The 112,767-nt window shown below is 44.6% G+C and carries 115 protein-coding genes, 3 tRNA genes and 1 other RNA gene (2 of these 119 running past the window's edge); 71 read left to right on the plus strand and 48 right to left on the minus strand.

Going from position 1 to position 112,767, the window contains the following annotated elements; genetic code table 11:
- Positions 1 to 551, minus strand: partial view of a hypothetical protein gene (locus tag AZI87_RS07420; protein WP_063205887.1) — the 5' portion only. It extends 1,444 nt beyond the left edge of the window; 551 of the gene's 1,995 nt are visible here — the first part of the coding sequence; the start codon lies at positions 549 to 551; its stop codon lies off the left edge, out of view.
- A gap of 128 nt (positions 552 to 679) precedes the next feature.
- Here AZI87_RS07420 and AZI87_RS07425 point away from each other — a divergent pair, with 128 nt between their 5' ends.
- From AZI87_RS07425 to queF, 7 genes are all read left to right on the plus strand, one after another.
- Positions 680 to 1,786 carry a hypothetical protein gene (locus AZI87_RS07425; RefSeq protein ID WP_063205888.1) on the plus strand — a complete coding sequence of 369 codons (1,107 nt, stop codon included), beginning with the start codon at positions 680 to 682 and terminating at the stop codon, positions 1,784 to 1,786.
- On the plus strand, positions 1,783 to 2,166 hold the full coding sequence (locus AZI87_RS07430) for a DUF333 domain-containing protein (protein WP_063205890.1): 384 nt from the start codon (positions 1,783 to 1,785) through the stop codon (positions 2,164 to 2,166). Before AZI87_RS07425 ends, AZI87_RS07430 begins: the two co-directional genes overlap by 4 nt.
- Positions 2,167 to 2,274: 108 nt before the next feature.
- Positions 2,275 to 2,742 carry a nucleoside deaminase gene (locus AZI87_RS07435; protein WP_063205892.1) on the plus strand — a complete coding sequence of 156 codons (468 nt, stop codon included), beginning with the start codon at positions 2,275 to 2,277 and terminating at the stop codon, positions 2,740 to 2,742.
- 60 nt (positions 2,743 to 2,802) lie between these two features.
- Positions 2,803 to 4,839 carry a hypothetical protein gene (locus tag AZI87_RS07440; RefSeq protein ID WP_063205894.1) on the plus strand — a complete coding sequence of 679 codons (2,037 nt, stop codon included), beginning with the start codon at positions 2,803 to 2,805 and terminating at the stop codon, positions 4,837 to 4,839.
- Positions 4,829 to 6,166, plus strand: a complete 1,338-nt coding sequence (locus AZI87_RS07445; protein WP_063205896.1) for a hypothetical protein — start codon at positions 4,829 to 4,831, stop codon at positions 6,164 to 6,166. The genes AZI87_RS07440 and AZI87_RS07445 overlap by 11 nt, the downstream gene beginning before the upstream one ends.
- A complete protein-coding gene (locus tag AZI87_RS07450) occupies positions 6,163 to 6,648 on the plus strand; it encodes a hypothetical protein (protein ID WP_063205898.1) in 486 nt (161 codons plus the stop codon). The genes AZI87_RS07445 and AZI87_RS07450 overlap by 4 nt, the downstream gene beginning before the upstream one ends.
- 40 nt (positions 6,649 to 6,688) lie before the next feature.
- Positions 6,689 to 7,201, plus strand: a complete 513-nt coding sequence (gene queF / locus AZI87_RS07455) for a preQ(1) synthase (RefSeq protein ID WP_063205900.1) — start codon at positions 6,689 to 6,691, stop codon at positions 7,199 to 7,201.
- 3 nt (positions 7,202 to 7,204) lie between these two features.
- Here queF and AZI87_RS07460 read toward each other — a convergent pair whose 3' ends face one another.
- Positions 7,205 to 7,414 carry a SlyX family protein gene (locus tag AZI87_RS07460; RefSeq protein ID WP_063205902.1) on the minus strand — a complete coding sequence of 70 codons (210 nt, stop codon included), beginning with the start codon at positions 7,412 to 7,414 and terminating at the stop codon, positions 7,205 to 7,207.
- Positions 7,415 to 7,515: 101 nt separating this feature from the next.
- Positions 7,516 to 7,608, minus strand: a tRNA-Ser gene (locus AZI87_RS07465).
- A gap of 144 nt (positions 7,609 to 7,752) precedes the next feature.
- Here AZI87_RS07465 and AZI87_RS07470 point away from each other — a divergent pair.
- The 7 genes from AZI87_RS07470 to groL all read left to right on the plus strand — a co-directional run bounded on the left by AZI87_RS07470 (position 7,753) and on the right by groL (position 12,452).
- Positions 7,753 to 7,829, plus strand: a tRNA-Arg gene (locus tag AZI87_RS07470).
- A 67-nt stretch (positions 7,830 to 7,896) separates the two neighbouring features.
- Positions 7,897 to 8,349 carry a hypothetical protein gene (locus AZI87_RS07475; RefSeq protein ID WP_063205904.1) on the plus strand — a complete coding sequence of 151 codons (453 nt, stop codon included), beginning with the start codon at positions 7,897 to 7,899 and terminating at the stop codon, positions 8,347 to 8,349.
- A gap of 58 nt (positions 8,350 to 8,407) precedes the next feature.
- A tRNA-Asn gene (locus AZI87_RS07480) sits at positions 8,408 to 8,483 on the plus strand.
- Between the two features lie 313 nt (positions 8,484 to 8,796).
- Positions 8,797 to 9,675, plus strand: coding sequence for a carbonic anhydrase (locus tag AZI87_RS07485; RefSeq protein ID WP_063205906.1), 879 nt, complete (start codon positions 8,797 to 8,799; stop codon positions 9,673 to 9,675).
- Between the two features lie 164 nt (positions 9,676 to 9,839).
- Positions 9,840 to 10,343 (plus strand): hypothetical protein, encoded by a 504-nt coding sequence (locus AZI87_RS07490; protein WP_063205908.1) that lies wholly within the window; start codon positions 9,840 to 9,842, stop codon positions 10,341 to 10,343.
- A 148-nt stretch (positions 10,344 to 10,491) separates the two neighbouring features.
- The gene (gene groES / locus AZI87_RS07495) at positions 10,492 to 10,779 is read left to right on the plus strand and encodes a co-chaperone GroES (protein ID WP_041872753.1); all 288 of its coding nucleotides are present in this window, start codon (positions 10,492 to 10,494) and stop codon (positions 10,777 to 10,779) included.
- 29 nt (positions 10,780 to 10,808) lie between these two features.
- Positions 10,809 to 12,452 (plus strand): chaperonin GroEL, encoded by a 1,644-nt coding sequence (gene groL / locus AZI87_RS07500; RefSeq protein ID WP_063205910.1) that lies wholly within the window; start codon positions 10,809 to 10,811, stop codon positions 12,450 to 12,452.
- A 370-nt stretch (positions 12,453 to 12,822) separates the two neighbouring features.
- Here the strand turns inward: groL and AZI87_RS07505 are convergent, their stop codons facing one another.
- The gene (locus AZI87_RS07505) at positions 12,823 to 14,421 is read right to left on the minus strand and encodes an outer membrane protein (protein ID WP_063205912.1); all 1,599 of its coding nucleotides are present in this window, start codon (positions 14,419 to 14,421) and stop codon (positions 12,823 to 12,825) included.
- A 77-nt stretch (positions 14,422 to 14,498) separates the two neighbouring features.
- On the opposite strand from AZI87_RS07505, the gene AZI87_RS07510 reads away from it, so the two are divergent.
- The 3 genes from AZI87_RS07510 to AZI87_RS07520 are packed head-to-tail and all read left to right on the plus strand — an operon-like array spanning position 14,499 to position 16,399.
- Positions 14,499 to 15,716 (plus strand): hypothetical protein, encoded by a 1,218-nt coding sequence (locus AZI87_RS07510; protein WP_063205914.1) that lies wholly within the window; start codon positions 14,499 to 14,501, stop codon positions 15,714 to 15,716.
- A 43-nt stretch (positions 15,717 to 15,759) separates the two neighbouring features.
- Positions 15,760 to 16,152, plus strand: coding sequence for a response regulator (locus AZI87_RS07515; protein WP_063205916.1), 393 nt, complete (start codon positions 15,760 to 15,762; stop codon positions 16,150 to 16,152).
- On the plus strand, positions 16,139 to 16,399 hold the full coding sequence (locus AZI87_RS07520; protein ID WP_063205918.1) for a hypothetical protein: 261 nt from the start codon (positions 16,139 to 16,141) through the stop codon (positions 16,397 to 16,399). The genes AZI87_RS07515 and AZI87_RS07520 overlap by 14 nt, the downstream gene beginning before the upstream one ends.
- 80 nt (positions 16,400 to 16,479) lie before the next feature.
- On the opposite strand, the gene AZI87_RS07525 is transcribed toward AZI87_RS07520, so the two are convergent.
- From AZI87_RS07525 to AZI87_RS07610, 18 genes are all read right to left on the minus strand, one after another.
- The gene (locus tag AZI87_RS07525; protein WP_041872600.1) at positions 16,480 to 16,674 is read right to left on the minus strand and encodes a hypothetical protein; all 195 of its coding nucleotides are present in this window, start codon (positions 16,672 to 16,674) and stop codon (positions 16,480 to 16,482) included.
- A 199-nt stretch (positions 16,675 to 16,873) separates the two neighbouring features.
- Positions 16,874 to 17,167 carry a hypothetical protein gene (locus AZI87_RS07530; protein WP_063205920.1) on the minus strand — a complete coding sequence of 98 codons (294 nt, stop codon included), beginning with the start codon at positions 17,165 to 17,167 and terminating at the stop codon, positions 16,874 to 16,876.
- 16 nt (positions 17,168 to 17,183) lie between these two features.
- The gene (locus AZI87_RS07535) at positions 17,184 to 18,836 is read right to left on the minus strand and encodes a DUF6531 domain-containing protein (RefSeq protein WP_063205922.1); all 1,653 of its coding nucleotides are present in this window, start codon (positions 18,834 to 18,836) and stop codon (positions 17,184 to 17,186) included.
- Positions 18,837 to 18,867: 31 nt separating this feature from the next.
- The gene (locus AZI87_RS07540; protein ID WP_063205924.1) at positions 18,868 to 19,743 is read right to left on the minus strand and encodes a type II secretion system F family protein; all 876 of its coding nucleotides are present in this window, start codon (positions 19,741 to 19,743) and stop codon (positions 18,868 to 18,870) included.
- A 3-nt stretch (positions 19,744 to 19,746) separates the two neighbouring features.
- Positions 19,747 to 21,966 (minus strand): ATPase, T2SS/T4P/T4SS family, encoded by a 2,220-nt coding sequence (locus tag AZI87_RS07545; RefSeq protein WP_063205926.1) that lies wholly within the window; start codon positions 21,964 to 21,966, stop codon positions 19,747 to 19,749.
- 53 nt (positions 21,967 to 22,019) lie between these two features.
- Positions 22,020 to 23,549, minus strand: coding sequence for a BON domain-containing protein (locus AZI87_RS07550; RefSeq protein ID WP_063205928.1), 1,530 nt, complete (start codon positions 23,547 to 23,549; stop codon positions 22,020 to 22,022).
- A 33-nt stretch (positions 23,550 to 23,582) separates the two neighbouring features.
- Positions 23,583 to 24,497: a Flp pilus assembly protein CpaB gene (gene cpaB / locus AZI87_RS07555; protein ID WP_063205930.1), complete on the minus strand. Its 915-nt coding sequence runs from the start codon at positions 24,495 to 24,497 to the stop codon at positions 23,583 to 23,585.
- Positions 24,498 to 24,510: 13 nt separating this feature from the next.
- Positions 24,511 to 24,987, minus strand: a complete 477-nt coding sequence (locus AZI87_RS07560; RefSeq protein WP_063205932.1) for a hypothetical protein — start codon at positions 24,985 to 24,987, stop codon at positions 24,511 to 24,513.
- Positions 24,981 to 25,625: a hypothetical protein gene (locus AZI87_RS07565; RefSeq protein ID WP_063205934.1), complete on the minus strand. Its 645-nt coding sequence runs from the start codon at positions 25,623 to 25,625 to the stop codon at positions 24,981 to 24,983. Before AZI87_RS07565 ends, AZI87_RS07560 begins: the two co-directional genes overlap by 7 nt.
- A 12-nt stretch (positions 25,626 to 25,637) precedes the next feature.
- Complete coding sequence (locus AZI87_RS07570) at positions 25,638 to 25,895, minus strand: hypothetical protein (RefSeq protein ID WP_253696544.1); 258 nt, start codon at positions 25,893 to 25,895, stop codon at positions 25,638 to 25,640.
- The gene (locus AZI87_RS07575; protein ID WP_063205936.1) at positions 25,892 to 26,083 is read right to left on the minus strand and encodes a hypothetical protein; all 192 of its coding nucleotides are present in this window, start codon (positions 26,081 to 26,083) and stop codon (positions 25,892 to 25,894) included. The genes AZI87_RS07570 and AZI87_RS07575 overlap by 4 nt, the downstream gene beginning before the upstream one ends.
- Before the next feature lie 28 nt (positions 26,084 to 26,111).
- Positions 26,112 to 26,294, minus strand: a complete 183-nt coding sequence (locus AZI87_RS07580; RefSeq protein WP_063205938.1) for a Flp1 family type IVb pilin — start codon at positions 26,292 to 26,294, stop codon at positions 26,112 to 26,114.
- A 262-nt stretch (positions 26,295 to 26,556) separates the two neighbouring features.
- Complete coding sequence (locus tag AZI87_RS07585) at positions 26,557 to 26,862, minus strand: hypothetical protein (protein ID WP_063205940.1); 306 nt, start codon at positions 26,860 to 26,862, stop codon at positions 26,557 to 26,559.
- A gap of 17 nt (positions 26,863 to 26,879) precedes the next feature.
- Positions 26,880 to 28,364 carry a HAMP domain-containing methyl-accepting chemotaxis protein gene (locus tag AZI87_RS07590; protein WP_063205942.1) on the minus strand — a complete coding sequence of 495 codons (1,485 nt, stop codon included), beginning with the start codon at positions 28,362 to 28,364 and terminating at the stop codon, positions 26,880 to 26,882.
- A 274-nt stretch (positions 28,365 to 28,638) separates the two neighbouring features.
- Positions 28,639 to 29,157, minus strand: coding sequence for a hypoxanthine phosphoribosyltransferase (hpt, locus tag AZI87_RS07595; RefSeq protein WP_063205944.1), 519 nt, complete (start codon positions 29,155 to 29,157; stop codon positions 28,639 to 28,641).
- Between the two features lie 12 nt (positions 29,158 to 29,169).
- A complete protein-coding gene (locus tag AZI87_RS07600) occupies positions 29,170 to 29,892 on the minus strand; it encodes a tetratricopeptide repeat protein (RefSeq protein ID WP_063205946.1) in 723 nt (240 codons plus the stop codon).
- The gene (locus AZI87_RS07605) at positions 29,892 to 30,632 is read right to left on the minus strand and encodes an outer membrane protein assembly factor BamD (protein ID WP_063205948.1); all 741 of its coding nucleotides are present in this window, start codon (positions 30,630 to 30,632) and stop codon (positions 29,892 to 29,894) included. The genes AZI87_RS07600 and AZI87_RS07605 overlap by 1 nt, the downstream gene beginning before the upstream one ends.
- Positions 30,633 to 30,666: 34 nt before the next feature.
- Positions 30,667 to 31,452 carry a tetratricopeptide repeat protein gene (locus tag AZI87_RS07610; protein ID WP_063205950.1) on the minus strand — a complete coding sequence of 262 codons (786 nt, stop codon included), beginning with the start codon at positions 31,450 to 31,452 and terminating at the stop codon, positions 30,667 to 30,669.
- 136 nt (positions 31,453 to 31,588) lie between these two features.
- Here AZI87_RS07610 and AZI87_RS07615 point away from each other — a divergent pair, with 136 nt between their 5' ends.
- From AZI87_RS07615 to AZI87_RS07640, 6 genes are all read left to right on the plus strand, one after another.
- Complete coding sequence (locus AZI87_RS07615; RefSeq protein ID WP_063205952.1) at positions 31,589 to 32,965, plus strand: aminotransferase class III-fold pyridoxal phosphate-dependent enzyme; 1,377 nt, start codon at positions 31,589 to 31,591, stop codon at positions 32,963 to 32,965.
- Positions 32,966 to 34,312 carry a M20 family metallopeptidase gene (locus tag AZI87_RS07620; protein ID WP_063205954.1) on the plus strand — a complete coding sequence of 449 codons (1,347 nt, stop codon included), beginning with the start codon at positions 32,966 to 32,968 and terminating at the stop codon, positions 34,310 to 34,312.
- Entirely contained in the window at positions 34,309 to 35,337 is a 1,029-nt protein-coding gene (locus AZI87_RS07625; RefSeq protein ID WP_063205956.1) for an arginine N-succinyltransferase, read from the plus strand. The genes AZI87_RS07620 and AZI87_RS07625 overlap by 4 nt, the downstream gene beginning before the upstream one ends.
- Before the next feature lie 2 nt (positions 35,338 to 35,339).
- A complete protein-coding gene (locus AZI87_RS07630; protein ID WP_063205959.1) occupies positions 35,340 to 36,857 on the plus strand; it encodes a succinylglutamate-semialdehyde dehydrogenase in 1,518 nt (505 codons plus the stop codon).
- Positions 36,857 to 37,939 (plus strand): endolytic transglycosylase MltG, encoded by a 1,083-nt coding sequence (gene mltG / locus AZI87_RS07635; protein WP_063205961.1) that lies wholly within the window; start codon positions 36,857 to 36,859, stop codon positions 37,937 to 37,939. The genes AZI87_RS07630 and mltG overlap by 1 nt, the downstream gene beginning before the upstream one ends.
- An 86-nt stretch (positions 37,940 to 38,025) precedes the next feature.
- Positions 38,026 to 39,807, plus strand: a complete 1,782-nt coding sequence (locus AZI87_RS07640) for a response regulator (protein ID WP_063205962.1) — start codon at positions 38,026 to 38,028, stop codon at positions 39,805 to 39,807.
- On the opposite strand, the gene AZI87_RS07645 is transcribed toward AZI87_RS07640, so the two are convergent.
- Positions 39,808 to 40,302, minus strand: a complete 495-nt coding sequence (locus AZI87_RS07645; protein WP_063205964.1) for a hypothetical protein — start codon at positions 40,300 to 40,302, stop codon at positions 39,808 to 39,810.
- 90 nt (positions 40,303 to 40,392) lie between these two features.
- On the opposite strand from AZI87_RS07645, the gene lysC reads away from it, so the two are divergent.
- The 7 genes from lysC (at position 40,393) to AZI87_RS07680 (ending at position 47,769) form a co-directional block, all read left to right on the plus strand.
- Positions 40,393 to 41,775, plus strand: a complete 1,383-nt coding sequence (lysC, locus tag AZI87_RS07650; RefSeq protein ID WP_063205966.1) for a lysine-sensitive aspartokinase 3 — start codon at positions 40,393 to 40,395, stop codon at positions 41,773 to 41,775.
- Positions 41,775 to 42,374: a nitroreductase family protein gene (locus AZI87_RS07655; protein ID WP_063205967.1), complete on the plus strand. Its 600-nt coding sequence runs from the start codon at positions 41,775 to 41,777 to the stop codon at positions 42,372 to 42,374. Before lysC ends, AZI87_RS07655 begins: the two co-directional genes overlap by 1 nt.
- Positions 42,375 to 42,505: 131 nt before the next feature.
- Entirely contained in the window at positions 42,506 to 42,871 is a 366-nt protein-coding gene (locus AZI87_RS07660; RefSeq protein WP_063205969.1) for a hypothetical protein, read from the plus strand.
- Between the two features lie 169 nt (positions 42,872 to 43,040).
- Positions 43,041 to 44,054, plus strand: a complete 1,014-nt coding sequence (gene dusB, locus AZI87_RS07665; RefSeq protein WP_063205971.1) for a tRNA dihydrouridine synthase DusB — start codon at positions 43,041 to 43,043, stop codon at positions 44,052 to 44,054.
- A gap of 186 nt (positions 44,055 to 44,240) precedes the next feature.
- On the plus strand, positions 44,241 to 46,055 hold the full coding sequence (gene typA / locus AZI87_RS07670) for a translational GTPase TypA (RefSeq protein WP_063205973.1): 1,815 nt from the start codon (positions 44,241 to 44,243) through the stop codon (positions 46,053 to 46,055).
- Positions 46,055 to 46,981 (plus strand): ABC transporter ATP-binding protein, encoded by a 927-nt coding sequence (locus AZI87_RS07675; RefSeq protein WP_063205975.1) that lies wholly within the window; start codon positions 46,055 to 46,057, stop codon positions 46,979 to 46,981. The genes typA and AZI87_RS07675 overlap by 1 nt, the downstream gene beginning before the upstream one ends.
- Positions 46,981 to 47,769, plus strand: a complete 789-nt coding sequence (locus AZI87_RS07680) for an ABC transporter permease (RefSeq protein WP_063205977.1) — start codon at positions 46,981 to 46,983, stop codon at positions 47,767 to 47,769. The genes AZI87_RS07675 and AZI87_RS07680 overlap by 1 nt, the downstream gene beginning before the upstream one ends.
- Here the strand turns inward: AZI87_RS07680 and AZI87_RS07685 are convergent, their stop codons facing one another.
- The 4 genes from AZI87_RS07685 to AZI87_RS07700 are packed head-to-tail and all read right to left on the minus strand — an operon-like array spanning position 47,770 to position 50,573.
- Entirely contained in the window at positions 47,770 to 48,177 is a 408-nt protein-coding gene (locus AZI87_RS07685) for a DUF523 domain-containing protein (RefSeq protein WP_063205978.1), read from the minus strand.
- A complete protein-coding gene (gene mtgA, locus AZI87_RS07690) occupies positions 48,174 to 48,998 on the minus strand; it encodes a monofunctional biosynthetic peptidoglycan transglycosylase (protein ID WP_063205980.1) in 825 nt (274 codons plus the stop codon). The genes AZI87_RS07685 and mtgA overlap by 4 nt, the downstream gene beginning before the upstream one ends.
- 7 nt (positions 48,999 to 49,005) lie before the next feature.
- On the minus strand, positions 49,006 to 49,992 hold the full coding sequence (locus AZI87_RS07695; RefSeq protein WP_063205983.1) for an SDR family oxidoreductase: 987 nt from the start codon (positions 49,990 to 49,992) through the stop codon (positions 49,006 to 49,008).
- Positions 49,989 to 50,573 (minus strand): phosphatase PAP2 family protein, encoded by a 585-nt coding sequence (locus AZI87_RS07700; RefSeq protein ID WP_253696545.1) that lies wholly within the window; start codon positions 50,571 to 50,573, stop codon positions 49,989 to 49,991. The genes AZI87_RS07695 and AZI87_RS07700 overlap by 4 nt, the downstream gene beginning before the upstream one ends.
- A gap of 92 nt (positions 50,574 to 50,665) precedes the next feature.
- On the opposite strand from AZI87_RS07700, the gene AZI87_RS07705 reads away from it, so the two are divergent.
- Both AZI87_RS07705 and AZI87_RS07710 read left to right on the plus strand, forming a co-directional pair.
- Complete coding sequence (locus AZI87_RS07705) at positions 50,666 to 51,418, plus strand: flagellar motor protein (protein WP_063205987.1); 753 nt, start codon at positions 50,666 to 50,668, stop codon at positions 51,416 to 51,418.
- A gap of 12 nt (positions 51,419 to 51,430) precedes the next feature.
- Entirely contained in the window at positions 51,431 to 52,180 is a 750-nt protein-coding gene (locus AZI87_RS07710) for an OmpA family protein (protein ID WP_063205989.1), read from the plus strand.
- A 59-nt stretch (positions 52,181 to 52,239) separates the two neighbouring features.
- On the opposite strand, the gene AZI87_RS07715 is transcribed toward AZI87_RS07710, so the two are convergent.
- From AZI87_RS07715 to AZI87_RS07730, 4 genes are all read right to left on the minus strand, one after another.
- Positions 52,240 to 52,902, minus strand: a complete 663-nt coding sequence (locus AZI87_RS07715; protein WP_063205991.1) for a hypothetical protein — start codon at positions 52,900 to 52,902, stop codon at positions 52,240 to 52,242.
- Between the two features lie 247 nt (positions 52,903 to 53,149).
- Positions 53,150 to 55,984 carry a hypothetical protein gene (locus AZI87_RS07720; RefSeq protein ID WP_063205993.1) on the minus strand — a complete coding sequence of 945 codons (2,835 nt, stop codon included), beginning with the start codon at positions 55,982 to 55,984 and terminating at the stop codon, positions 53,150 to 53,152.
- A gap of 125 nt (positions 55,985 to 56,109) precedes the next feature.
- A complete protein-coding gene (locus tag AZI87_RS07725) occupies positions 56,110 to 57,915 on the minus strand; it encodes an Lnb N-terminal periplasmic domain-containing protein (protein WP_063205995.1) in 1,806 nt (601 codons plus the stop codon).
- Positions 57,905 to 58,384, minus strand: a complete 480-nt coding sequence (locus AZI87_RS07730) for a DUF3015 family protein (protein WP_063205997.1) — start codon at positions 58,382 to 58,384, stop codon at positions 57,905 to 57,907. The genes AZI87_RS07725 and AZI87_RS07730 overlap by 11 nt, the downstream gene beginning before the upstream one ends.
- Before the next feature lie 82 nt (positions 58,385 to 58,466).
- Here AZI87_RS07730 and trxA point away from each other — a divergent pair, with 82 nt between their 5' ends.
- Together trxA and AZI87_RS07740 are read left to right on the plus strand one after the other, a co-directional pair.
- Positions 58,467 to 58,847 (plus strand): thioredoxin, encoded by a 381-nt coding sequence (gene trxA / locus AZI87_RS07735; RefSeq protein WP_301335609.1) that lies wholly within the window; start codon positions 58,467 to 58,469, stop codon positions 58,845 to 58,847.
- 43 nt (positions 58,848 to 58,890) lie between these two features.
- Positions 58,891 to 59,352: a hypothetical protein gene (locus AZI87_RS07740; protein WP_063206001.1), complete on the plus strand. Its 462-nt coding sequence runs from the start codon at positions 58,891 to 58,893 to the stop codon at positions 59,350 to 59,352.
- A 51-nt stretch (positions 59,353 to 59,403) separates the two neighbouring features.
- Here AZI87_RS07740 and AZI87_RS07745 read toward each other — a convergent pair whose 3' ends face one another.
- From AZI87_RS07745 to AZI87_RS07775, 7 genes are all read right to left on the minus strand, one after another.
- Positions 59,404 to 59,910: a peptidylprolyl isomerase gene (locus AZI87_RS07745; protein WP_063206609.1), complete on the minus strand. Its 507-nt coding sequence runs from the start codon at positions 59,908 to 59,910 to the stop codon at positions 59,404 to 59,406.
- A 161-nt stretch (positions 59,911 to 60,071) separates the two neighbouring features.
- Positions 60,072 to 62,372, minus strand: coding sequence for a glutamine-synthetase adenylyltransferase (locus AZI87_RS07750; RefSeq protein WP_063206002.1), 2,301 nt, complete (start codon positions 62,370 to 62,372; stop codon positions 60,072 to 60,074).
- A complete protein-coding gene (locus tag AZI87_RS07755; protein WP_063206004.1) occupies positions 62,365 to 63,747 on the minus strand; it encodes a PD40 domain-containing protein in 1,383 nt (460 codons plus the stop codon). The genes AZI87_RS07750 and AZI87_RS07755 overlap by 8 nt, the downstream gene beginning before the upstream one ends.
- A gap of 10 nt (positions 63,748 to 63,757) precedes the next feature.
- Positions 63,758 to 64,591 carry a cell envelope integrity protein TolA gene (locus AZI87_RS07760; RefSeq protein ID WP_063206006.1) on the minus strand — a complete coding sequence of 278 codons (834 nt, stop codon included), beginning with the start codon at positions 64,589 to 64,591 and terminating at the stop codon, positions 63,758 to 63,760.
- Positions 64,588 to 65,004 (minus strand): ExbD/TolR family protein, encoded by a 417-nt coding sequence (locus tag AZI87_RS07765; protein WP_063206610.1) that lies wholly within the window; start codon positions 65,002 to 65,004, stop codon positions 64,588 to 64,590. The genes AZI87_RS07760 and AZI87_RS07765 overlap by 4 nt, the downstream gene beginning before the upstream one ends.
- A gap of 8 nt (positions 65,005 to 65,012) precedes the next feature.
- The gene (tolQ, locus tag AZI87_RS07770; RefSeq protein ID WP_063206008.1) at positions 65,013 to 65,750 is read right to left on the minus strand and encodes a protein TolQ; all 738 of its coding nucleotides are present in this window, start codon (positions 65,748 to 65,750) and stop codon (positions 65,013 to 65,015) included.
- A 72-nt stretch (positions 65,751 to 65,822) separates the two neighbouring features.
- Positions 65,823 to 66,689, minus strand: coding sequence for a hypothetical protein (locus tag AZI87_RS07775; RefSeq protein WP_253696546.1), 867 nt, complete (start codon positions 66,687 to 66,689; stop codon positions 65,823 to 65,825).
- Positions 66,690 to 66,902: 213 nt separating this feature from the next.
- On the opposite strand from AZI87_RS07775, the gene AZI87_RS07780 reads away from it, so the two are divergent.
- The 6 genes from AZI87_RS07780 to AZI87_RS07805 are packed head-to-tail and all read left to right on the plus strand — an operon-like array spanning position 66,903 to position 72,641.
- Positions 66,903 to 67,358: an RrF2 family transcriptional regulator gene (locus tag AZI87_RS07780; RefSeq protein ID WP_063206012.1), complete on the plus strand. Its 456-nt coding sequence runs from the start codon at positions 66,903 to 66,905 to the stop codon at positions 67,356 to 67,358.
- A complete protein-coding gene (sufB, locus tag AZI87_RS07785) occupies positions 67,348 to 68,799 on the plus strand; it encodes a Fe-S cluster assembly protein SufB (protein WP_063206013.1) in 1,452 nt (483 codons plus the stop codon). The genes AZI87_RS07780 and sufB overlap by 11 nt, the downstream gene beginning before the upstream one ends.
- 24 nt (positions 68,800 to 68,823) lie before the next feature.
- Positions 68,824 to 69,573, plus strand: coding sequence for a Fe-S cluster assembly ATPase SufC (sufC, locus tag AZI87_RS07790; protein WP_041872487.1), 750 nt, complete (start codon positions 68,824 to 68,826; stop codon positions 69,571 to 69,573).
- A 21-nt stretch (positions 69,574 to 69,594) separates the two neighbouring features.
- Positions 69,595 to 70,851 (plus strand): Fe-S cluster assembly protein SufD, encoded by a 1,257-nt coding sequence (sufD, locus tag AZI87_RS07795; protein ID WP_063206014.1) that lies wholly within the window; start codon positions 69,595 to 69,597, stop codon positions 70,849 to 70,851.
- Between the two features lie 3 nt (positions 70,852 to 70,854).
- Entirely contained in the window at positions 70,855 to 72,084 is a 1,230-nt protein-coding gene (locus AZI87_RS07800; RefSeq protein WP_063206015.1) for an aminotransferase class V-fold PLP-dependent enzyme, read from the plus strand.
- Positions 72,081 to 72,641 (plus strand): NifU family protein, encoded by a 561-nt coding sequence (locus tag AZI87_RS07805; protein WP_063206016.1) that lies wholly within the window; start codon positions 72,081 to 72,083, stop codon positions 72,639 to 72,641. Before AZI87_RS07800 ends, AZI87_RS07805 begins: the two co-directional genes overlap by 4 nt.
- A gap of 6 nt (positions 72,642 to 72,647) precedes the next feature.
- Here AZI87_RS07805 and AZI87_RS07810 read toward each other — a convergent pair whose 3' ends face one another.
- The 3 genes from AZI87_RS07810 to ssrS all read right to left on the minus strand — a co-directional run bounded on the left by AZI87_RS07810 (position 72,648) and on the right by ssrS (position 75,455).
- Positions 72,648 to 73,199, minus strand: coding sequence for a hypothetical protein (locus tag AZI87_RS07810; protein ID WP_063206017.1), 552 nt, complete (start codon positions 73,197 to 73,199; stop codon positions 72,648 to 72,650).
- Positions 73,178 to 75,151: a hypothetical protein gene (locus AZI87_RS07815; RefSeq protein WP_063206018.1), complete on the minus strand. Its 1,974-nt coding sequence runs from the start codon at positions 75,149 to 75,151 to the stop codon at positions 73,178 to 73,180. The genes AZI87_RS07810 and AZI87_RS07815 overlap by 22 nt, the downstream gene beginning before the upstream one ends.
- 127 nt (positions 75,152 to 75,278) lie before the next feature.
- A non-coding RNA gene (gene ssrS, locus AZI87_RS07820) (6S RNA) lies at positions 75,279 to 75,455 on the minus strand.
- Positions 75,456 to 75,532: 77 nt separating this feature from the next.
- On the opposite strand from ssrS, the gene AZI87_RS18110 reads away from it, so the two are divergent.
- Genes AZI87_RS18110 through AZI87_RS07850 form a run of 7 tightly spaced genes read left to right on the plus strand, consistent with a single transcriptional unit; the run spans position 75,533 to position 81,445 of the window.
- Entirely contained in the window at positions 75,533 to 75,751 is a 219-nt protein-coding gene (locus AZI87_RS18110; RefSeq protein ID WP_041872473.1) for a hypothetical protein, read from the plus strand.
- 53 nt (positions 75,752 to 75,804) lie between these two features.
- Positions 75,805 to 77,211 carry an exodeoxyribonuclease VII large subunit gene (gene xseA / locus AZI87_RS07825; protein WP_063206019.1) on the plus strand — a complete coding sequence of 469 codons (1,407 nt, stop codon included), beginning with the start codon at positions 75,805 to 75,807 and terminating at the stop codon, positions 77,209 to 77,211.
- A complete protein-coding gene (locus AZI87_RS07830) occupies positions 77,212 to 77,436 on the plus strand; it encodes an exodeoxyribonuclease VII small subunit (RefSeq protein ID WP_063206020.1) in 225 nt (74 codons plus the stop codon).
- Positions 77,437 to 77,438: 2 nt separating this feature from the next.
- Complete coding sequence (locus AZI87_RS07835; RefSeq protein ID WP_063206021.1) at positions 77,439 to 78,308, plus strand: polyprenyl synthetase family protein; 870 nt, start codon at positions 77,439 to 77,441, stop codon at positions 78,306 to 78,308.
- A 2-nt stretch (positions 78,309 to 78,310) separates the two neighbouring features.
- The gene (locus AZI87_RS07840; RefSeq protein ID WP_063206022.1) at positions 78,311 to 79,090 is read left to right on the plus strand and encodes a TlyA family RNA methyltransferase; all 780 of its coding nucleotides are present in this window, start codon (positions 78,311 to 78,313) and stop codon (positions 79,088 to 79,090) included.
- Positions 79,091 to 79,133: 43 nt separating this feature from the next.
- Positions 79,134 to 80,117: a patatin-like phospholipase family protein gene (locus tag AZI87_RS07845; protein WP_063206023.1), complete on the plus strand. Its 984-nt coding sequence runs from the start codon at positions 79,134 to 79,136 to the stop codon at positions 80,115 to 80,117.
- 8 nt (positions 80,118 to 80,125) lie between these two features.
- Positions 80,126 to 81,445, plus strand: a complete 1,320-nt coding sequence (locus tag AZI87_RS07850; protein ID WP_063206024.1) for an aminopeptidase P family protein — start codon at positions 80,126 to 80,128, stop codon at positions 81,443 to 81,445.
- A gap of 55 nt (positions 81,446 to 81,500) precedes the next feature.
- On the opposite strand, the gene AZI87_RS07855 is transcribed toward AZI87_RS07850, so the two are convergent.
- Positions 81,501 to 82,247 carry an HAD family hydrolase gene (locus tag AZI87_RS07855; protein WP_063206025.1) on the minus strand — a complete coding sequence of 249 codons (747 nt, stop codon included), beginning with the start codon at positions 82,245 to 82,247 and terminating at the stop codon, positions 81,501 to 81,503.
- A gap of 51 nt (positions 82,248 to 82,298) precedes the next feature.
- Here AZI87_RS07855 and AZI87_RS07860 point away from each other — a divergent pair, with 51 nt between their 5' ends.
- The 11 genes from AZI87_RS07860 to AZI87_RS07910 all read left to right on the plus strand — a co-directional run bounded on the left by AZI87_RS07860 (position 82,299) and on the right by AZI87_RS07910 (position 94,478).
- Positions 82,299 to 82,754: a hypothetical protein gene (locus tag AZI87_RS07860; RefSeq protein ID WP_063206026.1), complete on the plus strand. Its 456-nt coding sequence runs from the start codon at positions 82,299 to 82,301 to the stop codon at positions 82,752 to 82,754.
- A gap of 4 nt (positions 82,755 to 82,758) precedes the next feature.
- The gene (locus AZI87_RS07865; RefSeq protein WP_063206027.1) at positions 82,759 to 84,390 is read left to right on the plus strand and encodes a glycerol-3-phosphate dehydrogenase/oxidase; all 1,632 of its coding nucleotides are present in this window, start codon (positions 82,759 to 82,761) and stop codon (positions 84,388 to 84,390) included.
- Between the two features lie 161 nt (positions 84,391 to 84,551).
- Positions 84,552 to 85,580, plus strand: a complete 1,029-nt coding sequence (locus AZI87_RS07870; RefSeq protein ID WP_063206028.1) for a hypothetical protein — start codon at positions 84,552 to 84,554, stop codon at positions 85,578 to 85,580.
- A gap of 78 nt (positions 85,581 to 85,658) precedes the next feature.
- Positions 85,659 to 86,702, plus strand: coding sequence for a rod shape-determining protein (locus tag AZI87_RS07875; RefSeq protein ID WP_015089392.1), 1,044 nt, complete (start codon positions 85,659 to 85,661; stop codon positions 86,700 to 86,702).
- A 13-nt stretch (positions 86,703 to 86,715) separates the two neighbouring features.
- Positions 86,716 to 87,183 (plus strand): hypothetical protein, encoded by a 468-nt coding sequence (locus AZI87_RS07880; RefSeq protein WP_063206029.1) that lies wholly within the window; start codon positions 86,716 to 86,718, stop codon positions 87,181 to 87,183.
- Positions 87,167 to 88,102 carry a hypothetical protein gene (locus AZI87_RS07885; protein WP_063206030.1) on the plus strand — a complete coding sequence of 312 codons (936 nt, stop codon included), beginning with the start codon at positions 87,167 to 87,169 and terminating at the stop codon, positions 88,100 to 88,102. The genes AZI87_RS07880 and AZI87_RS07885 overlap by 17 nt, the downstream gene beginning before the upstream one ends.
- A 101-nt stretch (positions 88,103 to 88,203) precedes the next feature.
- Positions 88,204 to 90,066, plus strand: a complete 1,863-nt coding sequence (locus AZI87_RS07890; protein ID WP_253696547.1) for an ATP-binding protein — start codon at positions 88,204 to 88,206, stop codon at positions 90,064 to 90,066.
- Positions 90,067 to 90,098: 32 nt separating this feature from the next.
- Positions 90,099 to 90,323, plus strand: coding sequence for a hypothetical protein (locus tag AZI87_RS07895; RefSeq protein WP_063206032.1), 225 nt, complete (start codon positions 90,099 to 90,101; stop codon positions 90,321 to 90,323).
- 80 nt (positions 90,324 to 90,403) lie between these two features.
- Positions 90,404 to 91,141, plus strand: coding sequence for a fimbrial biogenesis chaperone (locus AZI87_RS07900; protein ID WP_081112149.1), 738 nt, complete (start codon positions 90,404 to 90,406; stop codon positions 91,139 to 91,141).
- On the plus strand, positions 91,138 to 93,555 hold the full coding sequence (locus AZI87_RS07905) for a carboxypeptidase regulatory-like domain-containing protein (protein ID WP_063206034.1): 2,418 nt from the start codon (positions 91,138 to 91,140) through the stop codon (positions 93,553 to 93,555). The genes AZI87_RS07900 and AZI87_RS07905 overlap by 4 nt, the downstream gene beginning before the upstream one ends.
- A complete protein-coding gene (locus AZI87_RS07910) occupies positions 93,552 to 94,478 on the plus strand; it encodes a spore coat protein U domain-containing protein (protein WP_063206035.1) in 927 nt (308 codons plus the stop codon). Before AZI87_RS07905 ends, AZI87_RS07910 begins: the two co-directional genes overlap by 4 nt.
- A 50-nt stretch (positions 94,479 to 94,528) precedes the next feature.
- Here the strand turns inward: AZI87_RS07910 and AZI87_RS07915 are convergent, their stop codons facing one another.
- Positions 94,529 to 95,014 (minus strand): hypothetical protein, encoded by a 486-nt coding sequence (locus tag AZI87_RS07915; RefSeq protein ID WP_063206036.1) that lies wholly within the window; start codon positions 95,012 to 95,014, stop codon positions 94,529 to 94,531.
- A gap of 253 nt (positions 95,015 to 95,267) precedes the next feature.
- On the opposite strand from AZI87_RS07915, the gene AZI87_RS07920 reads away from it, so the two are divergent.
- On the plus strand, positions 95,268 to 95,885 hold the full coding sequence (locus AZI87_RS07920; RefSeq protein ID WP_253696548.1) for a hypothetical protein: 618 nt from the start codon (positions 95,268 to 95,270) through the stop codon (positions 95,883 to 95,885).
- Here AZI87_RS07920 and AZI87_RS07925 read toward each other — a convergent pair whose 3' ends face one another.
- Positions 95,886 to 96,296, minus strand: a complete 411-nt coding sequence (locus AZI87_RS07925; RefSeq protein WP_253696550.1) for a JAB domain-containing protein — start codon at positions 96,294 to 96,296, stop codon at positions 95,886 to 95,888.
- Between the two features lie 132 nt (positions 96,297 to 96,428).
- On the opposite strand from AZI87_RS07925, the gene lpoB reads away from it, so the two are divergent.
- Positions 96,429 to 97,028: a penicillin-binding protein activator LpoB gene (lpoB, locus tag AZI87_RS07930; protein ID WP_063206037.1), complete on the plus strand. Its 600-nt coding sequence runs from the start codon at positions 96,429 to 96,431 to the stop codon at positions 97,026 to 97,028.
- Between the two features lie 4 nt (positions 97,029 to 97,032).
- On the plus strand, positions 97,033 to 98,274 hold the full coding sequence (locus AZI87_RS07935; protein ID WP_063206038.1) for a COG3014 family protein: 1,242 nt from the start codon (positions 97,033 to 97,035) through the stop codon (positions 98,272 to 98,274).
- A gap of 53 nt (positions 98,275 to 98,327) precedes the next feature.
- Here AZI87_RS07935 and AZI87_RS07940 read toward each other — a convergent pair whose 3' ends face one another.
- On the minus strand, positions 98,328 to 98,852 hold the full coding sequence (locus tag AZI87_RS07940; RefSeq protein WP_253696552.1) for a polyhydroxyalkanoate synthesis regulator DNA-binding domain-containing protein: 525 nt from the start codon (positions 98,850 to 98,852) through the stop codon (positions 98,328 to 98,330).
- Between the two features lie 285 nt (positions 98,853 to 99,137).
- Here AZI87_RS07940 and AZI87_RS07945 point away from each other — a divergent pair, with 285 nt between their 5' ends.
- Both AZI87_RS07945 and AZI87_RS07950 read left to right on the plus strand, forming a co-directional pair.
- Complete coding sequence (locus tag AZI87_RS07945) at positions 99,138 to 99,632, plus strand: hypothetical protein (RefSeq protein WP_063206039.1); 495 nt, start codon at positions 99,138 to 99,140, stop codon at positions 99,630 to 99,632.
- A 93-nt stretch (positions 99,633 to 99,725) separates the two neighbouring features.
- Positions 99,726 to 101,603 carry a tetratricopeptide repeat protein gene (locus AZI87_RS07950; RefSeq protein ID WP_063206040.1) on the plus strand — a complete coding sequence of 626 codons (1,878 nt, stop codon included), beginning with the start codon at positions 99,726 to 99,728 and terminating at the stop codon, positions 101,601 to 101,603.
- Between the two features lie 49 nt (positions 101,604 to 101,652).
- Here the strand turns inward: AZI87_RS07950 and AZI87_RS07955 are convergent, their stop codons facing one another.
- Positions 101,653 to 102,264: a hypothetical protein gene (locus AZI87_RS07955; protein ID WP_063206041.1), complete on the minus strand. Its 612-nt coding sequence runs from the start codon at positions 102,262 to 102,264 to the stop codon at positions 101,653 to 101,655.
- Between the two features lie 17 nt (positions 102,265 to 102,281).
- On the opposite strand from AZI87_RS07955, the gene AZI87_RS07960 reads away from it, so the two are divergent.
- The 6 genes from AZI87_RS07960 (at position 102,282) to AZI87_RS07985 (ending at position 108,860) form a co-directional block, all read left to right on the plus strand.
- Positions 102,282 to 102,908: a DUF4292 domain-containing protein gene (locus tag AZI87_RS07960; RefSeq protein ID WP_063206042.1), complete on the plus strand. Its 627-nt coding sequence runs from the start codon at positions 102,282 to 102,284 to the stop codon at positions 102,906 to 102,908.
- A gap of 77 nt (positions 102,909 to 102,985) precedes the next feature.
- The gene (locus AZI87_RS07965) at positions 102,986 to 105,061 is read left to right on the plus strand and encodes a PrkA family serine protein kinase (protein WP_063206043.1); all 2,076 of its coding nucleotides are present in this window, start codon (positions 102,986 to 102,988) and stop codon (positions 105,059 to 105,061) included.
- Positions 105,061 to 106,158, plus strand: a complete 1,098-nt coding sequence (locus tag AZI87_RS07970; RefSeq protein WP_063206044.1) for a DUF444 family protein — start codon at positions 105,061 to 105,063, stop codon at positions 106,156 to 106,158. The genes AZI87_RS07965 and AZI87_RS07970 overlap by 1 nt, the downstream gene beginning before the upstream one ends.
- A 41-nt stretch (positions 106,159 to 106,199) precedes the next feature.
- Positions 106,200 to 107,726 carry a SpoVR family protein gene (locus tag AZI87_RS07975; RefSeq protein ID WP_063206045.1) on the plus strand — a complete coding sequence of 509 codons (1,527 nt, stop codon included), beginning with the start codon at positions 106,200 to 106,202 and terminating at the stop codon, positions 107,724 to 107,726.
- Positions 107,723 to 108,085, plus strand: a complete 363-nt coding sequence (locus tag AZI87_RS07980; protein WP_063206046.1) for a translation initiation factor — start codon at positions 107,723 to 107,725, stop codon at positions 108,083 to 108,085. Before AZI87_RS07975 ends, AZI87_RS07980 begins: the two co-directional genes overlap by 4 nt.
- Before the next feature lie 55 nt (positions 108,086 to 108,140).
- A complete protein-coding gene (locus tag AZI87_RS07985; RefSeq protein WP_063206047.1) occupies positions 108,141 to 108,860 on the plus strand; it encodes a response regulator transcription factor in 720 nt (239 codons plus the stop codon).
- 56 nt (positions 108,861 to 108,916) lie between these two features.
- Here the strand turns inward: AZI87_RS07985 and AZI87_RS07990 are convergent, their stop codons facing one another.
- Complete coding sequence (locus AZI87_RS07990; protein WP_155722515.1) at positions 108,917 to 109,933, minus strand: M48 family metalloprotease; 1,017 nt, start codon at positions 109,931 to 109,933, stop codon at positions 108,917 to 108,919.
- A gap of 121 nt (positions 109,934 to 110,054) precedes the next feature.
- On the opposite strand from AZI87_RS07990, the gene AZI87_RS07995 reads away from it, so the two are divergent.
- Both AZI87_RS07995 and AZI87_RS08000 read left to right on the plus strand, forming a co-directional pair.
- Positions 110,055 to 110,984, plus strand: coding sequence for a protein-glutamine glutaminase family protein (locus AZI87_RS07995; protein ID WP_063206049.1), 930 nt, complete (start codon positions 110,055 to 110,057; stop codon positions 110,982 to 110,984).
- Between the two features lies 1 nt (position 110,985).
- A complete protein-coding gene (locus tag AZI87_RS08000; RefSeq protein ID WP_063206050.1) occupies positions 110,986 to 111,261 on the plus strand; it encodes a hypothetical protein in 276 nt (91 codons plus the stop codon).
- On the opposite strand, the gene AZI87_RS08005 is transcribed toward AZI87_RS08000, so the two are convergent.
- Positions 111,262 to 112,767, minus strand: partial view of a DEAD/DEAH box helicase gene (locus AZI87_RS08005; protein ID WP_063206051.1) — the 3' portion only. Its footprint extends 54 nt past the window's final position; 1,506 of the gene's 1,560 nt are visible here — the last part of the coding sequence; its start codon lies off the right edge, out of view; it ends in the stop codon at positions 111,262 to 111,264.

Here is a 112,767-nt window from a genome sequence, read left to right on the forward strand (position 1 = left end):
TCGTTACCCTTATTGCTAATCGAAGGCGGTTTTAGGACGCTTTCGATGGACTCAATTAGTGCGGTAGGTTCACCAACATTAAAACATTCTTCGCTTAATGAGCTTTCAATTTTTGATTGAATTTTCGCTCTAGTAATACCCGAAATATCCGAGAGAAATTTTTTCCAAGGTGAGTTGTCTGTTGTGCAGACGGGTCCTTCAGTTGTGAAGTTGAAATAGCGCATGGGTCTTTGAGAGGACTCGATTTCAAATAGATCTTCACCCTTTTGACTAATTATTTTTTCGGTAACACCGGCTTTAGAAAAGAGTCTTATTCGATATTGCTTTTCAGATCCCGAATTCGTTACTTCGACCAGGAGATTGCCCTTCTTGATTCGCCAAAAATCAAGGTTCTTGTCCTGGTCGATATCAATTCTCGTATCTTCATAGTCTCCATCCACATATGTGAACGCAGTTCTTTTATTTTCTTGTGAAAAATATGGCGAAACCCATGCGAATGCGCTGGCTGTATAAGAAAAGACTAACAGTAATACTAAAAACGTGGGTTTCATTCGAAGCTAATATCGGATTTTCTGCGGAGTTTGTTTAGTAGGGCTTAGGCCTAGGGTAAGGTCAGGTATTTGGTCGAGGTAAACAGACTCTTCTTTCATTGTGCGGAGTGAAAACGCATCATTAAAATATGAAATCATTCTTTCTATTAATTTTGTTGCTGCCGGTAGTTTCCTCTGCTCAAGATGCAGCATTTCGCGGAATCGACCAATCTTATACAAGTATTAAAAGCGAAACCGAAATTAAAAACATGCCTCGAATTACCTCCCAGGACGGATTAGGAATTTGTTATGCGCATGTGGCAGCAACTTTGATGCAAGCTGAAAATTGTCGGGTGTTAAAACAGGAGTGCTCTTCTCTTCCAGAGGAGGAATTATTTTCTCCCTTGGACGTTTCGAGATTTGGAACCGCGAGAGATGAAAGCGAGCCTCAAGATTACAGATCTACCTATGAAGGACTGCGAGGCGTTTTGAGTGGAGGAAACCCCCATAATGCAGCGATAATTGGCGCTTTGGCTGTAGGCAGTTCCGCGAACGAGGCATGTGTATCCCTAGATAAAATACTTAGCAAAATGAACTCTAGAGGTGAAACTGTAGAGGCCCAAGTGGCACTCTGGAATCGGCTCAAGGAAAGCTTTGATAAATACAAAAAGAACAAAGACTGCCCCACTTGTTTGAATGATATTTATGCTACTGCGAAATCAGATATTGACGAAAATCTCAATCTTACAAAAACGAACGAAGAAGTTTTGAAAGCTTTCGCACAAGATACCTATGATAAATTCCTAGACGATCTTCTTGGTGCAAAAAAATGCGTGAGAGCCAAGCAGCAGGCCTTTTTTGAGAACCGAAATGCGACCTACGAGACGTATCCGGAATCAAATCCAAAGAATCCAAAGAAATTAAAATCTCCGGTGTCCGCGGCTCAAATCAAAGAAAAGATTAAAGAGGTTCTAAGAGGAGGTCGACCTCTGGCATTAGCAGGAGTCTGTCTTGCTGACGGAAAGGTAAACTCCTGCCCAGACGAAGCAAATCATGCAGTTGTCGTTGCTGGATATAGACAGATATGCAAAGCGGACGGTAAATGCCGAGAATCTCTGAAAGTCGTAAATAGCTGGGGAAAAGCTTGGCAGGACGAATTCAATGGTGGATGGGTAGATGCAGATACTTTAATGGCCCAGACACAAATCAAACCCGATGCTCTTGGCTGGTTCGCTGATGGGAAGAAACAACAATGATGAATCTATTTTTTGCTGCGGTTGTAGGCTTCGCATTTGCCGCTAATTCGCCTTTAAAGCTCCGATACTTTCAAAACGAATCCTATAAACAAGTAGTTACTGAAAAGGTCGGCCAATTTAGAGTCGATGAAAAATGTGCGAAAAGTATTTCATGTAAAAGTTTGCAGATAGCTAAAGGCGGACCTTACAAAATCCACAAAACGAAAGCATCATTTATCGGAAATCCCGCCGCAAACTATTGTTGGGACGTGGGTGCAAAAAATAGAGTGCTTAAAGACGAAAAGAATAATCAATATGATTTTTGTGCTTTCGAGGACGGCTCCATCATCGACGCTTGGAGCCTCTATCGTGCTCATTATCCGCAACCAAAGATTAAATAGTGAGCCTAAAGCACAGTGACGCGACTGGCTCATTATCAAACCTGAGGACAACTCAACCCAGGTTGCGGGGTTGACTAATTCCCCGAGTCCCGCCAGTATGGGTCCCTTATGAAAAAGGAATTCATGCTTAGAGCTATTGAGCTCTCTAGAAAAAACATGCAGGCTGGCGCTGGGGGCCCATTCGGAGCTGTCATCGTCAAAGATGGTAAAGTTATCGGAGAAGGTTGGAACAAAGTAACCTCTTCGAACGATCCCACGGCCCACGCGGAAGTTGTGGCGATCCGTAACGCTTGCGAAAGCGCAAAGAACTTCAGCCTGGATGGCGCAGAAATCTATACAAGTTGTGAACCTTGCCCTATGTGCCTTTCGGCAATTTACTGGGCGCGCATCGGTAAAATCTATTACGCCAACACCAGAAAAGATGCGGCAGAAATCAATTTCGATGACGACTTCATCTATGAAGAGATCCCCAAAGCCATTTCAGACCGCAAAGTCCCTATGGAACAATGTGCTCATCAGGAAGCCTTAGCGGTATTCAAAGAGTGGCAAACAAAAGCAGATAAAGTGCCCTACTAAAGACGAGGAATAGGACTTTCAGGACTCCTGCCCGCACATTAGTTTAGAGACAATAGAGGAATGAAATCATTGAGTTCATTCCTCTTTCTATTTTTGAGCGTTGTTGTTTTAGGATCTTGCACTCACAAAGAAAAGCAGATTCCTCGTGATATCGCTTCTTTGCAGGCCTCGGGCGGCATGGAAGGTATCTGGTTTTTACAAGGAACTTCCTCTACGCGTGGACCTTATAATGGTGAATTAGAGCTTCGTAAATCGAACGACGGCACATTCAATGTTGTGCGTGTCGTGACTTACATCAATTACTTTTTTGATGGATTAAGAGTGCAGGAAGTGTGGACCGGGAAAGCAGTCGCTTCGACAAACACGCTGACGATTTCCTATGACATCAAACAAGCCGACTTCATCACAAAATTGGGAACATTAAAAAGAGATCCATCTGAATTTCGCGCTCCCGTCAGCATTCTTTCTAGATTTGTTACTTCAGCTGCCGGTCTATCAACAAAGTTCAGTGATAAAAAAGAATCTGAATACTCGGAGTGGATTACCACTCGAAGAAATTTGGAACCTCGTCCTTTGTGGGTGAATGAGCGTAAGAACTTGGATGCCAAAGGCAAATCTATCCCGATCGCAGTTCGTGGCGTGATTAAGCTGTTCAAGATGGATATCGGATACGACAAAGATCCGTTAGTAAAATCCTATAAGAATCGTTCTGAGTTTAAGGATGAACATCCTTATATTGTTTTTGATCCAACCGATTTTGAATTTTACCGTAACAACAAAGATATCATCCGCGTAACTAATAAAATTACGGATGACATTAGCATCACAGAGGCTGTCGTTAAGCGTAATGCATACTCTCCAACCCTTCCCGACAAAGCACATGGCTACGACAAAAATGCCAAAGACTTTCATATCAACGAAGCAGGAATGGTTTCTCATGCGGTCTTGGATGAACAAGGAAGATTTATCTCTTACAGTCCCGATGGTGATTCAGCTTTGTGGACAGGCATGTATGTGGCATCTCAAGCGATGCGCTACTTAAACACCAAAGAGTCCGAAGCTCTTCAGAACGTGCGTAAATCCGTTAAAGGTCTTATGACATTGATGGAGATCACGGGTGACAATAAAGAATTCGCCCGCACTCTTGCTATCTACAACCCGCAAAACCCAATTCCTCAGAAATGGCATCGCGGTAAGGGAAAGCATGAGAACCTTATTTGGCTCGAGGGCGGAAATAACGACATGGTCAAAGGAATTACACATGGGTTTCTTTGGGCAAGCCTTGTTATTCCAACTTCCGATACAGAAATTTGGAACGAACTTCGCGAAAAATCTCGCCGTCTTCCCGATTTAAGAATCATGTCGGAAAAGCCCCAGAATATGCCAGCGGCGCTAGGACTTGCGACACTGTTTACTGGTGAATCTTCTTTCAAAGAACGCTATCTAAAGTCGTTTGATAAATTGAAAGTAAAAGTAGGATTGAACTTCGATACAACATTTTACTGGCATGGCTCCGCCGACTGGAGCGGAATCAACTTGAGTATGGTTGGCGATGTCACTGACATCATGATCGCGGACATGCTTAAGGAAACAGAGCTTCGCGACAAAATGCGCGAGCGCTTGATGGATGCGTGGGTCACTTATCAGCCCGCACGACGACATCTGCTTACAATCGCAGCTTACGGATTCGCATATAGACACGGAACTCGCGGTGGGGACTTCCGCAAAGAAAGCAGCGAAGTTCGTTTCAGTGAGGCACTAAGAGAATCCGTTTGGGGATTAAGAGAGATTCCTTATCCTCGTCCAAACTTAGATGTGAATATTGATCATTCACTTCGTCCAGATTGGTGTATGTCGCCAATCCCAAGACTTTTCTGGAAGTCGCTAAAGAAACCCGAACCACCAGTTTCTTATTTCTATCAAGGTCTTTACAGCTATCCGGCGTTTGAACTCAGTGCTTTTTCGAGCGGATTTCTTTGGAAGGATTCAGCGTTTGCTTATACCGAAGCTCACAACCGTGGAGTTGAGCAGGCGGGCGTCGATTATCTTTATGCTTATTGGTTAGCACGATATTCTGGAGTGAGGGATGTTCAGTAGAAAAATCGCCCTGGGAATTTTTGTAACGGCGATTTCAGTTTCAGCTTTTGCAAAAAAAGAAATTGTTTTTTTCGGCGGCGGGGGCGAACCCGAAGGTCAAACTACCATCTTTGATGCGACCTATGGAAACTTTGCGCCTTTTAAAGAAGGCAGCGGATGGAAGGCACGCTCTTATTTCGATGGAGGACACCATATTTCTGAAGCTCTTGCTGAAGACATGTTTAAAGGCGCCAACAAACCCATGACCGCTCAAAATATGAAGGCCGAGATTGCTTCACTTAAGCAACGAATTCAAAGCGGAGACTTAAAATCGGGAGATCAGCTTCTCATTACGGTGGCCACTCATGGAGCCAAACAAAAAGACGGCCAACGCACTCATAGCGTCACCACAACCGATACTGACTTCGACATGGATGAACTAAAGACACTTCGAGACCTTGCTGAAGCCAAGGGTGTTCAGTTGGGAATCGTAGATATGTCCTGTCATTCAGGTCCCGTAACTTCTCTTGGTTCGGACAAGACTTGCGTGGTTTCAATGGGCGGCGAAGGAGTCGCTTGGAATATCTCTGGAGATAAGTTTGGCCAGCTTTTAACGAAAGGAAATTCATTAGAGAATGCCTTTTTAACCAGTCGCAAAGATCAGCGAGCTTTAGTTTTAGGTGCTCCCCAAATTTCAACTGATGCTGGAAAAAGAGCCTTCAATGCGACGAAATTTTTAACAGAATCATTAATGGGTTCCGACCAACTTGCAGATATACCTTTGAGTGAAATGTCTTGCTATGGCTCCAGCTCTCTTCCTTTCCTGCGGCTCGTGAGTGACCTCAAAAAAGTTGATAAAGCTGCCGGATTTCAAAGCTACTATAAGTACGCACGAGTGCAAGTGGGCCTTGATAAAAGCAAAAATCAACCAGTCATTGATAAAATGAAGGCCGCATTAGATGACTACAATGCTGCTCGAGACAAGCTTATTCAATCTCAAGAGGAAGCAGAAAAACTCAACAAGCGCGAGTGTATTAATGTTGCCGATACGAAAATGTGTGGAACGAAAGAGCAGTTTATTTCTGGCGTGACGGCACTTACAGCAAAGAAGAAATCTAATGGTCTTAGTCCAAAAGAAGCTATCGAATTGGCGACGTACCAAAAGTACATCAACATGGCCTCGTTTAAAAAATGGCAAACACTTCGTTCAAGCTTTCGGAATGATAAGACTTTACATGATAAAGCGATGAATGTCGCGAAAGCCGAGCGTGAAGTTTACGATGAACTTTACAAAATATATTCAGCGGAAAATAAAAAACCTAATCCGTGTAGGGACTTTAAGTTATGAAAAAACACCTGTGGAAAAGTCTGTTGATGATGTGGATTCTTTGTTTATCCGGCATTACTAATGCAGATGAAAAATTCAAATGCGGCGAATATGAGTTCAAAGGGATTATTAAACAACACGAAGGGAAATTCGTCCTCAAGCTCTATGAAGGCTCTATGAGCGAGACAATATTCTCTTTGGCTCCGGACCTAGCCGAAGTAGCAAGTGTCTACAAAGACACTGCAGTCACTTTGAAGGGGAAACTTTTTGAACCCGTAAAAACCTATCGGGGAAAAATAGAGTCGACGAAGACCGCTGAAGAAATTAAAGAGCTTACTTCTGAAGATAAACCTTATACGGCTCGCTTTATGAGAGATGATATCAAGGAGCGAGTTCCAGATCCACTTCATCCAGACATGGATTCAGGAATGAAGCTCGTAAAAGAGGAAAGCTGTAATAGGAAGGCTGAAAAATCCTCTTCCAAGAAGCCTAAAAAGAAGTAAGGCATTGCTATTCATCACCCATTGCAATAAAAGAGCGCCTATGAAAAAGAAAACTGGCCGAGACGCAAAAGAACTAGCTAACTTCGCCTTAGGCGAAAACCAAACTCAATATCCAGAGACATATGCTCCTGAGATATTGGAAGCTTTCGATAATAAGAATCCAGGCAAAATTGCTTGGACGACATTTGTTTGTACCGAGTTTACTTCTTTGTGCCCAAAGACGCGCCAACCTGATTTCGCTAAAATTTTTGTTAACTACATCGCTGACAAAAAGATGGTCGAATCAAAATCGTTAAAACTTTATCTTTTCAGCTTCCGCAATCACGGTGATTTCCACGAAGACTGTGTGCAAACAATTTGTGACGATCTTGTGGCGCTCATGAAACCGAAATATATCGAAGTCGTTGGGGAGTTCACTCCGCGCGGGGGAATCGCGATTTATCCTTACGCGAGCTACGCGGTTAAAGATAAGTTCTTCCAAGATTTGTATAAGAAACGTTTGAGCGAATATGCTCCAGGCAAGTACTCCATGGAGCTTTCAAAGCTTTATTAGAATCTAGTAGTGAGGCGGCTTTTCGTGACCACGAATCTCAAGGCCGCTTTCATCCGTCATCAGCTCTTTTAGTTTCGCAGTTAACCCTTGAACCATCTTTTCCAGTTGGTCGATCGTCTTTTGTTGTTGGTAAAGAACTTGGTTTAGTTCTTCCACGATCATTTCTTGGTGAGCCAATTTAGTTTCGATATCGATAAAACGTTGTTCGTCCATGCGAGGTTTATAAGGCCAATGGCTACGACATCAAAGTAGTTTGTGTGCCTTTTTTATCAGCAGTGTTGTTTCTTCAGGGATGTAAATAGAGATAAAGAAAATGGCGGAAAGGGCGGGATTTGAACCCGCGGTACACCTTTTGAGTGTACGAGCGTTTAGCAAACGCTTGGTTTCAGCCACTCACCCACCTTTCCGCGGTCGGTTTTAATTCGACTGAGAAACCAAACTGCCATAGCGAGCCCCTTTAATCAAGGATTTGGCCTTATTCTTTTTGTAAATTTAGCAAGAATGCTTGATTTTTCCCTGGCCGCAGTCTATCTATACTTCTCTTTCACAGTGCACTCGTAGCTCAGCTGGATAGAGTACATGACTACGAATCATGTGGTCAGAGGTTCGAATCCTCTCGAGTGCACCATTTTTTTCCTTATTAAACTTCACGTTATAACTAGACCGTTTTCAACTCGCCGAGTTAACTTAGCGTCATGAAGATTTCTTTCTATTTTAAAATCGCCATGATGATCGTTTCTTTGGGTGTAGTCCTTTACGCGATCCGTGCTTTGCAAACCCGCGAGTTCAAACAAAAACTTTCTGATCCACAAAGTGCGCTGGGCATTTTGATCGGCAGCGACTACCGCCCGATGAACTGGTGCCCGCCCGAAACCGCTAAAGTTGAGATTTATTCGCTGACCGGAGAGCTCAAAAAGACTCTTACAAGTTCTTCAGAAATCAGCAGCGTTTGTGAAATTATGCTGGGTGGTTTCACTAGTGAGGGTGTTGATGAGGCAGCTTATAAAAAGCGTCTAGTGGCTTTAACTTCGTCTGGAGAGTCAAAAACCCTGGAACAGAACGAAAAAATACCGGTTTTTAGAGCCCAAGGGATGCCTTTTAGTTCGCCGATGCTGACCAAGGCTTTGGAGCGGCTGGAGGCTCCGTAACCGCGATTTCTGTTTGACAAGAAACGCTCAAAGCCCTAATTATAGTTCTTCACCGAGTTCAGAAGTAGCTCAGTCGGTAGAGCAAGCGGCTGTTAACCGCTGGGTCGGGGGTTCGAGTCCCTCCTTCTGAGCCATTTATTTTCTAAATAAATGTGATTAAGAAAACCAAGTCCACAAGGCTTGGTTTTTTTATTTTCAGCGCCTTAGATAATCTGTCCCTCTTCACCATTGATTTGTTAACTGCTCTGGATCGTGGCTTTAGACTTGTCTCGATAAAACTATTGTTCGAAGTGAATCCAACAATTGTTACTAAAACTTAAACATTGAACGATGAAATCATCCAAATCTTGATTACGATCAGAGTGTATTCACTTTCCTTAAACAAAGCTCAACTTCCGCTAAGTAATTCCCGAAAAGAAAGTAACTTCTTACCAAGGGATTTTCCCCATGAAAGCTATCTTTTCGTTCTTAGTTATCACCACAATTTCCCTCTCAATATTTGCGAATGATCACGCTCCTGCCGGGGTGGATGCAGATACATCTTTGCGTTGGCTGCAAAATGGAAACAACCGTTTTACGGGTGCAAAACTTCGCAGTGATGGTCAATCACAAGGTGATGTGCATCGTTTAAGTACGGGGCAAAAACCTCATGCTATCGTTCTAAGTTGCAGTGATTCGCGTGTTCCGCCTGAGGTCGTTTTCGACCAGAAATTAGGAGAGATTTTCGTCGTCAGAACGGCCGGTGAAGCTCTTGGTGATAATGCGATCGGAAGTATTGAATACGCTGTGGAGCATTTGGGATCAAAGCTTTTGGTAGTTATGGGACACACTTCTTGCGGAGCTGTGAAGGCCGCGCACAGTACTTTGAATGGTTCCAGCTTAGGAACGCCAGCGCTTGATAATTTGGTGAAAGACATTCAGCCGCGTATCTCTCAGTTCAAAGATAAAAAACCAAGTAAGAATTTTGAAAGAGAATCATGGGCAAATACAGAGGGCGTAGCGAAAGACCTTGTTACTCGTTCTGAATTGATTCGCAAAAAAGTTGAAAGCGGTGATCTTCGCATTGTTTCTTCTCTTTATGATTTAGAGTCTGGTCACGTAGCATTTAAGAACGAACCGACTTTGCAAATGCGTATTCCGGCAAGCGTTGATGAACCTAAAAAGGAAGAATCTCATTCTCACGAAAAGGCCGGTCACACTTGCGATAAATGCAAAGAAAAAAAGAAAGCCGAAGTGGCGAAACACAGCCATGGCGAAGAAAAGAAAACGGATAAAAAAGCTCACGACGAGCACGCTCCTGACGCGCACTCAGAGCACAGCCACTAACCTTCAATGTAGGTTTTTCCTGTAAAGCCAATTTCGTCTCAAAGTAACACATTTGGGCCCCCAAAGGGGCTCAGGTCTTTTATATTGCAAATGAGACATGTTTCCCTGGGCACAACCCTTGTAATAAGCCTCCTTGGAATTGTGGACGTCTGTTGGAGGAGCCAATGAGCTTTCTTAAAATTTTACCTCTTATCGCCTTTTGGTCTATGACCGCTTTCGCTATGAAAGCGGGTGCAGAGGTAAAAAGCTATCGTGAATGGAAAACAGAGCGTGTTCAGCTCGCACAAGCTGACGTCATGAGTTTAAAAGCGCAAATCGATCTTAAAAAAGCGTCTCGCGCGATGGCACAAGGAACGGATCCAAATCTTTCCAATAAAGCGACTATTGAAGCCGTATCGTCAACGGATATGGGAGTTGAAAAACTCGAGCGTCGCCTTCGTGAAGAACAATATGATTTAGAAGTAGCTAAAGACCTTTCTGTGACTGATTACTTTGTAGGCTACCTCACAAAAGTTCAGGACAAAAAGGCTGCCTTTAATGAGGTTGCTGGCAAACTAAGCCCCGAGGAAGTAGCTGAACTTATGACGGCTTACGCGAACTCTGTCTTTGGGGCCCACGCCTCTGATTTGCCTGTCAGCGCTAATAATGTGGGTAAAGAACCGAAATAATTTTCTGATAATATAAGTTCCTGAAATTTCTGAAATTAATCGGCGTGTCATGAGAAAAATTGGGCACCCGACCTTGACTCCTATCCCAGCCGATTCATATTACCTTCGTGATTTAAACACGGAGGCAATTACTATGGCTAAGAACGAAATTGGCGTTCGTCCACTTCATGACAGAATTCTAGTTCGCAGAATGGCGGAAGAAGAAAAAACCGCTGGCGGACTTTTCATCCCAGATACAGCAAAAGAAAAACCACAACGTGGCGAAATCATCGCTACAGGCAAAGGCCGTATCACTGAAGACGGAAAAGTACTTCCTCTTGAAGTGAAAGTTGGCGACAAAGTGCTTTTCGGAAAATACGCAGGCACAGAGTTGAAACTTGAGGGCGACGAATACCTAATGATGCGCGAAGAAGACATCTTGGGCGTATTCAACTAATTCAATTAAATAATAAAACGGAGTAAACCATGTCTAAAGTATTAACATTCTCAGAAGACGCTCGCGCGCACATCTTGAAAGGTGTGAACACTCTTGCGAACGCAGTAAAAGTAACTTTGGGACCAAAAGGTCGTAACGTAGTTATCGACAAATCTTTCGGTTCTCCTCTTATCACTAAAGACGGTGTCACTGTTGCCAAAGAAATCGAATTGGAAAACAAATTCGAAAACATGGGCGCTCAAATGGTTAAAGAAGTTGCTTCTAAAACCAATGATGAAGCCGGTGACGGTACAACAACTGCAACTGTTCTAGCACAAGCTATCTATCGCGAAGGTGCTAAACTTGTTTCTGCAGGCCACAACCCAATGTCAATCAAACGTGGTATCGACAAAGCGGTAGCAACTGTTATCGACGAGTTGAAATCAATGGCGAAACCTGTAAAAGGTTCGAACGAAGTTGCTCAAGTTGGTTCTATCTCTGCAAACAACGATAAAGAAATCGGTCAAATGCTTGCAGACGCTATGGATAAAGTTGGCAAAGAAGGCGTTATCACTATCGAAGAATCTAAAACTGCGAAAACAGAAGTAACAGTTGTAGAAGGTATGCAATTCGACCGTGGTTACCTTTCTCCATACTTCGTAACTAACGCAGAAAGAATGGAAGCAGTTCTTGAGAACGCTTACGTTCTTGTTTACGACAAAAAAATCTCTTCAATGAAAGATATGATCGGTATCCTTGAAGGCGTTGCTAAGCAAGGTCGTCAATTGTTGATCATCGCTGAAGACGTTGAAGGCGAAGCACTTGCAACTCTAGTTGTGAACAAACTTCGTGGCACTCTTCACATTGCTGCAGTTAAAGCTCCTGGCTTCGGTGACCGTCGTAAAGCTATGCTTGAAGACATCGCTATCTTGACTGGCGCAAAAGTGATCTCTGAAGATATCGGTCGCAAACTTGAGCAAGCTACTGTAGCTGACCTAGGTATCGCGAAACGTATCGTTGTAGATAAAGACAACACAACTATCATTGATGGTTCTGGTAAAAAAGCCGACATCCAAGCTCGTGTTGCTACAATCAAATCTCAAATCGACGAAACTTCATCTGACTACGACAAAGAAAAATTGAAAGAGCGTTTGGCTAAATTGGCTGGCGGCGTAGCTGTTATCCACGTTGGTGCTCCTTCTGAAGTAGAGATGAAAGAGAAAAAACACCGCGTAGAAGACGCTTTGAACGCGACTCGCGCTGCTGTTGAAGAAGGTATCGTAGCTGGTGGTGGTACTGCTTTGCTTCGCGCTTCTCAAAAAGTTGATAAAACTAAATTCTCTGAAGAAGAGTCTTTCGGTGCGATGATCATCAAACGTGCTTGTGAAGAGCCAATTCGTCAAATCTCTGCAAACGCAGGTCTTGATGGCGCGATCGTTTTGGATCGTATCCTTCAAAACAAATCTGCTACTTGGGGATTCAATGCTTACTCTGACGAATACACTGACCTAATCAAAGACGGTGTTATCGATCCAGTTAAAGTTGTTCGTTGTGCATTGACTAACGCTGCTTCTGTAGCTTCTTTGATGCTTACTACTGAAACAATGATCGCTGAAGCTCCTAAGAAAGATGCTCCAATGCCTGCTGGTGCTCCTGGCATGGGCGGTATGGGTGGAATGGGCGATATGATGTAATCGGCTTGCCGAACATCTTCGTTCTTTTTCGAAAAGCCTGGGATTATTCCCGGGCTTTTTTTATTTGTGGCTCTGGTATTGGCTTCGGGCGACGGGTTTTCTTTAAGCCCGCTTCCTGGGATATCTCGCTTCGGCGGGCACGCCTTCCAGGCTCAGTTGCCGCCGCACTTCGTGCGGTTCGCGCCGTCGTGGCGCCGGCAAAGGCCCTTCTTCGGAGATATCCCAGGAAGCAGGCTTAAAGAAAACCTTTGCTCGATACACTAACATTCTCAAAAAATAAAAAGGCAGGAGTGATTCCTGCCTTTGATGAGTTTGATGTTCGGGCCTTACATCGGTGTGTTTTTTGGGAAGGTGCTTTGCACCTTCTTTTTTAGAACAAGTATTGTACGCCGCCCATCAAGGTTGTCATTTTGTGGCTGGTGCTTGTGGCTGGGTCGGTTCTTTGGCCGGTGCCTGAGAAGTCGGATGTGTAGTTTTCTAGGAGGAGTTCTCCTCTGATTTTGAAGCGGGTTTTTAGTTTATAGTCTACGAAGAAGCTGAAGCTGTTGATTTTGTTGTCGGACGAGGCTCCGCTGGTTTTGTTTTCGCTTAGGGATGGGTTTAGGTAGAAATCTAGTTTGCCACCGATGTCTACTGGGAGTTCTTCGGATAATGGGAATTGGCCGGCTACGCTTAAGGCGAAGCCGCCGTATTTCATTGTTGTGTAGGCTGTTGGTGTGCTGTCGTCCACGCTGAAGTTTGTGTTCGTGTAGCCGCCGGCGATTTGTAGTTTTGGGCCGAAGAAGTCGTTTGTTAATAGGAAGTTGTAACCGAAGTTAACGCCGTATTGGCCCATCGACATGTTTAAGCTTCCTGGGGAGGATCCGGCTAGGTCGTTATCCATTGAGAATACGGATTGGCGTAATAGGACGCCTACGTACCATTGCGGGTTCAACCAGATTTCACCGCGCACTAAAATATTTGGAGCGAGGCTGCTGCTGCCGCTGATCGAGCCTGCGGTTTGTAGGTTTACGTTTTGCGTATAGCTTGCAAAGCCCGCCATCAATTCGATTTTTCCGAATTGAGGTGGCATTGTTGGTAACCATTCATGTGGATCCTCGCCAAAAGCGACTTCTTTGTCGGGTCTAGTGGAGATATCTTGAAGAACCTTTCCTGAAGGCGTTGTCACTGGGACGGAGTATTTCACAAATTCATCCGGCATGACTTTCGAACCTACGGCGATGACGCCTGGTTCTTTTTCCATTTCGACGTAACCGAAGCTTAAGTACGGCTCCACTTTAAAAAGCTTCACGCGGCCCAGAACTTCTTTTTCTGTGCTGACCATGAACTTCAATTTTGGATGACGATTTACTTTGATGATTTGAACAACGGACACACGGCTTTCAGGTTTAAGACCGTAAGCGCTTCCTAAGTTCAATGTCACTTGCTGACCACGACGACTTAAGATCGTCGAGCGAAACGGCATTCTGTATTTTAAATTCTCAAAAAGTTTTCTGGCTTCGTTTCTGATTTCCGCCGTTTCAAAACCTTTGTAGTCGTTTAATGATTCCTGCAACAAAGGCAAACCTTCGCGGCCTACAAAAAGTGTTAGCGTGATCGAAATTCCTCGAGGACCACGAATGATTTTTGAAGTCAAAGCCGCTTCGCTCTTTGAGGCTTCTAAAATTTTTTGAACGTCTTGAGGCTTTTCATCAAGCAACGCTGAATTCACTTTTACGTCGGAAGGATAATTCGCCAATGACCACTGTTTATCCTCATTCAGCGCTTTTCTTAGTTCTTCTTCAACGGGGCGAGAATAAATTCCACCAACGTTGTCGGTTGTGGGGACAAGTACGATGGACTTAATTGCTAGATCTTGGTCAACGGTGCTGACGTAAGTGTTCTGGGCAATAGTCTGGCCAAATGCTGTCGAAGATACGGAAATGAAACAGGACGCGACGAAGAGGAAACTAAGAAGAAATGATTTCATAAATTTATTCTGCACTGCCTCTGAAAACTCGTCAATTTGGCGTCAAGTAATTCGGACCGAGAGCCGAAGAATTTCCTATGAAAATCTTTGTTTCAATCTTCACTGCCGTGTCCCTTTTAGCATCAGCTGAGACCTCTTTTGCACAGATGGGTCTTGAAGGCTTTTCTTCTGGACGTTATGAAGTTCGTAAAAAAGCTTCGCGCAAGCCTGCGTCTGAAGGTGAAGCGACTCCCGTTGTGACTGATGCGGATGGAGTTAAAGTAAGAACGCTTAAAGAAAGCGAACTGGAAGCTGAAAAGAAAGCCGAAGAAGCTGCAGAGCTTGCAAAAGCAGAAGCTGCACGTAAAGAGGCTGAAAAGAAGGCGGCTGAAGAAAAGCTAGCAAAAGAAAAAGCGACACAACTCACGGCTCCGCCTGCGGTGACGTCTAGTCCTGCCCCTGCGCATCCGCCGATTCCAGTGAAAGAACTTACCGTAGACGCTGAGGTCCAGGAACCGACTTTGTCAGAGCACGCAGAGAGCTTGTTCTCAAGCCAAGCGGATCGCATTTATGATTTTTACCGTGAACAAATTCACCCGGATGACATTCGTAACAATAAAGTGGAGTTGGATGTAACTCCCGTTGTTGCTTATAACGAATCTCAATCCAACTATTCTTTCCGCGACTATCAAAGCTTCTTTAATGCTTTAAAGTTAAAAACTAACGTTTGGTTCACTCCGCGCATCGGTGTGAGTGGACAAATGATGTTTTCTTTGGCGGCAGATGTGGATTCTTTAGTGGATAGCTCGCGCATCCCTGCAAAGTATGAGTATCTGGATTTGGGTTTGAACTTTAGAAAGTTCTTCGGGGTTTCACGCAAATCAAGCTCTGTCGAATTCTCAGTTCTATTTAGCGAAAATAAAATGAACGTGCCTAGCGACAATACGTCTCGCGCACGTCTTAAAACTTCGGGTGTCGGTGTCGGTCTTAAAGCGCGTATTCCAACATCGGTGAATCATTCTTGGGTTGTCGGGGGAACTTTCTTCCCTCGGTTACAACACTCTGAATCGGTTACGGGTGCTGATATGAGTTCCGGTTCTTCTGAAGAATCCATCCGCATTGGTGTGGACGTTGGGGGCGAGTGGAAGTTTTCCCGCGAAGGGCAGATGATTTGGAATCTGGGTGTGAGTGCAGAAAGAAATGTCTTTGATGGTGCTGCGGCTCTTCCCGACCCTAGTACGGGGGCCACGCCTTCGAATGTCAGTGTGACGAACTCGCTTTATATGTTCTCCCTAGGCTATCGTTGGGGTCACTAAAATCCTCTCATCAAACTAAGAACTAAAATCTATACTGAGCGGTATGAAGATACGTTTTGCTGTTATCGACGATGCCGCTTTCTTGCGTGAACTGGTGAAGAATATTGTCACTTCGGCCGGTGGCGTTTGCGTCGGCGAAGCCGCCAATGGTGATGAAGCGATCACGCTTGTTGAATCCACCCTGCCTGAACTTGTATTTCTTGATATGGTCATGCCTCTTCGAAACGGCATTGAAACCGCCAAAGTTTTAAAAGAACTTCATCCAGAAATTAAAATCATCGGTTGCTCTACAATCGATCAAGAGGCCTATGTGCAGAAGGCTTATGAAGCCGGCTTTGATGCTTATGTGACAAAGCCTTTCAGCAAGGAACAAATCTTAGAAGCTATTTCCAAAGTATTACCGCAGCAGGGAGAGTCCACTCATGGAAGAACTTAAATTCGTAGCCAAATGCTTGTGCTTCACAATGCTTTTGATCATGCTTATGCAGGTCAAAATTGGCGGTGCTTCGATCGAATATCATTCGTTCCGCTGGTTACAAAGATCGACGGTTTCTGAATATGTTCAAAGTGCTGCCGCTGGTGGCGCGATGGCAATTCGTAATCTGGGTCGCACATTGAAAGATGGCGTGGCTAGTACCGTAGATGGATTTCAAGAAGGCGCTCACGAAAAAGCGGTGCGCTAGTTCTTAAAAAAGGGAAAGGAAGAGCATCCAAGGGGGGGGATAGACACTCTTCCTTCGGGGGCATTTTGAATTCAGGTCGATTACTTCTGACCTGAGGCTGCTGCTTCAGCTCCGGCCTTCGCCGTCGATTTAGCAACTCTTACTTTTTCCGGGTTCGTGGATGCGAAGCGACCGCTCTTCGTTTGGTGATTGCACACCGCAGATGTACCGGCAACAGACATAGAGGCTGATGCAATAATTGAAAGAGCAATAATAGATCCGAACATCTTCTTCATAGAAAACTCCTTATCACGAGTATCAAAAAATAAAATCTACTCAAAGAAGGTTCATTGCACTGGGTGTGCCAGCAAGGTCTTGTTCAGATGTCTCAATTTGAGAAGGCAGGATCAAATAAGGAAGGAATAAGGACAAATAAAAAGGGCCTTGGATTCCAAAGCCCTTTTACGTTCACCGAGTGATAACAGATTAGACAGTCTATCTATTACCATCAGCAGGTGAGCCAGAACCATTAGCTCCTGGAGCTGCAGTTCCTTGAGGTCTGTAAGTCGTATCATCATTAAGGCGTGTGTGCTTCATACGAGCGGTACACTCGGGGCAGATGCCCGTAGAAGCCACGTCAGCCTCTAAAGGCTTAGGGCTTTTGGCTTCATTGGGGTCTTCCCCAGGGTTTACCGTGCGTCCCGCATCTTCTTGTGCAAAAGAAGAGGTGGCTACGAAAGAGGTACCTAGAGCGGCTAACAAAATAGATAAGGCTAAAAGTCTTTTCATATAATCACCTACTCCTTTATAGATACATTTCTGCGGTTGCAGGGGCAATAATATCTAACAAGTTATTAAAGGTACTAGCGACTTGCATTGCAACTGAAGGACCTTCTTTGCTGTCTACTTTGTTGATTTCGCCATTTGGTTTATAGCTAACTACAATAGTCCCCAAGCCAGGGCGGGTTACGATGGAAGGCTTGCCGTAGCGCTCTTCGTACTCGATTTTAACCACTTTCTTAGCTTGGTCGGTGATTGTCGCAATACGACCACGGTTATCGTAAGTCATATTGATTTTCTGACCATCACTGTTTTGAGCATAAGCCAGGTTGCCTTTACCGTCCCATTTGAACTGAGTGGTTTTAGTAGCAACTTTTGCACCTTTTTCGTTAAAGAAAGTGCTTGTTACTGAGCTTACCTTTTTAACTTTTGGATCATATTCGTAAGCCATACGAACATTGGGTGCTGCCTTTACTTTTACTAGTCCATCTGGATAGTACTCGTAAGAAACGCGGTCTGCATTTCTACGGATAGAAACAGGTTTGCCGAAGACTTCGTGGTAAGTGATGTCTGTCACGTTACCGCTGACAGTCGTCATCACACGTTGCAAGAAGTACTGACCATCAGCGCGTTGCTGATGCCAGAATTCGTATTTATTGTCGGCCATCACTTCTTTGCCGCAAGTTTTCTTAACTGTCGACCAGTAGTGATTTTTAGGATCGTTTGTAGAGGATTCGTACTTATAAGACTCGATACATTTATCGCGGTCTGCAAAAGCGACAACCCAGTCATTCTTTTTATCATATTTGATAGAAACGAATGTTTTATCTGGCCACGTAGCTTTAGTTAAGTTGTGAAGCTCATCGTATTCGTAGGTATAAGTTTTTAACCAAGCATTCTTTACTGAAGAAAGATCATCAAGGTTTGCAAACTTGTATTCCGCCATCAAGCCATTCGGACCTGTGATGGATTTTACTTTTTTGTTCTGATAGTACTTAAAGCCCAAACGACGGCCGTTATTATCCTGGATAGAGGCGATAACGTCTTTGTCGTAGTCAAACTTCAGGTAATTTCCGTTTTTATCGTAGATGTGAGTCAGTTTCCCTTGAGGGCTGTAGCGTTGAGCGCTGCCATCGGGAAGATTACGGGTGTAGTAAGTCTTATTGAAGATGAAGTGCTCTACTTCGCGGCCATTTGCATAAAACTTCGTGCCTTCTTTAACTGGAACTTTGATTCCATACTGAGCCGCATATTCTGAGCGAACGTTGTCATCTTCAAGCATCTGCGTTTTCAAGTTATTGATCGCCGCTTCCGTCAATCCAACTTTCTTTTCAGCCTTCATGCGGTTGATGATTTGAGCAATGGTGCTTTCAACATCTTTACGAGTCACTTCGCGAGGAGAGAACGTCACCTCTAAACCACCGCCACACTCTTTTACTTTGATGTTGCCTTCGGCATTTACTTCCATGGAAGTTTCAAAATCCGAACACCAGCCGAATCCGAACATACCATTGAACAAAGAACGGCTGTTGTAAGTGCGAATGATCTTAAGATCATAACCACTTCCGGGAACGTCCATATCAATCCATGTATTGGAATAGTTGGCATTTTTCATATCCACAAGAGCATAAGCTTGTGCTGAAAAAAGAAAAGCGAACGCCAATATTGCTTTCTTCATTATAATTTACCTCTTCCTTGAAACTGACAAACTACACTTTGATGGTAACAAGTTTTTTAATTACTACGCCACCAATTACTTGCAACGCTAGCATCACGAACAGCAACACTAGACCTAGGGTTGTGCTAAACATGGGTTTGATGAAACCCGGATCCACCATGAAAAAGACGCCCATCAAGATGAACGGAATCAGAGTGACGATGATCCCTTGCATGAGACCTTGCGCAGTCAGTGCTTGAATTTTTTTCTCTACCTTTTGTCTTTCACGAATTGTTAAGACGATGGTCTGGAAAGTCTCTGCCAAGTTACCGCCGGTCTCTTTTAAGATATTGATCGCGGTCACAAACATTTGTACATCAGGACGTGGAATGCGCGTGCCTAAGTCATTCAGAGCACTTTCAAAACTATCACCGACTTGCATCTGATATAGAACTTGTGCGAATTCTTGGCTGATCGGGTTTCCCATGATCTCTACAACGCGCTTCATTGATTCTTGGGGATTCGATCCAGCTTTAATACCGTTGGCCATAATCGTAAGACCATCCACCATTTGATCTGTGAATTTTGAGCAGCGCTGTTCATAAGTCAGACGAACTAGAAGAAGTGGAAGCTGCCAGCCAGCGACGGTTAAGGAAGCTCCGAAAACAAATCCCATTAAAACACTGGGCCACAAAGCTAAGAATGCCAATGCACCCACGCCGAAGCTCATAAGAAGGATCAAGATCGTGATCTTTTTTTCATCCACTTCATTGCCCATCAAACGAAGAAGACGAATGACTTCATCTCTTTGGCCCAGACTGCGCTTATGAAGCCAGTCGATAGCTTTGTCCGCCCATAGGATAACTATGACGAACACGCACACGCCAAAAAGAGGAATCATAATCCATTCGTTAAACAGAAAACTCATACACTATCCCGATTTCTTTACCGGAGCGACGCCTGGCATTTTTGGCATTGCTGCTGCGATAGGTGGTTTTTGCGACGCTGCTGGTGCGCCTGGTGTATTCGTCGTTGGATCATTGGCAAAGATCTCTCGAGGAATTACGACACCTTTGTCGCTTAGTTTTTGGATAAAGCTTGGAATCGTTCCTGTTGCCTGGAAGACACCATTGATTTTTCTATTCTTATCGTAACCTGTTTCTTTGAAACGGAAGATTTCCGCCAAAGTCACGACATCACCTTGCATGCCCGCAACTTCAGTGATGCTTAAGATTTTACGGCTACCGTCAGACAGACGAGAAATCTGCACAATCAAATTCACCGCACCCGAGATTTGTTCACGGATCGCGCGAACGGGAAGTTCCATTCCCGACATCATACAAAGAGTCTCAAGACGAGCGATACACTCACGCGGACTGTTGGCGTGAGTCGTAGTCATTGAACCATCGTGACCCGTGTTCATCGCTTGCAACATATCAAGGGCGGCGCCGTCACGGCACTCACCGACGATGATGCGGTCAGGACGCATACGCAGGGCATTTTTGATCAAGTCACGAATAGTAACGGCGTTGGACCCTTCCATTGAAGGAGGACGAGTCTCTAAACGCACGACGTGTTCCTGTTGAAGTTGCAGCTCGGCCGCGTCCTCGACAGTGATCACACGCTCATTAGATGGAATAAACGAAGAAAGCATATTCAGAAGCGAGGTTTTACCGGAACCGGTACCACCAGAGATCACCACGTTCAGACCGTTTTCCACGCAGATGCGAAGGAAGTCGATCATGTTCTTCGTGATACTTCCGTAGTTGATATACTTTTCAGGAGTAATACCACCTTTTTTAAATTTACGAATAGTTAGAGCCGGTCCGTCAATCGCCAAAGGTTCAATGACGGCGTTCACACGCGAGCCATCTTTAAGACGGGCATCCACGTAAGGAGTTGAATCATTGATCTGACGTCCCAGCGGAGTCACGATACGCTCGATAATACGACGCAAGTGATCGTTGGATGTAAATGTGACGGGACTCAGCTGAACCTTACCACTTTTCTCGATAAAGATTTTTCTAAAACCATTTACCATGATCTCGGATACGTCGGCATCCGCTAATAGATCTTCTAAAGGCCCTAAGCCCAAAGCTTCTTCCAAAACTTCTTTAATGATCTTAGAGCGCTCATCGCGAGCTGTATCCGGGGCTTCGCGGTCGACAATCAAAGTGATTTCACGTTTTGTTTTTTCGCGAATCTCTTTTTCTTTTCCTTCGTCTTGTTTGGTATCAAGAAGAAGTTTCTTTAAATCGACAGTTCTGATGAGCTCATTATGCACGCGAATTTTTAAAAGTGTGCGCGGATCCATTCCATTGACAGGAAGGGCAGCGCCAGCGGCATTCGATGATGAGTCAGCGGCCGGAGCCGGCTTCGGACGAGAAATTGACTTTAATCTTTGTAAGATACCACCGCTGAGTTTACGAGCGACATCATAATACGCAGCCGTGATAGGTGCTTTCGGCGCAGCTAGTACGAACGGCGTATACTTTTGCAAAGCCATCATTGAAGTCGCTTCGTCTTGAGGAATGATTCCCAAAAACGGAAGTTGCAATTGATTCGAAATAGTTTGTGGTGACAAGCCTGTCGGAGAAGCTTTGTTAATCACAAGCTGGAACATATCTTTCGGTAAAGTTGCAGAAAGAAGTTCATTGATAAGACGTTGAGTTTGCGTAACAACCAGAACTTCGGGACTTGTTACGATCATGATGGCCGTTGCTTCTTGAAGAACCGCCATTTGTGCCGGGCCCAAATCAGTTCCGACGTCGACAACGACGAACTTATAGGCGCGAGAAAAGAATTCTAAAAGTTTGCCTAGAAGATCAGGAGAGATATTCAAAGATTCTTCCGGACCACGAACCGCGCCCACGTAAGCAAGACCGGATTGGTGCATTGTTACCAGCGAGTTCATTGGTTGAGAATTTAGGGATCCTTGGAAGCTTGCAAGTTCTTTCAGAGTTTTCTGAGGCTTAATACCCATGATCACGTTCTGATCGCCCACGCTTTTACTGTCAGCGTCGATCAAAAGAACCTGAGAGCGAAGTTCATTCATGAGGGTGCAAGCAAAGTTAGCCGCAAAGACAGACTTACCTACGCCGCCTTTACCGCCAACAACTGCGATGAGATTACAATTCGGATTAATAGCCAATGCAGACCTCCAGTTCCTTTATCGGCTGGAATGGGAGGTCCGTTTACGAGATCTTAGTCGCGTAAACGGAACTTCTTCTTAATTTGCTCCGCACCCGAGCTCGCAGAAGTCTTCACAATTGGAGTCACAAAGACCACAAACTGGCTTTGTTGCTTGATGAAATCTTTAGATGCATAAAGGCTGATGATCGGGTTCTTTTGTCCAGCAGGACGATTGTAACCAGTCGAAGTGGAGTTACGGATCAAACCACCCACTGCGGCACTTTGACGGTCACGAACAGTCACGGTACTCGACATTTGATTTTTACTGACGATCGGAGCGCCTAGTGGCGTATTACCCAATAAGCTGCTCACTTCAAAGCTCATATCCATTTTCACGCTTCCAGATTTTTCCCCTAGAAGTGATGGAGTGATGGCTGTCACGATACCGACAGAGGCGAACGCCGTTCCTTGGGTACCGTCTTTACCGATAACTGGATAAGGTTGGTCCGTTACCTGTTTGATTTCACCCTTTTTACCGTCCTCAACGATCAAGCTTGTACTTTCAAGTACACGAGCGTGACCGTGTTGTTTTGCCCAGTTCAGTTTAGGCAACAAGTTAGAAACCGTACCTGTGATAGAACTGATAACTCCACCAGGACTGTCACCACCAGTTTGGAAAGTCATTTGCGAGTTGTCACCTAGCTCTGGAGTGAACTGGAACTTAAAGGCTTTTGAGTAGTCCTTATTTAGTTCCACATAGTGAATAACCATCTGGATCATTTTTGCCGGTGGACGTGGAGCCGCTTCTTTAATTTGAATAAGGTTGATAACACCATCATTCAAAGGACGACGTTTCTTGATCGGGCCGCCGTCTTCGGCAGCATCAATCACGATATCCGGAAGGTATGTTTTGGCAATGATTTCGGCACGTTTGGCTTCTTCATCACTATTAGCCCAGCCTTGAAGAATGATTTTGTCATTCACGGCACGAACTTCGATCTCGGGGTTGTTGATATCACGAGCGATAAATTCAGCGATTTTCTTTTGCGCCAAAGGACTTAAAGTCACTAGTGAAGACGCCTGGTCACCGAATTGTTTTACGACGTTAAAGATACGAGCTAAGTCTTTTGGAAGAAGGATCTGACCGTCAACGACAACTTTGTTATTAACGATCTTGATATTGATACCTTCGATATCACCTAAGAGCGCACGCATTTCACGCACGACTTTGTCGAGTTTACTTTTCTTAACGTCAATACGGAATTCCGCAACGACCTTGCCGTTACGTTTGTCATGAATTGTTAAAGTCGCAAAGCCTTCCGCCTTAGGGGTGAAGCGAATGACATTGAGGTCTTTAGCGTAAGCGGCCGTGACGACACGACGGAAGTCACCTTTAAATTCAATGCTATCCGGAAGTGGCGGAAGTTTTTCATCCTGCTCAATCCCCAAAGTCAGATTGATGAATTTGCGGGAACGATAAACGCCAGTGCCTTCATCAGCTACGGCTGACGATGGTTCTGCAACGAGTTCTTCCTGGGCCATTGCACATGGTCCCACGGCGAGACTTAACAGCAGTCCTGCAGTCAGTATATTTCGTCTCATATGTTCCCCCTTCGTTCCCCTTGGTCGACCCATCTACAGTGTTTGAAATCCATTGGTGCGCGGTCTTTGTGCTGGCGGAGGCGCAGTTCTTTGTTGTTGTACGGGTGGTGTATAAACGGGTCTCTGTGGCATTGCGATTGGAGGTGCGGCTGGCGCATCCATCGATACCATTGGTTTTCCGGCAACAGATTCCGCCGTCGAGCTAGGCATGCGCGGTGGAACGGTTCTGTCGTTCGGATTTCTTAAAGCAAAGAAGATATTACCTGGAGCTGTCGACAAGATATAGAACAAGTCTTGAGCTTCCTTTGGCGTCGCTTCAACCGTGATCGTCGTATATTTCGTATCCCCAGTTAAAGCAATTTGCGTTAAGTTTTTACCTGTTGAATCCAACTCAAACATACGTGGAATGTTATTCATAACACTCACACCCGTTGCCAGAACGACAACGTCTGAAAGCATCGTGAAGACTTCACGGCGTTGGTTTACACCCTTACCACTGTCAACAGCAGCAAAGATATCCACGCGGTCTCCAGGACGAATCAGTTTTGCGACACCACGAACTTCATCCACAGGAATTGCCACCGCACGTTTGCTCGGTGCCACTTGCAACGCAATACCTGTATCAGGTCCTGGTGTAAGAAGGTTGTTCTTTACGACCATTTGGCCTTTACGAATAGGAACAGCAGCCACGTTGCCGATGATTTCGTCAGGGATGGTGATGGCATCCGGCTGAATGAAGTCAGCAGGTAACTCTTTAGTTTCCACCATCGTATCGTAGATGGTTTGCATTTCTGCGATATCTTCTTTAGCAACGACCACACGTTTCGTTGTGCCGTAACGCTTGTCGTACTCGGCTTTCTTTTCTTGCGAATAGCTGTACAGCAGGAAGGTAGCAAAGACCCCTGCTGCAATCGAAAGCCAAAGATTTCGAGTCTCGTTAGATCCCATCACGTCCTACTTTCTATGACCCGCCACACTTGGCATCCAAACAGATACCATAGGCAGTCTTAATCCAGATTGGGTTGGCACCGACAGTTTGATTTCGTCCATCGCCAAGTCCTCTGGTTTTTTCGTGATCACTCTTGCTGTCAAACACCGTTGCTCGAGTATCAAAATTCATAAAATCAATCAGGCGAGTGGAGGCAATCCACTTTTCCCCACGGACTTTTTCAGAAGTCGTTCCATGGAAACGCATTCCGATGTCTTTAAAGTTAAAGTCCGAATTTCTAAAGTACGTCAGGTTCGCACGATGGCGGAAAGTTTCAAAAGTATAGTTGCGGGCAGCGATCGAATTCAAAATACCCGTATGAATCGCGCCAAAGAAACCCAACGAAAAATTCAAAAACAAAACAATAACGACGATGATGGGGATCATTTCAAAGACCGCCATACCTTTTTCGTTATTGATGATGGAAGGGCGACGTTGTTTTTTTAACATCCGTTATCCTCCATCGGTGTGTATTGGTTCTCTCCGATTCCGCCCAACACCTTATAGCGGGAATCAAGATTCAGAATATTTGTGTAACGAGGCTTGATTTGTTGCTCCCAACACTCTTTCTGCGTGGGTTCACGAATCAATAAGCCGGTTACTTTAGCGGAAAATCCTCTTTCCGGATCTTCTGCCGTTGAACCTAGGAACGCGATTTTCATATTCAAAATGCGCGTTTGAAAATCAAAGCGAACACCGACCTGCGGAACGCGGTCTTCGGTGTATTTGTAATCACCGCTAAAATCACTTCCATCAAGACCACTTCGCACGTCCAAGGCGCCAAGTTTAAACCAGGCTCCGTCGTTGGAGCTGTTGAAAAGAGGTTTCAATGTAGGGTTGTTCACAAGTTCGTTATACTTGTCTTTAGCGAGCTGCTGTTGTTTTGTCGGATCGACATGGCTAGCAGCGTGAGCTCGTGCCGCCGAAAAGGCGATGTATTGAGCAATCTCTGCCATTGAAAGAGTGAAGTTCAAAGCGAAAAGAATAATGCACATGCCTGCGCATAACACGAGGGCAAAAATGAACTCAGCGGAGATCAATCCGCTTTCATTCTGCACTGGTTTAAGTATTCTTTTGAATGCTTTCATTCCCAATCTTTCTTAACCTTTCGGATCGATAGTCAGTGAACGATCAATCTGATTCGGGTGATTGGCGCGCGCCTTATCCGGCGTTTCCCAGACTCCCGATTCAATCATTCCAGAGACCTTTTCCCAAGGGCCACCGATCAGTTTGGCGAGAATCTTTTGTTCACGCAGCTGATTGGTTCCCCAGATGAAAAAACTCACACCGACAACCATCAAAAGAACGGCTTCAATCACGAACTGACCTTTTCGGTTACGAAGAGGATCTTGTCTCAATTGTCACCCGCCCATTGAACGTGGTTACCGCCTTGTGGTTTAAATCCGTCACCTGTTGCGATTTGCTGTTCGATACGAGCGCCTAACATCGGGCCCGAATTGCGAAATGCATTTCCTGGGGCTGATAAGAAAGCTTTCAGCCCAAAGAAGAACACGCAGAATAGTAACAGGACATACTCAACGGTCATTTAATCTCCCGATTAAACGCGAATTAAACTACTCAACAGACATGATCGAGCTAGAAAGAGCTTCGATTTTGCCTTCCATAGTTTGTTTAATTCTATCTTTGAACATAACAACTAGAGCCACGACAACGACAAGCAATAGGATGTACTCAGTCGCACCTTGACCTTGTTTGTTCTTCAAAAGATTCTTAGAAAAATTCTTAAACTTCTTCATGGATGTTCCCCCTTTAGATCAATATCGGCTAATTTTGGGATTCTCTTTAGAGTGAGCATTACAAAACGCCGAGGGAACGCTGTCTCAATCTGGGAATATTGGGAAAATTCAGAAAATCAGAAAGTCAGGAAAATTGAAAAAGTTTTGGACAAAGCTGTTTCGACTGAGTTTCACTTGAGGCTTAAGTCGAATCGTCCAAAGATTGCACAGGACTTTATGCGGGGAAAAGGGGTCTTTCGCAGATCGAAAAACCCCAAAAAAATTATTTGCACTCTGCCTTATCAGCAAAAGTTTTACCTAGATCAGTACCATCGAATTTGCCCGTGACCTTCTTTTCAGTCAAAGTGCCCTTGCGCACGATTTTAGAGCTTTTTTCAGCCCATTTTGTACAAGCTTCTGCCGAATCCAATTTTTTAGATTCTTCAGTTGGATTTTTGCCGTTGTACGGTTTGAAAGCTTCGGTTTCTTTACCCGCACAAGCTTTACGTTCAATCGTGATCACACAGTCACCGGCATAGGACACAGAGCTCATTAAAAGCAAAGCCGCTACCAAAGTGGTTTTTTTCATGTTTTCTCCTTTTTAAATTACGCCGCAGAAGAATCTTTTTCTTCCGCGTCTTTATTTGCTTCTTGTTCTTCTTTTTTATTTTTTCCGACTAAAACGTGCAGGTCCTTCATCATGCGATGCAGTTCTTCGGATTGTTTCTGCATTTCTTCCGAAGAGGTCGACACGGTACTCATGGATGTCGCCACGGCCTGAATGCTGCGATCAATCTGCGAAAGCGCTTTATTCATTTGTTCAATGCCCTGAGACTGCTCGTGAGATCCCTGTGCGACGGTTTGAATAAGGTCAGCAACTTTGTGTGAATTTTCAACTATGGCGTTTAATGACTCTTCACTTTGCGCGGCTAGATTGACGCCGGTTTTACTTTTCGTTGTGGCGTCTTCGATAAGGCCACCGATTTCTTTGGCCGCTCCGGCACTTTTTTGCGCTAAGGCGCGAACGGCATCAGCCACCACAGCAAAACCTTTTCCTTGTTCACCCGCGCGAGCGGCTTCTACAGCGGCATTCAACGCAAGAAGATTTGTTTGAAAAGCGATGTCATCAATCAGCGTTAGAATTTCGCCAATTTTAGAAGAGCTTTTGGAGATTTCGCTCATGACTTTGATCAGCTCTTGAATTTTCAACTGTCCTTGATGGACTGTGCCTTCACCCTCTTTAGAAATTTCAGCGGCTTGATTTGAGTTTAAGGAATTCTGGCGAACCGTTGCCGTCAGCTCTTCCATCGAAGCGACAATTTCTTCGAGTGAAGCGGCAGTCGATGTGGAGTTAGAAGAAATCTGTTCACTCGATTGAACGAGTTCGGTCGCACGACTGCGAATAGTTTCAGAACTTGTTTCTAATCCAATGGCCACATTCTTCAATGAAGATTGAACTTTGCGGATATTCCAGATACTTGCACTAGCTCCAAGAAGAATAGAGATAGAAACAATAGCAATCAGGGCAATCATCGTGACCTTGAAGTTCTTTGCAACATTTTCTGTATCCTGAACCCCAATCATGTAGCTGTCGTCAGAAAGCTTTTTAAGCGCATCGTAGGCTTGAGAAAACGCTTTTTGAGAACTGCTTGTCAGAATTTTTTCTGCTTTGGATGCGTCTTCTTTATCAACCGCCTCTTTAAACTTTTCGCTCTCAAGTTGGTACTCGTCCCATGCAGTCAAAAAGACATCGTAAGATTTTCGAAGGCCATCCGTCGTCAATAAAGGATCTAATACTTTCGAGTAGATCGTAATGTTCCCTAAAAGACTGTCCATCTCTTCAAGGAGGATTTTTCGTTCATCTGTGCTTTGGGTCGCCAAAAGATTAAACTCTAGTTTGCGGTAGTTAACGAGATTCAAGTTAATATCTGCGGACTTGCTGACAGCGGGAAGCCAGATTTCCCCGATTTCGCTAGTGACCTTGTTTTGGTAGCGCAGGCGATCTAAGGAAAGAATGTTTGTAACCAGCGCGATCAGGATCAAAAGACCCGTAACAAACAGGAATCGACCCTTTAAAGAAATGTGGTTCATGGAAAAAACCTCCGATTTCTATTTCGGAGGCTCAAAAGAAATAAGAAGTCCTAAGGACAAAAAATGAGCCTTCCGAGGACGAATGCGAGGGTAAGTTGGCTTATAATAACTAAAATTTGTTTATTTTTTAGACCTTCGTTGGGGTGTCCCTATTGACGAAGGTCTTAAGACTCATTAGATTGGCTTTAAGGGAGATCTTCAGCATGCCAAAACAACTTGTGTTCCTTTATGCCTTTTGCGTCGTAATCTTGTTTCTAGTAAACGTCGCAGTTTCTTAGTTCTTCATTGTATAGATATCTGGATAATTTCTTCCGACTTCTTCGGAATCCATTCCGTATCCAACAACGTAACGATCATCAATAGTTCTGCCGATGTAATCGGCTTTAATCGGCAATTCACGGCGTGCTGGCTTATCTAAAAGAGTCACGATTTTCAAAGAGGCTGGAGCTGAAGCAAACAAGCGGCTTCTTAAGAAGCTTAAAGTACGGCCTGTATCAATAATCTCTTCGACGATCAAAACGTGTTTGCCTGCGATATTTACTGAAATGTCTTTGACGATTTTAATCGCGCCACCTTTTTCAACAGCTTGCACGTGAACGAAGTCCACTTGTTGAGGAAGGTCAACTTTACGCATTAAATCCGCTGTGAAATGGATAGAACCACGAAGAGGACAGATAAAAACCACATCCTTTCCATCGTAATCGCTTTCGATTTGTTCAGCTAAGCTTTCAACAATCTCTGCAATTTCGTCGCTAGTAAGGAAGGGAACCATCTGTTCTTTTAGTTGTGCCATTTCATGCCTCGGTTACAAATCAATTGAAGTAATGCCAGCTGCTTGCGCCATTTTCAAATAGCGTAAGGCTTCGGGGTGTTGTGGGTCCCGAATAAGAATATTCTCCCATTGTTCAGTGGCTTCAGCAATATTGTTTGAGTTGTAATATATAGCACCGAGCTTTAGGCGAGCTGGAATTAAGTGCGGATACTCACGAATCAACGCTTTTAAGTCCTTAATCGCGCGATCGTGTTGTCCCAATTGCACGTGAACCTCTGCGATGCGCATAGTAACTTCGGCTTTTCTGCTAGAAAGTTTCTGCGCCTTAAGCAGTTGTTCAAGAGCTTCGTTATAACGTTTGTACTGATAATAAAGATCCGCAAGCTCCTCATGCTTAGAGGCAAGCTTTTCATCGACGAATGGATCTTGTTTGCCGGATTTCTTTTCTAGTTGCACTTGGGCGTCTAGGAAAACCTGTTTTCCTTCGTCGTACTTACCTAAATCATTCAGAATAATGGAAAGACCTACGCTGGCATCGGTGTAAGTCGGATCGATTTCCAAAGCGCGTTTAAAGGTTTTAATCGCTTTGCTGAACTGACCTTTATCGTAAAAGATTGTCGCCAGCATTTGGTAAACTTCGGGATTGCGAGTGTTTTGCAAAAGCATCTGATTCAAAATGGGCTCAGCCATTTTGTAATTCCCGTTGATGAAGTATCCACGGGCTTCAGAAAGCATATCGTCGTGAAGAGCATTCATCACTCGATCTCCTTCGTAGCAGCTTTAAATTCTTTGCTGTCAGGGAAGTCTTTCGCTAACAGCTCTTGGTATTTTTTAGCGCGAGCGGAATCACCAATTTTCGCAGCACAAATGGCAGCGCGAGAAAGGGCTTTCGCATCAAAACCCAAATTGCGGTAGTTGTTGTAAAGCCCTTCGTAACGAGGAAGAGCGCTGTCGAAGATCTTACGTTTGAAGTAAAAATCTGCGATGTATTCTTCTTTTTCTGCTAGCATTTTAATCGCAGCGCTGCGCTTTTCTTTGGCTTCAGTCACGTACTGAGAGTTTGGATATTTCTTAATGACTTCCGATAGATTGAGAATCGCATCATTTGCCAGAGTTAAATCGCGATCAATCGTGGTTGGCAGCTGATTGTAGTAACTCATCCCGATGCGGAATTGAACGTAATCAGATTGGGGAGCTGTCGGATGAAGCTCTTTGAACATTTGATATGCGACTTGAGATTCAGCGTAAGATTCTTGTTTGAAGTAAACATCGGCAATTGCAAGTTCCGCCTTTGTCGCGAAATTGCTGTACGGAAATTTGTTTTTTACTTCTGTGTAACGACGAATCGCTTCTTCATAGCGTTCACTTTCGTCGTATTCTTGCGCGATTGCGAAAGCTCCGTCTGGAGTGTCGGAGTTTTTCTCAGTAGTTGAACAGCCCGAAACAAGAAGTCCCAAAGCCGCGACGATAGTTATGACTCGGAGCGTTTTTAGCATAGAAGTAAATCATATTAAGGTCCAGGTCCTGCTGTCAACGCGTCATCAGCACAGAGGCTTTTTTAACCCATCCGGTAAGAGATCCTGGGTAAGTAATTTGCACCCAGTCTCCTTGAGTTTGGTGAGCGACGACTTCCATTCCGCCAAAGAGCTCAAGAATAGCCACCTGATTGTCCCCAGGTGCTGTCTGCAAAGACACCTTTTCTTCAATGATCGTCCCTCGTAAAATCGTGGAATCATAGACTTTCAGCGCCAAAAGCCCTGTAAATATCACAAAGCTCAGCGTTAGAAGTGTACTGACCATCGGAAATCCCGGAGCTGACGTTTCTTCCTGCATCGCTTTTCTTCGACGCCCGCCATAAGAAATCAGTGTCCATCCCGCGGCAAAAAACGTGAGCGCGGATAAAATCAAATAGGCAGAAAGAGGAACGGGTTGAATCAACTTCGTGCGCACCGATTCATACGTTTCGATTTGGCGAGGAACTTCGCGCACTCCCAGTTGTGACAGAACAAATTTGAGACTTGCTTCCGCCGTCGATAATTCAGGATCCGAAGTCAGAGCTTTGCGCAGAAGGCCGACCGCCAGAGGTTTTTTTCCCAATTGAAACTCCGCGAGCGCTAAATTCGTCAATACGACGGCGTTATTGGGATCTTGGTCCAGTGCTTGTGTGAATGACTCGCGCGCTTTTGCATAATCTTTTGCAAGATATGCTTGAGTGCCTTGCTTAAATAGCTCTGCAGAAGTTGCCGTCTGCGCCATACATAGAGCGGGCAAAATGAGTGACAGAAAGAACACAGAGAGAGATTTCAGTTTCGACATAGCCCTCTAAGTTTACAGATAAAAGTCTTTCCGTGTCTACCACGTGTCTTGTCTTAGTCTGGGCCCGGGAGTATCCTAATTGGGCATTTCAATAACAAAGGACAGTCTGACAGGGCAGGCCGTCGCGAAAGGTATTATGAGTTCTCTTGTAGGTCATCAAATACAACAATCCGAAAAAGTGAAAACCATGGTTCAAGATCTTGTGAACGAAGTCACAAAGTTGAACTCTCAATTGTCTGGCATCCGTGCGCCGATGGACGAATTTAAAGGTGCGGGAAAACAAAAAATCGATCTTGCTGGTCAATTCCGTGGTCGCCCTTTGCACTATCCATACATGGGCACAGGTGCGGGACGTGGACCTTACGTAGAGCTTGAAGATGGAAGCGTGAAACTGGATTTGATCAACGGCATCGGTATTCACTTGATGGGTCACGCAAATCCTCGCGTGATGGCAGCAGCCGTGCGCGGTTCTCTTGCCGATATTTTGACTCAAGGAAATCTTCAGCCAAATAACGAATATCGTTTGTTCACAGAAAAAATCGTGAAACTCGCAAGCAAAAAAAGCCGCATGAAGTATGCTTGGATTGCAACATGCGGAACGATGGCGAATGAAAATGCTTTGAAGCTTTCTCGTCAAAAAAATTCTCCAGCAAGATTCGTGATGGGATTTAAAGATGCTTTCGCGGGTCGTTCAACTATGATGGCCGAAGTGACAGACAACCCGGCTTACAAGCAGGGTCTTCCTGAATACAACGAAGTTTTGCGTGTGCCTTTCTATGACAAGCGTGATCCACGTTCAGGTGAAAAAGCTTTGAACGTGATGAAAGAGCACGTGGCAAAACATGAAGGCAATATTTCTGTTTTCGGTTTTGAGCCGATGTTGGGTGAAGGTGGTTATCAAGCCGCGCCCCGTGAATTCTTCGTTCCACTTTTAGACTTCTGCAAATCAAAAAACATCGCGATCTGGGCGGATGAAGTCCAAACTTTCACTCGCACGGGTGAATACTTTGCGTTTGAAACTTTGGATATCGGTCAGTACATCGACATCTGTACGATTGCTAAGACCGCGCAAATCGGCGCCACAATTTACACTGAAGAATACAATCCAAAACCAGGATTGATCGCAGGAACATTCTCTGGCTCGACTCCATCACTTTGTGCAGGCATGGAGATGCTTGATATGTTGGGTGAAGGTTATGTCGGTCCGGATGGACGTATTAATCAAATTCACCGTCGTTTCATCGATGGTATCAACCGTCTAAATGAAACTACTTGCAAAGGTATCGCACAAGATGCAGGCGGTATGGGTTTGATGGTCGCTTTCACTCCACTTGATGGAAAAAAAGAAACTGTGAACGCATTCTTGAATAAACTTTATGCCAACGGCGTGATTGCTTTCCCTTGTGGTAAAGATCCTGTTCGCGCTCGTTTCTTGATTCCAGCGATCATCCAAGACGCCGACATTGATATCGCGTTGAAAGTGATCGAAAAGACTTTGCTTGAAGGAGTCTAGTTGGATTTCATCGAAGCTTGCCGCCAACTGATAGCTATTGATAGCACGCCTACTCACGGCAATAGAGATATTGCGAAGTGGGTGGCGGCTTTTTGTCGGCAAAAAGGGTTGCACGTCGAGGAGCAAGAGGAAATCGTCGGCGACCTGCTTCAGGTGAATGTAATCGCTCGCCCGGTGGCCGAGAGACCTGATGCTGAGTTCTTATTGCAAACGCATTTAGACACAGTGGATCCCGGTCCTTTTTCTTTATGGACGGAAACTGGAGCTAATCCTTTTGATGCACACATCATTGAAGGCAAGATTCACGGTTTAGGTGCAGCGGATGTAAAGTTAGATTTTCTTTGTAAGCTCGAAGCGATGGCGGCTTTCGTGAATCAAAAGAGCTGGCGCTTACCTCCGGTGCTTGTCGGGACTTTCGGTGAAGAGTCTGGCATGCAGGGGGCCCTTAAGTTGATTCGTAAAAACAAAATTGCCGCAAAAATGGCACTGATCGGTGAGCCTAGTGATTTGAAAGTGATCAACGCAGCAAAAGGCTACGCGAGTGTTGAAATTCGCATACCGTTTTCTGATGAAGAGATGCACTATCGCCATGAACACAACTTGCGAGAAAGTACTTCGACTCAATCCAAACTCTTCCGTGGAAAGGCGGCGCACTCTTCCACGCCTCACTTAGGTGAAAGTGCGATTGCAAAAATGTTGGAATATCTAATGATGCTTCCGGATTCTGTGAACATCATGGAGATGGATGGTGGAAACAACTTTAACACTATCCCAAGCCATGCCTTTTTAGAAATCGATATGCTGACGCAGATTAAAAATCCGATCTCGAAGAAGGTTTCTAACATTTATCGCGCGGTCAAAGAGCTGGAATTAGAGTTCTTGGATTACAAAGATAATGATTTTCATCCAAGCACTCCCACTTTGAATATTGGCTTGATAAGAACAAATGAAGACGACGTTCAGATTTCAGGAACGTGTCGTATTCCACCTATTATCTCGCATGAGATCTATGAAGGTTGGATGGATCGTTTGCGTCGCGTGTGTGAAATGAATGGCGCAAGTTTCCGTGTGAATGATTATAAAAAACCTTTTCGTACAGAGATTAATTCTATCTTGGTGAAGGGGTGTCTTGATGAACTTCGAGCGATGGGTTTAAGTGACCGACCTATCACGCAGGCTTCGACAAACGAGGCCAGTATTTTTTCGCGTATCGGAGTAGAGTGCGTGTGCTTTGGTCCCGGAATCAGGGAAGGCAATGTGCATACCACTCAGGAACACGTGGCTTTAGAGGATTTAGATAAAGCCATTACTTTCTATAAAAGGGTCATCGAAAGGTTTTGCGTATGAGTTTTATAATCCGACCCGTTCAGTATGATGACTTAAGTCAGCTCGTCGATTTGGCGAAGCAGTTTAATTTGCTTAACCTGCCCGGAGACAAAAAAGTTATCAGCGAAAAGATTGAGCGCAGCGAAGAATCCTTTGCGGGAAAACTTCCCAAGCACAAGACGGAATATATTTTCGTCGTTGAAGATGTGGAAGAGAAGTTGGTTGTCGGAAGTTCTTTAGTAATCGCGAAACACGGTACAGAAGAAGTTCCTCATAGCTTTTTTAAAATCTTTAAGCGTGATCACTTTTCTCAAGATCTTGGTATCGGCTTTATCCATCAAGTTTTGCGCTTTCAATTGGACTTTGACGGCCCAACAGAAATCGGAGGACTTCTTGTCGATAAAACCTATCGTCGTCGTCCCGAAAAACTTGGAAAGCAAATCAGTCTTTCGCGCTTTTTGTATATGGGCCTTCACCGCGATAAATTTGAAGATCGTGTCTTGTGTGAGCTGACTCCGCCATTGACCGATGAAGGGCGTAGTGAATTCTGGGAAGCGTTAGGCCGCAGGTTTACGGGACTACCGTACCAAGAGGCGGATCTCCTAAGTCAGTCTCACAAAGAGTTTATCGAAAGTCTTTTTCCGCAAGACGATATTTACTTGGCTCTTCTGGATGCGAAAGCTCGTTTAGTTTTAGGTCGCGTGGGCGAAGCGACGAAGCCCGCGCAACATCTTTTAGAAAGTATCGGCTTTAATTATTTAGACGAAGTTGATCCATTTGATGGCGGACCTCATTACGGCGCCAACACGGAAGATATTTTGCCAATTAAATACGGCAAGCGTTTGAAGGTCGCTGAATTTAAAGACGCCGCTTATAAGGAACAAAATCTTGTGGCGGCAACAGGTGAAGAATTCAAAGCCTGCCTGGCTTCCGTAGATATTCGTGGCCAGGAAATCGGAATTGCACCGATCTCAAGACAGCTCTTAGGCGTTGAGATTGGCGAAGAAGTTTATGTAGCTCCATTTAATTACAACAGAGGGAAATAAAAATGAACACCACCCTATTTGACGTTAAATACAAAGGTGATTTTATCAACAACCGTTTCGTTCCTGTGACGAAAGGGGATGGAGAGTTTAAAGACATCAGTCCTTCGGACCTGAATGACCTTGTTATGACTGTGCCGTTTAAGCATGACCATATTGACGAAGCCTGTGTGGCGGCGAAGAAAGCTTATCCGGGCTGGGCGACGTTGCCAATGAATGAGAGAAAAAGCTACTTGATGCGATTGAAAGAACTTTTCGATGCGCATGCAGAGCAAATGGCGCAAATCATTTCTCGCGACACGGGTAAACCTTCTTGGGAGGCGATGACTGAAGCGAAAGCTCTCGGCGCAAAAATCGATATCACTCTTAACCACTCACTAGCGCTGATCGCGGACGAAAGAATTCCCAATGCCCTTCCCCAAGTGGAGGGTGTGATTCGTCACCGTTCTCGTGGTGTGATGGCAGTCGTGGGGCCTTTCAACTTCCCTGCGCATTTGCCGAATGGTCACATTATCCCAGCTTTGATTGCTGGAAACACGGTGGTCTTTAAGCCTTCAGAACAAACTCCGGCCGTGGGTCAATTCATGGCTGAAATTTTTGAAAAAGCGCAATTCCCTCCCGGGGTTTTCAATTTAGTTCAAGGTGATGGAGCTTCGGGCGGCCGCTTGGTCGCGAATGAGCACGTCGATGGAATCTTATTCACGGGCTCTTACGAAGTAGGACTTAAAATCAAGCAAGAGACTTTGACTCACTATTGGAAGATTTTAGCTCTTGAAATGGGTGGTAAGAATGCCACGGTTGTGTGGGAAGATGCAGATTTAGACAAGGCTGTTTACGAAAGCCTTGTGGGCGCCTATATGACAGCAGGTCAACGCTGCTCTTGCACGAGCCGAATCATTCTTCATCCAAAAATTGCTGAAGAGTTTACGGAAAGATTCTATCAAGCTGCGAAAAAGCTGACGATCGGTCACTGGAAAGAAAACACTTTCATGGGTCCGCTTATCAATGCAGCGGCGGTTGAAAAATACATCCGCTTCCAAGAAATTGCGAATCGTGAAAATGCAGAAAGCTTGATGCGCGGTAAGTTGTTGGATCTCAAACATAAAGGTTACTATGTGACTCCAAGTATTCACTTGGTGAAGAAGTTTGATGCCAACAGCGTTTATCAAAAAAGTGAAATCTTCGGCCCGAATGTCGCAATCTATCAAACGGATGACTGGAATCACGCAATGGAAATTGTGAATTCGATCGGCTACGGTTTGGTGATGGCGCTCTTTTCGAAAGACAAAGCTCTTTATGAAGATGCTCTTTTCAAAGCGCGCGTGGGCTTGTTGAATTGGAATCGTACAACAAACGGTGCAAGTTCTCGTTTGCCATTTGGTGGTTTTGGAAAATCTGGCAATGACCGTCCTTCGGCGCATTTTGCAATTCAATATTGCACAATGCCGGTGGCAAGTCTTGAGGACCCAACTGCATTTGATCCGACAAAAGTTTTGCCGGGCATGAATTTGGATATGAAATAATGAAAAAAACTATTTTGGTTTTTAGTTTGGCTATTGTGGCTTTGCTTATCGCTGTGGGCGGAGGCTTGGCTTATGTTAGCTATAATTTCTTAAACACGCCTCCTTCCACGACAGCTTCAGATGTGGTGTATGAGGTAACTCCGGGATCAGGTTTTAACACCATCGCGGCAGATTTAGAAAGAAAAGGCATTGTTCGCAACGGTTTCTTCTTTTCAGTATATGCCCGTTTTAAAGGTGATCGCTCCAAGCTCAAAGTGGGCGAATACCTTTTAAGAACAGACATGTTACCAGCCGAAGTCCTTGCAACAATCACCTCTGGAAAGAGCATCGCGCGGAGTTTTACGGTTAGCGAAGGCCTTAGCATTTACGAAATCGCTGATCTTTATGAGAAACAAGGATTCGGTACAGCGACTGAGTTTTTGGGATTGGTGAGAGACCCGGCTTTTGTGAAAAGTCTTTTAGGAGAGAATCAAGAAACACTTGAAGGTTATCTTTTTCCTGAGACTTACATGTTAACGAAATACACGGATGCTCGTGCTCTGATCACGAACATGGTGAAGCGCTTTTTATACGTCTATGAAGAAGTTCTAGCGCAAGCGACTGTCATGGGTTGGAAGCGCCATCAGGTAGTCACTTTAGCAAGTATCATTGAAAAAGAAACGGGCGCTCCTGAAGAACGTTCATTGATATCGTCCGTCTTTCACAACCGTTTGATGAAAAAAATGCGTTTGCAAACGGACCCCACAGTGATCTACGGAAAAGCCGAGCGCACCGGAAAAATTGAAATCAACATCACACGCGCGGATTTGACGACGCCGACTCGATACAACACCTATGTGATCTACGGGCTTCCGCCAGGTCCTATTGCGAATCCGGGAAGAGAAGCTTTATTGGCTGCACTGAGACCCGAGACGAGTGACTACCTCTTTTTCGTCAGTCAGAACGACGGAACTCATGTATTTTCTTCTGACTACAAAGGACACTCTGCGGCCGTTCAAAAATTTCAGCTCGACCGTAAAGCACGCGAAGGTAAGTCCTGGAGAGATTTGAAAAAACGCGAACTTACTCCAGCCAAAAACTAGTTTTCGTTTCTTAGGATTTCGCAACCGTAATGAAGCATTGCCTTACGCAGTTTGACCAGTCTGCGTAGGGCCTGTATCTCTTGTACATGTCGGATAATTCTAATCACGGCTCTCTGGAACTGGAAGTTCGCCGTATAGATCTTCTTTACAAACAAAATATCGCCGGAATGCTGGCAATATTTTTTAACACCGTAGCTTTTGCGACGGTGACGTGGGGATCGCTTTCACCGACATTCATCGTTATCTGGTTTTCGGTTCTAAATCTTTCAGCACTCGCGCGTTTTTTTGCCTATTATCGTTGGAATAGCGCTCGGAATTCCATTCGCAGTTTCGAAGAAACTCGTCCATGGCTCTATTTCATGTTCACATCACTGTTTATTTCAGGATGTGGGTGGGGAGCTATCGGCTTAGTTTCCCACACAGGAACTTTGCAGCAGCAAGTTTTAACTGCGCTCTTGGTGTCGTGTATGGTGGCTGGAGCTCTTGTCACCTACGTATCATCGCGATTGGCGATGGCCTGCGTGATAGTCCCTGCCATGCTTTTATGGGGAACGGGAACTTTCATTTCCGGGGCCGAGTTTTCAATGTTGATGGGGACTTTAATTATTCTTTATTCAGGTCTTTTGGTTCTGATTGGTAAAAACCTGAACCTTGCCGTAATGAAGTCTTTGTCACTGGATGTGCTTCGCAAAGAAAGAGATCTGCATGAAGCGGCCAATAGAGCAAAATCAGTTTTTCTTGCCAATGCCAGCCACGAAATTCGCACACCACTTTCAGCCATCTTAGGGTTTTCTGAAGCCCTGTTAAGAAGTGAAACTTTAAGCGAGCAGAATCGTCACGACGTGCAGGCGATTCATCGTCAAAGTAATTACATGGTTTCGCTTGTAAATGATCTTTTAGATTTATCAAAAATTGAAACCAACCGCCTTTATATTCAAAAAGCGCCGATGTCGCCGATTCGTGAAATCGATGAGTCTTTGTCAGTGATTCGCCCCGTGGCGGCAGAAAAAAAGGTGAAGGTTGAAGTTAAATATCTGAGCCTTGTTCCAGAAAGCATCATGGCCGATTCAGTGCGCTTTCGTCAGGTCCTTATCAATCTTCTGACGAACGCGGTGAAGTTTACCTCTCAGGGCTCGGTTGAAGTTTTGGTGAATTTTACTAGCGACATTCATCACCAGGGAACTTTAAGTATCACAGTCAGCGACACCGGTCTTGGAATGGACAAGCTGACTCAGCAAAATCTTTTTCAGCCTTTTGTGCGTGGGGAACACCCGGATGTGCAAAGGGTTCAAGGTTCGGGTTTAGGATTAGCACTTTCATTAAGTCTGATGAAGATGATGGGGGGAGATTTGCGCCTAGTGTCCTCCGCGCTTGGGCATGGAAGTACTTTTGAAATGTCGATGAAGCTTGGAAATTCGCAAGAACTTCGTTTGATTAAGCCTGAGCATCCTAAAATGATTTTTCAGGAAAAGATTAAAGTCGCCAAAGAGGCTGAATTCCTTAAAGGGCGTCGTGTTCTAGTGGTGGATGACTCTGTGGATTTACGAGTCTTAATGAAAAGATTCTTAAGTCGCTCGGGAGCTGAAGTGGAAACCGCAGAAAATGGCGCGCAGGCGGTTGAATATGCCTTAGATAAAGCCTTTGATGTCATTCTTATGGATATAAAAATGCCGGTCATGGATGGTTATCGAGCAACCTCTTTACTTCGCGAAAAAGGCTATCGTCACCCAATCGTCGCATTGACGGCGCAGGCCAGTGTCGATGGACAACAAAAATCGTATGAGCTCGGCTTTGACGGTTATTTGAGTAAACCCGTTGATATGAATCTGCTGAGTGAAATTCTTCGCCGCTCAGAAACGATCAACTGATTACTTTGCTTCGAAACCTTCCGGAGCCGTCACTCGATCAAAAGATTTTGTCACGGGATTGAAACGGAAAATGTTTAGACGTGGCACCATTTGATCGTCGTAGGTCGGTGCTACGATCTCTAGGCTTCCATCTTTATCGACGTCTGTTAACGCCAGATTCGTCGCATTTCCCTTAAATAAGAAATACCCATCGCGGTTTTCAAATAACGGCAGCTTCGCAAGAAGAACCATTTCTCCGCCTTCATTTTGGGAGAACACTTCCACACTTAAAGAGTTTTTACTCTGAATTTTTAAAACCGTGACCCTAGGACCTTCAGAGGAAAGTGATCCGCTCACTTTCGCAACGACGTTTCGCTCGGAAGAAAGAAAGGCATCTTTCACTTTATTGCGGAGGGATGGCACTACGGCGACGGTCACTAGAGCCATTGCTACCAGGGCCAAAACGGCCATCAGCACGAGTTCTTTGTTTTTGAATGTGGTATCAGAGGAAGTCATCTTTAAAGTCTGCCATAAAAGTCATTGAATGAAGAAGCAGAAAAGGAATAAGATTCTACTGGTTTCCAGGCCTTTGACCGAGGAGTTAATGTGGCACAGTTGATTGTTTCTAAATTTGGTGGAACTTCAATGGGAGATGCGGAGTGCATGCTTCGTAGTGCGGAAGTCAGCTTTCGCCAAGGTTCCAGTCTTGTAGCGGTATCAGCAACCTCTGGCACAACAAATGATCTGATTGCATTGGGTAAAAATGCCGAGTCTCAGGCGTGGGCGGAGGCGGAAAAAATCCTTTCCAAAATCCAAGATAAGCATATCAAGATCGCCAAAGACCTGAAGATTTCCGAAGGCTCTCAGAAGAAACTAGAAACTCTTTTTGAAGAAATGAACTCCATCGCTAAAGGGGTTCATTTGCTGCGCGATTGTTCCGTGAAAGCTATGGATACTTTAATGAGCTTGGGTGAAAGAATGTCATCGGTGCTTTTCACGGAAGCCATGGGCCAAGTACTAAAAAAACATTCTTCTTTGAAGACGGCAGAACTGTTTGATGTCCGCCAGGTTTTACGCACAGATGACTCTTTCGGGAAGGCTAAGCCTATCACGACGGAAGTAGCCGCTCTTTGCCAAAAGCATCTGGGATTTTTGCGTCAAGGCCAAAAAGTCATCGTCACTCAAGGTTACATTGGTATGACTGAAGAAGGTGTTACAACGACTTTAGGTCGCGGTGGTAGTGACTATTCAGCGGCGATTCTTGCTGAAGGTGTTTCGGCCGACGTTTTAGAAATCTGGACGGATGTAGCTGGTATCGCGACAACGGATCCGCGCATTTGCCCGAAAGCAAAGCCCATCAGTGAAATTTCCTTTAAAGAAGCTTCAGAGCTTGCGACGTTCGGAGCTAAAGTTCTGCATCCTGCAACTCTTTTGCCGGCAATCCGTAAAAATATTCCTGTCTTTGTTGGATCCAGCTTCGATCCCGAAGCACGTGGCACGTGGGTTCGCAAAGATGTGAATGACCTTCCATTGATTCGCGCGATGGCTCTCAGAAAAAAACAAGTCTTAGTGACTTTATCCACGCCGGAAATGTTGCACGCGCATGGTTTCTTGTTTCAGATTTTTAAAATTTTCAATGATCATAAAGTCAGTATCGATGCGATCACGACATCTGAAATTTCCGTCAGTGTGACTCTGGATGATTCGACTCTTTTGAATAAAAAATTGATTGCAGACCTTTCACAAATTGCAGACGTGCAGGTCGAAGAGAACCTAACTTTAGTGTCTTTAATTGGAAACAACATCAATCATACTCCAGGCCTAGGTAAAACCATTTTTGATGCAATTTCAGATATTAACGTACGCATGATTTGTCTCGGTGCAAGTAAACACAACTTCTGCTTCTTGGTGAACGAAGAGCAAAGTACAGACGCCATTCGTCGTTTGCACGAGACATTTATTGAAGCTGGAACAGAAGAGATGGCGTAATGAACAAAGAAGAGTTTTATCAATTACTAGAATCCCGCAAGTCGATCCGTAAATATAAAACGGATGAAGTGCCTAAAGAGATCATCGAAAAAATTCTGATGGCTGGAATGCAGGCGCCTTCAGGAAAAAACCGGCAAAACTGGCGCTTCTTTGTCGTCACTGGAAAGAAGCGTGACGAGTATTTATCTTATTCCCAAAAATCCTGGTTGGGCATTAAAGACATCCTTTCACAAAGACTGAAACCTTCATTGTATCAGTTCACGGAAAGATTCTTTTATACCTTAGGCGATGCTCCGGTGATTATCTTTGCTTATTCCCACAACGATTCGGAAGAGCGCTACCACACAAGCATCGGCTCTGTGTACATGGCTGTGGAAAACATGAATCTAGCGTGTTTGGTCGAGGGCTTAGGTTCTTGCACTATGGGTGCACCCCTAGAAATCAAAGACGATGTGGATAAGTTTTTAGGTGTGGATAAACTTCCGGAATACCAACGAGGGGAACTTGAGCTTCTTTGTGCGATGGTGTGTGGGTATCCTGATCATAATCCTCCGAAAGCGCCACGCCAGCTTGAAGGCCGTGTGACCTGGTTAGAATAAAGAGATAACCAGTGCTTGATCTGTACTGGTTTTAGACAGTCCTTCCTTTTTTTCCATTACAGAAATGAATAGGGAAAAGTAAAAAACCTTCGCTTATCTTGTGCGCTCTTAAAAATAAATTAGGAGAACGTATGAAGAAGCTAATGTTTGTTATGCTTTCGGTATTTCTGGGAACAACGGCATCTGCACGTAGTATTATTCCGACTCCCACTTTCGAAGAAGCAACGATCAATGTGTGCCCGAAAGGTATCGTTGGTTGTGCTCACACTATCAATCTTGATGGCAAAAAATTTGCGATGGCGATTGATGAAGATTCTCGCGATGCTGAGCAATCCATCAATGCTTTGATTGGCGCAAACCAATTCCACAAGATTCGCAAAACGCAACCTTTCACAGTTCGGGGCTATTTCATCGAAAAAGGTGTTTTCCCGAACCCAACGGTGAAAAGAACGGTGTTTGTGATTCTTGAGGTCTCAAACGTAATTAGTCCCAAATAGTTCAACTCCCCCAAAGATGAACGGAAGGCCTCTTACGAGGCCTTTTCTTTTTCCGCCACCATTGCCAGATCCAATACATTCGTTATGAACGCCTAAGCCCATGAAATAAGGTCATTTTTTAAAAACTCCAGTATCCTTTTCATTACGATTTTGCTATATCCGTCGACCTATGAATCCAGTTCAAGCCCTTAAGACGAACCCGTTTGTTCTTGCCCCTATGGCAGGGATTACGGATCACGCCTTCCGTACTTTCATGAAAAAACTTGATACCAGTGTTGTCGTCACCGAACTGGTGAGCGCTAACGGCATTGAATACAAGTCCGAGCGTACGATGAAGTTGATGAGTTTTGATGAGTCGCAAAGACCTATCGGAATTCAACTTTTCGGAGAAGAACCAGAAGTCATCGCTCGTGCGGCTCAAGTAGCCGAAGCAGAAGGGTGTGACTTTGTTGACTTGAACTTCGGTTGTCCAGTACCGAAAGTAGTTAAAAAAGGCGCGGGTTCCGCGATGCTAAAGGATCCGGTTCAGCTGCAAAAAGTTTTGTCTGCAGTAAAATCCGCGATCAAGATTCCTTTGACGATTAAAATCCGTACGGGATGGGATGCGAACACTCGTAATGCCATCGAGGTTTGCAACATCGCTTATAACGAAGGCATTGAGTGGGTGGCCATTCATGGTCGCACTCGCGCCCAAGGTTATTCTGGTTTAGCTGATTGGGATTTTATCACCGAGGTGAAAAACCAAGCGAAGCTTCCTATCCTGGGAAATGGAGACATTCTCACACCTCGTCAAGCCAACCTAAGACTAGAACAGTCGGGCTGTGACGGCGTTATGATCGGTCGCGGTTGCCTTAAAAATCCATTTATTTTCATGGATGCGCTTTCAATGTGGCGCGGGGAACCAGTTAAGAACGTCAAACGTGACTTTGTTAGCTTATTCCAGGGTCTGGAACGTGAGATTGTGGCGCATTGTGATGCTCATATCACAGGTATTCAATTGAGAAAGTTTGCAGCTTGGTTCTCAACAGGTTATCCTGGGGCGGCACAGTTCAGAAAGAATCTTTTCCAATCCAAAAGCAACGAAGAGATCATGACTTTGGCGAACGAATTCTTCGCAGGCATCGGTGAGACCGAACAAGAAGATCAAAGCCAAGACGAGTTCTTGATGGGCGGCCACGGCTAGACCGTGTCCTTTCGCTCGGACAGTCCTCGCTCGTGCTGTATGGGATTGGCTTCGCGGGTGTTAGTTGCCTCGCTGTGGAACTCGCTGCAGGACACGGTCTAACCGTGGCTGCACATAAAGAATCTGGCATTGAGTTTTTATTTTAAGAAAGTGTTTTGAAGTTTTAAGAAAAAACGAAGGGTAAATATGGTTCAAGATCCAAAGAAAATTAGAAATATTGCTATCATCGCGCACGTCGACCACGGAAAGACGACGCTTGTTGACCACTTGATTAAACAAGCAGGTACTTTCCGTGACAACGAACACGTTGAAGAACGTTTGATGGACTCCATGGATCTTGAAAGAGAGCGCGGAATCACGATCGCAGCAAAGAATGCTTCGTTCATGTACAAAGACATCAAAGTTAATATCGTAGATACACCGGGACATAGTGACTTCGGTGGTGAAGTTGAGCGTATCTTGAACATGGTGGATGGTTGTATCCTTCTTTGCGACGCCTCCGAAGGTCCACTTCCACAAACTCGTTTCGTATTGAAAAAAGCTCTTGAGGGCGGCAAAAAAGTTATCGTTTGTATCAACAAAATTGACCGTGCCGATGCTCGTATTCAAGAAGTTCACAACGAACTTTTCGATTTGTTCATCGACTTAGATGCAACAGAAGAGCAATGTGACTTCCACACTGTTTACGCTATTGCGCGTGAAGGTATGGCGACTCTAGATCCAAAAGTGAACACAGGTTCTTTGGAAGTTCTTTACGATGCTATCGTAAATCTAGTTCCTCCTCCAAAAATTGAAGAGAACGCTCCACTTCAAGTTATGGTTTCTAATATTTCATACAATGACTACGTAGGTCGTTTGGCGATCGGTCGTATGAGAGCGGGAACAATCAAAGTGGGTGATGACGTTCTTTGTGTTCAAGCGAACACTCAAAAGAAAGTGAAAGTTTCAGCGTTATTCCAGTACAAAGTGAACTCGCAAGTTCCAGCGCAAGAAGTTGGCGCAGGTGACATCGTAGTTATCGCGGGTATGGAAGATTTCACTATCGGTGACACTATCACTTCGGTTACGGATCCTCGCCCGCTTGAGCGTATCCGCGTAGAAGAGCCGACAGTAGGTATGGTGTTCTCGGTGAACAACGGACCTTTTGCAGGTTTGGATGGTAAAAACGTAACTTCTCGTAAAATCCTTGAGCGTCTTGAAAGAGAGCTTTTGTATAACGTTGCAATCCGCGTAGAAAAAACAGACAGCACTGACGCGTTCAAAGTTGTTGGTCGTGGTGAATTGCAATTGGGCGTTTTGATCGAACAAATGCGCCGTGAAAACTTCGAGCTTCTAGTATCTAAGCCAACAGTTGTCTTCAAAGAAGAAAACGGCAAGAAAATGGAGCCAATGGAGATCGCGGTTATCGATATCGAAGACAGCTTCGTAGGTGCGGTAACGGAAAAACTTGGTAAACGTAAAGGTGTGATGACGAACATGGTTCAAAAAGGATCTGGTCGTACACGTCTTGAGTTCCGTATTCCTTCTCGTGGTTTGATCGGTTACCGTTCAGACTTCTTGACTGACACTCGTGGTACAGGTCTTTTGAATACACAGTTCGACGGTTGGGATGAATACCGTGGTGAAATCGAACACCGTATGAACGGTGCGATGATTTCTGACCGCAAAGGCCAAGCAACTGCCTACGCGATCTGGAATCTTCAAGAGCGCGGTATCATGATGGTTGAGCACGGTGATGATGTGTACGAAGGCATGATCGTCGGCGAGCACGCTAAAGAGAATGATCTAGAAGTAAACATCACTCGCGAGAAAAAATTGACGAACGTACGTGCTTCAGGTTCTGATGAAGCTATCCGTCTAGTTCCAGTTAAGAAAATGACTTTGGAAAGAGCGATGGAATGGATTAAGGATTCAGAGTTGATCGAGGTCACTCCGAAGAACATCCGTCTTCGTTTGAAAGAACTAGACCCACACAAACGTGCAAGAGCAGCGAAGGAATAATGAGTACAAACGTCGCCATTGAGATCAAAGATTTAACCAAAAAATACGACGATAAAGTCGCTGTCGATGGAATAAATCTGGAGATTTACAAAGGCGAATGTTTCGGTCTCTTAGGTCCTAACGGGGCGGGCAAGTCTACAACCATGAAAATGATGTATTGCTCGGCCCTCGTTACCAGCGGGGAGCTTTACGTTCTCGGCCTGAATGTTAAAAAGAATTATCGCGAAATCAAAAATCGCATCGGGGTCGTCCCGCAAGAGGACGGCCTAGACCCTGACTTCACCGTCCTTGAAAATCTTCTGGTCTACGCTAGCTATCATAAAATCCCAAAAGCGGAAGCCGAGCTTCGTGCACAAGCCTTGTTGCGTCTGATGAAGCTTGAAGAATACCAAGACCGTTCCGTGGAAACCTTAAGTGGTGGTATGAAACGTCGTCTGGCGATCGCGCGTGGTCTTATCAATTCTCCTGAAGTTATCTTCCTGGATGAACCGACAACGGGTCTTGATCCCCAGGCACGTATCTGGATTTGGGATTTCTTTAAGCATCTTAAGTCCGAAAAAAGCACTTTGATTTTAACGACTCACTATATGGAAGAAGCCGAACAGATGTGTGACCGTGTCGCCATCATCGATAACGGCCGTATTCTGACGATTGGTAAACCTCGCGATTTGATTCGTGAGCTGATTGGAAAAGAAGTTGTTGAATTTGATACAAATCCTGTCGACCTGAATTACTACCTGGGTCGTTTGCGCGCCGAAGGTTTTGCATATCAAGTTATTAAAGACACTGTCTCTGTCTTGGTGAAAGAGAATCAAGAAGGTCGTCGTGTCGTGGATCTTATTGCGAGCGATAAGATCTTTATCCGTAAGCCCACTTTAAACGATGTATTCTTAAAACTTGCCGGCCATCAACTGAGGGACGAGTAATGAAGTTTAAAGAATATTTGACGATGCCGAAGGTGAATAGCGGAGCCTTTCAAGTATGGTCTCGTAACTTTCTGTATTTCAAAAAGACATGGCTGGTTTCGTTTTTCTGGATTGTTCTTGAGCCGGTGATTTATCTGGGAGCGATGGGTTTTGGCTTGGGTGCCTTTGTGAACAACATGGGCGGCATGTCTTATATCGAATTCTTCTTTCCGGCACTTCTAGCTACGACCGCGATGCTTGTTGCCTTCTTCGAGGGAACTTACGCTAACTATTCTAAGCTCACTCACCAGAAAACTTATGCGACGATCATGTTAACTCGTGTGGGACCTGAAGAAATTGTTGCCGGTGAACTTTTATGGGCTGCCACCAAAGGTGTGTTCGGTGTTTTGGGTGTAACCCTGGTCGCGATGTTCTTTGGTTTGATTGATACCTATCGCATTATCTTTGCACTACCTGTTTTATTTTTACTGTCGGGATTGTTTTCATGCATCGGAATGATTTTAACTTCTTATGCAAGAAACTATGACTCGTTCATTTATGCGACATCAGGACTGATTGTTCCGATGAGCTTATTAAGTGGCACTTATTTTCCGTTAGATCAGTTGCCGACGGTTCTTCGCTATATCGCTTATCTTTTCCCGCTGACCCATGGGGTGGCAGCTGTCAGAGCTATTTTGCATCAGGGTTTAGGCGTATGGGTTTTCGTGCATATCTTGATCCTTATCCTTGCGACTTGGATCTGCATGAATATTTCGTTTGTACGTATTCGCAAAAAACTTTTGAAATAATCAGTCAACGGGAGTGATTTTTATGCCGTGCTTTTTTAATAGCTCGGCAAAAACACCGTCGCCGTCTTTAAGATTTCCAGAAAAAGTTCCGTCGTAGATTTTTCCAAACCCACACATCGGGGATTTGGATTTAAGTAAAGCTTCGGTGGCTCCGCAAAGTTGTGCAAGCCGAAGCGCCTCTAGAGCGCCCTGCTCATACTGGGCTGTGACGTCGGCACCAGAATTGGTAAGAACCTTGTCGCCGATTCTTTCTGCCGGAGGGCGGGGAGTAGAAAGTCCACCCAGCTGTTCAGGACAAACCGGAATAGCTTCACCATTTTTGACCATCTCTTCGATGGAAGAGCGTGTTTGGGCTTTGCAATCATAGCGACAATGGACTCCGGATAGGCAGGCTGAAACAATCTTCATTGCACAACCTCTTCTTCTTCCTGAAGCTCTGCATTTTCCAATTCTTCCAGAGTGGGAATTTCTTCAACAGCAGCATTAAGCTCTTCTGGCGGTGGTTCCGGCTGGAAGAAGTAGGAAAGCTGATAAGTGGCAGCGTCGTATTCTTCTTGATTGATGCGATGATATTGAAACATGTTGTCGATAATAGTAGTCAGACGGCGTTTCGCGAAGGAGGTGAGCTCTTTACGATAGTAAGACTGAGAATACTTTACCGGATTTGGCAGAACCATGGCCAGGAAAGCGCTCTCCACGATATTGAGCTCTGATGGAGATTTCTTAAAGTAATATTTTGCGGCTGCTTTAACGCCATAGATATTTTTACCAAACTCGACGACGTTCAGATATCTTTCTAATATTTCTTTTTTAGTTAGTGTGCTTTCAATGCGATCTGTGATCAGCGCCTCAAGACCTTTGCGGATAAAGGTACGGTCTTTTGAAAGAAACATATTTTTAGCAAGCTGCTGGGTGATTGTCGATCCGCCCCTTTTAAAGACGCCTGCTTCCCAACCTTCACGCGCATTTTTCTCGATGGCGATCCAATCAAAACCTTTATGATTATAAAAGTCTGAGTCCTCGGTCAGGATGATCGCTTTTTGTAAGTACGGAGATATTTGTTTTAAGGGAACATAGTTTTTAGATGTAGGGCAGAGATCTACCTGATACATCTTAGTGACCATACAGCCACGAATGTCTTCTGGTTTGGGAAGCCAGTTCCAAAGGTAGCTCGTCGCTACCGCCATCAAAGATACTGCTCCCAGAATAAAAAAGAATGCGCTCTTCATTAAAACCTTACTTCAGTAAACCTTGATCTTTCATCCATTGAACACTGTTATGGATGGCTTCGCGCGCTGGACGAGGTTTAAATCCTAATTCCTTTTGAGCTTTGGAAGAGTCAAACCAGTGATACATCGTTGCCGTGTAAGCGTTTTCTCGACTCAAAGGACCTTTAAGTCCCAACTTTTCCATTGTATCGCCGATAGCACCCACAGCGTGTAAAACTGAGTCCGGCATTTGGTAAGGAGGAGGTTTTACTCCCGCTTCGGCTGCGATCATCGCGAAAAGATCCTTAATCAGGATATTTTCTCCAGATAAAATATAACGTTCGCCGCTTCGTCCATTTTTCCAGGCACTCAAAATTCCTTGAACCACATCCTCAACGGCAACAACGTTCACGCCTCCGGAAGTATAGAACTTGAGTTTTCCTTGAGCGACTTTCAACTGCATCTTGCGACTGCCCTTTTTGGCATCCCCAGCACCATAGATGGTGGATGGGTTTAACATGACGGCGTTGATTTCACCTTTGTCACAAGCTTTCTTAACAATCTTTTCGGCTTCGTGTTTCGTTTCAAAGTAACCTAAGTTTAAGTCTGAAATGTTATAAGCCGATTCTTCATTCAGAACATCTTGAGGTGTGTAGCCTGCGCCGATAGCAACTACGGAAGAAAGATAAACCAGACGACGCACTTTGTGTTCACGACACACGGACACCACGTTTGCGGTTCCTTCGACGTTCACTTTATCCATAAGATGGCGTTGTGATTTTTTGTAAGCAATGACTCCGGCAAGGTGAAAGACAGTATCAGCGCCTTTAAAGGCTTCTAATAAAGAGTGAACGTCAGTCACATCACCATGAACGTATTTGCACTGAACACCGGAAAGTTCAGAAAGGTCACTTTTAGGGCGAACAAGGGCATAAACATGATGTCCTTCGTTCACTAAAGCGCGAGTAACCCAGCTTCCTAAAAATCCGTTGGCACCTGTAACTAGAACTTTCATGGTGTGACTGCCTTCTTTTCATCCATTTTGGACAGGATCTTTTGACATAAAAGCGCAAAGAGAATTCCAAATGCCATTCCTAACAGAGCTCCGCCGAAGACGTCGGTCGGGAAGTGAACTCCGTTGTAGACACGACTATATCCGATAAGGGTGGCTAAAGCATAAACCGGAATTGCGGCTGCAGGAAACATGATGGCGGTGAAAGAGGCAAAGCAAAACATATTCGTCGCGTGATTAGAAACAAAACTGTAACCGCCATAAGGAGCGCGGACCACGACATGCAGTCCTGGCGTATCACCTGGCCGAGGCCTTTGGATTGTTTTTTTGAATGCTTTGTTACCCACTCCATCCGAGATTGAGATAGCGGCAAGACAAAGAAAGAAAATGACGAGACCTTTTTTTATGCCACGTCTCCACATAAAAAGACCCAGCACAATGGGAACTAAAACTGTTTTAAAGAACGAAGTTTTATGTAGATCCGTAACGAATGGAAAAAACTGATCTGCCCAAGAGGCAGTCCATTGCGAATTGATCAACATCAAAAGGTTTTTATCGAGACTCAAAAGAAAATCTAACATCATGACGACTTTACCTTAGTTTTTCACCCGCAGAAAGTCTAGGTCTTCAGGTGGTCCAAGTGTCAGCGTTAAACTCGTGTGGCACTATTTTGTTTATGGATAAAGCAACATGGTTTGGCCTCCTTGTAGGCTTCGGTGGGATATTGCTCGGGAACCTACTTGAGGGCGGGCACATCAGCTCTTTAATGCAGTTTACGGCTTTTGTTATCGTTCTTGCAGGAACACTCGGTGCCGTGATGGTCTCTAGTTCAGAGAAAGACTTAAAAACCGGTTTGGGTCTGGCAAAAAAGGCCTTCAATAAAGAAGAAAGCCAAGCTAAAAAGCGCATTCAAGAAATCGTGGATTGCGCGCGCTTTGCTAAAAAAGAATCTATTCTAGGCTTAGAGCCTCGCATCAACAAAATTGAAGACCCATTTCTAAGAAATATTTTGCGCAATGTTGTTGATGGTGTGGAAGCAGAAAACATCCGCGATATTTTCGAAACACAAATTCAGACTGAAGAAGACGAACAACTTGCTGGTGCAAAAATCTGGACTGACGCGGGAGGTTTTGCTCCAACGATCGGTATTATTGGTGCGGTGCTGGGCCTTATTCATGTCATGGGCAATCTAACAGACACTAGCAAGCTGGGAGCGGGTATCGCTGTCGCTTTCGTTGCCACGGTTTATGGTGTAAGTTCCGCCAATTTGCTATTCTTGCCATTGGGAAATAAATTAAAACGCAAAGTTCAGTCAGACTCTCGCGAAAAGCAAATGGTGCTGGAAGGTGGCCTTCTTATCGCTAGTGGTATGAATCCAGTCGTCCTTGAACAAAAGCTATATGCCTTCTTAGACTCAGAACAAAGATAGGTCTAAGACAGAATGGCAAGAAAACACAAGAAACACGAAGAACATGAAAATCACGAGAGATGGCTGGTCTCTTACGCGGATTTTATTACGCTTCTTTTTGCTTTCTTTGTGGTGATGTATGCGACTTCGACTGAAGACGCGGAAAAACAAAAAGAATTTGAAGATTCGATCAAATTGGAACTGCGTCTGACCGGACGTGGTGGTTCTGATAGCGCAGGCAATGAGCTTGAAAATGCGATCGCTGAACTGGTAATGCCTTTGGGAAACTTCCCCAAAAAAGGTGGCCCTGGCGAAGTTGAAGATTATGTTGTTCGTTCCTTGGATAAATCCATGGGGGCTCAGCAAAAGAAAGAGTCCATCCAAGATATTTATCATGATGCTGTCGGTGTTCGTATTGCGTTGGCAGCATCAACTTTCTTTCCATCAGGCTCTGCGAAGCTGAAAGCCTCTGCTTTGAGCTCTTTAGATAAAGTGGCCGAAGTTCTTAAATCAAATACAAAACGCATCATCGTCGAAGGACATACCGACGATACTCCGATTCAAGACAGCCTATTTCCGAGCAATTGGGAACTGGCGGGTGGACGGGCCTCCGCAGTGGTTCGCTATTTCGTGAAAGTGCATCAGCTGGATGCAAAAAGATTTATTTCTATCTCATATGGCGATCAAAAACCGATCGTCCCTAATGACACTGAAGAACATCGTTCGATGAATCGTCGTATCGAAATCTTCATTGTGACCGACGATAAAAAAGTGGAAATCTAGAAAATAAAAAAGCCGAAGCTTAGAAGCTTCGGCTTTGGTGGTTCGATTTACAATTTAGATTAAACGCATTCTTTAAGTTTTCTTACGATCTCAAGAGCTTTTGCGCGATCTACTTTTTTCACTTCCATGATAGCTTGAACGAAGTTGTCTTCATTCTTTTTAGAAGCTGAAGAGTTGTTCAAGACATCATATCTTTCGATGATTTGAGTGTAGGAATCTCTTTCTGCTTTAGAGAAATCCGTTAGCATTTTTGTTGGAATGTCATTTTCCATTCTATCAAGAGCTTTGGACGTCACTTCCATTTCTTCTTTCGTTAGATTCGATTCTCTGTCGAGTTTTCTCATCCAACTATTAGCAATTACTTTTGCTGAAGCGTCAGCAGAATCTCTTAGGGATTTTCCTTCGGCGGCATCAGTTTTAGATACTTCACCACTCATTTTTTTGGCCGCTACGATCGTCATCATCGATTCGATGCGCGCTGGGCTGTCTGAAAGAGATTTAGCAATGTCAGAAGCATGACTAGGAAGTTCGACGGCTTTTGCGATCGCTTCATGAGCTTCTTTGCTTTTTTGGATTTTAGTAGCCGTGCCACCTTTACCATATGCAAACTCTTTGATTTGCTTTGTGTAGTCCACTAGCAACTCACGAGAAGTTTTAACTGGTGCTGCCACTGCAAAAGAAGATGCCAAAACGATAATTCCTGTTACAAATGCCTTTTTCATACTCTCTCCCTAATTTTGTAAATCGATACAATGGATTAATAAGCAAAAGACTTACCAGGTCCTTAGGCACTCTATACGCATTAGTTCTAACTGAAGTGTCAGAGATCTAACGGAGAGCGTTTTTTGTTAGTCGGATCTCGTTTTGAGACGGGGCCTAAAGCCATAATATTACAGGATTATTCAAAAACGAAAAAAGGGCGTGGAGATTTCACGCCCTTCAAATTACCGGTACTTCAAATTGTCGATTTTAGTGCTTACCTGGCATTGAGATGCCTCTCATGGCATCTAGCCTTGCTTGAATTTCGTTATTGAACTTTTGTTGTTCAATATCGAGTTTCTTTAAGTTTCTGATCTTGCTCCAGCTAACGGCATTAGCCATCGATCCATACATCATCACTTCGGTCGCCAAGCCTTGAAGCTGTTCCAAAGCAGTAACGGCAACATTGCGCTGTTGTTTGTTCAATTGAACAACGGCACCTTCTTGCTCGTCTCCGACACCTAGAGCTGTCGCAAGCTTTTTTACAGAACCTTGGATGTTTTGAAGTTGTTCCTCAAGCTCATAGTTTTCAAGGTCGGATTCAACAACTTCACGGCCTTCTTTATTGGTAACCTTAATACGTTTCATCATGCCGTTAAGAACAGCGAATTGATTTTCTACTTCTTTCAATGCTGGATGAGTTAAATCCTTTTCAAGGATGTGCGCGATATCAACCTTAAATTCAGAAGAAGGTTGCAGCAAATCACCCAAGATCGAAAGATACACTCTTTCTTCTTGGAATGCAGAATTCATGGCGCCGTTGTAAACCGGACCACCTTCCAAATAGCGACTGCGAGTTGTCGAATCGAAATAAATTTTCAAAGTTTTCACTGGATTCGTTACCAAAGGACGACCATTGAAGAACTTACGACCTGGGTAATAAACGGCTTTCACCATCTTAGCGACGATTTCGTCATAGCTTTTGCCATACTCTTCAAATGCTTTTTGCATTTGTGCTTCTGTTCTTGTTTTCCACCAATTCTGGAATGCCGATTCTTCAGCAGTGCCGATGACTGACGGACGAGTTTCGTGGATAAGATAGTCAATAGCGCCTTTGTACTGCTTTTTTCTGTCAGCAGTTTGAAGAGGATATTTATAGATATCTTTAGGCATAAGTGGAGCCATGCCTAAGTGATTGCAAGCATTAAACTGATCTGCCGGATTTCCGATCTGCGGTGGCAAGAAGACCGATGGATATCCGCGAGAATTCTTAATAGCTTGACCGCCATTTTCAACATCAGGTCCGCACAGCATCTGCATGACTAAATAGTCAGTTACCTTTGGAGTCATGAAAAGACCCACTTGGCGATAGTACTTCGCACCTTTCACAGTTTCTTCATTCATCGGCGCATTTGCATAGGATTCCACCCAACCGCGACCGGGCTCCATCATTGGGTAAGGCTTACCGAAAGACCCATAGATCTTTCTAAGAAGATCGCGGTAAACCATAGATGTAGAGATGTTTTGCATAGCGATGCCGATTTCTTCGTAAAGTTCAGAAAGACCAGCACCGATAACGTCTCTTTCGGTAGAGCGAATTTTTTCAAGAATGCCCGTAATCTTTTTCTTTTCTGGCGGATATAAATACTTCGCGTCTTCGCTTTGAAGAAGAGCATCAGCATTTGCTAAACCTTCTTTGATAGTTTTCAACTGCATACCTTCTAAAACTTGCGGTTTTAGGTAGTAAGTATCTTTCATGTCGTCCGTAAGGCCTTTAGCGACGACACCGTTGAATGGATAAGTCATAGTCAGGAATTTATTGGGAGCACTTTCGTCCCGGGCTTTTCTTACTTCAGAAACAAAAGCATCATAGAACGAATAGCTCGTATTAAACATAGATGTCATTTGGTGCAAAGCCTCTGACCAGTTCGAGTGAGCCTCGTACACCTCAGACATATTCATCATACGCCAGTCTGTCATCTTTTTACGGAAGTCTTTCATTTCTGCCTGAAGATCTTTGTCGTCAGCGGCCCAACGGCTTTTCTTCATAAGATTCATTTTATCGTTCAAGCGGTCATTGACGTCGTAGAAATCGGCACCGTCGTACATGTTTTTCCATGTTGAGACCACGATGCGGTTCAGCCACATGTCGATAGCTACGAACGCCGTGATTTGCAAACCTTTTACTAGAAGAAGACGGATGCCTTTAAGGTGCATTGTGCCTGGAACCAACCAAAGAGCGATGTCTACACCTGTGATGCGCAATACAGTTTTAGTAAGAACCGACTGAGCCACACCCGCAAGACCTGAAGAGATCAACATAGAAACGATGCCTGGTGCGAACTCCCAAAGTTTCTTTTTCAGAACAAGGTATTCATAGGCTTTAGAACACGGATCTGCATCAATGCCGTTAGCTTGATCTTTCTCAGAAATCTTTCCACCCATCATGACTTTTGCACACGCCATAACATTTGGATCAGACGCCACTTGAGAAAGGTAAGTTTGCAAGAAAGCTCCGACCGTCATTCCAAGGTAAGGAATCATGTGGTGGAACTTAGGATTTTTCATATACATAGAAAGAACATTGGCCGTAACACCTTGTGAATACATGAACGTAAAGAAACCAAAAACACCAATAGGCGAAAGGGAGTGCTCAATGTGTTGTTTCATCGCAATGGGATTTTGCGAATAGTTCGTAATAAGCTGACCTGCAACCACAGCTCCCATCGCTACGAAGAAGATCGCAGATTCAGCAGGAAGATTTCTTACAGAGTGCGACCAAGAAGCTTTAGAAGCTTGTTTTACGCGCACCATTTCTTCCATCAACATATGATTTAAAGATTTTGGAGAGTACTTGCGAAGTTCACCTTCTTCAGCAAAAGGAACTTCCATAGCTAACTTATTAGTATTCTTATCGTAAACTAGCGCTTTCTTTTCATTAGGATCTAATGTCAGACGGTATCCGAGTGGTTCCAAGTAATCGCGATAATGAGCTAATTGCGCCTTATCTTTTTCCGTCCACTCTGGGGCAGCCGAAGCAATAACTGGCGAAAATACCATATTGAACGTGGCGATCGCAGTAAGTGTTTTTTGGAACCATTTCATGGCTGCTCCTTGAAGACGGTTGTGTCTCACACTGGATAGAAGCAAGCTTTGGGCCCTTTAGATAAAATATAGAAGAGCTTGGCACGTCTCATTGTGAGACAGGACGAAACTAGGCACCCTGGTGTCTAGAATATGACAGAGGCGGTAAATTCGGGGAGCTCATCCCTCACGCGACCTTCGAAACGAATTTCGAAATTAAGAACATCGAAAGAGACACCGGCCTTATTCTCAAAAAAGCCACGGCCTTCAGAAGTATTGTAAAGATACTTGGTACCGACCAGAGCACGCATTCCCGGTGTCTTTGTCATTAGTAAAATTTCCGGACCTAAATAAGGTTGAGCAACCTCTGTCAGATTTAAGTTTTCAGAGACGCCAAGCAATGAAATCCTAGTGGCTTCAAGAAAAGAAAAATCAAAACTAAATCCGGCCGCCAAGTTAAAATAGGGGACAAGTTTTGGCATAGTTCCAACTTCAACTCGCCAAGAAACGGGAGTATCCAAAGTGGTCACCGGCGCCGTTGAAAAAGATTTTAAAAGCACGGCTTCATAAAGATCCAAATTTTGATTCTCTGAAAAATAGCGAAAATCAAAACTCAAGATTTCTAAATGAGAAAATGGCGAAAGCCCACTGTCATCGGATAAAAGATCGTGAAAAGCTCTGCGAAACTTAAAGCGATAAAAGTCTTCGTGATCAAATTGACCGTATCCTAAATACCAAGCCACAGAATTAGGACTGCTTAAAGGTGACCTCGGTTGAGGAATCTGCACAGGAGATGTTTGGGGCCCCAGTCGCGCACGCGTTACCGACAAAGCATATTTCTCATTTTTATATTCTTTTTCCTCTCGATATTCTTTTACCGCTAGATAGCTGATAGAGGCCTCAAGAGTTTCGGCTTTTTCTTTCACGTCTAAACTTGCGAGTGAAGAAGTGTCTTGGTGTCGCACTATTTTCTTAAGTGCGTTTTTCTGAGCTAAATTTAATCCGGCGTAACGAGCTCGCCACTCTGTTTGAAGTGAAAGTCGCAGTTTTTCATCGGAAAGCAACCAGTGATCGTTCAATGTTTTAACGGTGTCCAGGGGGATCGTCGCATCATGGAACTGGCCCGACAGATCTAAATGGGGTTTTGCAACTTCAATAAGTTCCAAAATTTGCTGAGAGCAATTATCGCTTAAAAAATAATAATCAGCATAGCTGCCCTCAAGCTCAAGCAAATGATCGATTAAAAACGAAACTTCAGAGGAGGAAAGATTTAATCGATACTCCCAAAGGTTTCTTCCTTCGAGGTTCGTGTACTCGCGCATTTTCTGATAATAGGGAAGCATCGAATAATTTCCGGGATAAAAACCAAAAAGCCCCTTCAAGGCGTAAAGTGCGCCACCATCAGGTCCGGTCATCGCAGCATAGTTGATTCCGTAATCGAGAAGTTCCAATTGCTTTACATTTTTAGGGTTATGCAGGCGAAGAAAAGTGTGACCGAAGCTAGAACCCGCACTATTCAAATCACTTGAAGCAAAGACTAAAAATAATTCTGTGGCACCCAGTTGCTTTTTCCAGGCATCGCGCTCGGGGCAGGCGACGATATCTTGCGCATCCATCTTAAGCGCGCCTTTCAGCCATGACGTGCGCGCAAGGTAATGACACTGATACTTTTTAGCACTCTCGTCAGAAGAAAAAAGAACCTCGATGGTCTTTAATAGTTCTTCACGCGGACTCACAGAACCTTGTGAAGAAAGAAAGAAGTTTCCTAACAGAGGAGACTTAAAATCACCAAGCCAAGTCTTGCGATAATGACCCAAACGAATCCACTGAGGATCTTTCCACATCTCGCGTTCGATAGCTTGTTTTTGATAGGCAGAGACTTTATCTAAAGAAAAGCCCCACGTAAAAAGTGGGGCGATAAGAAAAAGACAAAAAAGGAAATTACGAACCATGACACATTGTATTTAGATCACTCTGTGTCGCAAGTTCTCTGTTTAAATTTTGCACTAGGTCTGAAGCTGTTGTGTTTGCAGCAGGGATGATTCTTTCATAAGAGCTTTGCGTGAAAGAGCCAAAAGCTTTTTGAGAAGCTTCATTATGGCAGCCTTTCATTTGCGCCAAAGTCGCTAATTTTTCACCATGACCTTGCGCCATCTCGCGAGAAAGATCTTCTTGATTCACTTCCACGAAGTATTGAACTTCTTTTTCAGCCATAACCAAACCGTGAGCGTTGCAACCGGAAGTACCTGAAGTAATACCGAAAGGTTGAGTCAAAGTCGTATTATTCGTCGTCATTGCAAAAAGTTGCAGAAGTTTTGTGTTTTTAGAAATTACCATGCTGCCCAAACCACAACCAGCATCGCCAGCGGCCCAAGCATTAGCTCCAAATAAAACGATGAACGACAAAATTAACTTTTTCATCCGTGAATCCTCCATAAGTTTTATTAAATCGTTGCGTATTTAAGTTTTAACATCAAAGCTTTTAGTAGGTGCAAAAGCATTCATGGACCAACGCCTAAGGAGGATATTCACGATGGCTGTAATGGTAATGACGAAAGACAACATCAAAGAAACTGTCGAGAACAACCAACTTGTGATCATAGATTTTTGGGCAACCTGGTGTGGGCCTTGCCGTCGTTTTGCGCCTATCTTCGAGGCCGTTGCCTTAAAGCATCCCGATGTGGTGTTTGCAAAAGTAGACACAGATGCTGAGCTGGAGCTGGCTTCGCAGTTTGAGATTAAGTCAATTCCTACTCTGGCAGTTATTAAAGAGGGCGATATTATTTTTGTGCAGCCAGGTGCTTTACCCGAAGAAATCCTCGAACAGGTTGTAGAAAAATCAAAAGAAATCGACATGGAAGAAGTCCGCAAACAAAATTCTTAGAAATAAGATGCCAGGGCTCTATTTAATTGATAGATAGGGCCCCATGAAAAAGACTCTATTCGCTCTTATTTTATCAGCTTCTTCATACTCTCAAGCCATTACTTGGGAGGTCTATGGTCCTTGCGACGACAAGCCCGTTCATCACGGCAAAGTCGATGTCGATTTAAATAAGTCGGTTGGGGACATCACGGTCGCAATTTTCGATGCGAACAAAATTCCTTATATCGGCGGGCCCGAAGGCATGAACTCTATCATCAATACGCCGACGGGGTTGGATTCGTTAGAAATTGTTTCTAACTCTGAAATGCGTGCCTACGGCTGGTGTTATGCGATCAACGGCAGCACTCCTTACAAAATGCCCAATGTGCTGAATCTGAAGTCTCAAGATGACAGACTTGTTTGGTATTATGGCTACACCACCAACAAAGAAAATGTGTGGCAGGACGATATGTGTACACCGGCGTTCTGGGTTCGTTCTGAACAATTTTGTCCTAAGAAGAAATAAAAAAAGCCCGATGTTTCCATCGGGCTTTTTAGTTTTTAAATCAATTCGAAACTATTTTACGATCTTAACGTGTTTGATCACAACAGCTTCAACTGGGCGGTCCATCGGACCCGTTTTAGAGTTCTCGATAGAGTGAACTACGTCCATACCTTCAACAACCTCACCGAACACTGTGTGACGGCCATCCAACCAAGGAGTTGGAACAGTTGTTACGAAGAACTGTGATCCGTTTGTATTTGGACCCGCGTTCGCCATAGAAAGGATGCCTGGTTTATCGTGTTTTTGTTGGCCAGGAGTGAACTCGTCTTCAAAACGGTAACCTGGGCCGCCAGTTCCAGTTCCAAGTGGGCAACCACCTTGAATCATGAAATCTTTGATAACACGGTGGAATACCAAACCGTCATAAAATGGCTTTTTTACTTTGCTGCCAGTTTTAGGATCAGTCCATTCTTTCGTGCCTTCAGCCAAACCTACGAAGTTTTCAACTGTCTTAGGCGCTTTATCGCTCAAAAGCTTAACTTTAAAGTTCCCTTTAGTTGTTTCAAATAGTGCGAACATTTCCTTATTTCCCTTCTTCGTCGTTTTTGCGTCGGTCTTTGCGTCTGCGCGGAAACTGAAAGCCGCTAACAAGAATGCAAATAGGTAAATCCAAAATACCTTTTTAATATCGATATTCTTCGACATTTTTACTCCCTGACTTTTGTCCAACTCTCTCACTATTAGTGAGGCTGCCTGCGAGGGTCAAGTGCCTTCAGGAGTGTAATATTCCCGTTGATCAGACGAGAAACTTCCAGTTGTAATTCATCAGGAGAAATTTGGAGCGCTAAGGCAAGCGCTTGAAAGGACTCGTGATTTGCATGCAGTTCCACGAGAGATTCTGACGCAACAAGTTGAAGCATTTGTTCAATTTGACGCAATCGATCGTAATTCTGCTGAAGAACAGATCCTTGCTCACCCATGGCCGCAAGAAAACTTGCCGTGCCTGAATTTTTCGGAGTGATTTTGTGAAAAAGGACAAAGGCTTGCGCCGCAAGTTCTACGTCCACCAAACCGCCTTCGCTGTATTTCAAGTTCGATGCAGAAGGCACTAAAAGTTGCGTGCGGATTTTTTCAAGCTCCAAAAGATCCGCATCTGTGAGGCCACGATGGATATAGGATTGCAAAGGAGACACTTCGTCGTTCGCAATAAAGCGCGCCTTTAAATAAGCCTGTCGCTCCCAAGCCGAGGCTTCTTTCGACAGATAATCTTCTAAATCTTTGCGAGGAATTACGATGGGACCTGCTTTTCCAGAAGGACGAAGACGCATATCTATAGAATAGATATTTCCTCCGCGATGCGGTTCAGTCAGCCGGGTGATAAATCTTTTAGCGACTTTAAAATCATTTTCCGTGGGTTCATCAGGAACGACGAAAAGAAAATCTAGATCTGATCTAAAACCTAATTCTTCTCCGCCCCATTTCCCTAAAGCCAAAACTTGAATGGCAGAAGGGTGATCGCGCTTCAAAGCGCGCAACAGATTTTCAACAACGAGATCCGCAGTTGACGTCAGATTCTTAACCAATACAGGCAGATTTTTGTCTTCGAGATACTGACTTCCATTGATGACTTCCGAAAGAAGCTTTTTTTCCGCAAGTTCTTCCAATAAAGATCCAAGATCTTCTGAAAGTTTGTCCTGCATGCGATACACGAAACTGTCTAGTAGTTCTGGCCGATTGCAAAGAATGCGTGATAGATAGGGCGAATGACCAAAAAGCCAAGCCAGCTCTTGCAATAATTCCTTTTCTCGCAAAAGCATCGAAAAGAAGGAAGCTTTCGCACGTGTACCATGAATAAAATCTTTTAAAAGCAAAAGCCCACGATGGATGTCCCCTTTTTGTTCACGCAAGGTTTCTAAGAAGGCTGCTAAAAACGCTTTACGGGCAAGCTCGTCGCGATTTTTATTTCGCGAAAGAACTTCTTGGCCCAGAATTTCCTGCCAAAGTTCTTGAATTTGATTTTCCGGAAGGCCGAGCTTTTTTAACTCTTGTTCTAAAGAAAGATCCGAAGGAGCTTCACCAAGAAGTCCTTTCACGATTTGATCACAGCGTTTCATCTGCGAGGGGAGGCTTTTTAGTGACTGCGTGATGAACTCTGGGTGTTCGTCTTGTGTATTGATCAAATGTGTCTGTTCATCGTTAAGCGCTTGAACATAGTTTTCGATACTTCGTAAATTCCAATAGTGCGACTTCAAGAACTCCGCTTCATCCGAAGGCAAAAGCTGCTTTTGACTGAGAAGATTCAGCGCTTCCGTGGTTCCGCGCACTTGCAGGTCAGGATCTTTGCCTCCGTGAATGACTTGCAAAGCATGGGCAAAAAGTTCGACGTCTCGGATGCCGCCGACACCGAGCTTCAAATCAATCACATCCGCTGTCGTTCTGGCCCAATAGTGACTTTGAATTTTGGAGCGCAAAGTTTTTAAGTCTTCTAGAAGTGTAAAGTCCAAGTGCTTGCGAAATGAAAACTTTTTCGAAAAAGAAAGGACTTCCCTTTCAACATCGCTATCACCACAGATGGGTCGCAGACGGACAAATGCCAATCTTTCCCAAGTTTCACCGTAGTTGCCGTAATAGTCTTTGAATTGATCTAACGTGGGAATGAGCGGACCCTGCTTTCCGCCGGGCCGTAAATCAAAATCCACGCGAAATACAAATCCCTGGAAAGTTCTTTCCGTCAGAAGCTTTTGAAATTTACGAAGAGACGAAAGCGAAACATCATTCCCGGTTTCAGCAACCAGCAAAACATCTACGTCAGAGCTTAGATTCAATTCTAACGAACCCAACTTGCCCAGGGCAAAGAGGGCTATTTTCTGTCCTGAAAAACAATGTTGAAATGCGATTTTTAGAAGACTATCTGCAGAGTGACTCCACTCAAGACAGATTTTGGGGGCGGATTCAGAGTTATTTTTTGAAGCCAGAGCGAAGCGAGACCAGATCTCGTTTCGCTCTTTTCTAAGTTGTTCCTCTAAAGGAAGATTACTCAAGGTTTTTAGACCACTTCGGCTTGTAGTAGTTGTAGTTGTCTGTCGTCACGCGACGCTCTTCAGTTCCGTCGACTGTGGAAATATAGATCTGATTTTTTCCAGTGCGGTTGCTTGTGTACATGACAAAGCGACCATCCGGAGAGAACGAAGGATCTTCATTGCTAGCCCATTTTCCGTTGGGCTGTTTTGCGGAAGTCAGACGAATCATTCCAGTGCCATCTGCATTCATCACGAAGATGTCGAAGTGATCTTCACTTTGACCCGCGAACGCGATTTTTGATCCGTCTGGAGACCAACTTGGCGAAGAGTTAAACACACCCGCGAAAGTGATACGTTTCACCGCCGAACCATCGCCATTGGCTGTGTAAATCATCGGACGACCGGCGCGATCTGAAGAAAACGCAAGTTTTCCGTCATTAGACAGAGTGGGTTCTACGTTCATTGCTCCCGAAGGACCGTTAGTGATTTTACCCACCAAAGTTCCATCCAAAGTCATTTTGTAGATATCAGGATTGTTTCCCTGAGAGATCGTCAAATAAATGTGACGATTGTCTGGCGAAAACGCCGCTCCTGAATTAATCCCTTGGCGATAAGAAATTAAAGAGCGACGGCCCGAAGCCAAGTCTAATAGAAGCATGTCTGCGTTTCTGAATTTAGCACCAACACGTTTCACGTAAGAAGTGTAAGCGATTTTCTTTCCGTCAGGAGACCACGCCGGAGAAATTGAAATACTGCGATGGCTGGAAACCTGATCCATATTCGCGCCATCCCAGTCCATCACAAAAATCTCTTTTGTTTGCGCGCCGGCGCGATCTGAAGACGCCACAACTTTTGAAAGGAAAGGGCCTTCTTTACCAGTTAAAGCTTTAAGAACGTCGTTAGAGAATGTATGAGCAATACGACGTGCGCTCGAAACCGGCCCTTTATACTTTTTGCCTGCGATCAAGTTCGCACGAGGGACGTGGTAAAGGTAAGTTTCTAAAGTGAGTTCATTGCCTACAATAGAATATCCTGCGCGAATCAAGAAGTCGGCCCCAATAGCTGACCAGCTTTGAAACTTAAATCCATTTGGAGAACCCGGTGCGGGCATCAAACCCGTTTTGCTAGTGTCTTCAAGGAAAGCGCTTTGGCTGATGAACTGGAAATAGGCCGACACTGTCAGATCATTAGTGATGGTATTAAAGATCTCTACACCGACAGATTGATTTTTGGAACCCGATGAAGGAGAGCCAAAATATTGCAGAGCGGGCAAAGCCAAAAGACTTTTCTTTGTACGAGCTTCACCAAGTTTAATATAGATACCGCTCGATTGAGCTTGAGCGAACAAAGGACAAATACTTAGTACAAGGAGCAAGGCTAAGAGCTGCTTCATCATGTGTGATCTCCTATTCTGGGAATCCAATCAGAATTCCATCTACGGATACGATGGCTAAAAACTTCTCTGGCGGCGCAGGGAAGGGAGCCGACTTATCAATAGTTTGTAATACTTCCTCATCGTAACTGGGATTTCCACTGCTTTTAACAATTTTTCTTCCCAAAATGTTGCCACGTGAATCAATGAACACTACGGCTTGGGCTTTGAAGTCTCGCTTCGCCAACCACTCGGGAAGGGCCCAATTGTTTTTGATATGTTTATCTAAGTCAGAGGCGTATGTGTCATGTTGAAGTTTTGTGAGTCCGGTCAACGAAGTTCCCGGTGACAACACATTGCCTTTGATTTTTTGCGCACCGGAATCAGATTTTCCCGCACCGGCTGCGGCCTTTCGCTTTTCTTCAGCGACATCATTCTTGATTTTATCTAGGGCCGCCATGGCTTTTAGTTTTTCCAGCGCACTTTGCTGTTGCGATTTTACTTTTTCAAGATTTACGCCGTCTTCTTTTTTAGCAACAGGTTTTGCGGGCTCTGGCTTTGGCGGAGTTTTCTTTTCAACCACTTTTTCAGGTGGTTTTTCCACAGTTTTTTCCTCGGCCTGATTCTTTTCTGGCAAAGCGGCCTTGGCCTCTTCTTTCGCGGGCGCAGGCAAAGTTTTAGGTTCTACCTTATCCGGAAGTCCCACCATATCAACTCGGACCGCTTGAGAAAAATCAATAGGCTCGGGCGTAAAGAAAACAGCCTTCAGTGTGAACACTGAAATAATAGCCGCGTGCAGAGCAATAGAGATCCCTATGCCGCGAGAGAGTTGGTCATCTTGCTGTTTTTCTTCTTCTAAGTAGTTCACTGATCTTTTGGAACCGTGATAAGGCCGATGTTAAAGATCCCTGCAGCACGTACTTCCGCCATGGCTTCCGCGACGAAGCCGTAATCTACTTTGCGGTCTGCTTGGATATAAACTTGTTTGTTCTTTTTATTTTCAAAGATGGCTTTTAATTTTGGACGAAGCTCGTTCATGGCAATTTTCGTTTTTGCCACGGTCATCTTTTGATCCGGTCCAATCACCAAAACAAAAGGCTCTTCGTTCAACTCCACTCCCGAGGAAGAGGTCTTCGGAAGATCCACTTCGATTCCCTGTTGCATCAGCGGAGTCGTCACCATGAACATAATGAGAAGCACCAACATGACGTCCACTAACGGCGTCACGTTGATCTCACTTAATGTTGCGCGGCTTTTTGATTTTCCGCCACCATTACCCATTCCCACGATTAGTTTCCTTGGAAGAAGTTGCGTTTAACGATGTTCAAGAAGTCCGCATTGAAGTTATTCAAAGCGATTTCTTGTTTGCGAATGCGAGAAATAAAATTGTTATACAAAACAACGGCTGGAATCGCCGCCGCAAGACCGATCGCTGTTGCAATCAATGCTTCCGAGATACCAGGAGCAACAACTGCAAGGCTTGCTGTACCAGTTTGACCGATTTTATGGAAAGAACCCATGATCCCCCAAACCGTTCCGAAAAGACCGATGAAAGGACCTGTACTTCCTGTTGTCGCTAGAACAGTTAAGCGAGATTCCAATTTAGAAATTTCGTTTTCAGAAGCCTTATTAAGTACACGTTGAAGATTGTCGATGCCTGAAAGAATTGGCTTATCGCCCTCTGTTTTCGCTAGCAAAGGCGATTCAGAGATCTTTTTCATTTCAAGGTATGCCGCTTTAAACACACGCGCGATTGAAGAGTCGTTGTACTGGTCGATGTCTTCATAAAGAGTATCCAGAGAATTCACTTTCCAGAATTTGCTTAAGAAAAGCTCGTCCGAGTTAGTCATCTTCTTAAACGTTTGATATTTCGTAAATCCGATGGCCCAGCAAAACACGGAAAGCAGAATAAGGATAAGAAGAGTTAATTGGACGACAGGGCTAGCTTGAAAAATCGCATCCATGGAGCTTGTGTTCACTGACACAGAGGGTGCGGCCTGAGCCACGTTAACAAATAAAGCGGACATATCTTGACCTCCGATATGGGACGCATCGATCCCTAAGGTAAAAAGATATGTCCAAATGGTCCTGAGTTCAACCTATTGAGCAGGACCTTGGCCGAGAAGATGAAGTAATTGTGGTAAATTGTCCGTGATCAAACCATCTGCCTTGTAGCGACTCGCTTCAGCAAATTGAGATTCACTTTGAATAGGACCCAAGAAAATTCTTTTTTTGCGACGACGCATTTCTTCAATGATGTCGTCATTGAATGCGGGGCGTTTCATCAAAGTAAATGGTGCGATGAAAACATCTCCAGCAAATTGCGTCGATGGAAGAATCCACATCGAATCAAATGTCAGCATACGCATAAGATCCGGAGTGCTCGTTCCATACACCCACTCTGGCTTGATCTCTTTGATCGTTTTCATAATGATCAAGGCGTCACTTTGAATAAGAGTTCGCTCGTTGGGTTTTAAATCTTGGATCGTACTAACTAGCGTCGTATGAGCGTCTGCTACGTTATCTACGACATTCAGGATGAAACGAGTTTGCGGAAACTGTTCGTAGTATTCTTTGAGGGCCGGGGTGGTTTTATAGAACTCGTTGATTTGCTCCCATGGATATTCATTCAGCTTTCCACCAATCATGATAGGTGTTGAGGGATTTTCCTCTTGCAGCTTGCGTTTCATATCCAGGAATTCAACATCGCGAGAAGCGGGCAAAATAAAAGGCGTCTTTTCGCGGGAAAAGCGCACATCCAACCAAAGAACGACGTCAGACTTGGTTTTCACAGCCTCTTGCGCTTTTTCGAGTGTGTCCGCCTTTACGATGATGAGCGGAGCCGGGCCCGAAAAGAAGGCGTGCTCATAGGCTTTATAGTGTTGGCCCAATCCCCAAATACGGGCGGACAAAATAAGAATACCGACGACGGCAAGGCTGCAAATGGTAATGAAAAAGATTCTCATAGGACCTTCGTATAGCACCCTAAGGCATTGAAATCAGCAAATTTTTCCAAAACTCGATGATTCTTTTCTGTCACAGTCTTAAATACGTTAAAATTAGGCGTATTTACCCTTGTTTTTCATTTCACTTTCGTTTAGAAACGGGGTCATAGCCCTACTGTGGACGCACATTTAGATGCCCACTGAAAGCAGCTCAAAAAGAGCAGAGAACGAATCATGAACAAGATCAACCGCAAACTCGAATACGCCCTCATGGCTTTAAAGCACATGAGTAAAAAGATTCCTGGCGAATTGACGTCCGCGAAAGAAGTTTCCGATTCTTTTAATACGCCTTTTGATGCGACAGCTCGAGTTATGCAACAAATGGCACAAAAAGGAATTCTTCGCGCCGAATATGGTGCTAACGGTGGTTATCAAATCACGAAGGATCTTTCTAAAGTCTCTATCCACGATCTTGTGGAAATCATCGAAGGCCCAACGGCTTTGGTGAAATGCCTTCACAAAGAGGCTCCTTGTGAAATTCAAGGAACTTGCAACATCGTTTCCCCCATCACTCAACTTAATCATCGTCTCACGGAATTCTATCGAAGCCTGAGTTTGAAAGAGCTGCTTGTGGATAAATCATCATTAGCTGGCAAAAAGTCAGCGGAGGCAGAGGCTCATGGACAATAAATCCTCCAACAACCCTCTTGAGTCTTACGAATACAAATACGGTTTTACGACAGATATCGAAACCGACGACGTTCAAAAAGGTTTGAACGAAGACATCATTCGTTTGATCTCGCAAAAGAAAAATGAACCTGAATGGATGTTAGAATATCGCCTGAAGGCTTATCGTCATTGGTTAACAATGGTTGAGCCCACATGGGCGCATGTTTCTTATCCAAAGATTGATTTCCAGGATATTCGTTACTATTCCGCTCCGAAAAAACAGGCGGAAGCCGACAAACCAAAATCTTTGGACGATTTAGATCCCGAGTTGATCAAGACGTTTGAAAAGCTGGGCATCCCTTTGTCAGAGCAAAAGCGTATTTCTGGTATTGCCGTTGACGTAGTTTTTGACTCTGTCTCTGTCGGCACAACACACACAGAAGTTTTGGATAAAGCCGGAGTTATCTTCTGCTCTATTTCTGAAGCTGTGCAAAAGCACCCAGAGCTCGTTAAAAAATATTTGGGTTCGGTTGTTCCCTACACTGACAACTACTATGCGGCTTTGAACGCAGCTGTTTTTACAGATGGTTCGTTCTGCTACATCCCTAAAGGTGTTCGTTGTCCGATTGATCTTTCCACTTACTTCCGTATCAATGCGAAAGACACCGGTCAGTTTGAAAGAACTCTTTTGGTTTGCGATGAAGGTGGTTACGTGAATTATCTTGAGGGCTGTACGGCGCCTCAACGTGACGAAAACCAATTGCATGCCGCTGTTGTTGAATTGGTAGCTTTGGACGATGCAGAGATTAAGTATTCGACAGTTCAAAACTGGTATACGGGTGATAAAGAAGGCCGCGGTGGTATCTACAACTTCGTAACGAAGCGTGGAAAAGCGGCCGGCAAACGTTCAAAAATTTCTTGGACTCAAGTGGAGTCAGGCTCTGCGATCACTTGGAAATATCCTTCTTGTATCTTGCAAGGCGATTATTCTGAAGGTGCTTTCTATTCTGTGGCTTTGACTCATGATCTGATGCAAGCCGATACCGGCACGAAGATGATCCACATCGGTAAGAATACAAAGAGCACGATCATCTCTAAAGGTATTTCAACGGATAAGTCTTCAAATGCTTACCGTGGCCAAGTAAAAATCATGCCTTCAGCAGAAAACGCGCGAAATTATTCTCAGTGTGATTCGATGCTTGTGGGCGATAAGTGCAGTGCCAGCACTTATCCTTATATTGAAGTGAAAAATAAGTCTGCCATGATTGAGCACGAAGCGACGACTTCACGTATTAGTGAAGATCAGATCTTCTATTTGCAATCTCGTGGTTTGGATATGGAAAAAACAATTTCGATGCTCGTTAACGGTTTCTGTAAAGAGGTCTTTAAAGAATTGCCTCTAGAATTTGCCGTAGAAGCCGTGAAGTTGATTGAAATGAAATTGGAAAATAGCGTGGGTTAATCCCGCGACGTAAAGGTAAGAGTTATGTTAGAAATTAAAAACCTCCACGCACGTGTTGAAGAAAAAGAAATTCTTAAAGGCTTGAACCTGACAATCAAGCCAGGTGAAGTTCATGCGATCATGGGACCCAACGGCTCTGGTAAATCGACTTTATCTAAAGTTCTTGCGGGTCACCCTGCATATGAAGTGACTGGCGGAGAAGTGAAGTATGAAGTGAACTTCCAAATGAAAAACCTTTTGGAACTTGAGCCAGACGAAAGAGCGAAAGAAGGTATCTTCTTGGCGTTCCAATATCCTATCGAAGTTCCAGGCGTTTCAAACTTTACGTTCTTGCACACGTCTTTTAATTCGATCTTGCAACATCAAGGTTCTGAGCCAATGCCTGAAGGGGAGTTCCGTGAATTCCTAGTTCAGAAATTAAAGCTTGTTGGTATGAAGCCCGAGTACTTGGATCGCCCTGTAAACACCGGTTTCTCTGGCGGTGAAAAGAAGAAAAATGAAATTCTGCAAATGGCGGTTTTATCTCCGCGTTTGGCTCTTCTTGATGAAACAGATTCAGGTCTTGATATTGATGCTCTTCGCATTGTTTCTGAAGGTGTGAACAAACTTCGTCGCAAAGACAACGCGATCGTGATGGTCACGCACTATCAAAGACTTCTTGATTATATCAAGCCTGACTACGTTCACGTCTTGTTGGGTGGAAAAATCGTTGAGACAGGCGACAGCTCTTTGGCCTTGAAACTTGAAGACAAAGGGTATGACTGGTTGACGTAAGTCAGCCGTCGAGGTGAAGAAATGAATTTGCTTTCAACCTATGAAAAATTCAGTCAAACACAACCGGCAGAAGGAGCTCTAGCGTCCTTCCGCCAGGCTGGCTTTGACTATGCCTCTCGCAAGGGTCTTCCGACTCGTAAAGATGAAGAGTGGCATTATACCAGCGTAAAAGTTCTGGGCGAAACTGAGTACACTCCGAGTGCAGTGAATCCTTTTGAGCCTAGCCACGACACAGTGGTGACGATCAAAAAGTATTTGAATCCAGAATTTATCAATATCGTTTTCTTTAACGGTGTTTTGAATAAAACTTTATCTGAAGAATTGCCGATGGGCTTTTCTTTGCGTGAGCTTTCAGAGTATCCGACTCAATTCGATGATACTTTTGATGCTCTCAACGGCGCTTATCTTTCTAAGCCGTTTGTTCTTTCGTTGGCGAAAGAAACCTCTGTGGAAAAACCTGTGAATTTCGTGTTTTTCACTTCTACAGAAGGCGGCAAAGCCTTGATGGTGAATCCGCGTATTTCAGTAAACATCGGCGCGCGTTCCTCTGTTAAAATTTTGGAAAGCTACTATGGACCAGCCACTTCTTATTTCGTGAACTCTGTGATGGATCTTCACGTCGGTGAAAGTGCGAAGGTCGTTTACGTGCGTGTTCAAGGTGAAGGGGAGTCGGCGGTGAATATCGGTCGCACTCGTCTAACTGTTGAAAAGAATGCGAACGTAGAAAGCTTGGCTTTTGCCACAGGTGCGATGTTGTCTCGTCACTCTTTGGACGTAACTTTGACGGGCCAGGGTTCTTCGACAGAGATCTTGGGTGTTTACGCCGTCAGCGGCAAGCAACACGTTGATAACACTTCTTTGATCAACCATCAGGTTGGTGAGTGTCACACGAATCAGCTTTATAAAGGCATCTTGGATGGAGAATCCCGCTCAGTATTTAGCGGTAAAGTTTTAATCCAAAAAGGCGCACAAAAAGCAGACTCTGCTCAGCTTAATAATAATTTACTTCTAAGTTCTAAGGCTGAAGCGGATAGCAAGCCTGGTTTAGAAGTTTATGCTGATGACGTTAAGGCGGCGCACGGCTCGACTGTGGGTCAATTGAATCGCGAAGAGCTTTTCTATTTGCAGTCGCGCGCGATTCCTAAGTCTAAAGCGATCCCGATGCTTAGCTACGGATTTTTATCTGAAGTTATTTATAAAATTTCTGACGACAGCATTCAAAAATGGCTGACTCGTCATTTGGATGAAGCGTTCACGCGTCTTCATGTAATTGGATAGGAAATGAGTCAACTAGAGCAGATCTTCACCTCAGTAAGAAATGAATTCCCTGCCCTGACACAAAAGGTGCATGGGAAGAATTTGATTTATTTGGATAGCGGCGCAACAACGTTGAAGCCGAAGTCGGTGATTGATCGTATTACTCATTTTTATTCTTTCGAAACTTCCAACGTGCACCGTGGCGCGCATTACCTGGGTGATGTTGCTACTCAAGCCTTTGAGTCTGCTCGCAATAGCGTGGCTCAGTTCCTAAATGCCCGTATGCCAGAAGAAATCGTTTTTGTTCGTGGAACCACTGAGGGCGTGAACCTGGTCGCTCATTCGTGGGCGATGATGAATCTAAAAGAAGGCGACGAAATTCTTATTACGGTGATGGAGCATCACGGGAATATCGTTCCTTGGCAAATGGTCGCTGAAAAAGTTGGTGCTAAAGTGCTGGCGGCCGATATTTTAGATAATGGCGAACTGGACATCGAAGATTTTAAAAAGAAACTTTCTTCTAAAACAAAAATGGTGGCTTTTACTGGTTGCTCGAATGTTTTAGGCACAAACAATGACATGAAACTTTTGACGAAACTGGCTCATGAAGTCGGAGCGAAAGTTCTTATTGATGGTGCGCAAGTTGTTTCTCAAGCCAAAGTCGACGTTCGGGACATCGATTGTGATTTCTTTGTATTCTCGGCCCATAAAGTTTTTGGTCCTTTTGGTATGGGTGTGGTTTACGGAAAGAAAGAAATTCTTGATGGAATGTCTCCGTATCAAGGTGGCGGAAGCATGATTGCGAAAGTCACTGTGGAGAAAACGACATATAACGATGTGCCTTTTCGCTTTGAAGCGGGAACACCGCATATTGAAGGTGCGGTCGGATTGCACGCGGCGATTGATTTCGTCAACCGTATTGGACTCGATAAAATCCACAGCTATGAAATGGATCTTTTAAAGTATGCGACTGAAAAGTTGTCAGCGATTCCAGATGTGAAAATCTTCGGAACTTCTGAAAACAAAGGTCCTATTCTTTCCTTTAATATTAAAGGGGCTCACCATTCTGACGTAGGTCAAATCCTAGATCAGGAAGGTGTAGCGGTTCGCGCGGGCCACCACTGTACTCAGCCTTTAATGACTAGACTGGGTGTTCCTGGAACCGTTCGCGCTTCTTTTTCCGTGTATAATAATCATCAAGATGTTGATGCTTTAGTAAAAGCCGTGGTGAAAGCCCGGGAGATGTTGTTATGAGCAGCCAAGATGTACTCATCCGTATTCAAGCGACTCCAAACCCCAATGCTTGGAAATTTGTATTGGATCGCCCTGTATTGAATGAAGGTAAAGCCACTTATGCTGATGCTAAAGAAGCTGATCAAAGCTTGTTGGCTTCCGCTTTGTTTCAAGTTGAAGGTGTTCGTCAGGTTCACTTCTTCCAGAATGTGATCACGATCACGCACAACTTCGATGCGGACCCTGAAGAAATTCAAAAAAATGTTTGTGCCGTGATTCAAACGCGCATGCCGGTGCACAATCCAAATCAAACGCAAATGGACGAAAAGAAATTGCGTCGTGCTAGTCTTCCGCCAGAAGTTCAGCGCATTGAAGAGATTTTGGATGAAACAGTTCGTCCTGGTCTGCAAGGTGATGGTGGTGACTTGGATGTGGTGAAATACGAAGACAATAAGCTTTACGTGTTTTATCAAGGGGCTTGCGGAACTTGCCCTAGCGCGACGTCAGGAACCTTGATGGCGATCGAAGGAATTCTTCGTGATCAGTTCAATTCCGAAATCGAAGTGATTCCGGTTTAATTTTTCTTATCGGCCGACTGGTTTTGACTCGGGACCGAGTTGTTCATCAGCGGCCTTTTTCATTTCCGAAGCCACAGATTCCCACGTATCTTCAGGACGGCTGACTACAACAGCAGAGCTTCCCATCTTTTCTTCTCCGCGAGCACCCGATGCTTGCAAGGAAATCATGCGCTGCTTTTCTTTATTAAATCCACTGACTGTCAGTCTTACTTCGACGATTTGTCCCATCTTAACGTTAGCAAGACTGTCGCTCAGTTGGCCTTCAACCACTTGCACATCTTCAGGAAGCGCCCAGACATACGAAAGATCGCTGGTCATTTCTTGATTCACCAAAATTCGACCTACGAGGTTTACATCTGAGTTTCCTGATTCAGGAATTTCAGTCGGAGCTACTTCTACTTTTAGAAGAGCAAGATGTTTTCCCACTGGAACTGGCATCCAGAACTTGCTTTTCACCGAAGCAGGTTCGCGTTTTTTATCCTTATTGGAAACATAGGCCCAACCTGTGATTCCAAAAATAAGAGCTACGAATAAAGTTAAGGCTGTTCTGTACCGCATAGCTGTTGCGAAGCTCCTTTATAGATTTTGTAAGACGAGGTGCCATTCATTTCACCTTGGGTTTTTTCATAGGCATTAATTTTCACGTTTAGTACGTAGAATCCTGCAGGCAACCCACTTAACGAGATTGTTTCCGAAGTCGTTCCGACCGATCTGCTCTGTTTGGCAATATAAGGACTTTTGTAGTTCGAGTACCAGTAGTCGTCCTCGAAATAGACGTAACTTCCATAATAAAGGATGAGGTCTAAGTTGGGTGCATTACCTGTGGGAGTGTAATCCAGTTTTAGAGTCGTTGCAGAGTTCCCATCATGCCAGTAGAGATAAAAATCGTTGTTCATTTGTTGATGTGATCGTCGGATTGGATCTCGGACGGCCATCTTTGTTTCTTCGGCGCCACCAACAAAACTCACCGCTGCGCACGTAGCCGGAGTAAGAAAATAAGCGTAATCTTTAGTCGTCTTGTTCTGTTTTTCTTCCGCGAGAATATCATTCCACTCGGTCGTCGCGACTCCGATTTGGTCTAAGAGCCAATTAAATAATCCCGCGTTTGGAATGGGGTATTTGGAAGTATTCACTAAGCTATAAGGAAGTGGATTACTTCTGTTATGGCCTGATGTATCCTCTCCGGCAAAAACTTTCCACACGCTCCCGAAAGATATGCCGCCCCCTTCTTTTCCAGGTGCATATGTTGATGCAATATTTCTAGTGGATTTATAAAGGGTTCTTGCGATGGACACTTCTCTGAAGGTTCCGGTCCCAGGCAAATCTGAGGAGACACTATCAGGAACAACGTCAGTGCCTTGTGCAGCTAAATTAAATGCAATATTCACGCAGGGGTTTGAGCAGCCGCCGCCCCTATAGCCATAAGTATCAACGTAATAGTGATATTTTTTTGTAGTTGGAATTCGGTCTTCCGAAGCCGAATTTTCTTTGGCGTCTGCTCCGGTCAGAATTGCTCCCTGCAGATAATTCGCCCAGCCCTCACTCCAAGCAAGTCTTGCATCAATAATAAAGTTTCCCGTGTGGGATCCACCCGGTGATTCAGAATTTCCATACACGTCTTCAAGAAAATGACCGTATTCATGGAGAACAACGGAATCATCGAAATGATCAGTATCCGACACTTTAACGTCGCCATTCACGCCGCCCAAAATATACAGTTTTCGCTCGCCGGGAGAATAGAATGATAGAGGGGTCGAAGAATTGAAATACGTGTACGGGTTGAATCCTGCTTTCCAAAATATCGTAACTTTTTCAGCGACCCACCATTTATTAGTATCAGCTTCTGGTACCCCAGCAACGGTACCGTTTTTATTTATATTTCTACGAATGTATTCATTTGCTAACAGCACATTGTACATAATATTGAAAGCGCCACCTTCAATTTTGGAGGAAATGGACTCGTTCGCTTCAGCTATGAGAGGATCGTTGGAAATGTCTTTGGCGGCGTTGGAGATATCAGAGGCACTTATGACAAAATTTTTGCTAATTGAATACGGAGTGTTGGAATAAATGTCTTCTAAGACGCTGACTTTCAAGTAGTTGTTGTATGCCCTAGAAAAAACCTTGAAAGTGTATGTGCCTGTTATCTTGGGAAGGCTGAAAGTTGCTAATCCTGAAGTATTGGTTTCGCCCTGTTGAACTCGATTACCGGAAGAATCATAGACATGAAATTCAGCGAATGGAATCGGAACCGCGTTTGCTAAGGAAACGACGCTTCCGATACCGTTTGTAGTGTCAGCGCCTGGTGTGAACGAAAGCCCACGATACAAAAATTTAGCTGAAGCTGTAACTATTAAGGGATCATTGATTGGCTTCGGAGTGCCATAATAGGCAGGTTCCGCCGAGGCAGGTTTAGAAGCATAGTCATTCGGCGAAAAGCCGCCGCCACCGCATGCAGTAATAGATAACGAGAGGATGCAAATAGCAGCCGCTAAAATCCTTGATTTCATAAGGAACTTATCGGCCTTAAAAAGGCATGACTGAACGCGGGTTTAGATGGAATTTTCTTTTAAATTTGTGGCAAATTGACGAAGTTTTTTGCAGGACTGTCTCAAGAAGAAACGCCTAAAAGAAATAAAAAAAGGCTCGATGGCCACTCTGAAAACTAAACCTCTATAGCTAAGGTGGGTGACCATGTTAACAACTTTAGGCTTCTCAATACGAGTTGAGCTTGCACACCATTGTCAGGGACAGTCCCCGTGATTATGCTTGTAAGGTTTATTTTCGATGAGCTTTACGCCGTCGAACCCTTAAAAACATTCTATCATGGAAGTTCGTCCCGTCAATTAAACCGGACTCTTACTTTGTGGCAAAGCTCCGATAAATTGCTTATGACACCAGAAAAGCTCGATTTTATTTTTCCGTTCTTCGTTTTTTTCTATGGACTGTTAATGGTCTTTGTGCTGGAAAACCCTTACCTGGCGCGGGTTGGCCAAGAGCGCATGGGCGAGATGTATCAAAATCTTGCTCGTCACAAATCTCTTGGGTGGGTGTGTTTCTTCGTCGGTGGCCTATGGTCCGCACAAAACGTGTGGTATTCATCTCTGTAAGTTGACTCTCAATGTATTGACTCAAGAAGCAGGGGAGACTAACTTCTGCTTCCATGTCAGATGCTCCAAATCAACCTCTTCGCAAAACGGATGTCTCAGCTCAAGCCACTCTCGGCGCGGCTGATATATTAACGAAATCCAGTGAGCCTTCGATTCTTTCTATTGAACAACTGAATGTCTACATCAAGCAGTTGCTGGAAGGCCAAGTGGGCATGGTGTGGGTGAAGGGCGAGATCTCGAACTTTAAGGCTCACTCTTCGGGGCATTTTTATTTCAGTCTGAAAGATCCGAAGTCGCAGATTACCGCTGTGATGTTTCGTGGTCACAACTCACGTTTAAAATTTAAACCGACAGATGGAATGGAAGTGATTGTTCGGGGCCGTATCACGGTGTACGAACCTCGTGGCAACTATCAGCTGATGTGCGAAATGATGGAGCCCGTAGGTGCTGGTGCTTTACAAAAAGCGTTTGAGCAACTGAAGGCGAAACTGAAGGCCGAAGGTCTTTTTGAAAGTTCTCGTAAGAAAGCCATTCCAACATTTCCCCGCCACATTGCTGTTGTGACTTCACCAACGGGAGCGGCGATTCGAGATATTTTAAACGTTCTCTCTCGTCGTGCAAAGTCCATTCAGGTCACCGTTGTGCCGACCGTAGTACAAGGCGAAGGGGCGGCTCCGCAAATTTGTGAAGCACTAAAAAAGGCGTTGAAGCTTCCAGGTGTTGACGTGGTCATCGTTGGTCGCGGCGGCGGTTCTATAGAAGACATGTGGTGCTTCAATGATGAGACTTTAGCGCGTCTTATTGCCTCTAGCTCCATTCCGATTATTTCTGCTGTAGGACACGAGATCGATTTTACCATTGCCGATTTTGTAGCAGATTTACGCGCACCAACTCCGTCAGCAGCGGCCGAGCTTGTAGCAAAAAGTTCCGGCGAGCTTGTGAATAAAGTCAAATCATTGGAACGCATGCTTCACATGTCTTTTGAAAAGAAGATGAAGCACTTACGCGAAAAGATGTTGGGACTGTCAAAACGATTGGTAGATCCTAAGCGCCGTTTGCAAGATTTAGAATTAAGAAACGATGATTTGTTAAATCGCTTGGAATTTGCGATGAATCGTTTGTTGAAAGAGCGTTCTCACCGTGTCGAGCTTTTGACAGAAAAGCTGGGCTCGCCGCAAGATCTGATCGATGAAAAACGAAAAGACCTTCAGTATCTTAAAGCGCGTACGGAAAAAGCACTTCTCTTTTCCATTGAGAAAAAACATGCTCGCATGTCACGTCTGATGGGTATTCTAGATAGCTTAAGTCCGCTGAAAGTCGTGGAGCGTGGCTACTCGATTGTTACAAAAAATAATGAAGTTATTAAATCTGCGAACCAAGTGAAAAAAGGCGATATGATCGACGTACGCCTGGCACAGGGTTCGTTGACGGCTGTCGTTGATAGCGTGAAAGGTGAATAAATGGATTTCGAGAAAAAATTAAACCGTCTAGAAGAAATCGTTCAAAAGATGGAAAAAGGCGATCTTGCCCTAGAAGACTCTCTGAAACTTTTCGAAGAAGGCGTGAAGCTTTCCCGTGAGTGCCACCAACGTCTAAACGAAGCCGAAAGCAAAGTGAAACTTCTGATGTCTGTGGGCGCCGACGGACAGCCGGTTGTTACAGATTTCTCTTCAGAGGAAAACTAAGCTTGGATTTGGCCATTCAGTTAGATCAAGAAATTGCAGTGCGCGTTCAGTCCGTGAATCAATACGTGGATAACTATCTTGAATCCATGGATCTTCCCCAAGGACCTGCCATTGCTGAACTAAGAAAGTCGATGCTGTATTCGGCAACGAACGGTGGAAAGCGCTTCCGTCCGGTACTTTCAGTTTTAGTCGGTGAACTTTTTGGTTGTCCGGCTGAAAAGATCCTTCCCTTTGCAACGGCAGTGGAACTTGTTCATACTTACTCCCTTATCCATGACGATCTTCCATGTATGGATAACGACGACATTCGCCGTGGCAAGCCTACCAATCATAAAGTGTATGGCGAGGATTTCGCCCTGCTTGCTGGTGATGCCCTTTTAACCGAGGCCTTCTATTTAATTTCAGACAAGTATAGCGATTCAACATTTCTGGTTGGTCAGCTAGTGCGCCTTCTTTCTTCAGCGGCGGGAATTCGCGGCATGGTCGGTGGTCAAGCCATCGATCTTCGCCCGGGCACACGCAAAATGACGAAAGATGAAATCGCGCATTTGCATTTATTAAAAACAGGAGCCCTTATCCGTGTGGCCGTCGAAGGTGCCGCGGTGATAGCAGGTGCTCGCCCTTCAGATATTGAACATCTTAAAAAATTTGGAGAAGGATTAGGTTTAGCCTTCCAAGTGGCCGATGACGTTTTAGATCATGGGGAAAAGGATCAAGATATCCGCAGTTTTACAGGGATTCTGGGGCTTGAAGGTACTAAATCTTATCTTCAAGAAGTCAGTTCAGCCGCTTTACAAGAATTGCATAAGGTATCTGCCGATGCTCCGATGTTAGAGTACTTGATCAGCTTTAATCAAAAACGTCAGGTGTAGTCATGTCTGAAAAGCAGCGCCTGGATGTCTATCTTGTTGAAAAGGGATTGGCCCAGTCGCGCACCCACGCACAAGAATTGATTGAAGCAGGACAAGTTTTTCTTGTTGAGGGAACTCAACGACGCGTCTTAAAAAAAGCCAGTCAGTCTGTTTCTACTGAAAACTCCGTCATCGTTGAAGCCGGTCCCGCGAATAGATTTGTGTCTCGAGGTGGGTTGAAGCTTGAAGGGGCTTTGCAGCATGTGAAGCTTTCCACTAAAGATTTAAATGTTTTAGACGTTGGAATTTCGACGGGGGGATTTACAGATTGCCTTCTTCAGTCGGGTGCCAAGTTTATCCTTGGTGTTGACGTCGGACACGGACAAGTTCACAGCAGCCTTTTAAAAAATCCAAAACTTAAAGTCTGCGAGGGCGTCAATGCTCGTGGTCTTTCCAAAGAAACTTCGGTTCTTCAGTATGTCCCTAAAGAAAAATTTGATCTAATTGTGATGGACGTTTCGTTCATATCGATCAGCTTGATAATTCCAGAACTTTCTTCTTTCCTAAACTCTCAAGGCGCATTGCTGAGCTTAGTAAAACCCCAGTTTGAAGTGGGCGTTGAAGGCCTGGGTAAGGGCGGCATAGTTAAAGACGAAAGGCTTTATGCCGAAGTGGAAAAGAAAATTCGCGAAGTTTGCGCACAAAGTTCGTTTGAAGTCCTGGATTATTTCCCTTCACCCATCGAAGGCAAAGATGGAAACCGTGAGTTCTTCATTTATTGTCGTCATTTAAATAGAATCTGACAAAGTTGGGTGCTAGGATCATTTAAATAAAAAAGGGGAAACAATGCGATTGATATTCTCTCTAGGTTTCATTTCTTCTTTGATCTTTGTTGTGGGCTGTCAGTCCATTCGCACGCGCGAGGACATGCGTAAGCCACCGCAACCGCGTCCAAGCCAAACCCCGCAACAGCCGACTCCACAGCCGCCACCCATTGAATCTGATGATGACGAGGAAGTTGCTGAAGTTCCAGCTCCGCCACCTCCTCCGGCGCCAGTTATTCCTACAATGCCTAAGATTGGAATTATCTTAGGGGCTGGTGGTGCAAAAACTTATGCGCACATTGGATTTCTTCATGAACTCTCTCGCGCCAAAGTTCCTGTTCACGCAATTGGAGGCGTTGAGTTTGCAGCACCCATGGCGGCCTTATTCGCGAATAAAGAACAAGCTAACGATGTTGAATGGCAGATGTTTAAGCTCAAAGGTGAAGACGTTATTAAAACGTCTTTATTGGGTTCGGTAAGTAAAAACGCCGATGTGACGATCTTAAAAGATTTTGTGGGGACCGCATTTAATCGGGCTAAGGCCGAAGACTTCCGCATCCCTTTTGCTTGCCCTTCTTACAACATGAAGAAGAATCAAGTCTATCTGATGAATCGTGGTGCCTTAGATCAACTCATGTACCTTTGCATGGCCTATCCGCCATTCTTTAAGCCGTATCAAGCCCAAAATATTTCTGGGGTTCGCGATGTGACGGCATTAGCCAATTATCTGCGTAGTAAAGGGGCCAACTACATCGTTCTTGTAAATGTGCTTCAGCCGCCAGGAGGCAAAAATTATACATTGGATGCTGCGGCAACTGACAACGTCCTATGGAATGAGATTGCAGGTCTGTATAATAAGCCTTTTGCGGGTGTGGATACTGTTGTTTACTTAGACACAACCAATTATGGTATTATGGATTTTGATAAGCGTCGCGAGATCATGAATAAGGGAGCTGATTCAGCTGCTCGCCAATTGAAAACTCTGACTCGCAAATGGGGACTGTAGGAGATTGTATGAGAAAACCCACTTTTGATATGAACGTTTTTGCAGAAAGAAGAAAAAAGGCCGGCCAAGAAATTCAAGGCGGTGCTTTGATCGTGGCTTCTCACCCCGAGCACATTCGCAATCACGATGTGCACTTTCCGTATCGCCAAGATTCAAATCTTTTTTACCTAACAGGTTGGGAAGAGCCTGAATCTATCATGATTCTGCGTCCAGGCTTAGTTCCAGAAACGGTGATGTTCGTTCGTCGCCGTGATCCTGAGCGCGAAACTTGGGACGGCTTCCGTTATGGCCCAGAAGGCTGTGAGCGCGAATTCAAAATCGACAAAGCTTATCCTATTGATGAATTTTCGAAAGTGGCACCACAACTTTTAAAAGAAGTGGACCGCGTTTATTACCGCCTTTTCAAAAATCCTGAAGTAGATCATCAAATGCAAAGTGTTCTAGAGACGGTAAAACAAATGCAGGGCCGCACTGGCTATGGTTTGTTGTCTATCCACGATGCCGACACTTTGTTGGGTGAAATGCGCTTAGTAAAAAGCGAATTTGAACTGACTCAACTTCGCGAGGCTTGTGAAATCACGGCGCAAGGTCACCTGGCGGCGATGCGCTTTACTCGTCCTGGAGTAACTGAACGTCAAGTTCAGGGCGTTCTTGCTCATCACTATTTCATGAAGGGTTCTGCGCGTGAGGGCTATAACCACATCGTAGCTTCAGGAAATGCGGCGACGACATTGCATTACAACTTCAATGATCAAGTTTGCAAAGACGGTGACTTGCTGTTGATCGACTCTGGCGCTGAATACAACTTCTACACGGGTGATATTACAAGAACATATCCAGTGAACGGAAAGTTCACGGATGAGCAGGCTCGTGTGTACGAAGGCGTGTTGAAAGTGCAAAAACAAATCATCGATTTTGTGAAGCCGGGCATTGTGTTTAAAGATCTGCACGAGATGGGAACATCTTTGTTAACGGATCTTATGTTAGAGCTAGGCCTGCTTTCAGGTCGCAAAGAAGATTTGATTCAAGCTTTGGCGCAGAAGAAGTACTACCCACACGGCATCGGCCACTGGTTAGGTCTTGATGTGCACGACGCAGGACTTTACTTTAAAAAAGGTGAGCCTCGTCCGATTGAAGCCAATATGTGCTTCACGATTGAGCCGGGTCTTTACATCCCTGCCGAAGATACATCAGCACCTCAGAAGTACCGTGGCATCGGCATTCGTATCGAGGATAATATCCGCGTGACGTCGACAGGTTCAGAGAACATGACTTCATCTGTTCCTAAAGAAATCACAGACATCGAAAAGGTAGTTGGGAAAGCTTAGGCAAAATTACGAACTAAAAAGAAAAAGGCCTCTTGGTTTCCAAGAGGCCTTTTTTTTATCCCACAAATCGGTGAGACAGCCAGGAATTGGTTTCAGCATGCTGTTGCAACTCATGCTCAGTTTTAAAAAGCTTATCGTCGCGTGAGGCGGCACTGACTGCCAAGCTTAAGCGTGTCGCGGATTGCAGAAGTTGGAAATCACCCATGGTATTTCCGGAGGCAAAGAAAGGCTTTTTACCACCGGTATGTTGAAGGAGAGCATCCACTTTTCCTTGGCGGTAGGTGATCAGGCCTTTTTGAGTATCGGTGATCAAGCCGTTTTCAATCGTTGTTTCAATTCCGATAACATCATCTTTTTTAAGCCCTAGCATTTCTGCCCCAGGCTCGACGGCCCACTTCACTGAAGCCGTGACGACAAAAACTTTTACGCCGCGAGAAAGAAACAGATCGATCAGTCTTTTCTGCTCCAGAAAAACCGGGAGGGGAGCTTGGTCCTTCACGGCTTGTCGCGCCCACTCGTGCACTTGCTCCAGTCTTTGGCCTTTACAGACTTGTGCTAGCCAAAGGTAGGCTTTCTGTGGATTTTCGGCCTTCATTGATTCGTAGTGATTCCAGGCATGCGGCGGAAGCTCGACAAGTTTGTTGTCGATTTGATAGTGGAAAAAAGTTTCTCCCAGATCGATATCCCACAGTGTTCCATCGGCATCAAATGCGGCGACGGGTGCAGAATCCTCTTTCAAAACTTGGTCTAGTGTCGTATTTATGCGGTTCCAAATCTCGATCGAATAGTCTTTGTATTTCATATTCTTCTAGTATGAAATAGGAAGAGTGAAATGACAAGGAGACCTCAGGCCATGAGCCTTTTTTGCCGAGTGATTCAGGCGGACGATTTACAAGATATCTTAGATCTCGAAAATAAAAAGCTGACAGAAGCTTATCCTGACGAAATGGAACGCATGATGGCGGGATGGAGCTCGAAATTTCGAGTGGAAGCTTTGAATCACTACATCCCATTGGGTTGGAGTTTTCTGGCTCGTGATGTGGAAAGTGGCAAGCTCATGGGTTATTTCATCGCGCAACCGCTTTTATTTTTGGACGGGCAAACGCAGTCATTATGGGTAGAACACGTTCAGTATTCTTCTTTGCAGGCGCGTGACGAGCTTTGTGAGCTTGCTTACAAGTTAGGTCGCGAAAAACATTTGCAAAGAGTTTATTTCCCGAACGACAACGGAGTTCCAAACTCCATCAAGGCTTTCAAGTCAGAAAGCTGGCAACCAGGCACTCTTTCAGTCAAGACGACAAAGGGATAGAGTTATGAAGAATTTTTCCTTCGCCAATCGTATCCAGAATATCAACAAAATGAAGACTCAGGAATTTGATCTGGTAATAATTGGGGGAGGAATTAACGGTGCCGGTGTGGCACGAGATGCCTCGGCGCGCGGAATGAAGGTCGCGTTGATTGAAGCCCGCGACTTCGCATCCGGCACGTCTTCAAAATCCAGCAAACTCATCCATGGCGGAATTCGTTATTTAGAAAACATGGAATTCAAACTGGTGTTTGAAGCCTTGAACGAGCGCACGCGTTTGTTTGAAATGGCTCCGCACCTTGTGCATCCTCTTCGATTTATGATTCCTTTGTACAAGGAAAGTCGTGTGGGCATGACCAAAATGGGTATGGGCATGTGGCTCTATGACGCTCTTTCTTTGTTTCAAGCACCTGAAATGCACGAACGCTTGAATGCAAAACATTCTTTAGAAAGAATGCCCGCGATCCGCAGTGAAAACCTTTTGGGATCTTATATTTATTCTGATGCTTACATGGATGATGACCGTTTGGTGCACGAAACCTTGCGTTCTGCGAACGACAACGGGGCTCTTTGCGCTAACTATGTAAAGTCCACAGGGGCTCAGTACGAAAACGGAAAAATCACAGCCGTCACATGCGAAGATCAAGTTAGCAAAGATAAGTTTGCAATCAAAGCTCGTCATGTCATTAGCAGTGTGGGGCCATGGACAGATCAAGTGGCACAGAATCTTCTGCGCGACTGGAAAAAAATTCTTCGTCCCACAAAAGGCATTCACTTAACTTTGCCAAAACATCGTCTGCCTTTAACAAGTGCAGTGGTGATGGGAGCGGAAAAAAGTGATCGTATTGTCTTTGGAATTCCTCGTCACGAAATGATTATTATAGGAACTACCGACACAGACTTTAAAGAATCGCCAGAGAACGTGACGACTACGCCGGAAGATGTGAAATACCTGCTGTCTATTACCGATCACTATTTTCCAGGTGCTAAAATTACCGCACACGATGTGATTGCAAGTTACGCCGGCGTAAGACCCTTAGTTCAAGACGGTTCTGCATCTGAAGGAAAAACAAGTCGTGAACACACGATTCTGAATGATGATGCAGGAATTACTTTCGTTGCCGGAGGAAAGTACACGACCTATCGCTTGATGTGCCAACAGACGGTGGACCGCGCTTTAGAATCTTTCACCCTCGAAGAGCGTGTGAAGTTTGCTAAAGCGGATACGGCAAAGCCTTTAAATTCTTATACAAGTGTCGATGCCTTCCATCAGGCGCAAAGTCTTGCGGATGCTTGGTCAAAAGAAACTGCTCGTCCTTTGGAAGACATCAAATTATTGACTGAAAGATATGGTCTTGAAGCGGCTGAGATCCTAGAAAAATATTCTGAAAATTATAGCTATTGGCAGCTCGAAGCGGCACAAGCTATCGACGCCACTATGTGTTTGCACTTAAGTGATTTCTATTCGCGCCGAGTTCCGTTGTTCCTAGCGGATCGCAATCACGGAGTGAAACACCTCGACGAAATCGGTGCGGTTTTCCAAGAAAAGTTAGGCTGGAGTGACCAGCGTCTTCATGAAGAAAAACACAACCTCACAGCCTACATGGCTCATGAAGTTGAATGGAAAAAACACTTCTAAGCCACTAAAATCACCGAGTATCTTTTACCCTCTGACGGCCTAAGCCGTCAGCACTGTCTAACTTTTTGATAGTGCATGGTTCCTCGTACCCCTATATTTCATTCTAACTTGGCAGGAAGTTTGAACTTTAAGCGGCGTTGCTCGTTGGTGGAGGACGTCAGATGAGTTTAAAAAATTCTTTGCTTTTGACTGCGCTTACGATGGTTTTAGGTGCCTGTGGTAACGGCGGTGGCGGACAGCCTGTTGTCACGGCGGCAGCTCCTATTCCAAATACAAACCCGACTCCCACTTCTATCGGTTACGAAGAGCTGACTTACGAGTTTAAATTTAATGGCTGTACGACGGGTAAGCACAAACTTCTTTCAAAAAAAGAATTCTGTGATGCTTTACTAAACGATGCGCTTAACAACAACTGCGCGCGTGAATTGCGTATTGAGCACTACAACCGTCAGTGTACGGCGACTCAACCAACGAGTGCCGGCAGCTTACTTCCTGCTAGCGCCGCTCGTTGTATTGTTAGCGGAATGGATTTGAAAGACCGTACCTTCTTAGACAACATGAATCCTTTTAATCCGCAACGTCGTCAAAGTGTGCGCGATATGTTTTGGAATGGAAGACAATCCCAAGCTTATGATCTTCTTTTTTCTAGCAATTCGTATGGCCGAGCTCGTTTCTTAGTTTCGCCCGCTCAAGGCGGTCGTTCTGCCCAAGGCGAGATCCTTTTGCAGCAGCAAAGAGGCGATGATGCGTTTTCTGCCCGTGGCGGGATGGGCTCCTCCCTCCGCATGGTCGTGACAAACTTTACTGACGAAAAAGAAGTCGATGCTGTGTGCATCTCTGACAAAGCTTTCCGCGTTGCCAAAAAAGATTTAAGAACCGTGAAGTGTTCCTTCCGTTTGGGTGGCGCTCACGATCGCAACTCAACAGTTCGTGAAGAGGTTTTGACATGGGACTTAGTAAGTTCTGTGCAAAAAGAAATCTTCCGTACCCGTCGCAGTGGATCCATCGTCGTGAAGCTGAAACCCGCTACCAATGGGGAAGAGGAGCGCATCGAAGTTGAAACTGTGGAGCTCGACATAGACAAAACATTCAAGGCCGAAGCGTCCCTGAATGAAGGTCTGGAAATCCGCTACCAAGGTCGCCAGACCCGTGCCGACTTCTCTCTTCAATGTGCGCCCGCGTCAAAATAACTGCAAGTCGGGGCTAAATATCTGCATTGACTCTGCTTTTCATCGCTCCTAGACTTGAGATGAAAAGAGAGAGTCCGCATGAGTTTTTTTGACAAAGTTCAAGATTATTTTTCGAATGATATTGCCATTGACCTTGGCACCGCTAACACCCTTGTTTACGTAAAAGGACGTGGAATTATTCTCGACGAGCCTTCTGTGGTTGCGGTTCAAAAAAATTATCGCGGAATGCAAAACCGTGTTCTAGCGGTAGGTAAAGAAGCCAAAGATATGTTGGGTCGTACACCTGGCAGCATCGTCGCAATTCGCCCCATCAAAGACGGCGTTATCGCGGACTTCGAAGTCACTCAGTCCATGTTGAAATACTTCATCGGAAAATCTTTGGGCGAGAAAAAATCTTTCATCCGTCCTCGTATCATCATCTGCGTTCCTTACGGAATCACGCAGGTGGAAAAACGTGCCGTGAAAGAAGCTGCTCAATCCGCAGGAGCACGTGAAGTTTATTTGATCGAAGAACCAATGGCAGCCGCGATCGGTGCAGGTCTTCCAATCACAGAACCATCTGGAAACATGGTTGTGGATATGGGTGGCGGTACGACAGGTGTTGCTGTGATCTCTTTGGGTGGTATTGTTTACTGTAAATCTATCAAAGTTGCGGGCGATAAATTCGACGAAGCAATCGTGAACTACGTTCGTCGCCAGTTCAACTTGTTGATCGGTGAAAGAACAGCTGAAAATATCAAAATCCAAATCGGTAACGCTTATCCATTTGAAGAAGAAAAATCGATGGAAATTAAAGGTCGTGACCTTGTTGCCGGTGCTCCAAAAACTATCGAAATCACTTCTTCGCAAGTGAACGATGCTTTGATGGATCCTTTGTCTGAAGTAGTTGATGCTGTTCGTACGGCGCTTGAAAAAACTCCACCGGAATTAGCTTCTGATATCGTTGATAACGGTATCGTACTTACGGGCGGTGGTGCTTTGCTAGCGAACCTTGATGTGTTGCTAAGAGAAAGAACAGGTCTTCCCGTTTCTATCGCAGAAGATCCTTTAAGCTGCGTAGTAATGGGTTCTGGTAAAGTTCTCGACCAGCTTGATCTTCTCAGACAGCTTACAGTCGACTAACATATAAGGAATTATGACCGAGGCTGACGTACAATCTATCGCTTTGTTTTTCTACTTTGCTTTGCTCGATGATCAAAAAGCGATAGAGGCTTCGTCTCAGGCTCTGGCCCTTGGTCGAGCTCGTAAGCAAAGAAATCCTGACTTAAAAAACTCCGTCGCCATTGTAGCCGCTACGAAAACTGTGTGGGATCGATATAAGTCCCGCGTGGCGCGCGGCCGTCCCAATACATCCGTTGAATCGGGTTGGCTGATTCCTGATGGGACTGATTTAGGTCCTTGGCGTGAATTTCAAAAATCAGCATCTGAAGACGAACTGCTGACGGTGATCTGGTCTAAAATTTTAAAACTTGAAGATGATGATATTTCTGAAGGCTTGGGGATCACTCAAGGAACGATTCGTTACCGTTTGGGTCGCGCTCTTCGTAAATTGGGCAGCATGACTCAGGCAGTGGGTAAGTTAAAGCATGGCACAGGAAAATAACATTCCTCTTTCAAAAAAAGGAAAAAGAGAGATCTCTCCTTTTATTGGGCATGAGCTGCTTTACGATTATCTTACTGGTTCCTTAGACAAAGACCGTCGTTTGGCGGTGGAAGATCACGTTAAATTTTCCCGAGACGCCCAGTTAGATCTTACTAAAATTCAAAACGGTCAGGCGTATGCGGAAAAGCTCGCAGACACTGTCGTGTCTCAACACATCATTGGACAAATCAATGCTCCTTCAAGTTATATGTCGGTGCTTATGCAGAAGTCGAACTTCGATAAGTGGCCACAAGGTTTGAAGTGGGGCTTAGAGGCTTTAGTCGTCGTCGTTGGAATCGTAGTATTGTTATCGATCACTCCTTGGCAGAAAGTTATGGAGCTGAGTACGACGACAGGTTCAAAAGAAGTGGTCTTAGCGGAAGTATCTAAAACTGGAACTTCGACAACGGTTGAAGATCAACCCCAGTTTGTGGACGAAGGTGTGAAGGAAACTTCAACGCCAGCACCGACCGCTCCTGTGCAAGATACGGCGAAGCCAACGACAAGTCCGACGCCGACAGTGGCGGCGAAGAAAGAAACTCCCGTGGCGGAGGCATCATCAGCAACAAGTCCAGCTACCGGTGGTGGATTTCTTTATCGGGGTGACATCGCGGTTACCAATATCGAAGTTATCGGACCGAAAATCACAGACAAGATCAACGAACTTGGTGGACGTAAAGCCGGGGCCGTGGAACTGGGCTGGAAGAAAACGGCCACTTCCATGTATTATCACTTCACTATTCCTGAAGCAAAATATCAGGATCTGATGAATTTCTTGGGGACTTACGGAAAGCCTAAGATTTCAAAAGAAAAGCATCCTCGCGTGATGCCCGATGGAATCGTGCGACTTATTATTACTGTGGATGAAGCGAAGAAGTGAAAACCTTAAGAAAAAAACCTAAAAGATCATTACGTACGATTTTGATCGTTTGGTTTGTTCTTTTCTCGGTGGTCCCTTTAGCTTTTGTCACCATCTACTCCATGATCAAATACGAAAAAGCGATCGATCACGAGTTGTCGCAGCGTTTGAGCGGCAATGCCCGTGAAATCGAAGTGGCGTTAACAGATCTTCGCGCCGGTCTTCAGCAAAAACGCGATAAATATGTCCGTGATCCTAGCTTGGTTTATCACGTGACGATGGGGGATGGATCGACGTTGCGCTCGTTATCGGGACAGTGGATTCGTTCTGATAATATTTCAAGTCTGACATTCTTTAACCGTGAAGGGCGCATGCTGGCTTCGGTGTTTAAAGATGATAAAGATGTTATTCGTAGCTTCGTTCCTTCTCAAGATGCCGTGTTTTTGTCTGCGAAATACATGGCGCAGGTCAAAGACGAAAATGAAATCGCTTTAGCCGAGTTCGGCGAAAATCAGAAAGTAAATCTGATCTTGATATCCAAAGTCACGGGAGCTGGTGGACGTGTTGTCGGCTATGTGGAACAAATCGTGGATATTAATAAAGCGTTCGTTGGCAAAATCAAAAATCGTCTGAAGCTGGAATTGATTTTCTTTAAAGACTCGGGCCAAGTCGTGGTTGCCAGTCATCCTGATTTCTATCTTTATAAAAAAGATTTCTTTCGTCCTTATTTCCGCCCTGGCGCGGAACCATTCTTTGATCTCAACATTAGAACTACACCATATGGATTTTTGGTTTATCCACTTGATTGGGGAATCACTAAGTTCTATGTCGCTCTGGGCGCTTCAAAGAGTGAAGCAAAAGCCGTCCTTAAGAACGTCAACTATGCCTTTATAACGGTTGTTGGCGCCGTCGTTGTTCTTCTAGTGTTAACAATTCTTGTGACATCAAGCTGGGTGCTAAAACCCTTATATGATCTTGTTGAGGCCTTGCAGTCATTTGAGTCGCAGGAACAAGCCGTGACCATCCCTGTGAAAAACGACACCGAGATTGGGCTTTTAACAGAATCTTTTAATGAAATGAGTAAAAAAATCTGGCAAGCCAGATCGGATCTTCGAAAAAAAATCACAGAACTTGAAGCCGCAAATAAAGAACTTAAAGACACGCAAACAAAACTTGTTCACTCTGCAAAAATGGTGAGCTTGGGTCAGTTGGTCGCCGGTGTTGCGCATGAGCTGAACAATCCCATCGGATTTATCTATAGCAACATGACTCATCTGAAAGAGTATTCAGAAAAATTGATTCAAATTGCTGAGGTCGCTGAAAAAGACCCGAAAAAACTTCCCGCAGTAAAAGAAGAGTACGAGTTTGACTATATCGTGAAAGATCTGCCGAAGCTTGTAGCTTCTTGCCAAGATGGGGCTCGTCGCACTCGAGATATTGTCTTGGGATTAAGAAATTTTTCGCGCCTGGAAGAAGCAAAACTACAAGAGATCGATGTTCATCAAAGTCTCGATACAACATTGAACTTACTGCAAGGTGAAATCAAAAATCGCCTAGAAATTCATCGTCAATACGAACCAATACCGATGATTCATTGCTACGCGAGCCAGATAAATCAAGTCTTCATGAACATTCTTTCCAATGCTGTTCAGGCCATTGAAGGCACGGGACACATTTGGATTTCCACGACGGCTTTGAAAGACTATAAAGGTTCTAAGGACCGCCGCGGTTGGGTACAAATCTCAATTCAGGACAGTGGAAAAGGAATGTCAGCAGAAACCCTGGAAAAAATCTTCGACCCGTTCTTCACCACAAAAGGGGTGGGGCAGGGGACCGGTTTAGGACTGAGTATTTCTTACGGCATTATTCAAAATCACGGAGGAGAAATCCAGGCCCGTTCTGAAGTTGGCGTAGGGACTGAATTTATCGTGATAATCCCAGTCTATCCACCGATTCAGGAAAAGAACCCAGCACTTTTGTCCTAAAGCTTTCGTCGAGCTTTTCCGAGAAGAATAGGGTGAAAACTCTTTTCTTCCTTTCAATTTTAATCATTGGAAGTTTCAGCCAAGCCCAAAGCTCGAAAGGACTGCAGCTTGCGGGAACAGTTCCTCTTAAAGCAGAAGTAAAAATTCAGTATACAAAAACGGGTGTCGCTCACATTCAATCCAAAAGCTCACCTGAACTGCGCACCGAAGTAGATAAAAGAAAACCGGCTTCAATCGTTCGAGTCTCTGCGCCTTAGAAATTTTTCCTCTCTTAGGACTAGTTGTTAAAAACTGAATAAGTTCACCATTTCCCTGCTATAGCCACTTCGATAAGCTTATGAATATGTTCAAAAATATTCTGGCTCTGATCGTTTGTTTGGCGGCGATTCCCTCAGTGTCGTTTGCGTTTCGTTTGACTCCGATGGTGATCCACTTTTCACCAAGTGGAACAAAAGCAACCCAAGTTCTTACCTTAGAAAATCCCAGTACGGAAAAAGTTCCTATTCAGATTGAAGTCTTCACACGAACAACTGATGCCAAAGGCGAAGAAGTTCGAACGAAAACAGATGAGTTCAATGTTTATCCGGAACAAGTTGTTCTTCTGCCCAATGAAAAACGAAATGTCAGAGTTACCTGGTCCGGCGAGCTTAAAGGTGCCGAAGAAAAAGCCTTTCGCATTATCGCTTCTCAACTTCCTGTCGAATTTCGAGATAGAAATGCCAAGCCAAAGGCTAATGGTGTAAACCTCAATTTTCTTTTGCAGTATGTGGCTTCCGCCTACGTCACACCCGAGGGTGCGGTCGCAAAGATCAAAGTGAAAGAAGTTAAAAGCCTGGATAAAAAGAAGGTCCGAGTGACGGTGGCAAATGAAGGTACCGCCCACTTTGTCCTTAAGCCGAAATCCTTAAAGATTTACTCTGGTGAAACTTTGGTTGGGACGGTTTCTCCGATCAGCGAATTGGAAAATACGAATTTGTTACCAAAGACTGAAAAGACTGTCGTCGTAAATTCCAATAAAGAAATTTCAGGAAATAATCTGCGCGGAGAACTTGAGCTGGCGGAGTCCGGAGATTGAGATTTCTTTTTAGCTTCCTTCTTTTAATATTCTCTTTGGCATTGCCGGCTTTTGCTCAATCTGTGCGACCGGCGTTGTCAAAGCCCTATCTTGTGGCGCCCATTGTTTTAGACAATCAAGTGATTGCCCAAGCTTGGGTATTTCCACGTGAGGATAAGAAAAATTTTGCTGTCGAAGCAAAACCACTTCTTGAAGGCTTACAAAGTCAGCTCAAAGACTCTTTATGGATTAATCTTAAAAACCGCGTCCGCCCAGAGGGTGTGGTGACTTTGCAGGATCTAGAGGGCGCAGGCCTTTCTGTCTTTTTTGATGAAGCTCGTCTGGAGCTAAAAGTTGATCTTCCATTAAAGCATCGTCGGGGCAATGACTTAGATTTAAACTATGCAGAATTAAGCACTCGCCCTTACATGCGACCCGACGCTCATAGCGGATATTTAAACCTAAGAATGCTTCAATCCTTTCAGTACGGAGCGGGAACCACCGAAGAGAAGCTGCCTTTATCTTCCCAAGTGGATTTAGTTGAGAACATCAAAGGTTTTGTTTTCGAATCGTCGGGTGAATATCTCGAAGGGGACGAATATCCGTGGAAACGTCATGACACTCGAATCCGTCATGATGACGAGGAGAGAATGATTCGTTATACCCTCGGGGATTTGACATTGAATTCTCGCGGCTTTCAAGTGGCTCCGAATCTGGCCGGTTTTTCAGTGGTCAAAGAGTTTTCTATTCAACCCTATAAAACACTTCGTCCTTTAAGCAACACCGAGATCGTGATCAAGCGACCTTCCTTTGTTGAAGTTTATGTGAACGGATTTCTTTACAGTCAGCTGCGCTTAGCCCCGGGTGTTTTTAATATTCGAGATTTCCCTTTGGCGATTGGACAAAATAACGTCAAAGTGAAAATTCGCGATGATTTTGGTCAAGAAGAGCTCTATGACTTTTCGGTTCTTTTTGAAAACACCCTTTTAGGGAAAGGTGTCCAAGAATTTTCTTACGCCGTCGGATTGCCATGGAGTGAATCAGGGGCAGACCGTGCTTATGACAACACCGGAGCGGCGACCACCTTCTTTCACCGCGTGGGCGTGACTGATCAATTAACTCTAGGTCTTAATTTTCAAAACTATTTATCTCAATCTATGACGGGTTTGGAAGTTTCGGGTATCAGTCGTTGGGGATATCTTTCATTTGATGGTGGATACAGTTCTGTTTCGGAAGACAAGCAAGGATTTGCAGAAAAACTTCGCTATCGCACTTTGGATAGAATGCTTGGACGGGATGTGCCGGTCGTCCTGACACTCGAAGCTGAAAATCGAGATCCTGATTTCGTTCCGGTTTCGGTTTTTGATACCGGAATTGTGTCTTACGTTCGCCGCTATGATTCTCAATTGAACTTTCGCTTTTTTCAAAATTGGTTCTTTGGTGTTGGCTCAGGAACCCTGGAAGTTCCTACCGGAGTCAACGAGCGCCAGTATCGCTCAAATCTAGTGGTTCCTATAAATAATCAAACTCGCGTTGAACTGAGTTACAGTAAAACGGTCGGGTTGAATGAAGACGATCGTGGTTTGATTTCGTTCTTCTGGAACGAGGCTCAAGGTAAATACAGCGCCAGCGCGTATTACGACTCTCTTCAGAAAACGACGAACCTGACTGTGAATCGAAACAACATGCACAAATATGATGATGTAAGGGCCTCTGCTTCTTTGCAAGCAAGTGACGGTCAAGAAAGTGCGAACCTTATGGCTGAATACTTGGCGCAGCCTTTCAGTCTGCGCTTGGAGCACTTCACGACACGTCAAGATTCACAGGACACAAATACCACCTCATTAGGTCTGAATACAGGCATTGCTTGGGTGGGAAATCATGCGGCTTTCACTCAACCCATTTACGATAGTTTCGTGTTACTTCATTCAAAAATGCTGCCTGAGGGTCAGGAGTTGATGATCAATCCGAATGGAGAAAAAGGAGACGCCCAACTAGGACCTCGCCATACTACGGTTTTAAGAGATCAATCGGCGTATTACAAGTACACGGTGAATGTGGATTCAACGTCTCTTCCCATTGGTTATCTTTTAGAGAAAGAATATTTCAATGTGCAACCAAGCTATCGTAGCGGTGTTCTTATAGAGTTGGATTTAAAAAAGAAGATTATGGTGAAAGGGCGTGTGGTAGATCAAAAAGGTCAACCCATTGCTTATGTTGCCGGTGATATCCTGAACAATCAGGATCAACTGGTCGACAATACATTCTTTACTAATAAAAATGGTGGATTCTTAATTGAGGGTTTAGAGCCGGGCCAATATAAAATTATGACGGACCGTCCTTACTTGGGTCCTCTGATTTTTGAAGTTACCGAAGTGCCGGGCAACTCGCTGGATCTTGGAAACATTGTTTTAAAGAAAGAGGACAGTGAATGAGAACGCTGTTTTTTCTAGGCATATTGATGTTTCACGGACACTTTGCATGGGCCTGTGTTTCCATGCAGCTGCAAACATCGCAAACGGCCATCAACTTCAACAGTTCAACGACGGCGGCTCCAACATTCACAGTCAAAGCGAATACGAATCCCGGTGGCTGTAACTTCTTTATTACTTTTGATTATGGAAATGCGCCATCGTATTCAAGTCGGTCAATGAACCAGGGATCTGACAAATGGCCGTTTCAAGTTTCCAAGGATTCTGCACAACAGAATATTCTAAAGCATTTTCCAGACGTGATGGGAACGAATGATGTTCTGACAGGAACGCTCGCTGAAGGCAGTAACGATCGACAAGTGAATGTGACATATTATGCGAAGCTTGATGATTCCAATCCTTGGTTGCGATATGGAAATTACACTGAAACCTTAAACGCGCGTTTGTATCGCGGAAGCCCTACGGTTTCAGGATATACACTTATAGATAGTCGCTCGATTGTGTTTAATTATAATGCGCAAAAACGAGCCGATATCTCTGTAACCGCATCTGGTGGTTCTTTTGACATTGGCGATACGACTGAAACACTGAATTTTGGAAATCTGTCTTCGGGACTATCGCGAACGGCCTTGATAATTCTTAAGTACAATGCGGGCTACACTCTGTTCGCGTCTTCGCAGAATAATGGACAGTTAAAGCACATCTCGGCAAATCAGTTCATCAATTATGCTCTCACTATTAACGGAACGTCGGTGAATCTTTCTAACACTGCTACCAATCCCACACAAGTGGCGAGAGTGCTAGGAAGATCTCCCGCCAGTGGAACGGCGCTGCCAGTCGTTGCGACCATTGGTTCCGTGGCCAGCAATCAGCAGTCGGGAGTTTATACCGATACAATCACTCTGACGGTGCAATCTGCGGAATAAAAAAAGCCAACCTGAGAGGTTGGCTTTTTAGTTTTTAATTGTTCGAAAAATTAGTTAGCCTCGATAGCGATCGTCAAAGTATCTTGATAAGTACCAGCTGCCGCGTTTGCATAAGCCGCTACATCCACCGTCACTTCAGAAGAATCTGTAGTAAGACCAGTCAATGAGCTTACGTTTTTCACAACAACACCCGCAACCGTTGGAGTGACTGCTGCCGCGCCATCATAACCGATTTTATAAGTCGTTTTTTGTGCAGAGTTTGTCGTGTGTCTTAATTCGCCGCCAGTAGCAGAAGAAATTTTGATTTTATAACCATTTAAGTTGTTGGAAGTCTCAGAGACTGTCGCAACATTTTTATTAGTTTCACCCGCAGTGATGTTCAACGAAGTATTGTTCGCCGTGTTTGCGGTAACAACGATATCGTTAACTACGTTGACTGTCCCTTGAAGCAATAGGGTGCCTGAAGAGGCTGCCATAGCTGTCGAACCAAGTGCCAATGTCGCCATGACTGCCGTCGCAATTTTAGTGATTCTCATGTAAAAGATCCTTTCCATATTCGGAGAATTATTGTTTTAACTTTCACAGAATCTTTACTTCATGGGTTGTGCCATTACCGGCGAGCAATTATTTGGAAAAGGAAACACGTGGATCTGTCTAAGAGTTAGACACTTTACCCAATCTTGCTTTACAGGCCTTTAACTCTGACAGCAGAAGTCTGTGGAGCTGTAATGATTTGAGGAAGACTCTTTTTGTTAAGAAATCATCTATTTAAGCCGATAAGGGCACTGTATGGCAGCCAAACCGGAACAAAAGGACCAAAAAGAAAGATCGATGCTTTTGGCACTTCTGCTTTTTTTAGGAGCAGCAGGGCTGATCTTTGCTTCGTTGGGAGAGCCGGATCCTAAGCCTGCGCCTGAAGGTGTTTCCGCAAAATTGAAATCTGAAAAATATGAAAAGTCCGTGAATAAACATTTGATGCTGACCAATGAGCGCATGGAATTAGAGCGTCAACGTATGGCGGTTGAAAACGCGCGCTTGCTGAATACGGAGTTCAATAAAACTCACGCGCAACAAGCTTATCAAAATAGCGATAGCCTAGATCTAAGCGTTGATAATCGCGCCGCAGAACTTGCTAATGAGTTAGGGCGAGGAGAGAAAAAAGAACAAGCCATGACCCCTGATGAAATTGTTCAGCGTGAACTTTTCAATCAGCAGCAGATGCACGAGTATTCTCAAGCCTATAAAGAAGAATACGCACGTCAGTTCATCGAAAATGCTCGTCGTGGTGGATACAAAGTCATCTTAAGTGAAGATTTAAGCCGTGTTATTTCCGTGCAGCCATTGAGACGTGGAAATCCAAATTCCATGGAACTCTTCGGTGGCGGCGGCGACGACTTCCTTCAATAATTAATATAAATACTGAGTTGAACTTCTTCGCCATTTCTTAAAATGACCATGATCGGCCATGCTGTAGTACTGGGTCTGTGTCACTATTAAATGATCGTTGAGTGGAATCTGAAACATCGTCGCTAGCTGATAGATTTTGCGGGTGATGATTAAGTCCTGCTCGGATGGAAGAGCCTGATTGCTGGGATGATTGTGAGCTAGAACGAAAGAGCTCGCGTTACACAAAATGAGTGTGCGAAAAATATCACGGGGATGAACCAGACAATGATCCGCAGTGCCGCGAAAAATCATTTCCTTCTGCACCATTTCCATTTGTGAATTTAAAGCGATGAGCCAAAGCTCCTCTGCATAAGGGTTTATTTGCGCGCGGAGTAATTCGTAGGCCTGCAGGCTTGAGGACACTTCATTCATAACTGAATAAACTGCAAATGAGCCGGTGTTTCAGAACTGGATCTAAGGGTTTTACTGGTTTTTGATTCGGACTTGCGTGTCCGAAATCCTCGACATAGACTTTCTGGGTATCCATTATTCAGGGAAGGTAATATGAAAAAGAATCTTACTTTAGCAGCTCTCTCTCTTTCATTCGTGGCGTTGGCTAGTTGTGGACCAAAGGCATTCCAAAAAGGTCAATACGACGATGTGAACCGCGAAAACTTGATGAATGATCAATGGTCAGAAACAGACATGCAAAAAGCTGTGACTGATTTAGTTGCTAGCTTGATGAATGCGCCAGCGATCAACAACGCTAAAAAAATGCCAGTTGTAATGGTGACGGGTCTTCAAAATAAAACAAGTGAGCATATCGACACACAAAGCATCATGGACATGGTTCGCGTCGAGCTTATGAAGTCCGGTAAAGTCGGTTTCATCGATAAAGAAGCTCGCCAAGATATCTCTGATGAATACAACTACCAAAACTCTGGAATGGTAGAGCAAGAGTCTAAAAAAGGCCCTGGTGGCCAAATTGGCGCCGACTTCATCATCAACGGTCGCCTTGATTCCATCGTACAAGAAGTTGGTAAAGACAAATCTGTGTACTACAAGTTGACTTTGAATCTGACGAACTTGAAAACAAGCATGATCACTTGGTCTGATCAAAAACAAATCCGTAAAACATTTAAGAAAAAAGCGGTTGGTCTTTAATTAGATGAAACTGAATTTGCAAAGACTCACGCCTGTCGTGGGTCTTTTTTTAGCTTTGCATCTTGTCGGCTGCGCGACCTATCAGAATAAAGTTCAAGAAGCTCGCGCTGCCATGTCTCGCCGTGATTACGAAAAAGCGATCGCGGATCTTAAGCCGTTGGCTGAAACTCAGAACGACGATCAACTGGTTTATCTCTTGGATTATGGTGTAGCCTTGCAGGTTGCGGGAAAGCTGAAAGAAAGTAATCAGGTCTTTTTGCAGGCGGACCGTCTTGCGGAGATGGTGGACTATCAGTCTGTTTCGCGTATCGCTGGTTCCTTGGCACTTAATGAAGAAATGGTGCAATACAAGGGCGATACTTTTGAAAAGATCTTTATCAATGCTTATCTAGCGATGAATTTCCTAGAGCTAAATCAATTGGATGATGCTCTGGTTGAAGCTCGTCGTATCAACGAAAAATATTTAAAGTATCGCGCTGATGAAAAGAAGACTTTTGAGCTGAATTCATTCAGTAAATATTTGTCGGCTGTCGTTTGGGAAGCCAGCCGAAATTACGATGATGCTTACATCGCCTATGCGGAAGCATATAAAATTGATCCGACTATTTCGACGATTCGTGAGGATCTGATTCGCTCCGCAAAGCTGGCTCGTCGTATGGATACCTATCAGGATTGGAAAAAGAAATTCCCAGACGTGAAAGAAGACAGCGCTTGGTATGACCGCAGTTTGGGTGAGCTTGTCATTATTTATCAACAAGGTTGGGGTCCTCGAAAAGCACAAAGTCCGAATGAATACCGCTTTCCAACTTTGGTGCCGGTTTATAGCGAAACTCAAAAAGCGCGTCTGAATATCATCGGTAAAAATTATTTAAGCCGCGAAGTTTATGATGTGCAAAGTGCCGCCATTCAAACGTTGAACGAAGACCAAGGTATCTTGATCGCAAAACGTGTGGCCGGAGTTGCCACTAAAGCAGTGTTGTCAGATCAGGTCCGTCAAAAAGACGAACTCTTGGGGACTTTGACTTGGATTGCTTTGAACGTTGCGGACCGCGCCGACGTTCGTCAATGGTCGACACTCCCGCAGACAATTCAAACTATCCGCGTGCCCCTCGCGCCCGGCAAATACACCTTTAATATTGAAGGTCTGAATGTTTCTGGAGCCTCCACGGGGGAGGTATTAGAAAACCGCGAAATCGAAATTCGCCCAGGTCAGAAAAAGTTCGTGATCTGGCGATCCTTGAAATAAAAAAAGCCCCGCAATTGCGAGGCTTTTAAGTAACTTCGAATTTACTTCAAATCTTAGTTGTTCAACAAAGAAGAACCAGGAAGGTTTGGAGTTTCGTCGTCTTGTTGCAAACCAGGAAGAACAGTCGCTTTTTCAGCAGCTACTTTAGCAGTAGTGTCTGTGTTGTAGCGAGTTGCAGCAGTAGCAACGCGGTTTTCCAAGTTTTGTTTAACGCTGTCTGTAGAAGCGTTTTCGATCACTGTGTTAACTTGTTGCTTAGTCATGTAGTCCTGAGGGAACGCGCCAAGCTTAGCCAAGTAACCAGAGATGCTTCCGTTACCGTTTTGGATGATTTCACGAAGAGTGAAAAGAGGAGCGTATTGAGATGCTTTCTTTTCTGCTTCGAAAATAATCTGAGTCAAAGTAGCAGCAGTGATATCGTTTTTAGATTTATTATCGATAACCATTACTTCTTCGTTCGTGCGGATCATCTTAGCGATATCGTCCAAAGTAACGTAGCAGCTTTGTTGAGTGTCGTAGAGTTTGCGGTTCTGATAGCGCTTGATGATTTTTACTTTAGAATTTGGCTTCGATGTCATTGTTTCGTTTTGGTTGATCAAAAGTGCCTCCCAATTTGAAATTTCCCCAAAGTCTCAAGGAGATATGGCTGCTAAATGATTCAGCGTCCCCTTGCAGATGGGCGCAACCTATCCCTGCCGCCACCCCTTGTCAAGGGGTCCTCAAATCAAAAGAAAAGACTCTAGGCGTTATTTTTTCTGCAAACTGCCATTAGTTTTTTCGAAATTCACAGACCTTTGTCTAAAGTTTTTTCCAAAGCCCGCCGAAATGTATTTATACCAACTTTCTTGGCGGGAAGTAATTTAATGAAAAATGAGCAAAAACAAGAGTTTAAGTCCTCTGGAGTCCTGGCCCTACTGGGTCTCGTCGGTTTCTCTACGGCGATTATAGCGACCCCTTGGAACCGCCAAATTCAGGATTCTCGCAGCGAACTTGCCCGCCAAAAAGCGGAAGTTGTTGGATATCAAGTCATCCAGATTTACCGCGAAGCAACAAAATCAGCTGCCAATTCACATATGCCCAAAACCCGTATTCCGGCTTCTGTGGCTGAAGAAACGGCCCTCTCCCCTGAAAATATTCGCAGTACGGGGACAATGGGGGTGGATCCGTGGGGGCAACCTTATAAGTACCGTATCTTGTCGGGAAACCAAGTCGGTAAGATTCGTATTGTCGTTTGGTCCTCGGGTCCAAACCAAAAAGTCGACACGACAAATTTAGAAAATGAAGAAATCGCTCTTAAAGAACAGCCTGTTTACTCCGGTGACGATGTAGGAGTCCTTCTGAGCATGTCTCAGAATTAGAACTCTTTCTGATCACGGCCTAGGTCGCGATGAAGTCCTGATACATCAACAAAATCTCAAAACATGCCGATCAGCATGTAACTAGGAGATCAGATGTTTTTATTCACTAGGACTTCCTTAATCCCTATTTTGTTGGCGCTGACGGCATGTGCGACGTTCACACAGAACGACGCGGACAAAGCCACGTATTATGAAGCGTCATTCGATGACAAAAACAGAGCTCCTGCATCTTTTGCTCCTGCAATCGTGGCGCAAGATGGAAGCGCCAAGTTAGATCCTCTCTACATGCGCACTCAAGCAGACTACCATTTCGCAATGGGTGAGGCTTACAGCCTTGACGGCAACTCGCAAAAAGCGATCGAAGCTTTCAAAACCGTGTTGGTGTACGATCAAGAGTCTCCAGCCGTGAACATGCGTTTGGCAGCTGAATTCCTGAAACAAGGCATGATCTCTGAATCCTTGGTGCAGGCGGAAGAGGCTGTTAAAAAAGATCCCAAAAATGTAGACGCTCACTTATTGCTTGGCGGTTTGTATTCATCAATGAAGCTTTACCCAAAAGCTTTGGCAGAATACTCGACAGTGATGAAACTTCAGCCTTCGAATACGGAAGCTCCACTTTACATTGGTGCTCTTTACTCTGAACAAAAGCAATCAGACAAAGCCGTTCAGTATTTTGAATCCTTGTTGAAAAATCCTGACTACACGACACCGTACCTAGCTCACTACTACATCGGTCGTGTGCGCATGGAGCAACCGGAAGCGAAATACCAAAAAGCCTCTGAAGAGTCCTTCAAAAAGACTCTGCAGTTAAAACCTGACTTTGCAGACGCTCTTCTTTCTTTGGGTTCGCTGTATGCCAAACAAAAGAAGGAAGACAAAGCAATCGCGATGTACAAAGAGTTCCAGAAGGAAAATACTCCAAGTCCACGTATTGCGGAAGTTCTGGCGCAAATCTATATCGAGCAAGGTGACTACGAAAATGCCTATGACCAATTGGCTATCGTGGAATCTGAATCAGAAGAACCCCTGAATGTGCGTATGAAGATGGCGTTGATCTTGATCGAACAAAAACGTTACGACCAAGCGGCGCAAAAATTAGAAGATGTACTGAAAGAAGCTCCGGATTCAGATAAAGTTCGTTTCTATCTTGCAGCGGTTTACGAAGAAACACGCAAAGCTGAAAAAGCAGTGAAGGAATATCGCAAGATTCCTGCAAACAGCACTTACTATGGTGAGGCTGTTGTGCACGCGGCTTATCTTTTAAAAGGCCTGGGCCGTTTGGAAGAGGGCTTGGAAGTTGCAGCAAAAGGTTTGAAGGAACGTCAAGATCAGCCGCAAATCTACGCGATGTATGCTTCTTTGCTAGATGAAAAGACAGATTATAAAGGCGCCTCAAAAATCTTGGAGCAAGGTTTAGAGAAGTTTCCAGACAACGCGCAACTTCGTTTTTACTACGGCACTATTAATGATCGCTTGGGAAATAAAGAAGTTGTTGTGACAGAAATGCAAAAGGTTTTGGATCTTGATCCGAACCACGTGCAGGGCTTGAACTATCTTGCTTTCACTTGGGCTGAGATGGGTGTGCAACTTCCGCAAGCAGAGAAGTTGGCTCGTCGTGCTCTAGAGCTGGAACCAAAAGACGGTTATGTCCTGGATACTTTGGGTTGGATCTTGTACAAGCAGAACAAGTTCACCGAGTCGATCAAGTTCTTAGAAGCGGCTCACAAGTATCAAGCGACAGTGAGTATCATCGCAGAGCACTTGGGCGACGCTTACTTAAAGCAATCAATGGTAGAAAAAGCCAAGAAAATGTATCGTAAAGCCGCTGATCTTGAAACGGATAAAAAGAAAGTCGAAGAGATCCGCAGCAAAATCACTGCGATCGAAAAGCAAGAGCTTCTTTCGCCAAGAATGCCAGCATCGGCTCCTAAAACAGAAGTGCCGATTGCAGAGCATGATACGACGAAATAATAAGTAAAATATTGAAACAAGAAAGGGCTGCGGTAAAAACGCGGCCCTTTTACTTTTTGACAAACTTAGTTTTCATCTCTGTGTAGGAATAATAACTGCTAAAAAAGAGCACGGGAAAAGCCACTAGAAATCCAATTCCCCAAGTCATGCCCGCTACTAAAAGTAAAAGCGCCAAATAAAAACTCACTACGAAATAGTGACGAATGTTTTTCATAGAAGCCAGGCCCACGATATCCACGGCTTCTGCTAACCCAGTGCCGGTGTCCAGGCGATATCGTAAAGCATGTGTGAGCACTAAATAAAAGAAAGCCCCTAAAATAAAAAGACCGAGAGATAAAGGTGCTCCCGAAAGATATTCCTGAGGACTTTGCAAGATTCCAAAAGAGGACCCAATAAGCACGGTTGTAGGAAACAAAATCAAACTGGTAACGATAAAAGGAAGTAAGGACTCTTTTATTGTTGAAAGATCTTTCCAGTTCTTTCCTTCAATCCAACGATCCGTGAGATGTTGAAGGACTAATAGAGCAAAAGCCGTCAACACGGCGCTAACGTAAGGGATATGGCGCAATGAGAATGCGACCACAAAACCAAGGGCTCCAAGAATAAGACTGTATTTCCACTGGTTTTTCAGCTGAATCAGCGCTTGTTTAAAAGAATTCATTTCTCTATGCTAAGGCAATGATGACAACTATCAATTATTTTTTGCTGATTGTATTAACCGCTTTCGTATCTGGTTGTGTCACCAAGACGGTGAAGCAAGGAGCTTATCAAAAAGCTCAATGGGAAACTAAAGCCCTTATAAAGGACGAGAAGCAGAATAAGACGCAGTCATTAAATATAGATATTTATGCGATCAAAAATGAAAGAGCGCGGTTGGAAATTTCAGCGATGCTGGGATACCAGGTTGCCAGCTTGGTCATGAGTCCGTCTGAAATTTCCTATGTGATTTATCCGCAGAAAACTTTTTTTTATGGCAGAAATTCAGAGCGTGCGTTCAGTCGTATGATTGATTTGCCATTGCACCCTATGAATCTTGCCAATATCGCTTTTGATGAGCCTGTGCGCGGCCCCGGCTGGCAATGCACGCTTGCGACGGACGGCTGGATCTCTCAATGTGACAATTTACAAAGGAACCTTCGCGTTGTTTGGTCAAATCGAAATGAAGGTGAGAAAAAAGTAGTTATTACGGGCCCGCAATTTGAAATGCAGTGGCAATTCCCTGCGCCCCAGACTGAAGTCCAGTTTAAAAATGACCTTTTCACATTGAGACAGCCCTCGGGGTTCAAAGCAATACAAATAAATTAATTAACTCGTTAACCGTCTAGTATTGAGGCATAATCTTATGGAAGTAGGTGTGTCACCAAGCACCTGAGGGAGAGATTATGGCCTCTAAGTTTGATCTTCAATCGTTGGTCAGTAACTGGCAGAACTCGAGCACTCACGCTAAAGAGCATTGGAGTGGGACCTTCGAAGAGTATCTCGATCTTGTAAAACAAAATCCTAAAATCACGAGGAATGCTTATCAGCGCATGTACGACATGATCGTTGAAGAAGGCACCGAAACGTATCTGGATTTCAAAAAAGAAGTCGTCAGATACAAGTTCTTCGATGATACCTTCAACAACGGAAAAGATGCCGTCTTCGGCCTCGATGTTCAATTGATGAAATTGGTGAACGTACTTAAAGCGGCCGCTTTGGGGTACGGAACTGAAAAACGTGTGATCTTGCTTCACGGTCCGGTGGGAAGTGCGAAGTCCACAATCTGCCGCATGTTGAAAAAAGGTCTTGAGCGCTACTCGCACACAAAATCAGGTGCAATGTACACGTTTGAATGGATTGATGAAAAATTAGAACTTGATGGCATTCTAGGTAAAGGTGTGAAGGTGTTCCCTTCGCCGATGAACGAAGAGCCTTTGCTCCTAATTCCCGAAGAGCTTCGTCAAAGTGTGTATGAGTCCTTGAATAAAGGACAAGAAGGTTCTTACCGCGTGCATGTTGATGGGGAGCTCAGCCCTCCTTCACGCTTTATCTTCAAACAATTGATGGAAAAATACGATGGCAACTTGATGAAAGTTCTTGAGCACGTTCGTGTGAGAAGACTCTTCATCTCGGAAGCAGATCGTATTGGTATCGGTACTTTCCAACCTAAAGACGAAAAGAATCAGGACTCTACAGAGCTTACGGGCGATATCAATTATCGCAAGATTGCTGAATATGGATCTGATTCGGATCCTCGTGCATTTAACTTTGACGGGGAGTTCAACGTTGCTAATCGCGGTATGATTGAGTTCGTCGAGGTTCTTAAACTTGACGTGGCTTTCTTGTACGACCTTTTGGGAGCGTCACAAGAACACAGAGTTAAACCTAAGAAATTCGCTCAAACTCATATCGATGAAGTGATTATCGGACACACGAATGAACCAGAATACCGTCGTCTTCAAGACAACGAATTCATGGAAGCTCTTCGTGACCGTACAGTGAAGATCGATATTCCTTATATCACTCGTTGGAGAGACGAAATCAACATCTACAAGCGTGATTTCAATTCTCAAAAAGTCCGTGGTTTAAGTATTGCGCCTCACACGGTTGAGATGGCGGCGATGTGGGCTATTCTGACTCGTTTGGAAAAGCCGAAGAAAGCCAACCTCACTCGTTTACAAAAACTAAAACTCTACAATGGTAAGACGTTACCGAATTACACCGAAGACAACGTGCGTGAGCTTCGTAAAGAAGCCAATCGCGAAGGTCTTGAAGGTATTTCGGCTCGTTATATCCAGGATAAACTTTCTAATGCCCTGGTTGCGGCTCAACAGTCCAATAAAGGCTCTGTGAATCCGTTCATGGTGTTTAAGGAACTTGAATCCGGTCTTAAGAATCACTCGTTGATTTCTAACGAAGAGCTTAAGAGCGAATACAAAGAACTTCTAGGCGTGGTTCTTCAGGAATACGAAGAAATCATTAAAGCGGAAGTTCAAAGAGCGATCAGCGCCGATGAAAGCGCGATGCAAAGACTTTGCGCGAACTACATCGACAATGTGAAAGCTTACACTCAACGTGAAAAAGTACGTAATCAGTTCACGGGCAATGATGAAGAGCCGGATGAGCGTTTGATGCGATCTATTGAAGAGAAAATTGAGATCCCTGAATCTCGTAAAGATGATTTCCGTCGTGAGATCATGAATTACATCGGGGCGTTGGCTTTGGAAGGCAAGAAGTTCAATTACAAAATGAACGAACGTCTTCATAAAGCGATTGAATTGAAACTCTTTGAGGATCAAAAAGACAGCATCAAACTTACGACTTTAGTGAGCAACGTTGCTGATAAAGATACTCAAGAAAAAATTGATATCGTTAAAACTCGTCTCATCAAGGACTTCGGGTACGATGAAATCTCTGCGACGGACGTTCTACACTACGTTGCAAGTATCTTCGCCCGCGGGGATGTAAAGAATAAATAATGTCGATTCGGGAAGACAATAACAGGTTCAGAGAAATCGTTAAGGGCAAGGTCAAAGAAGATCTTCGCAAGTATGTCTCCCAGGGCGAAATGATTGGGAAGCGAGAGGAGGAGTACGTTAAAATTCCTCTTCCTCGCATTGATATTCCTAACTTCCGTTACGGTCCTAAGCAACAGGGCGGTGTCGGTCAAGGGGAAGGTCAACCCGGTCAAGACGTCGGCGATCCAGGTGAAGGTGGGCAAGGACAGGCCGGAGAAGCTCCTGGAGAGCATCTTTTGGAAGTCGAACTTTCCATGGAAGAGTTGGCAGATATTCTTGGTGAGAAGTTACAACTTCCGCGCATTGAGCCTAAAGGTGCAAAGAATATTGAATCCTTAAAGACGAAGTTTACGGGACTTGCTCCGGTGGGGCCTGAAGGTCTTCGTCATTTTAAATCTTCTTATAAAAGAGCTTTAAAACGTATGGTGGGTGCTGGCACCTACAACCCGGAAGAGCCGCTAGTGTTGCCGATCCGCAGAGATATGCAATACAAGTCCTTCAAAAAAGTGAATCAACCGCAAACCCAAGCCGTGGTGATTTACATGATGGACGTGTCAGGCAGTATGGGTGACGAGCAAAAAGAAATCGTTCGTCTGGAAAGCTTCTGGATCAACACGTGGTTAAAGAAACATTATAAGGGTTTAGAGACTCGTTTCATTATTCACGATGCCGCCGCGAAAGAAGTGGACGAAGATACTTTCTTTAGAACCAGTGAATCAGGCGGAACCTTGATCAGCTCTGCTTATAAGCTCTGTCAGGAAATCATCCTGAAAGACTATCCCGTTCATGAGTGGAATATTTATCCCTTCCATTTCAGTGACGGTGATAACTGGTCGGGTGAAGACACCCGTTTGTGTATTAAGATGATGACTGAATTCTTCCTTCCGAACTGCAACGTCTTTAGCTACGGGCAGGTGGAAAGTAAATACGGAAGTGGTCAGTTCCTTAAAGATTTACAAAAAGAATTTGGCAACGACGAAAGACTCACTCTGAGCCAAATCGAAAACCGCGACAAGATCCTTGATTCTATCAAGGACTTCTTGGGTAAAGGCCGCTAAACGAAAAGGGACCACATGCCTTTTTCCAACGGAGATGAGTTATGGCGAATTTAACTCCCGAATTAGAAGCAGAAAGAAAAAGAATCTGTCAGATTGCGAAAGACGCAGGGCTGGATTTTTTTGAAACTATTTTCGAGTTGATCACTTATGATCAAATCAACCAATTTGCGGCTTACGGCGGTTTTCCCGTTCGTTACCCACATTGGAAATTCGGGATGGAGTACGAGCATCTTTCAAAGAGCTACGAGTACGGTCTATCAAAAATCTATGAAATGGTGATCAACACAGATCCTTGCTATGCCTACTTAATGGAAGGCAACGCGATGATGGATCAAAAGCTCGTGATGGCTCACGTGTATGGTCACTGCGATTTCTTTAAGAACAATATCTGGTTTTCAAAAACGAATCGTAAAATGATGGACCAGATGGCGAACCATGCGACGCGCATTCGTCGCTACATGGATCGTTACGGATATGAAACTGTGGAAAGCTTCATTGATGTTTGCCTTAGTTTAGAAAATTTGATCGATCGCTACAGTCCGTATGTGGAAAAGTCTGTGGCTAAGCCGGCAGAGTCACGTCCACAAGAGCCTAATTATCTTTTGCGAGTGGATCGCTCTTACATGCGCGACTATATCAATCCGCCATCTTTTGTCGAAGAACAAAAAAAGAAGGCAGAGGAAGAGGCGCAACACCGCGCTCAACGCTTCCCGCAAGAGCCTGAAAAAGACATTCTAAATTTCTTTATTCACCATGCTCCGTTGACAGACTGGCAGCAAGACGTACTTTCGATCATCCGCGATGAAGCTTACTACTTCTCTCCTCAAGGGATGACGAAAACCATGAATGAAGGTTGGGCTTCGTATTGGCATTCGCACTTGATGACGACGAAGATCTTAAATGATTCTGAAATCATCGACTTTGCCGATCATCATAGTGGAACGATGGCGATGGCACCGAACGGCTACAATCCTTACAAGGTGGGCATTGAGCTGTTCCGCGATATCGAAGAAAGATGGAACAAAGGTCAATTCGGTCGCGAATGGGAAGAATGCGACGACGTCCGTGAGCGTAAGAACTGGAACAGGGACTTGCGTTTAGGACGTGAAAAAATCTTTGAAGTTCGTAAAGTCTGTAACGACGTTACGTTCATTGACCAATTCCTGACAGAAGACTTCTGCGTTCGTAACAAATTGTTCGTATACAAGTTCAATAAGAAGACAGGTAAGTTTGAGGTCGATACCAAAGACTTCAAGGCTATTAAAGCTCAATTATTGTTCCATATGACAAACTTCGGTCAGCCGATCATTCGCATCGAAGATGCCAATTTCGAAAATCGCGGCGAACTTTTGCTGACACATCTGCATGAAGGCATTGATATGCAACCGGACTTCATGAGCGAGACCCTTAAAAACGTCTTCAAGATGTGGAAGCGACCAGTAAACTTGGCGACAATCATGGATGAAACCCCGCAGCTTTTTAGATTCGACGGAAAGGAGTATACACAGCATAAGTTGGGTGAAGAACCCACTCCGAATCCATCGAATTCAGAAAGCTCCGGTTCATGAAAAATACTCGCTTAGTTTTTAGCACTGATCCAAAAGAGAACGTTCGTTGTCCTAAATGTAAACAGCTTCAGGCCGAGTGCAACTGCGTGCCTGAGGACTCTGTGACGGACGGGCAATATACTGTCATCTTTCGCCTTGAAAAGGGCGGTAGAGGCGGAAAAACGGTCACTGTGATGGACGGCTTTCCTAGAAACGAGGAGTTCCTTAAGAATCTTGCTAAGGAACTTAAAGCAAAGTGCGGCGTTGGTGGCACTCACATTCTTTCCCCAAAAAGTGGTATAATCGAAATTCAAGGTGACAAACGCGACCAACTTAAGAAAATACTTGAGTCCAAGCGCATTAAATATAAGGGTGTTTAAAACTGGACCCCATGCAGCTTGTCTTTTCGTTTTGATCGGGAGATAGTTTTCAAATATGAATATGTTTACTTCCAGCAATCCTTTGCGAGGTGCGGATTTGGCAGCAAAAAAGATTGTTATAGTTGATGACTACGAAGAGAGCTGTAAGCTTTTGGCTGAAATTCTCAGTGCGACGTACGAGTGCACCTACACTTCTGACAGCAACTCTGCGGTAAAACTTATTAATGAAAAAAGACCTGATCTTATTTTGTTAGATTACAAAATGCCTGGTTTGATGGGCGTTGATGTGTGCCGTATGGTGCGCGAAAGCGAAACAACGAAGAACACGCCCATCATTTTCGTATCAGGTGCGGCTACGATCGATGAAAGAATCAAAGCTTTCGAGACCGGAGCAGATGACTTTATTTCTAAGCCTTTCCACGTGAAAGAGTTGATTTTGCGAATCAAAGCTCGTCTTTCAGAAAAAGAGCCGGAAGCGGCTTCTGAGCTGACAGCTTCCAATTTGAAAATGAATCTTTTGTCTCGTCAGGTTTTCGTTGATGGTGAAGAGGTTGGTTTAACACCGAAGCAATTCGATATTTTGAAAATGCTTGTGGCGGCTAAAAACAATCTAGTCACTCGTGAAAAATGTCTGACAGAGATTTGGGGAGACACGGAAGTGACTTCTCGTAACGTGGATTCTCAGATCAACTATCTGAAACGTAAGATCAGTAAGTTCAATGGTCGTATCGTGGCGGTTCCTTCGCTGGGTTACCGTTTGGAATCACCGGAATAAGTTTTTAGAAAAATTAAAAGAAAAAGCCGGATGAACTCCGGCTTTTTTATTTCAAACTATCCTGTCTTTTGTTTTTTCTTTGTGAGTTCTCCGCAAAGCAGCTTCATGCGATCAAACTCTTTCGTTGAAACAATGGTGCGTGGTCCATTTCTTTGTTCGGCAGCCATTTGATTCATCTGCACAACACGCTCACGACTTGGTGGGTGTGTGCTCATGGCGTCTGCCAATGAAGAGAGCATTTTATTCTGTTCGCCTTTGGACTGTTCTTCCATCTTAAGAAGCTTTTCATAGAAAAGACCGACCTTGTCTTTATCGTAGCCAGCAGCTACGGAAGTTCTAAAGCCAATACGGTCTGCTTCCATTTCATCTTCCCGCGAATTTGCCATAAAGGCATATTTCTGAACTAACAAGCCGCCGCCGGCTCCGGCTGCAAGCCCATACGCCGTCGCTTTCTGCATGCATTGATCATCACCTTGGTTGCACAGAAGCTTCCCAATGCCATATCCCAAAGCGCCACCCAGAATTCCACCGCCCGCAGCGTACATCCAAGACTTACCTTCGGCTTTTTTCGCGGCATCCATGCGTTGAGCGGTGTGACGTGCTTTCACGTGACCGACTTCGTGCCCGATGACCCCTGCAAGTTCGGCTTCGGAATCCGCCATCGCGATCAGTGGGGCTGTCACAAAGATAGTTCCTGCGGGAAGGGCAAATGCATTCACGTAACCTACGTCGACAACTGTGAAGTTGTAGTTATAGGGATTTCCCTGAAGATTGTTCGCCGTCACTATCTTACGACCCAACTGAGAAATGTAAGACTGAAGCTGTGGGTTTTGCACAGGCGGATAGTCTTTGCGCATTTGCGGCAAAGCTTCCTTAGTCAGATTTCGTTCTTGATCGTATGTCAAAGTGGTTTCATCACCGCGCAGATTCCCCTCGCGTTGGCGGTGCTGTTCGGTCGAGCACGCCGCCATTAAAAGGGGAATGGAAGTCAGAAAAGTTCTTCTTCCCATTGGGGTGCTAATCCATTGATCTAAGACTTCATCGAGTTTTAATAGAGCTTCTTTTTGATTCATATAAAAACTAAAGCAAACGCCTTTCTGAAGAGCCACATTTTCTTTCGTGAAAACAGGCGAAAGTCCAGGTCAAACCCCTTGGGCCCGGGCGTAAAAATTCCGAAAAAGAAGCATGCGTTTTATGTACGTATTGCTATTTCTTTTTAGTTTCCATTTTTCTTGGGCCATCACCCCCGAAGAAGCCTGTCAGTTTAAGGAAGCCGTTCAAGCAGCGCCAGATGATTTTTCATCCCGCGATCGCATGATGGCGGAAGAGCTTTGCAGTGCCGCTGGTCACTACGAAGAACCTTTGCTGCCGGATCAGAACGCTTCAAAAAAAGTCGGCACCTCGGCGGCGATGACGGACTATTCCGAGTTCTATCAGTCACTTTCAAAGTCCTTAAACAGTTTAAATAAACCCGAGATCTGCGACCCGAAGGAAAACGCTCCGAAAGGCGTCGTTTATCCGACGATGACTTTAGCAAAAACGGCTGCCGGGAACATTCCGGTGTCTGTGTTGACGGAAGACGAAGCTAAAAAGATTTTCTCTGAATTTTCTAAAGACGAAAGATATGCTTTCGGTGCAACTCAAAACGGGTGCTACGCCCGCGCCCATATTTTTGCGCAACAGATGGAGAAAAAAGGTATTCGCGTCGCCAAGATGTTTTTAGAAGGGGAGCTCATCATTCCTGAAGAGAAGCGACAATATCCCGAAAACTACATGTGGAATTACCATGTGGCCCCCGTTGTCGCCGTTCAAACCAAAAAGGGAATTGAGTTGCATGTTTTAGATCCGGCTCTGTATGACAAGCCGGTACCGGTGAAGCAGTGGACAGATAAACTTTTGACGACTCCACAAGCGAAGAAAGAAGCTCTTGCGTACATCACTGATCGTTTTAATTTAGGGCCTTTACGTGGCGAAACTTTGCCCTCGGCCAAGAACGAACCCAATCGTTTGAAATGGCATGCTGCGGACACAGTTCAATCTGAGCAAGAATTAGAGGCTCGTCGTGAAGAACAAAGTATGTTGGCTTATGAGCGAGAGCAGTTAAAGCGCGAGAAGGGACTTTAAGATGAAATTCATTCTAGTGACGTTGCTTCTGTTTTCTCAAATCTCATGGGCGCAGACATCTACGCCGAAGTCGCAATCATTTACCGACAAAGTATATAAGATTGAAAACGTGAACGAAAAAGTGCGCGTGTCCTTTAAGCTTCATCCCAGCATTTATGAACTGACGGGTAACGAGCCGTTTATGGATAATCTCAAACAAAGTTTGAAATTAAAAAAACCAGTGAAGTTTTCCATCGATCAAAAGACACGCAAAATTATTGATGTGAAAGGGCCTTAGTTAGCCCTTTCTGCCAAATCCAAAAAATCTTCTTTTAGGTTTTTGACCTTCTGATTTTTTTCCACCGCTGTTAGATCCGCCACTATTTTTGTGGGGAGCTGCTTTGTGGGGTTTTCCACTGTGGCTTCCGCTATGGGAGCTTGCACTTTTCGAAGCTTCTGCTCTGTGAGGTTTGTTTCCCCCGTGAGAAGCATCACTTTTTCCTGAATCGTGTCTGTGTGGTTTATTTCCTCCGCCATGAGCAGGGCTTTTCGGTGCGCCTTTTTTAGAATCTGCGTGATGTGGTTTACCACCACCGCCACCAAAGGAGCGCTTCGGTTTTTGACCAGCGCGATTCTTGGCCTTGTTCTCTAGGCGTTGACCTTCAAGAATGGCTTTCGCTTTACCCGCACTCATGACTTGAGCTTTCTCAACAGCTTCAGAGTGATAAGGTTGATTCTTCACGACCGGAACCGGCTGACGAGTGACTTTCTCAATCGCGTACATGAAGGATTTTTCTTCCGCTGTACAGAAAGAGATCGCCGCTCCCGAAGCCCCGGCACGCGCCGTTCTTCCGATACGGTGAACGTAGCTTTCAGGAATATGGGGAACTTCAAGATTGATAACGTGAGTGATACCTTCGATGTCGATACCACGCGCAGCGATGTCCGTAGCAACAAGAACGCGAACGTCCCCGTTGCGGAAATCTTCTAGGGCTCTTTGGCGAGCGTTTTGAGATTTATCACCATGGATGCCCGCCGCCGTGATGTTCGCTTTGACAAGTTTATCTACGACACGATTTGCCCCGTGTTTCATTTGCACGAAGACCAGAACTTTATAAAGATCATTGTCGTTTAGAAGATGAATCAATAGATCCAATTTATCTTTCTTCTCAACGTACATCACTTTTTGATCCACTTTTTCTGCCGTCGAAGACGTCGGCGTTACTTCCACTTTTTCTGGATTTACTAAAATGCTGTGCGCGAGTTTAGAAATCTCAGGTGGCATCGTTGCCGAAAAGAATAAGTTATGACGTTTCTTAGGAAGCAAAGGCAGAATGCGTTTAATATCCTGCATGAATCCCATATCCAGCATACGATCGGCTTCATCCAGGACAAAGATTTCCACTTTATCCAAACGTAAAAACTTTTGAGAAAATAAATCTAACAAGCGGCCCGGAGTCGCAACCAGAATATCAACACCCGCTTGCAAAGCTCTGACTTGCGGGTTTTGTCCTACGCCACCATAGATGACGGCATGTTTTAGCTTTAAGTGCTTGCTGTAAGCTTCAATATTTTCGTGAATTTGAATCGCCAACTCACGTGTCGGAGTTAAGATCAAAGCGCGCGGGCATTTTGCCTCGGGACGCGTATGATGTTTTGCTAGGTTCTGCAAGATCGGCAAACTAAACGCGGCCGTTTTTCCAGTTCCTGTTTGGGCAATACCCAAAAGGTCTTTCCCTTGCAAAAGAATAGGGATGGCTGCCAACTGAATGGGAGTTGGATTTTCATATCCTGCTTCTTTTAA

The sequence above is a fragment of the Bdellovibrio bacteriovorus genome (genome assembly GCF_001592745.1).
Taxonomy (GTDB): domain Bacteria; phylum Bdellovibrionota; class Bdellovibrionia; order Bdellovibrionales; family Bdellovibrionaceae; genus Bdellovibrio; species Bdellovibrio bacteriovorus_B.

What these genes read in the sequence shown, in the direction of transcription:
- AZI87_RS07550 (WP_063205928.1), bottom strand. Translation starts at nt 23,549, where the DNA reads ATGAGACGAAATATACTGACTGCAGGACTGCTGTTAAGTCTCGCCGTG.
- xseA (WP_063206019.1), top strand. Translation starts at nt 75,805, where the DNA reads ATGTCAGATGCTCCAAATCAACCTCTTCGCAAAACGGATGTCTCAGCT.
- AZI87_RS07655 (WP_063205967.1), top strand. Translation starts at nt 41,775, where the DNA reads ATGAACAAAGAAGAGTTTTATCAATTACTAGAATCCCGCAAGTCGATC.
- AZI87_RS07960 (WP_063206042.1), top strand. Translation starts at nt 102,282, where the DNA reads ATGATGACAACTATCAATTATTTTTTGCTGATTGTATTAACCGCTTTC.
- sufB (WP_063206013.1), top strand. Translation starts at nt 67,348, where the DNA reads ATGGACAATAAATCCTCCAACAACCCTCTTGAGTCTTACGAATACAAA.
- trxA (WP_301335609.1), top strand. Translation starts at nt 58,467, where the DNA reads ATGGACCAACGCCTAAGGAGGATATTCACGATGGCTGTAATGGTAATG.
- AZI87_RS07970 (WP_063206044.1), top strand. Translation starts at nt 105,061, where the DNA reads ATGTCGATTCGGGAAGACAATAACAGGTTCAGAGAAATCGTTAAGGGC.
- AZI87_RS07580 (WP_063205938.1), bottom strand. Translation starts at nt 26,294, where the DNA reads ATGAAGAAGTTTAAGAATTTTTCTAAGAATCTTTTGAAGAACAAACAA.
- AZI87_RS07450 (WP_063205898.1), top strand. Translation starts at nt 6,163, where the DNA reads ATGAAAAAACACCTGTGGAAAAGTCTGTTGATGATGTGGATTCTTTGT.
- AZI87_RS18110 (WP_041872473.1), top strand. Translation starts at nt 75,533, where the DNA reads ATGACACCAGAAAAGCTCGATTTTATTTTTCCGTTCTTCGTTTTTTTC.
- AZI87_RS07590 (WP_063205942.1), bottom strand. Translation starts at nt 28,364, where the DNA reads ATGAACCACATTTCTTTAAAGGGTCGATTCCTGTTTGTTACGGGTCTT.
- AZI87_RS07675 (WP_063205975.1), top strand. Translation starts at nt 46,055, where the DNA reads ATGAGTACAAACGTCGCCATTGAGATCAAAGATTTAACCAAAAAATAC.
- AZI87_RS07800 (WP_063206015.1), top strand. Translation starts at nt 70,855, where the DNA reads ATGAGTCAACTAGAGCAGATCTTCACCTCAGTAAGAAATGAATTCCCT.
- sufD (WP_063206014.1), top strand. Translation starts at nt 69,595, where the DNA reads ATGAATTTGCTTTCAACCTATGAAAAATTCAGTCAAACACAACCGGCA.
- AZI87_RS07700 (WP_253696545.1), bottom strand. Translation starts at nt 50,573, where the DNA reads ATGATGTTAGATTTTCTTTTGAGTCTCGATAAAAACCTTTTGATGTTG.
- tolQ (WP_063206008.1), bottom strand. Translation starts at nt 65,750, where the DNA reads ATGTCCGCTTTATTTGTTAACGTGGCTCAGGCCGCACCCTCTGTGTCA.
- AZI87_RS07535 (WP_063205922.1), bottom strand. Translation starts at nt 18,836, where the DNA reads ATGAAGAAAGCAATATTGGCGTTCGCTTTTCTTTTTTCAGCACAAGCT.
- AZI87_RS07540 (WP_063205924.1), bottom strand. Translation starts at nt 19,743, where the DNA reads ATGAGTTTTCTGTTTAACGAATGGATTATGATTCCTCTTTTTGGCGTG.
- AZI87_RS07765 (WP_063206610.1), bottom strand. Translation starts at nt 65,004, where the DNA reads ATGGGTAATGGTGGCGGAAAATCAAAAAGCCGCGCAACATTAAGTGAG.
- AZI87_RS07560 (WP_063205932.1), bottom strand. Translation starts at nt 24,987, where the DNA reads ATGTTAAAAAAACAACGTCGCCCTTCCATCATCAATAACGAAAAAGGT.
- AZI87_RS07685 (WP_063205978.1), bottom strand. Translation starts at nt 48,177, where the DNA reads ATGAAGATTGTTTCAGCCTGCCTATCCGGAGTCCATTGTCGCTATGAT.
- AZI87_RS07725 (WP_063205995.1), bottom strand. Translation starts at nt 57,915, where the DNA reads ATGGTTCGTAATTTCCTTTTTTGTCTTTTTCTTATCGCCCCACTTTTT.
- AZI87_RS07525 (WP_041872600.1), bottom strand. Translation starts at nt 16,674, where the DNA reads ATGAAGAAGATGTTCGGATCTATTATTGCTCTTTCAATTATTGCATCA.
- AZI87_RS07630 (WP_063205959.1), top strand. Translation starts at nt 35,340, where the DNA reads ATGAACACCACCCTATTTGACGTTAAATACAAAGGTGATTTTATCAAC.
- AZI87_RS07440 (WP_063205894.1), top strand. Translation starts at nt 2,803, where the DNA reads ATGAAATCATTGAGTTCATTCCTCTTTCTATTTTTGAGCGTTGTTGTT.
- AZI87_RS07775 (WP_253696546.1), bottom strand. Translation starts at nt 66,689, where the DNA reads ATGAGAATCTTTTTCATTACCATTTGCAGCCTTGCCGTCGTCGGTATT.
- groL (WP_063205910.1), top strand. Translation starts at nt 10,809, where the DNA reads ATGTCTAAAGTATTAACATTCTCAGAAGACGCTCGCGCGCACATCTTG.
- AZI87_RS07605 (WP_063205948.1), bottom strand. Translation starts at nt 30,632, where the DNA reads ATGCTAAAAACGCTCCGAGTCATAACTATCGTCGCGGCTTTGGGACTT.
- AZI87_RS07875 (WP_015089392.1), top strand. Translation starts at nt 85,659, where the DNA reads ATGAGTTTTTTTGACAAAGTTCAAGATTATTTTTCGAATGATATTGCC.
- AZI87_RS07445 (WP_063205896.1), top strand. Translation starts at nt 4,829, where the DNA reads ATGTTCAGTAGAAAAATCGCCCTGGGAATTTTTGTAACGGCGATTTCA.
- AZI87_RS07720 (WP_063205993.1), bottom strand. Translation starts at nt 55,984, where the DNA reads ATGAAATGGTTCCAAAAAACACTTACTGCGATCGCCACGTTCAATATG.
- cpaB (WP_063205930.1), bottom strand. Translation starts at nt 24,497, where the DNA reads ATGGGATCTAACGAGACTCGAAATCTTTGGCTTTCGATTGCAGCAGGG.
- AZI87_RS07950 (WP_063206040.1), top strand. Translation starts at nt 99,726, where the DNA reads ATGTTTTTATTCACTAGGACTTCCTTAATCCCTATTTTGTTGGCGCTG.
- AZI87_RS07645 (WP_063205964.1), bottom strand. Translation starts at nt 40,302, where the DNA reads ATGACTTCCTCTGATACCACATTCAAAAACAAAGAACTCGTGCTGATG.
- mtgA (WP_063205980.1), bottom strand. Translation starts at nt 48,998, where the DNA reads ATGAAGAGCGCATTCTTTTTTATTCTGGGAGCAGTATCTTTGATGGCG.
- AZI87_RS07860 (WP_063206026.1), top strand. Translation starts at nt 82,299, where the DNA reads ATGAGCCTTTTTTGCCGAGTGATTCAGGCGGACGATTTACAAGATATC.
- AZI87_RS07515 (WP_063205916.1), top strand. Translation starts at nt 15,760, where the DNA reads ATGAAGATACGTTTTGCTGTTATCGACGATGCCGCTTTCTTGCGTGAA.
- AZI87_RS07840 (WP_063206022.1), top strand. Translation starts at nt 78,311, where the DNA reads ATGTCTGAAAAGCAGCGCCTGGATGTCTATCTTGTTGAAAAGGGATTG.
- AZI87_RS07990 (WP_155722515.1), bottom strand. Translation starts at nt 109,933, where the DNA reads ATGAATCAAAAAGAAGCTCTATTAAAACTCGATGAAGTCTTAGATCAA.
- AZI87_RS07745 (WP_063206609.1), bottom strand. Translation starts at nt 59,910, where the DNA reads ATGTTCGCACTATTTGAAACAACTAAAGGGAACTTTAAAGTTAAGCTT.
- AZI87_RS07520 (WP_063205918.1), top strand. Translation starts at nt 16,139, where the DNA reads ATGGAAGAACTTAAATTCGTAGCCAAATGCTTGTGCTTCACAATGCTT.
- AZI87_RS07995 (WP_063206049.1), top strand. Translation starts at nt 110,055, where the DNA reads ATGTACGTATTGCTATTTCTTTTTAGTTTCCATTTTTCTTGGGCCATC.
- AZI87_RS07850 (WP_063206024.1), top strand. Translation starts at nt 80,126, where the DNA reads ATGAGAAAACCCACTTTTGATATGAACGTTTTTGCAGAAAGAAGAAAA.
- AZI87_RS07660 (WP_063205969.1), top strand. Translation starts at nt 42,506, where the DNA reads ATGAAGAAGCTAATGTTTGTTATGCTTTCGGTATTTCTGGGAACAACG.
- AZI87_RS07870 (WP_063206028.1), top strand. Translation starts at nt 84,552, where the DNA reads ATGAGTTTAAAAAATTCTTTGCTTTTGACTGCGCTTACGATGGTTTTA.
- AZI87_RS07730 (WP_063205997.1), bottom strand. Translation starts at nt 58,384, where the DNA reads ATGAAAAAGTTAATTTTGTCGTTCATCGTTTTATTTGGAGCTAATGCT.
- AZI87_RS07585 (WP_063205940.1), bottom strand. Translation starts at nt 26,862, where the DNA reads ATGAAAAAAACCACTTTGGTAGCGGCTTTGCTTTTAATGAGCTCTGTG.
- AZI87_RS07565 (WP_063205934.1), bottom strand. Translation starts at nt 25,625, where the DNA reads ATGAAAGCATTCAAAAGAATACTTAAACCAGTGCAGAATGAAAGCGGA.
- queF (WP_063205900.1), top strand. Translation starts at nt 6,689, where the DNA reads ATGAAAAAGAAAACTGGCCGAGACGCAAAAGAACTAGCTAACTTCGCC.
- AZI87_RS07780 (WP_063206012.1), top strand. Translation starts at nt 66,903, where the DNA reads ATGAACAAGATCAACCGCAAACTCGAATACGCCCTCATGGCTTTAAAG.
- AZI87_RS07615 (WP_063205952.1), top strand. Translation starts at nt 31,589, where the DNA reads ATGAGTTCTCTTGTAGGTCATCAAATACAACAATCCGAAAAAGTGAAA.
- AZI87_RS07900 (WP_081112149.1), top strand. Translation starts at nt 90,404, where the DNA reads ATGAATATGTTCAAAAATATTCTGGCTCTGATCGTTTGTTTGGCGGCG.
- AZI87_RS07505 (WP_063205912.1), bottom strand. Translation starts at nt 14,421, where the DNA reads ATGAAATCATTTCTTCTTAGTTTCCTCTTCGTCGCGTCCTGTTTCATT.
- AZI87_RS07425 (WP_063205888.1), top strand. Translation starts at nt 680, where the DNA reads ATGAAATCATTCTTTCTATTAATTTTGTTGCTGCCGGTAGTTTCCTCT.
- AZI87_RS07740 (WP_063206001.1), top strand. Translation starts at nt 58,891, where the DNA reads ATGAAAAAGACTCTATTCGCTCTTATTTTATCAGCTTCTTCATACTCT.
- AZI87_RS07855 (WP_063206025.1), bottom strand. Translation starts at nt 82,247, where the DNA reads ATGAAATACAAAGACTATTCGATCGAGATTTGGAACCGCATAAATACG.
- sufC (WP_041872487.1), top strand. Translation starts at nt 68,824, where the DNA reads ATGTTAGAAATTAAAAACCTCCACGCACGTGTTGAAGAAAAAGAAATT.
- AZI87_RS07680 (WP_063205977.1), top strand. Translation starts at nt 46,981, where the DNA reads ATGAAGTTTAAAGAATATTTGACGATGCCGAAGGTGAATAGCGGAGCC.
- AZI87_RS07575 (WP_063205936.1), bottom strand. Translation starts at nt 26,083, where the DNA reads ATGACCGTTGAGTATGTCCTGTTACTATTCTGCGTGTTCTTCTTTGGG.
- AZI87_RS07845 (WP_063206023.1), top strand. Translation starts at nt 79,134, where the DNA reads ATGCGATTGATATTCTCTCTAGGTTTCATTTCTTCTTTGATCTTTGTT.
- AZI87_RS07940 (WP_253696552.1), bottom strand. Translation starts at nt 98,852, where the DNA reads ATGACATCGAAGCCAAATTCTAAAGTAAAAATCATCAAGCGCTATCAG.
- AZI87_RS07810 (WP_063206017.1), bottom strand. Translation starts at nt 73,199, where the DNA reads ATGCGGTACAGAACAGCCTTAACTTTATTCGTAGCTCTTATTTTTGGA.
- AZI87_RS07475 (WP_063205904.1), top strand. Translation starts at nt 7,897, where the DNA reads ATGAAGATTTCTTTCTATTTTAAAATCGCCATGATGATCGTTTCTTTG.
- AZI87_RS07485 (WP_063205906.1), top strand. Translation starts at nt 8,797, where the DNA reads ATGAAAGCTATCTTTTCGTTCTTAGTTATCACCACAATTTCCCTCTCA.
- mltG (WP_063205961.1), top strand. Translation starts at nt 36,857, where the DNA reads ATGAAAAAAACTATTTTGGTTTTTAGTTTGGCTATTGTGGCTTTGCTT.
- AZI87_RS07915 (WP_063206036.1), bottom strand. Translation starts at nt 95,014, where the DNA reads ATGAGAATCACTAAAATTGCGACGGCAGTCATGGCGACATTGGCACTT.
- AZI87_RS07955 (WP_063206041.1), bottom strand. Translation starts at nt 102,264, where the DNA reads ATGAATTCTTTTAAACAAGCGCTGATTCAGCTGAAAAACCAGTGGAAA.
- AZI87_RS07830 (WP_063206020.1), top strand. Translation starts at nt 77,212, where the DNA reads ATGGATTTCGAGAAAAAATTAAACCGTCTAGAAGAAATCGTTCAAAAG.
- AZI87_RS07600 (WP_063205946.1), bottom strand. Translation starts at nt 29,892, where the DNA reads ATGAATGCTCTTCACGACGATATGCTTTCTGAAGCCCGTGGATACTTC.
- AZI87_RS07805 (WP_063206016.1), top strand. Translation starts at nt 72,081, where the DNA reads ATGAGCAGCCAAGATGTACTCATCCGTATTCAAGCGACTCCAAACCCC.
- AZI87_RS07985 (WP_063206047.1), top strand. Translation starts at nt 108,141, where the DNA reads ATGAATATGTTTACTTCCAGCAATCCTTTGCGAGGTGCGGATTTGGCA.
- hpt (WP_063205944.1), bottom strand. Translation starts at nt 29,157, where the DNA reads ATGGCACAACTAAAAGAACAGATGGTTCCCTTCCTTACTAGCGACGAA.
- AZI87_RS07890 (WP_253696547.1), top strand. Translation starts at nt 88,204, where the DNA reads ATGATCAAATACGAAAAAGCGATCGATCACGAGTTGTCGCAGCGTTTG.
- AZI87_RS07945 (WP_063206039.1), top strand. Translation starts at nt 99,138, where the DNA reads ATGAAAAATGAGCAAAAACAAGAGTTTAAGTCCTCTGGAGTCCTGGCC.
- AZI87_RS07885 (WP_063206030.1), top strand. Translation starts at nt 87,167, where the DNA reads ATGGCACAGGAAAATAACATTCCTCTTTCAAAAAAAGGAAAAAGAGAG.
- AZI87_RS07815 (WP_063206018.1), bottom strand. Translation starts at nt 75,151, where the DNA reads ATGAAATCAAGGATTTTAGCGGCTGCTATTTGCATCCTCTCGTTATCT.
- AZI87_RS07510 (WP_063205914.1), top strand. Translation starts at nt 14,499, where the DNA reads ATGAAAATCTTTGTTTCAATCTTCACTGCCGTGTCCCTTTTAGCATCA.
- AZI87_RS07430 (WP_063205890.1), top strand. Translation starts at nt 1,783, where the DNA reads ATGATGAATCTATTTTTTGCTGCGGTTGTAGGCTTCGCATTTGCCGCT.
- lpoB (WP_063206037.1), top strand. Translation starts at nt 96,429, where the DNA reads ATGAAAAAGAATCTTACTTTAGCAGCTCTCTCTCTTTCATTCGTGGCG.
- AZI87_RS07490 (WP_063205908.1), top strand. Translation starts at nt 9,840, where the DNA reads ATGAGCTTTCTTAAAATTTTACCTCTTATCGCCTTTTGGTCTATGACC.
- AZI87_RS07710 (WP_063205989.1), top strand. Translation starts at nt 51,431, where the DNA reads ATGGCAAGAAAACACAAGAAACACGAAGAACATGAAAATCACGAGAGA.
- AZI87_RS07910 (WP_063206035.1), top strand. Translation starts at nt 93,552, where the DNA reads ATGAGAACGCTGTTTTTTCTAGGCATATTGATGTTTCACGGACACTTT.
- AZI87_RS07460 (WP_063205902.1), bottom strand. Translation starts at nt 7,414, where the DNA reads ATGGACGAACAACGTTTTATCGATATCGAAACTAAATTGGCTCACCAA.
- AZI87_RS07975 (WP_063206045.1), top strand. Translation starts at nt 106,200, where the DNA reads ATGGCGAATTTAACTCCCGAATTAGAAGCAGAAAGAAAAAGAATCTGT.
- AZI87_RS07980 (WP_063206046.1), top strand. Translation starts at nt 107,723, where the DNA reads ATGAAAAATACTCGCTTAGTTTTTAGCACTGATCCAAAAGAGAACGTT.
- AZI87_RS07435 (WP_063205892.1), top strand. Translation starts at nt 2,275, where the DNA reads ATGAAAAAGGAATTCATGCTTAGAGCTATTGAGCTCTCTAGAAAAAAC.
- AZI87_RS07640 (WP_063205962.1), top strand. Translation starts at nt 38,026, where the DNA reads ATGTCGGATAATTCTAATCACGGCTCTCTGGAACTGGAAGTTCGCCGT.
- AZI87_RS07705 (WP_063205987.1), top strand. Translation starts at nt 50,666, where the DNA reads ATGGATAAAGCAACATGGTTTGGCCTCCTTGTAGGCTTCGGTGGGATA.
- AZI87_RS07755 (WP_063206004.1), bottom strand. Translation starts at nt 63,747, where the DNA reads ATGATGAAGCAGCTCTTAGCCTTGCTCCTTGTACTAAGTATTTGTCCT.
- AZI87_RS07695 (WP_063205983.1), bottom strand. Translation starts at nt 49,992, where the DNA reads ATGAAAGTTCTAGTTACAGGTGCCAACGGATTTTTAGGAAGCTGGGTT.
- AZI87_RS07715 (WP_063205991.1), bottom strand. Translation starts at nt 52,902, where the DNA reads ATGAAAAAGGCATTTGTAACAGGAATTATCGTTTTGGCATCTTCTTTT.
- AZI87_RS07935 (WP_063206038.1), top strand. Translation starts at nt 97,033, where the DNA reads ATGAAACTGAATTTGCAAAGACTCACGCCTGTCGTGGGTCTTTTTTTA.
- AZI87_RS07880 (WP_063206029.1), top strand. Translation starts at nt 86,716, where the DNA reads ATGACCGAGGCTGACGTACAATCTATCGCTTTGTTTTTCTACTTTGCT.
- AZI87_RS07625 (WP_063205956.1), top strand. Translation starts at nt 34,309, where the DNA reads ATGAGTTTTATAATCCGACCCGTTCAGTATGATGACTTAAGTCAGCTC.
- AZI87_RS07965 (WP_063206043.1), top strand. Translation starts at nt 102,986, where the DNA reads ATGGCCTCTAAGTTTGATCTTCAATCGTTGGTCAGTAACTGGCAGAAC.
- AZI87_RS07865 (WP_063206027.1), top strand. Translation starts at nt 82,759, where the DNA reads ATGAAGAATTTTTCCTTCGCCAATCGTATCCAGAATATCAACAAAATG.
- typA (WP_063205973.1), top strand. Translation starts at nt 44,241, where the DNA reads ATGGTTCAAGATCCAAAGAAAATTAGAAATATTGCTATCATCGCGCAC.
- AZI87_RS07530 (WP_063205920.1), bottom strand. Translation starts at nt 17,167, where the DNA reads ATGAAAAGACTTTTAGCCTTATCTATTTTGTTAGCCGCTCTAGGTACC.
- AZI87_RS08000 (WP_063206050.1), top strand. Translation starts at nt 110,986, where the DNA reads ATGAAATTCATTCTAGTGACGTTGCTTCTGTTTTCTCAAATCTCATGG.
- dusB (WP_063205971.1), top strand. Translation starts at nt 43,041, where the DNA reads ATGAATCCAGTTCAAGCCCTTAAGACGAACCCGTTTGTTCTTGCCCCT.
- AZI87_RS07925 (WP_253696550.1), bottom strand. Translation starts at nt 96,296, where the DNA reads ATGAATGAAGTGTCCTCAAGCCTGCAGGCCTACGAATTACTCCGCGCG.
- AZI87_RS07610 (WP_063205950.1), bottom strand. Translation starts at nt 31,452, where the DNA reads ATGTCGAAACTGAAATCTCTCTCTGTGTTCTTTCTGTCACTCATTTTG.
- AZI87_RS07920 (WP_253696548.1), top strand. Translation starts at nt 95,268, where the DNA reads ATGGCAGCCAAACCGGAACAAAAGGACCAAAAAGAAAGATCGATGCTT.